Annotated in this window: 107 protein-coding genes; 49 read left to right on the top strand and 58 right to left on the bottom strand. The window is 65.9% G+C overall.

Annotation, left to right across the window (positions count from 1 at the left end; all coding sequences use genetic code 11):
* Positions 1-89 precede the first annotated feature (89 nt).
* A complete protein-coding gene (locus BP26_RS0105220) occupies positions 90-956 on the top strand; it encodes an aldo/keto reductase family oxidoreductase (protein WP_029919520.1) in 867 nt (288 codons plus the stop codon).
* Positions 957-1,135: 179 nt separating this feature from the next.
* On the opposite strand, the gene BP26_RS30080 is transcribed toward BP26_RS0105220, so the two are convergent.
* The 4 genes from BP26_RS30080 to BP26_RS0105200 all read right to left on the bottom strand — a co-directional run bounded on the left by BP26_RS30080 (position 1,136) and on the right by BP26_RS0105200 (position 2,898).
* The gene (locus BP26_RS30080) at positions 1,136-1,417 is read right to left on the bottom strand and encodes a hypothetical protein (RefSeq protein ID WP_169740648.1); all 282 of its coding nucleotides are present in this window, start codon (positions 1,415-1,417) and stop codon (positions 1,136-1,138) included.
* Between the two features lie 275 nt (positions 1,418-1,692).
* Positions 1,693-1,938: a hypothetical protein gene (locus BP26_RS0105210; protein WP_029919518.1), complete on the bottom strand. Its 246-nt coding sequence runs from the start codon at positions 1,936-1,938 to the stop codon at positions 1,693-1,695.
* A 163-nt stretch (positions 1,939-2,101) separates the two neighbouring features.
* On the bottom strand, positions 2,102-2,497 hold the full coding sequence (locus BP26_RS0105205) for a hypothetical protein (RefSeq protein WP_029919517.1): 396 nt from the start codon (positions 2,495-2,497) through the stop codon (positions 2,102-2,104).
* Positions 2,498-2,523: 26 nt separating this feature from the next.
* On the bottom strand, positions 2,524-2,898 hold the full coding sequence (locus tag BP26_RS0105200) for a hypothetical protein (RefSeq protein ID WP_029919516.1): 375 nt from the start codon (positions 2,896-2,898) through the stop codon (positions 2,524-2,526).
* A 230-nt stretch (positions 2,899-3,128) separates the two neighbouring features.
* Here BP26_RS0105200 and BP26_RS0105195 point away from each other — a divergent pair, with 230 nt between their 5' ends.
* The 4 genes from BP26_RS0105195 (at position 3,129) to BP26_RS0105180 (ending at position 6,954) form a co-directional block, all read left to right on the top strand.
* Positions 3,129-3,563, top strand: coding sequence for a MarR family winged helix-turn-helix transcriptional regulator (locus tag BP26_RS0105195; RefSeq protein ID WP_029919515.1), 435 nt, complete (start codon positions 3,129-3,131; stop codon positions 3,561-3,563).
* Positions 3,560-4,984, top strand: a complete 1,425-nt coding sequence (locus BP26_RS0105190; protein ID WP_036516154.1) for an MFS transporter — start codon at positions 3,560-3,562, stop codon at positions 4,982-4,984. The genes BP26_RS0105195 and BP26_RS0105190 overlap by 4 nt, the downstream gene beginning before the upstream one ends.
* Positions 4,985-5,073: 89 nt before the next feature.
* Positions 5,074-5,952: an NAD(P)-dependent oxidoreductase gene (locus tag BP26_RS0105185; protein WP_029919513.1), complete on the top strand. Its 879-nt coding sequence runs from the start codon at positions 5,074-5,076 to the stop codon at positions 5,950-5,952.
* A 126-nt stretch (positions 5,953-6,078) separates the two neighbouring features.
* Complete coding sequence (locus tag BP26_RS0105180) at positions 6,079-6,954, top strand: oxidoreductase (protein WP_029919512.1); 876 nt, start codon at positions 6,079-6,081, stop codon at positions 6,952-6,954.
* An 85-nt stretch (positions 6,955-7,039) separates the two neighbouring features.
* Here BP26_RS0105180 and BP26_RS0105175 read toward each other — a convergent pair whose 3' ends face one another.
* Positions 7,040-7,753, bottom strand: coding sequence for a Crp/Fnr family transcriptional regulator (locus BP26_RS0105175; RefSeq protein ID WP_029919511.1), 714 nt, complete (start codon positions 7,751-7,753; stop codon positions 7,040-7,042).
* A gap of 284 nt (positions 7,754-8,037) precedes the next feature.
* On the opposite strand from BP26_RS0105175, the gene BP26_RS0105170 reads away from it, so the two are divergent.
* From BP26_RS0105170 to BP26_RS0105135, 6 genes are all read left to right on the top strand, one after another.
* Entirely contained in the window at positions 8,038-8,367 is a 330-nt protein-coding gene (locus BP26_RS0105170) for a hypothetical protein (protein WP_029919510.1), read from the top strand.
* Between the two features lie 229 nt (positions 8,368-8,596).
* Complete coding sequence (locus BP26_RS0105160) at positions 8,597-10,954, top strand: PAS domain S-box protein (RefSeq protein ID WP_084182817.1); 2,358 nt, start codon at positions 8,597-8,599, stop codon at positions 10,952-10,954.
* Positions 10,955-11,438: 484 nt separating this feature from the next.
* Entirely contained in the window at positions 11,439-14,081 is a 2,643-nt protein-coding gene (locus BP26_RS0105150) for a hypothetical protein (protein ID WP_157572371.1), read from the top strand.
* A gap of 160 nt (positions 14,082-14,241) precedes the next feature.
* Positions 14,242-14,613: an ElaB/YgaM/YqjD family protein gene (locus BP26_RS0105145; RefSeq protein WP_051748350.1), complete on the top strand. Its 372-nt coding sequence runs from the start codon at positions 14,242-14,244 to the stop codon at positions 14,611-14,613.
* 12 nt (positions 14,614-14,625) lie between these two features.
* On the top strand, positions 14,626-15,042 hold the full coding sequence (locus BP26_RS0105140) for a phage holin family protein (RefSeq protein ID WP_029919506.1): 417 nt from the start codon (positions 14,626-14,628) through the stop codon (positions 15,040-15,042).
* Positions 15,039-15,356 carry a hypothetical protein gene (locus BP26_RS0105135; RefSeq protein WP_029919505.1) on the top strand — a complete coding sequence of 106 codons (318 nt, stop codon included), beginning with the start codon at positions 15,039-15,041 and terminating at the stop codon, positions 15,354-15,356. Before BP26_RS0105140 ends, BP26_RS0105135 begins: the two co-directional genes overlap by 4 nt.
* A gap of 56 nt (positions 15,357-15,412) precedes the next feature.
* On the opposite strand, the gene BP26_RS0105130 is transcribed toward BP26_RS0105135, so the two are convergent.
* Together BP26_RS0105130 and BP26_RS0105125 are read right to left on the bottom strand one after the other, a co-directional pair.
* Positions 15,413-16,696, bottom strand: a complete 1,284-nt coding sequence (locus BP26_RS0105130) for an MFS transporter (protein WP_029919504.1) — start codon at positions 16,694-16,696, stop codon at positions 15,413-15,415.
* 427 nt (positions 16,697-17,123) lie between these two features.
* Positions 17,124-17,567: a hypothetical protein gene (locus BP26_RS0105125; RefSeq protein WP_157572370.1), complete on the bottom strand. Its 444-nt coding sequence runs from the start codon at positions 17,565-17,567 to the stop codon at positions 17,124-17,126.
* A gap of 132 nt (positions 17,568-17,699) precedes the next feature.
* On the opposite strand from BP26_RS0105125, the gene BP26_RS27345 reads away from it, so the two are divergent.
* The 6 genes from BP26_RS27345 (at position 17,700) to BP26_RS0105095 (ending at position 23,537) form a co-directional block, all read left to right on the top strand.
* The gene (locus BP26_RS27345; RefSeq protein ID WP_029919502.1) at positions 17,700-18,368 is read left to right on the top strand and encodes a TetR/AcrR family transcriptional regulator; all 669 of its coding nucleotides are present in this window, start codon (positions 17,700-17,702) and stop codon (positions 18,366-18,368) included.
* A gap of 65 nt (positions 18,369-18,433) precedes the next feature.
* On the top strand, positions 18,434-19,330 hold the full coding sequence (locus BP26_RS0105115; protein ID WP_029919501.1) for a fatty acid desaturase: 897 nt from the start codon (positions 18,434-18,436) through the stop codon (positions 19,328-19,330).
* A gap of 13 nt (positions 19,331-19,343) precedes the next feature.
* Positions 19,344-19,520 carry a rubredoxin gene (locus BP26_RS0105110; RefSeq protein WP_029919500.1) on the top strand — a complete coding sequence of 59 codons (177 nt, stop codon included), beginning with the start codon at positions 19,344-19,346 and terminating at the stop codon, positions 19,518-19,520.
* 234 nt (positions 19,521-19,754) lie between these two features.
* Positions 19,755-20,648: a CHAD domain-containing protein gene (locus tag BP26_RS0105105; protein ID WP_084182815.1), complete on the top strand. Its 894-nt coding sequence runs from the start codon at positions 19,755-19,757 to the stop codon at positions 20,646-20,648.
* Positions 20,649-20,696: 48 nt separating this feature from the next.
* Complete coding sequence (locus BP26_RS0105100; RefSeq protein WP_029919498.1) at positions 20,697-21,137, top strand: universal stress protein; 441 nt, start codon at positions 20,697-20,699, stop codon at positions 21,135-21,137.
* A gap of 129 nt (positions 21,138-21,266) precedes the next feature.
* Positions 21,267-23,537: a pyruvate kinase gene (locus tag BP26_RS0105095; protein ID WP_366518033.1), complete on the top strand. Its 2,271-nt coding sequence runs from the start codon at positions 21,267-21,269 to the stop codon at positions 23,535-23,537.
* 180 nt (positions 23,538-23,717) lie between these two features.
* Here BP26_RS0105095 and BP26_RS29205 read toward each other — a convergent pair whose 3' ends face one another.
* A complete protein-coding gene (locus BP26_RS29205) occupies positions 23,718-23,969 on the bottom strand; it encodes a hypothetical protein (RefSeq protein ID WP_157572369.1) in 252 nt (83 codons plus the stop codon).
* Complete coding sequence (locus tag BP26_RS0105085) at positions 23,944-25,176, bottom strand: NnrS family protein (RefSeq protein ID WP_169740647.1); 1,233 nt, start codon at positions 25,174-25,176, stop codon at positions 23,944-23,946. The genes BP26_RS29205 and BP26_RS0105085 overlap by 26 nt, the downstream gene beginning before the upstream one ends.
* 163 nt (positions 25,177-25,339) lie before the next feature.
* On the opposite strand from BP26_RS0105085, the gene nirK reads away from it, so the two are divergent.
* The 4 genes from nirK to BP26_RS0105065 are packed head-to-tail and all read left to right on the top strand — an operon-like array spanning position 25,340 to position 28,496.
* Entirely contained in the window at positions 25,340-26,806 is a 1,467-nt protein-coding gene (nirK, locus tag BP26_RS0105080; RefSeq protein ID WP_245611710.1) for a copper-containing nitrite reductase, read from the top strand.
* A complete protein-coding gene (locus BP26_RS0105075) occupies positions 26,806-27,576 on the top strand; it encodes a formylglycine-generating enzyme family protein (RefSeq protein WP_029919494.1) in 771 nt (256 codons plus the stop codon). The genes nirK and BP26_RS0105075 overlap by 1 nt, the downstream gene beginning before the upstream one ends.
* A gap of 14 nt (positions 27,577-27,590) precedes the next feature.
* Positions 27,591-28,139, top strand: a complete 549-nt coding sequence (locus BP26_RS0105070) for an SCO family protein (RefSeq protein ID WP_169740646.1) — start codon at positions 27,591-27,593, stop codon at positions 28,137-28,139.
* A 33-nt stretch (positions 28,140-28,172) separates the two neighbouring features.
* Complete coding sequence (locus BP26_RS0105065) at positions 28,173-28,496, top strand: high-potential iron-sulfur protein (protein WP_029919492.1); 324 nt, start codon at positions 28,173-28,175, stop codon at positions 28,494-28,496.
* Here BP26_RS0105065 and BP26_RS0105060 read toward each other — a convergent pair.
* Both BP26_RS0105060 and BP26_RS0105055 read right to left on the bottom strand, forming a co-directional pair.
* Positions 28,493-28,900: a SirB2 family protein gene (locus BP26_RS0105060; protein WP_029919491.1), complete on the bottom strand. Its 408-nt coding sequence runs from the start codon at positions 28,898-28,900 to the stop codon at positions 28,493-28,495. The two genes, BP26_RS0105065 and BP26_RS0105060, sit on opposite strands and share 4 nt — an antisense overlap.
* A 184-nt stretch (positions 28,901-29,084) precedes the next feature.
* On the bottom strand, positions 29,085-29,723 hold the full coding sequence (locus BP26_RS0105055) for a TetR/AcrR family transcriptional regulator (protein WP_029919490.1): 639 nt from the start codon (positions 29,721-29,723) through the stop codon (positions 29,085-29,087).
* Positions 29,724-29,807: 84 nt separating this feature from the next.
* Here BP26_RS0105055 and BP26_RS0105050 point away from each other — a divergent pair, with 84 nt between their 5' ends.
* From BP26_RS0105050 to BP26_RS0105035, 4 genes are all read left to right on the top strand, one after another.
* Entirely contained in the window at positions 29,808-30,758 is a 951-nt protein-coding gene (locus tag BP26_RS0105050; RefSeq protein ID WP_051748343.1) for an alpha/beta hydrolase, read from the top strand.
* Positions 30,755-31,177, top strand: coding sequence for an MAPEG family protein (locus BP26_RS30075; protein WP_051748342.1), 423 nt, complete (start codon positions 30,755-30,757; stop codon positions 31,175-31,177). The genes BP26_RS0105050 and BP26_RS30075 overlap by 4 nt, the downstream gene beginning before the upstream one ends.
* A gap of 31 nt (positions 31,178-31,208) precedes the next feature.
* A complete protein-coding gene (locus BP26_RS0105040) occupies positions 31,209-31,943 on the top strand; it encodes an SDR family oxidoreductase (RefSeq protein ID WP_029919487.1) in 735 nt (244 codons plus the stop codon).
* A gap of 224 nt (positions 31,944-32,167) precedes the next feature.
* Positions 32,168-32,680 carry a Spy/CpxP family protein refolding chaperone gene (locus BP26_RS0105035; RefSeq protein WP_029919486.1) on the top strand — a complete coding sequence of 171 codons (513 nt, stop codon included), beginning with the start codon at positions 32,168-32,170 and terminating at the stop codon, positions 32,678-32,680.
* Positions 32,681-32,874: 194 nt separating this feature from the next.
* Here the strand turns inward: BP26_RS0105035 and BP26_RS0105030 are convergent, their stop codons facing one another.
* The 15 genes from BP26_RS0105030 to BP26_RS0104960 form a co-directional block, all read right to left on the bottom strand.
* Positions 32,875-33,135, bottom strand: coding sequence for a hypothetical protein (locus BP26_RS0105030; RefSeq protein ID WP_029919485.1), 261 nt, complete (start codon positions 33,133-33,135; stop codon positions 32,875-32,877).
* A 69-nt stretch (positions 33,136-33,204) separates the two neighbouring features.
* Positions 33,205-33,504 (bottom strand): hypothetical protein, encoded by a 300-nt coding sequence (locus BP26_RS29200; RefSeq protein WP_157572368.1) that lies wholly within the window; start codon positions 33,502-33,504, stop codon positions 33,205-33,207.
* Positions 33,505-33,510: 6 nt separating this feature from the next.
* On the bottom strand, positions 33,511-33,924 hold the full coding sequence (locus BP26_RS0105025; RefSeq protein ID WP_029919484.1) for a GFA family protein: 414 nt from the start codon (positions 33,922-33,924) through the stop codon (positions 33,511-33,513).
* 98 nt (positions 33,925-34,022) lie between these two features.
* Entirely contained in the window at positions 34,023-34,421 is a 399-nt protein-coding gene (locus tag BP26_RS28310; protein ID WP_084182811.1) for a DUF1801 domain-containing protein, read from the bottom strand.
* Positions 34,422-34,563: 142 nt separating this feature from the next.
* On the bottom strand, positions 34,564-34,992 hold the full coding sequence (locus tag BP26_RS0105015) for a hypothetical protein (protein WP_029919482.1): 429 nt from the start codon (positions 34,990-34,992) through the stop codon (positions 34,564-34,566).
* A 117-nt stretch (positions 34,993-35,109) separates the two neighbouring features.
* A complete protein-coding gene (locus BP26_RS0105010; RefSeq protein ID WP_029919481.1) occupies positions 35,110-35,529 on the bottom strand; it encodes a GFA family protein in 420 nt (139 codons plus the stop codon).
* Positions 35,530-35,570: 41 nt separating this feature from the next.
* A complete protein-coding gene (locus BP26_RS0105005; RefSeq protein ID WP_051748341.1) occupies positions 35,571-36,038 on the bottom strand; it encodes an SRPBCC family protein in 468 nt (155 codons plus the stop codon).
* Positions 36,019-36,372 carry an ArsR/SmtB family transcription factor gene (locus BP26_RS0105000; protein ID WP_029919479.1) on the bottom strand — a complete coding sequence of 118 codons (354 nt, stop codon included), beginning with the start codon at positions 36,370-36,372 and terminating at the stop codon, positions 36,019-36,021. Before BP26_RS0105000 ends, BP26_RS0105005 begins: the two co-directional genes overlap by 20 nt.
* Positions 36,373-36,700: 328 nt before the next feature.
* Positions 36,701-37,981 (bottom strand): hypothetical protein, encoded by a 1,281-nt coding sequence (locus tag BP26_RS0104990; RefSeq protein ID WP_211254832.1) that lies wholly within the window; start codon positions 37,979-37,981, stop codon positions 36,701-36,703.
* A gap of 346 nt (positions 37,982-38,327) precedes the next feature.
* Positions 38,328-38,573 (bottom strand): hypothetical protein, encoded by a 246-nt coding sequence (locus BP26_RS0104985; RefSeq protein WP_157572367.1) that lies wholly within the window; start codon positions 38,571-38,573, stop codon positions 38,328-38,330.
* Between the two features lie 7 nt (positions 38,574-38,580).
* Positions 38,581-41,034 carry an FG-GAP repeat domain-containing protein gene (locus BP26_RS27340; RefSeq protein ID WP_051748340.1) on the bottom strand — a complete coding sequence of 818 codons (2,454 nt, stop codon included), beginning with the start codon at positions 41,032-41,034 and terminating at the stop codon, positions 38,581-38,583.
* Between the two features lie 40 nt (positions 41,035-41,074).
* Positions 41,075-43,492 carry an FG-GAP repeat domain-containing protein gene (locus tag BP26_RS27335; protein WP_084182810.1) on the bottom strand — a complete coding sequence of 806 codons (2,418 nt, stop codon included), beginning with the start codon at positions 43,490-43,492 and terminating at the stop codon, positions 41,075-41,077.
* Positions 43,492-45,972 carry an FG-GAP repeat domain-containing protein gene (locus tag BP26_RS27330; RefSeq protein ID WP_051748338.1) on the bottom strand — a complete coding sequence of 827 codons (2,481 nt, stop codon included), beginning with the start codon at positions 45,970-45,972 and terminating at the stop codon, positions 43,492-43,494. The genes BP26_RS27335 and BP26_RS27330 overlap by 1 nt, the downstream gene beginning before the upstream one ends.
* Positions 45,969-46,193, bottom strand: a complete 225-nt coding sequence (locus BP26_RS29195; protein ID WP_029919473.1) for a PExPT-CTERM protein — start codon at positions 46,191-46,193, stop codon at positions 45,969-45,971. The genes BP26_RS27330 and BP26_RS29195 overlap by 4 nt, the downstream gene beginning before the upstream one ends.
* Before the next feature lie 209 nt (positions 46,194-46,402).
* The gene (locus BP26_RS0104960) at positions 46,403-47,443 is read right to left on the bottom strand and encodes an AraC family transcriptional regulator (protein WP_036516152.1); all 1,041 of its coding nucleotides are present in this window, start codon (positions 47,441-47,443) and stop codon (positions 46,403-46,405) included.
* A gap of 119 nt (positions 47,444-47,562) precedes the next feature.
* On the opposite strand from BP26_RS0104960, the gene BP26_RS0104955 reads away from it, so the two are divergent.
* On the top strand, positions 47,563-49,056 hold the full coding sequence (locus BP26_RS0104955) for a flavin-containing monooxygenase (protein WP_029919471.1): 1,494 nt from the start codon (positions 47,563-47,565) through the stop codon (positions 49,054-49,056).
* Positions 49,057-49,145: 89 nt separating this feature from the next.
* On the opposite strand, the gene BP26_RS0104950 is transcribed toward BP26_RS0104955, so the two are convergent.
* Positions 49,146-50,075 (bottom strand): LysR family transcriptional regulator, encoded by a 930-nt coding sequence (locus tag BP26_RS0104950; RefSeq protein WP_051748336.1) that lies wholly within the window; start codon positions 50,073-50,075, stop codon positions 49,146-49,148.
* Positions 50,076-50,173: 98 nt separating this feature from the next.
* On the opposite strand from BP26_RS0104950, the gene BP26_RS0104945 reads away from it, so the two are divergent.
* Complete coding sequence (locus BP26_RS0104945) at positions 50,174-51,124, top strand: NAD-dependent epimerase/dehydratase family protein (protein WP_029919469.1); 951 nt, start codon at positions 50,174-50,176, stop codon at positions 51,122-51,124.
* Between the two features lie 22 nt (positions 51,125-51,146).
* Here BP26_RS0104945 and BP26_RS0104940 read toward each other — a convergent pair whose 3' ends face one another.
* The gene (locus tag BP26_RS0104940; protein WP_029919468.1) at positions 51,147-52,712 is read right to left on the bottom strand and encodes a S53 family peptidase; all 1,566 of its coding nucleotides are present in this window, start codon (positions 52,710-52,712) and stop codon (positions 51,147-51,149) included.
* Positions 52,713-52,987: 275 nt separating this feature from the next.
* Here BP26_RS0104940 and BP26_RS26415 point away from each other — a divergent pair, with 275 nt between their 5' ends.
* Complete coding sequence (locus BP26_RS26415; RefSeq protein WP_051748334.1) at positions 52,988-53,143, top strand: TOBE domain-containing protein; 156 nt, start codon at positions 52,988-52,990, stop codon at positions 53,141-53,143.
* Positions 53,144-53,325: 182 nt separating this feature from the next.
* Here BP26_RS26415 and BP26_RS0104930 read toward each other — a convergent pair whose 3' ends face one another.
* The 4 genes from BP26_RS0104930 to BP26_RS0104920 form a co-directional block, all read right to left on the bottom strand.
* A complete protein-coding gene (locus BP26_RS0104930; RefSeq protein ID WP_029919467.1) occupies positions 53,326-53,544 on the bottom strand; it encodes a hypothetical protein in 219 nt (72 codons plus the stop codon).
* A 725-nt stretch (positions 53,545-54,269) separates the two neighbouring features.
* Positions 54,270-54,623 carry an RHS repeat domain-containing protein gene (locus BP26_RS27325; protein WP_084182807.1) on the bottom strand — a complete coding sequence of 118 codons (354 nt, stop codon included), beginning with the start codon at positions 54,621-54,623 and terminating at the stop codon, positions 54,270-54,272.
* A gap of 37 nt (positions 54,624-54,660) precedes the next feature.
* On the bottom strand, positions 54,661-55,311 hold the full coding sequence (locus tag BP26_RS29190; RefSeq protein WP_157572366.1) for a hypothetical protein: 651 nt from the start codon (positions 55,309-55,311) through the stop codon (positions 54,661-54,663).
* Positions 55,312-55,986: 675 nt separating this feature from the next.
* Positions 55,987-56,979, bottom strand: coding sequence for a LysR family transcriptional regulator (locus BP26_RS0104920; protein WP_051748332.1), 993 nt, complete (start codon positions 56,977-56,979; stop codon positions 55,987-55,989).
* A 130-nt stretch (positions 56,980-57,109) separates the two neighbouring features.
* On the opposite strand from BP26_RS0104920, the gene BP26_RS0104915 reads away from it, so the two are divergent.
* Entirely contained in the window at positions 57,110-58,162 is a 1,053-nt protein-coding gene (locus BP26_RS0104915) for an NAD(P)-dependent alcohol dehydrogenase (protein WP_029919464.1), read from the top strand.
* A gap of 82 nt (positions 58,163-58,244) precedes the next feature.
* The gene (locus BP26_RS0104910; RefSeq protein ID WP_029919463.1) at positions 58,245-59,225 is read left to right on the top strand and encodes an aldo/keto reductase; all 981 of its coding nucleotides are present in this window, start codon (positions 58,245-58,247) and stop codon (positions 59,223-59,225) included.
* A gap of 119 nt (positions 59,226-59,344) precedes the next feature.
* Here BP26_RS0104910 and BP26_RS0104905 read toward each other — a convergent pair whose 3' ends face one another.
* Both BP26_RS0104905 and BP26_RS0104900 read right to left on the bottom strand, forming a co-directional pair.
* Positions 59,345-60,664 carry an MFS transporter gene (locus BP26_RS0104905; protein WP_051748331.1) on the bottom strand — a complete coding sequence of 440 codons (1,320 nt, stop codon included), beginning with the start codon at positions 60,662-60,664 and terminating at the stop codon, positions 59,345-59,347.
* A gap of 73 nt (positions 60,665-60,737) precedes the next feature.
* A complete protein-coding gene (locus BP26_RS0104900) occupies positions 60,738-60,998 on the bottom strand; it encodes a hypothetical protein (RefSeq protein ID WP_029919461.1) in 261 nt (86 codons plus the stop codon).
* A 648-nt stretch (positions 60,999-61,646) separates the two neighbouring features.
* On the opposite strand from BP26_RS0104900, the gene BP26_RS0104895 reads away from it, so the two are divergent.
* From BP26_RS0104895 to BP26_RS30520, 5 genes are all read left to right on the top strand, one after another.
* A complete protein-coding gene (locus tag BP26_RS0104895; protein ID WP_029919460.1) occupies positions 61,647-63,968 on the top strand; it encodes a Tex family protein in 2,322 nt (773 codons plus the stop codon).
* Between the two features lie 164 nt (positions 63,969-64,132).
* Positions 64,133-64,783, top strand: coding sequence for a TetR/AcrR family transcriptional regulator (locus BP26_RS0104890; protein WP_051748330.1), 651 nt, complete (start codon positions 64,133-64,135; stop codon positions 64,781-64,783).
* A 281-nt stretch (positions 64,784-65,064) separates the two neighbouring features.
* The gene (locus BP26_RS26405) at positions 65,065-66,117 is read left to right on the top strand and encodes a CE1 family esterase (protein ID WP_211254830.1); all 1,053 of its coding nucleotides are present in this window, start codon (positions 65,065-65,067) and stop codon (positions 66,115-66,117) included.
* Between the two features lie 45 nt (positions 66,118-66,162).
* Positions 66,163-67,323, top strand: coding sequence for a GAF domain-containing protein (locus BP26_RS0104880; RefSeq protein ID WP_029919457.1), 1,161 nt, complete (start codon positions 66,163-66,165; stop codon positions 67,321-67,323).
* Positions 67,272-67,592 (top strand): helix-turn-helix domain-containing protein, encoded by a 321-nt coding sequence (locus BP26_RS30520; RefSeq protein WP_436233349.1) that lies wholly within the window; start codon positions 67,272-67,274, stop codon positions 67,590-67,592. The genes BP26_RS0104880 and BP26_RS30520 overlap by 52 nt, the downstream gene beginning before the upstream one ends.
* A 35-nt stretch (positions 67,593-67,627) precedes the next feature.
* On the opposite strand, the gene BP26_RS0104875 is transcribed toward BP26_RS30520, so the two are convergent.
* The 8 genes from BP26_RS0104875 to BP26_RS0104840 all read right to left on the bottom strand — a co-directional run bounded on the left by BP26_RS0104875 (position 67,628) and on the right by BP26_RS0104840 (position 76,147).
* Complete coding sequence (locus BP26_RS0104875; protein WP_029919456.1) at positions 67,628-68,701, bottom strand: 2-aminoethylphosphonate aminotransferase; 1,074 nt, start codon at positions 68,699-68,701, stop codon at positions 67,628-67,630.
* Positions 68,698-69,864, bottom strand: coding sequence for a phosphonopyruvate decarboxylase (aepY, locus tag BP26_RS0104870; RefSeq protein WP_029919455.1), 1,167 nt, complete (start codon positions 69,862-69,864; stop codon positions 68,698-68,700). The genes BP26_RS0104875 and aepY overlap by 4 nt, the downstream gene beginning before the upstream one ends.
* On the bottom strand, positions 69,861-71,522 hold the full coding sequence (aepX, locus tag BP26_RS0104865; protein ID WP_029919454.1) for a phosphoenolpyruvate mutase: 1,662 nt from the start codon (positions 71,520-71,522) through the stop codon (positions 69,861-69,863). Before aepX ends, aepY begins: the two co-directional genes overlap by 4 nt.
* Positions 71,519-72,271 (bottom strand): phosphocholine cytidylyltransferase family protein, encoded by a 753-nt coding sequence (locus BP26_RS0104860; protein ID WP_029919453.1) that lies wholly within the window; start codon positions 72,269-72,271, stop codon positions 71,519-71,521. The genes aepX and BP26_RS0104860 overlap by 4 nt, the downstream gene beginning before the upstream one ends.
* Entirely contained in the window at positions 72,271-73,266 is a 996-nt protein-coding gene (locus tag BP26_RS0104855) for a lysylphosphatidylglycerol synthase domain-containing protein (protein WP_029919452.1), read from the bottom strand. The genes BP26_RS0104860 and BP26_RS0104855 overlap by 1 nt, the downstream gene beginning before the upstream one ends.
* Positions 73,263-73,973 (bottom strand): HalD/BesD family halogenase, encoded by a 711-nt coding sequence (locus tag BP26_RS0104850; protein ID WP_211254829.1) that lies wholly within the window; start codon positions 73,971-73,973, stop codon positions 73,263-73,265. The genes BP26_RS0104855 and BP26_RS0104850 overlap by 4 nt, the downstream gene beginning before the upstream one ends.
* Positions 73,974-74,050: 77 nt before the next feature.
* Positions 74,051-74,695: a CDP-alcohol phosphatidyltransferase family protein gene (locus tag BP26_RS0104845; RefSeq protein ID WP_029919450.1), complete on the bottom strand. Its 645-nt coding sequence runs from the start codon at positions 74,693-74,695 to the stop codon at positions 74,051-74,053.
* Positions 74,696-75,130: 435 nt separating this feature from the next.
* A complete protein-coding gene (locus BP26_RS0104840; protein ID WP_084182805.1) occupies positions 75,131-76,147 on the bottom strand; it encodes a LysR family transcriptional regulator in 1,017 nt (338 codons plus the stop codon).
* A gap of 143 nt (positions 76,148-76,290) precedes the next feature.
* Between BP26_RS0104840 and wrbA the strand changes: the two genes are divergently transcribed.
* Together wrbA and BP26_RS0104830 are read left to right on the top strand one after the other, a co-directional pair.
* Complete coding sequence (wrbA, locus tag BP26_RS0104835) at positions 76,291-76,893, top strand: NAD(P)H:quinone oxidoreductase (protein WP_029919448.1); 603 nt, start codon at positions 76,291-76,293, stop codon at positions 76,891-76,893.
* A 14-nt stretch (positions 76,894-76,907) separates the two neighbouring features.
* Complete coding sequence (locus tag BP26_RS0104830; RefSeq protein WP_051748329.1) at positions 76,908-77,762, top strand: pirin family protein; 855 nt, start codon at positions 76,908-76,910, stop codon at positions 77,760-77,762.
* A 473-nt stretch (positions 77,763-78,235) separates the two neighbouring features.
* Here BP26_RS0104830 and BP26_RS28300 read toward each other — a convergent pair whose 3' ends face one another.
* The 6 genes from BP26_RS28300 to BP26_RS0104800 form a co-directional block, all read right to left on the bottom strand.
* A complete protein-coding gene (locus tag BP26_RS28300; RefSeq protein ID WP_084182804.1) occupies positions 78,236-79,339 on the bottom strand; it encodes a DUF3047 domain-containing protein in 1,104 nt (367 codons plus the stop codon).
* Positions 79,340-79,444: 105 nt separating this feature from the next.
* On the bottom strand, positions 79,445-80,134 hold the full coding sequence (locus tag BP26_RS0104820; protein ID WP_029919445.1) for a response regulator: 690 nt from the start codon (positions 80,132-80,134) through the stop codon (positions 79,445-79,447).
* Positions 80,131-81,477: a HAMP domain-containing sensor histidine kinase gene (locus BP26_RS26400; protein ID WP_036516150.1), complete on the bottom strand. Its 1,347-nt coding sequence runs from the start codon at positions 81,475-81,477 to the stop codon at positions 80,131-80,133. Before BP26_RS26400 ends, BP26_RS0104820 begins: the two co-directional genes overlap by 4 nt.
* An 88-nt stretch (positions 81,478-81,565) precedes the next feature.
* Positions 81,566-82,168, bottom strand: coding sequence for a DUF2380 domain-containing protein (locus BP26_RS0104810; protein ID WP_084182802.1), 603 nt, complete (start codon positions 82,166-82,168; stop codon positions 81,566-81,568).
* A gap of 253 nt (positions 82,169-82,421) precedes the next feature.
* Positions 82,422-83,555 (bottom strand): OmpA family protein, encoded by a 1,134-nt coding sequence (locus tag BP26_RS0104805; protein WP_036516149.1) that lies wholly within the window; start codon positions 83,553-83,555, stop codon positions 82,422-82,424.
* Between the two features lie 33 nt (positions 83,556-83,588).
* The gene (locus tag BP26_RS0104800; RefSeq protein WP_051748324.1) at positions 83,589-85,553 is read right to left on the bottom strand and encodes an ice-binding family protein; all 1,965 of its coding nucleotides are present in this window, start codon (positions 85,551-85,553) and stop codon (positions 83,589-83,591) included.
* Positions 85,554-85,969: 416 nt separating this feature from the next.
* On the opposite strand from BP26_RS0104800, the gene BP26_RS30070 reads away from it, so the two are divergent.
* The 4 genes from BP26_RS30070 (at position 85,970) to BP26_RS0104780 (ending at position 89,137) form a co-directional block, all read left to right on the top strand.
* On the top strand, positions 85,970-86,767 hold the full coding sequence (locus tag BP26_RS30070) for a rhomboid family intramembrane serine protease (protein ID WP_029919441.1): 798 nt from the start codon (positions 85,970-85,972) through the stop codon (positions 86,765-86,767).
* Positions 86,768-86,949: 182 nt separating this feature from the next.
* On the top strand, positions 86,950-87,405 hold the full coding sequence (locus tag BP26_RS30065) for a PA2169 family four-helix-bundle protein (RefSeq protein WP_029919440.1): 456 nt from the start codon (positions 86,950-86,952) through the stop codon (positions 87,403-87,405).
* Positions 87,406-87,528: 123 nt separating this feature from the next.
* Positions 87,529-87,795 carry a DksA/TraR family C4-type zinc finger protein gene (locus tag BP26_RS0104785; protein ID WP_029919439.1) on the top strand — a complete coding sequence of 89 codons (267 nt, stop codon included), beginning with the start codon at positions 87,529-87,531 and terminating at the stop codon, positions 87,793-87,795.
* A 118-nt stretch (positions 87,796-87,913) separates the two neighbouring features.
* On the top strand, positions 87,914-89,137 hold the full coding sequence (locus BP26_RS0104780) for a hypothetical protein (RefSeq protein ID WP_029919438.1): 1,224 nt from the start codon (positions 87,914-87,916) through the stop codon (positions 89,135-89,137).
* A 35-nt stretch (positions 89,138-89,172) separates the two neighbouring features.
* Here BP26_RS0104780 and BP26_RS0104775 read toward each other — a convergent pair whose 3' ends face one another.
* Complete coding sequence (locus tag BP26_RS0104775) at positions 89,173-90,081, bottom strand: LysR family transcriptional regulator (protein WP_029919437.1); 909 nt, start codon at positions 90,079-90,081, stop codon at positions 89,173-89,175.
* A gap of 185 nt (positions 90,082-90,266) precedes the next feature.
* On the opposite strand from BP26_RS0104775, the gene BP26_RS0104770 reads away from it, so the two are divergent.
* Together BP26_RS0104770 and BP26_RS0104765 are read left to right on the top strand one after the other, a co-directional pair.
* Positions 90,267-91,034, top strand: coding sequence for an SDR family NAD(P)-dependent oxidoreductase (locus tag BP26_RS0104770; RefSeq protein ID WP_029919436.1), 768 nt, complete (start codon positions 90,267-90,269; stop codon positions 91,032-91,034).
* 258 nt (positions 91,035-91,292) lie between these two features.
* Positions 91,293-91,661 carry a hypothetical protein gene (locus tag BP26_RS0104765; RefSeq protein ID WP_029919435.1) on the top strand — a complete coding sequence of 123 codons (369 nt, stop codon included), beginning with the start codon at positions 91,293-91,295 and terminating at the stop codon, positions 91,659-91,661.
* Positions 91,662-92,067: 406 nt separating this feature from the next.
* Here BP26_RS0104765 and BP26_RS0104760 read toward each other — a convergent pair whose 3' ends face one another.
* The 4 genes from BP26_RS0104760 to BP26_RS30060 form a co-directional block, all read right to left on the bottom strand.
* Entirely contained in the window at positions 92,068-94,374 is a 2,307-nt protein-coding gene (locus tag BP26_RS0104760) for a S9 family peptidase (RefSeq protein ID WP_051748322.1), read from the bottom strand.
* 61 nt (positions 94,375-94,435) lie between these two features.
* Entirely contained in the window at positions 94,436-95,977 is a 1,542-nt protein-coding gene (gene treF / locus BP26_RS0104755; RefSeq protein ID WP_036516169.1) for an alpha,alpha-trehalase TreF, read from the bottom strand.
* A gap of 180 nt (positions 95,978-96,157) precedes the next feature.
* A complete protein-coding gene (locus BP26_RS0104750) occupies positions 96,158-96,751 on the bottom strand; it encodes a chalcone isomerase family protein (RefSeq protein ID WP_029919432.1) in 594 nt (197 codons plus the stop codon).
* A gap of 136 nt (positions 96,752-96,887) precedes the next feature.
* Positions 96,888-97,727 (bottom strand): OmpW/AlkL family protein, encoded by an 840-nt coding sequence (locus BP26_RS30060; protein WP_051748316.1) that lies wholly within the window; start codon positions 97,725-97,727, stop codon positions 96,888-96,890.
* A 363-nt stretch (positions 97,728-98,090) separates the two neighbouring features.
* Between BP26_RS30060 and BP26_RS0104740 the strand changes: the two genes are divergently transcribed.
* From BP26_RS0104740 to BP26_RS0104725, 4 genes are all read left to right on the top strand, one after another.
* Positions 98,091-99,788, top strand: coding sequence for a PQQ-dependent sugar dehydrogenase (locus BP26_RS0104740; protein WP_436233347.1), 1,698 nt, complete (start codon positions 98,091-98,093; stop codon positions 99,786-99,788).
* Positions 99,789-100,141: 353 nt separating this feature from the next.
* Positions 100,142-100,603, top strand: coding sequence for a hypothetical protein (locus tag BP26_RS0104735; RefSeq protein WP_029919429.1), 462 nt, complete (start codon positions 100,142-100,144; stop codon positions 100,601-100,603).
* A 42-nt stretch (positions 100,604-100,645) separates the two neighbouring features.
* Positions 100,646-100,849 carry a hypothetical protein gene (locus BP26_RS0104730; RefSeq protein ID WP_029919428.1) on the top strand — a complete coding sequence of 68 codons (204 nt, stop codon included), beginning with the start codon at positions 100,646-100,648 and terminating at the stop codon, positions 100,847-100,849.
* Between the two features lie 151 nt (positions 100,850-101,000).
* Positions 101,001-101,621: a hypothetical protein gene (locus BP26_RS0104725; protein WP_029919427.1), complete on the top strand. Its 621-nt coding sequence runs from the start codon at positions 101,001-101,003 to the stop codon at positions 101,619-101,621.
* 19 nt (positions 101,622-101,640) lie between these two features.
* Here BP26_RS0104725 and BP26_RS0104720 read toward each other — a convergent pair whose 3' ends face one another.
* From BP26_RS0104720 to BP26_RS0104705, 4 genes are read right to left on the bottom strand one after another with little or no spacing between them, the layout of a single operon-like run.
* A complete protein-coding gene (locus BP26_RS0104720) occupies positions 101,641-102,753 on the bottom strand; it encodes a hybrid sensor histidine kinase/response regulator (RefSeq protein ID WP_029919426.1) in 1,113 nt (370 codons plus the stop codon).
* Between the two features lie 50 nt (positions 102,754-102,803).
* The gene (locus BP26_RS0104715; protein ID WP_436233348.1) at positions 102,804-103,391 is read right to left on the bottom strand and encodes a chemotaxis protein CheB; all 588 of its coding nucleotides are present in this window, start codon (positions 103,389-103,391) and stop codon (positions 102,804-102,806) included.
* Positions 103,392-103,396: 5 nt separating this feature from the next.
* Positions 103,397-104,233, bottom strand: coding sequence for a CheR family methyltransferase (locus BP26_RS0104710; RefSeq protein ID WP_029919424.1), 837 nt, complete (start codon positions 104,231-104,233; stop codon positions 103,397-103,399).
* Between the two features lie 3 nt (positions 104,234-104,236).
* Positions 104,237-107,716 carry a response regulator gene (locus BP26_RS0104705; protein WP_029919423.1) on the bottom strand — a complete coding sequence of 1,160 codons (3,480 nt, stop codon included), beginning with the start codon at positions 107,714-107,716 and terminating at the stop codon, positions 104,237-104,239.
* A 449-nt stretch (positions 107,717-108,165) separates the two neighbouring features.
* On the opposite strand from BP26_RS0104705, the gene BP26_RS30845 reads away from it, so the two are divergent.
* Complete coding sequence (locus tag BP26_RS30845; RefSeq protein WP_051748314.1) at positions 108,166-109,683, top strand: ATP-binding protein; 1,518 nt, start codon at positions 108,166-108,168, stop codon at positions 109,681-109,683.
* Positions 109,684-109,998: 315 nt separating this feature from the next.
* Here the strand turns inward: BP26_RS30845 and BP26_RS0104690 are convergent, their stop codons facing one another.
* Positions 109,999-110,571, bottom strand: a complete 573-nt coding sequence (locus tag BP26_RS0104690; RefSeq protein ID WP_157572361.1) for a hypothetical protein — start codon at positions 110,569-110,571, stop codon at positions 109,999-110,001.
* Between the two features lie 366 nt (positions 110,572-110,937).
* On the opposite strand from BP26_RS0104690, the gene BP26_RS0104685 reads away from it, so the two are divergent.
* Positions 110,938-112,488, top strand: coding sequence for a ShlB/FhaC/HecB family hemolysin secretion/activation protein (locus BP26_RS0104685; RefSeq protein ID WP_029919420.1), 1,551 nt, complete (start codon positions 110,938-110,940; stop codon positions 112,486-112,488).
* Positions 112,489-112,505 lie beyond the last annotated feature (17 nt).

Below are 112,505 nucleotides of genomic sequence, written 5' to 3'. Positions count from 1 at the left end.
TGCGCTTTATACCGGATTATCGAACGAGCGGACAGCGCTTACGATGCCCCCACGTTTCAAGGAGATTCACCATGTCCAGCATCGAAGTCATGTCCGGTAAAGATAAGGCCGCCACCTTCCGCCTCGGCGGCCACACCGTGCTGCGCCTCGGCTACGGCGCCATGCAGCTCGCCGGCCCCGGCGTCTTCGGCCCACCCAGGGACCGCAAGGAAGCGCTCGCCGTACTGCGCGAGGCCGTCGCCGCCGGCGTCGACCACATCGACACCAGCGACTTCTACGGCCCCCACGTCACCAACCAGATCATCCGCGAAGCACTGCACCCCTACCCGAAGGATCTGCTCCTCGTCACCAAGATCGGCGCCCGCCGCGGCGCGGACGGCTCCTGGATCCCCGCCTTCTCACCCGCCGAGCTGACCCAGGCGGTCCACGACAACCTGCGCAACCTCGGCCTCGACGTCCTGGACGTGGTCAACCTGCGCGCCATGTTCGACATCCACGGCCCCGCCGAAGGCTCGATCGAAGCCCCGCTGACCGCGCTGGCCGAGCTCCAGCAAAAAGGACTGGTGCGCCACATCGGCCTGAGCAACGTCACCCCCGCCCAGATCGCCGAAGGCCGCAAGATCGCCCCCATCGTCTGCGTGCAGAACCAGTACAACCTCGCCCACCGGGACGACGACGCCCTCATCGACAAACTCGCCAAGGAAGGCACCGCCTACGTACCGTTCTTCCCCCTCGGCGGCTTCTCGCCGTTGCAGTCATCCACGCTATCGGATGTCGCAACCCGCCTCGGCGCCCCCCCCATGCAGGTCGCCCTCGCCTGGCTGCTGCACCGCGCCCCCAACATCCTGCTCATCCCCGGCACCTCGTCCGTCGCCCACCTGCGCGAGAACCTCGCCGCTGCGGAACTGAAACTGTCACCGGAAATCCTGGCGGAGCTGGACCAGATCGGCGCATAAGCCGGATCCGCCATAAAAAAGCCCGTCTCCGTTTCGAAACGGAGACGGGCCTTGTTCGCTCAAGGGCATCGCCTGCCTTCAGCAAAAACTCGAGTCGAATCGTCACCCCGGCGAACGCCGGGATCCAGTGCCTTGATTGCTCCGGCCTTCGCCGAAACGACGATTCCCGAACAGCTTTCTTAGCTCTTCGGCGCAGGAGCCGCTGCCGGAGCAGCCGGCGCGGCCGGTGCCGCAGGGGCCGCTGCCGCCGCGGGTGCCGGAGCCGCCGCATCGGCATCCTTCGCCCAAATACCCGAAGCCGCCATGCACTGCTTCTTGGTCTTCTTCATATCCATCGTGCCGTCCTGCTGCTTGCAGTGATGCGTCTGCGGCGTCCCCTGGTTCTTGGCATAAGCCGCGCCGCTGCCCACCGCGAGAATGACGCCAACGGCCGTGACGCGAAGCAGATTCGTGAATTTCATGTAATGGTCCTCCGGTTGATGGGTGCGATTAAGTATATCCATCCCGCAACGCCCATGATCCGTTTCCCGACCCGAAAGGAACCGGTGCACTTCCGCGAATCCATGCGGAGAAATCCTTGATGCCCTCATTTGATCTCCACTTCATCCGCGATCATGACCACCCCCTTCTGCTGTTGAGGCCAGACGCATAGCCCAGCCGCGGCTCGCTCCGCACGGGAGCATAGATGCCCTAAAACGGGCCGTCCGCTTCAACGCAGAGTCAGATGGTGCCCGCATCACTGAATGCCCGGCGGATTCATGGGGGGATCAAATCTGTCGCCCGTCAAGCGAGTGGTTTCGCGCTGATCTTCCGCGAACATCCAGAATGCAACCAGCGCCCCAAGCACTGGCAGCAACCAGATGAGCAATAGCTGGAGCGCCTTCTGGGACCCAATGTAGGCACGACTGAACAATACGCAAAACGAGACGATTGTATTCAATGCCAGCATAGAGCCACCGATGCCGAAGATGAGTGGCGACATCGTGCCTCCTAACCCACAAGCTCAGCAGCGGCCGAGCAACGCGAAGAACCCCGAGCGCGCCGCGATTGGGTGGTCGGAACCAGCGCATTGTTGAGCCATCTCACTGTGATGGAAACCCGGACGGCACGAAGTGACATCCGGGGCGTCGCTTTGCAGCGCGTCGTTAGAGCTGACTTGGTACACGATGAATACCTGCAACGCGGGAGAACACCAAGGCTGCCACGACGCCGGAGGCCCCGCACGTAGCGAACTCACCGAGCGTGATCGCGCCTGGCTGATTGATGAGGTAGATGTAAACAGCATATGCCTCCGAAAGAACGATTCCGCCAAGAAGGACCGTCCACCAATTGACCCACCCTAAAAGGCGACAAAGTCCGTAAAGAGGAACGCCACCAACGAATGTCACCGGAAACACGATGACTGCGCCAAAGATCGTGAAATGCAGCGCGACCGCCAACGGGTGATTCAGTCTGTCGGAAACGAAGATGACAGCGGTGAGCACGACAACGACCAGGGCCGCGAATGCGCTTGCGACGAATGCCAGTACCAGCCTTGCCATAAGTCAGCTCTAGCTCAACGCCTAAATCAAGCGGCGGACCCGCCGGAGGTGGGGCCGTCGGGGTGAATGCCTGGTTGGGCGCGGGAACTCAAATACCGCCACGACAAAAGCGCGCCAAAGGGGATGAGAAAGATCATTGCCAGCCAGAACAACACGGGGGTCATGCCGGAATATTGGTCAGCGGTGCGTAAGAGCGACCAACCCCATATCCAAAGAATGAAGCACTCAGCCATTCCGAGCCAAAATAACAGAAGCCCCAACGTGAGCGCGGGTTGGCAATACCGTGCAGCGGCACCAAATAACTCAGCGCCACGGACACCCACAATGATCACGAAGCCGAGCAGCAGCGTGTAGCAGGTGATACTGAATAGGTAGGGACGCTTAGGAAGAATAACGCTCACAAGCTTTCACGCTCCAACGCCGACCAGACCGAACACGGCCGCCACGCACTTGCGGTCCAACGCGACAGTCCATTCGGCAACCTCCCGATATTGCCCAGTACCCCCATCTTAAGCCCGATCAATTTTTCATGACGCGGTTGCAAAGCCATCAATCTGCTTCAATCCAGTAAGCGGCCAAACTAGGAAGTCTAACTTGCAAGTTTACCTTCTAATCTATACCATGCCCTCCCATGACCAAAGCCCAAAAGGAACTGGAAGAAGCCGCAACCGATCTTCTGCTCGCCATGGGCCAGATCGTGCGCAAGCTGCGCCTCGAATCCGCTTCCCATGAGCTGACCTGGACCCAGGTCGCCGTGATGGCGCGACTGGACCGGGGCGGCCCCGCCACCACCGCGGACCTCGCCCGCGCCGAAGCCATCAAGCCGCAGTCCATGGGCGCCACCCTCGCCTACCTCCAGGAACAGGGTGTGGTCGAGCGGCGCCCGCATCCCACCGACGGCCGCCAGTTCGTCTTCAGTCTCACCGAGGCCGGCCACCGCATCCGCGAAAAGGCCAGCGCCGACAAGCGCGCCTGGCTGATGAAAGCCATGGCCGAACTCTCCCCGGAAGAACGGCAGGCCCTGCTCGCCGCCATCGGGCCGATGCGCCGCCTGGTCCGCCCGTGAGCGCCGCGCCGGCAAGCACCGACGCAGGCATCACGCAAACAGCACCCCGCGAAATCAGCCTAGGCTTCCGCTTTCTGGCGCCGCTCTGCTTCGGCTCGATCCTCAACCCGATCAACTCCACCATGATCGCCACGGCCCTCTCGCCGATCCGGGCCGACTTCCACGCCACCGTCGCGCAGACCGGCTGGCTCATCGCCGGGCTGTATCTGGCCAGCGCCATCGCCCAGCCGACCATGGGCCGCATGGCCGACGTCTTCGGCCCGCGCCGCGTCTACCTTTTCGGCCTGCTGATGGTCGCCGTGGCCGGCATCGTCGGCGTCTGGGCGCCGTCCCTGCCGGTACTGATCGCCTCGCGCGTCGCCCTCGGCGTCGGCACCTCCGCCGCCTATCCCACCGCCATGGCCATCCTGCGCGCCCGCGCCGCCAGGCTCGGCGGCCCGCCGCCGCGCCGCGCCCTCAGCATCCTCACCTTCAGCGCCATCACCACCCTGGTCATCGGCCCCTCGCTCGGCGGCGCCCTCACCGCATGGTTCGGCTGGCAATCCATCTTCGGCGTCAACATCCCCATGGCCCTGATCGGCATCGCCCTGGTCCTGCTGTGGACGCCGAAGGACGAGCCGCGCACCGCCCCTGCCGGCCGCCTGCTGGCCGAATTCGACTTCGTCGGCGCCGCCCTGTTCGGCATCACCATTCTCGCCCTGATGCTGTTCCTGATGAACCTGCAGCACCCGCGCTGGCTGCTGCCGCCCTGCTTCCTCATCCTCGGCACGGCCCTGGTGCTGCACTCGCTGCGCCGCCCGGGCCCCTTCATCGACGTGCGCATGCTGGCCCGCAACCGCCCGCTCAGGCTGACGTACCTGCGCCTCGGCACCTACTCCATCCTCGCCTACTGCATGCTCTACGGCTTCGCCCAGTGGCTCGAAAACGGCCCCGGCTTCAGCAGCGCCAAGGCCGGCCTGATGACCCTGCCCCTGTCCATCGTCGCCGCCGCCTGCTCCATCATCGGCGGCCGCACCAAGGGCATCCGCATGCCGATGATCGTCGGCGCCGTCGCCATGCTCGCCGGCTGCCTCTCCCTGCTTTTCCTGCACAGCGGCAGCGCCACCGTGGCCTTCCTCGGCGCCGGCCTGCTCTTCGGCATCCCACAGGGCCTCTACAACACCTCCAACCAGGCCGCCATGTACGTGCAGGCGCCCGCCGCCGAAATGGGCGCCGCCGCCGGCCTCCAGCGCACGGCGCTCTACATCGGCGCCATCGCCGCCTCCAGCCTGCTCGGCTTCGCCTACGGCACCCGCCCCGACGACCAGGGCCTGCACCACCTCGCCCTCGCCATGAGCGTGCTCAGCGCCCTGCTCGTGCTGATGACCATCTTCGACCGCACCGTCCCCCGCGCCGCGCTCAAGCTCCCCGCCGCCAACTGACGGCCGCAGCCCCGCACCTACCCGCTGCCGCCAACACCGGCGATACTGGCCGGCGATTACCGACACCCCCGCCTGCAAGGAGAGCAAGGATGCGCATCGGATTCATCGGACTCGGCCACATGGGCGCGGCCATCGCCGCCAACCTGGCCAAGGCAAAACACGAAGTCGCCGTCTGGAACCGCTCGGCCGACAAGGCCAGGCCCCTGCTCGAAGCCGGCGCCACCCTTGCCAGAAGCCCCAGGGACGCCGCCGCCGGCAAGGACGTCGTCCTCACCATGCTCGCCGACGACTCCGCGCTCGAAGCCGTGCTGCGCGGCGAGGACGGCCTGCTCGCCGGCCTGCCCGCGGGCGCCCTGCACGTCTCCATGAGCACCATCGCCGTCGCCACCGCCGACCGCCTCAGCGCCCTGCATGCGGAGCACCGGCAGCGCTACCTCTCCGCCCCGGTATTCGGCCGCCCCGAGGCCGCGGCGGCGGCCAAGCTGTTCATCGTCGCGGCCGGCGCGGCGCAGGACATCACCACCGCCACACCCCTGTTCGAAGCCGTCGGCCAGCGCGTCTTCCAGGTCGGCGACAAGCCCTCCGCCGCCAACCTGGTCAAGCTCTGCGGCAACTTCATGATCCTCTCCGCCGTCGAAACCATGGCCGAGGCCATGACCCTGGCCGAGAAAGGCGGCGTGCCCAAGGCCAAACTATTTGAAGTAATAATCGGTACGCTGTTCGACGCCCCGGTCTACCGCACCTACGGCGCCATCCTGGTCGAACAGCGCTTCCGCCCCGCCGGCTTCGCCGCCCCGCTCGGCCTCAAGGACATGCGCCTGGTCGGCCAGGCCGCCGAAGCGCAGCGTGTGCCCATGCCCCTGCTCAGCCTGCTGCGCGACCACCTGCTGGAAACACTGGCCAAGGAAGGCGAGGACATCGACTGGTCCGGCATCGGCCGCACCATCGCCCGCAACGCCGGACTGTAAAGCCGCACCCGCACGCACAAACCTCCTGACATCGGCAGGATTGTGCAAAAGGTTGCGAGCTTCGGCCTAACGCGAAAAGCGTCCTGCGTGGTCTGATGGAGAATCGCCATCGCAAGGAGCATGACCATGCAGAAAACCTGGTTCATCACCGGCGCCAGCCGCGGCCTCGGCACTGAAATCGCCAAGGCCGCCCTGCGCGCCGGCGACCGCGTCGTCGCCGCCGGCCGCAAACGCGCCAGCGTCACCCAAAGCCTCGGCCCGGACAGCGAAAACCTGCTCGCGGTGGAACTCGACGTCACCGACTCCAGGCAGGCGCAAACCGCCGTCGACGCCGCCATCGCCCGCTTCGGCGCCATCGACGTGCTGGTCAACAACGCCGGCTACGGCCGCCTCGGCTTCTTCGAGGAAAACACCCTCGCCGACGTCAAGGAGCAGTTCGATACCAACGTGTACGGCGTCTTCAGCGTCACCTGGGCCGCACTGCCGCACATGCGCGCCGCCCGCGGCGGCCGCATCTTCAACCTCTCCTCCATTGCCGGCCTGCGCGGCACGGAATTCGGCTCGGTCTACTGCGCCAGCAAGTTCGCCCTCGAAGGCCATTCCGAATCCCTGGCGCAGGAACTCAAGCCCTTCGGCATCTTCGTCACCATCGTCGAGCCCGGCCCCTTCCGCACCGACTTCCTCACCCCCGGGTCGCTGCGCATCGGCGACAGGCCCGTGGCCGACTACGACGAGCGCCGCACCCAGCTCAAGGCCGCGTTCGAACAGCGCAACGGCCAGCAGCCCGGCGACCCGGTGAAGCTGGCGGATGGCATGGTGCGCCTGTCGCGTGAAGCCGCCCCACCGCTGCGCTTCGTCGCCGGCTCCATCGCCGTCGGCGCGTTCGAGGCCAAGCTGGATGAGATGCGTGCCGAGTTCGAACAATGGCGGCAGCTCGGCGTGGCTACCGACGGCGACTACGCCACCAAGGTGACGGCCATCCCCGGCCTGCCCACGCGCTGAATCCGCACACGTCCGGATCGAAGCCGGAATTGGGCCCCGGCGTCCTGCCCGTCGCCGGACAAGACGCTGGCGGATTCACCAGGCCTCAGGCCGCCGCCGCATCCGGCAACAGCCGGTCGAATTCCCGCTTCACCACCGCATAGCATTCGCAGGCTTCCCGCTCCAGCTTCGGCCGGTCGAGCACCGTCATGGTGCCGTCCTTGTAACTGATCAGCCCCGCCGCCTGCAGCGTCCCCGCCGCATCCGTCACGCCTTCACGGCGCACACCCAGCATGTTGGCGATCAAGCCCTGCGTCATCATCAGCTTGTTGTCCGCCAGCCGGTCCAGCCCCAGCAGCAGCCAGCGGCACAACTGCTGCGGGATCGAATGATGCTTGTTGCAGGCCGCCGTCTGCGTCGTCTGCACCAGCAGCGCCTGCGTGTAGCGCAGCAACAAACCCTGCAAGGCACCGCCGCGGCTGAATTCCCGCATCAGGAAAGACGCCTTCAAGCGGAAGGCCTGCCCATCGCTCTGCACCACCGCCCGCCCCGTCGTCGCCTCGCCACCCATGAACAGGGAGATGCCGACGATCCCTTCGTTGCCCACCATGGCGGTCTCGGCCGAATCGCCATCCTGCATCACATAGAGCAGCGAGACGATGCAGTCGATGGGAAAGTAAGCGTATGGCAGGGCCTCGCCGGCTTCGTACACCACCTGGCCCAGCTTCATCGGCACCACTTCCAGGTGCGGCGACAGGCGCGCGTGGTCCGCATCCGGCAGACAGGACAGAAGACGGTTTTTTTGCGGTTGGGCTGACAACGTCGGGCACTCCTCGGACGGATGGGAGTGCCGGTAGCGCAAGAATGACGGTAGACACAATCCCGCCAATCCCATTGATAGACCCAATGCCGCGCGCGCTCCGTGCGTTGCCGTACGTTTCGCCCGGCGCACACAAGCGTGCCGTCGGCCCCTGTCCGGAATCCCGCCGTCGTTGGTACGGCACCGAACCGACACCGCTGCCGCCAAGCCCTATCTTCAGCCTCGACCGGCCGCACTCACGGCGGGCCCCAAACAGGCTTCATCGCAACGGAGGGCGCGCAAGCATGATCCGACACCATGAAGCCCAGGATTCCCTCTCCGCCGACGCGGCACCGATGATCCTGTCGTCCAGCCTCATCGCGGCGCCGCTCCCGGGCTATGCCCCCATCCAGAGCAGCGCCTACAGCAATCGCGACGCGGCCGCGAACCACCCGTTTTCCGGCTACGGGACGCAGCTGTCGATCATCATCCTGATGGTCATGGCCGTCATGGCCTTGCTGATCCTGCTGAAAGCCGCCGCCAACCGCCTGCGCTTCGCCGTATCAACCAGAACCGTCGGAAACGTCTACTTCGTCAGGTCCGGGAGCCACGGATACACCATCAACCGCCGCTAGCGCCGCACGGCAGGCCCTGGACAATCCCGCCGCAGTGGCCGTCTGAAGCCGGTTTCGCCGTTTTCACAAAGCGCGCCGCGGCTAGCCGATTAGGTTTCACCATACCCCGCGGGTATCATCGGGACTGGATCTGACGACCCCGTCAACATCCGGGCGGCACCGCATCACGCCGCCACCGGAAGGATGCGCCAAGGCGCCTGGCGCAACAGGGCCGTCGCGGAGGCAAGCGATGAACGGAATGGATACGGTCGGCAACAAGGAAGACGAAGACGCATCGGCGGAAGCCCTGCCCGGCGGCTCCGCCCCCTGGAACGACCAGCAGACCTGGCGCCGGCTGTTCGAGCAGTTGCCCGCTCCCGTCTATGCCTGCGACCCCGCCGGACGGGTGATCTTCTTCAACGCCGCCGCCGCGGCGCTGTGGGGACGCGAGCCGCGCATCGGCCACGACCTCTGGTGCGGCTCCCTGCACATCCTCCGGCCCGACGGCAGCCGCCTGCCCCTCGAGCAGTGCCCCATGGCCCTCGCCCTGCGCGACCAGCGCGCGGTCCGCGCCATGGAAATGGAAATCGTCATCGAACGCCCCGACGGCAGCCGCCGCCGCGTCATGTCCCACCCGCAGCCTGTCTTCACCGCCACCGGCGTTTTCGCCGGCGCCTTCAACCTGCTGCTGGACATCACCGACTACAAGGAGGCCGACGAACTGCGCGGCCGCCTCACCGCCATCATCCGTTCCTCCGACGACGCCATCATCAGCAAAAGCCTCGACGGCATCATCACCAGCTGGAACAACGGCGCCGAGCGCCTGTTCGGCTACACCGCCGAGGAAGCCGTCGGCCGCCCGGTCACCATGCTCATCCCCGAAGACCGCATCGACGAAGAGCCCGAAGTGCTGGCACGGATCCGCCGCGGCGAAACCATCGACCACTACGAGACCATCCGCCGCCGCAAGGACGGCTCCATGATCAACATCTCGCTCACCGTCTCGCCCATGACCAACACCCAGGGCCAGATCGTCGGCGCCTCCAAGATCGCCCGCGATATCAGCGAGCGCAAGGATGCCGACCACGCGCGCAACATGCTCGCCGCCATCGTCCAGTCCTCCGACGACGCCATCATCAGCAAGGACCTCAAGGGCATCATCACCAGCTGGAACCGCGGCGCACAGCGCCTGTTCGGCTACACCGCCCTGGAAGCCGTGGGCCGGTCCATCACCATGCTGATTCCGCCGGAGCGCATCAAGGAAGAACCCCATGTGCTGTCCCGCATCGTCCGCGGCGAGTCCATCGAACACTTCGAAACCGTCCGCCGCCACAAGAGCGGCGCCCTGCTCGACATCTCGTTGACCGTATCGCCGATCATCAACGCACAGGGCAAGATCATCGGTGCCTCCAAGATCGCGCGCGACATCTCCGAGCGCAAGCGCGCCGAAAAAGCCCTGGCCGACGCCGACCGCCGCAAGGACGAATTCCTCGCCACCCTCGCCCACGAACTGCGCAACCCGCTGGCGCCGCTGCGCACCAGCCTCGAATACCTGCGCCAGTCCGGCCTCAGCGCCGCGCCGCCGGCGCAGGTCATCGAAATCATGGGCCGGCAGGTCGACCACATGGTGCGCCTGATCGACGACCTGCTGGAAATCTCCAGGATCTCCCGCGGCATCATCGAACTGAAGCAGGAAACGCTGTGCCTCAGCGACGCCGTCAACGACGCCATCGAAATCAGCCGTCCCATGATCGAGCCCCGCGGCCATCGCCTCGAAATATCGCTCGCGCCCGATGCCCTGCAGGTCCACGGCGACCGCGTGCGCCTGGCCCAGGTCTTCGCCAACCTGCTCAACAACGCCGCCAAATTCACCCCGCCCGGCGGGACCATCCGCCTCTCGCTCGAACGGCAGGAAGGAATGGCCGTGGCGCGCGTCAGCGACACCGGCAACGGCATCCCGCAGGACAAACTGGAAGACATTTTCGAGATGTTCACCCAGGTGCGCGGATCCGGACAGGCCGCGTCCGGTGGCCTGGGCGTCGGCCTGTCGCTGGTCCGCCGCCTGCTCCAGATGCACAGCGGCACCGTCCAGGCCCACAGCGCCGGTCCCGGCCTCGGCAGTGAATTCACCGTGCGCCTGCCCCTCGCCGTCCCGGTCGTGCAGCACCTGGAGACACCGCCATCGCACCCGGCCAAAGCGGGCCTCGACCCCGATCCCGCGACGCGCGCGGTTCCGCGCCGCGTACTGCTGGTCGACGACAACCGCGACGCCGTCGAAGCCATGGCCATGCTGCTCGAATCGCTCGGCCACGAAGTCCACGTCGCCTACAACGGCCCCGACGGTCTGGCCCAGGCCGAAGCCCTGCGCCCGGAAGTCGTACTGCTCGATATCGGCATGCCCGGCATGAGCGGCTACGATGTCGCCGACGCCCTGCGCCTGCAACCCTGGGGCAAGTCCCTGCGCCTCATCGCCCTCACCGGCTGGGGCCAAAGCTCCGACCGCGCCCGCACAGCGGAAGCCGGGTTCGACCACCACCTGGTCAAACCCATCGACTTCGACTCCCTCGAACAACTTCTGACCGCGCCGCCGCAGCAGATCGTGCATTGAGCGAACCGTCGCCCCGGACATTGATCCGGGCCAGATGCCGTGACGCCAGTACAAAGCATTACGAATACATCAACACCGCCCCCATCAGCATCATCGCGCCACCGAGCGCCAGCAGCATGCCGCTGCCGTCCGCCGCCAGCCTGTCCACCAGCGAACTCCAGCCATGTTGCATTCCAGACTCCTGGGCAGCCGGATACCGGCTGCGCGATGCGGAGGACTTCACGTACCCCCTCTATCGGGATTCCAGCCCGACTCCCGTCATCGTCCCGCGCCTCACTTTTGCCCGTAAGCCCGGTGTAATGCGCGCATGCACTGGCAATTAATTGATTCAATTGCATAAAGCACCCGCGCATCCACCACGGTGCAACCCTGTTATGGTATTTTCCGCGCCCGATCCGGTTTCTCTCCCGGCTGCCGCGAACTTCGCCGCCTGGCGCCGATCTAACCCGGGTCGCCCCGTTCATTTGAAGCCCTGAAGTCACCCATGGTCCTGCGCCACCGTTTCCTGCTGCTGGCATTGATCCTCCTGACAGGAACGGCCCGGGCCGTCGGTACCCCGGCGCCGTTCGACCTCAGCGGCCCCACGCTCGAGGTCAAGGTCAGCCGTGGCGGCAAGGATCTGCCGGCCTCCCAGGTGCCCAACCTCGCCGCCGGCGACAAGCTGTGGATCAAGGCGGATCTGCCGCCGACCCAGTCCGCCCACTACCTGCTGGTTGCCGCCTTCCTCAGCGGCGCCACCAACCCGCCGCCGGAAAGCTGGTTCTATCCCTGCAAGACCTGGAAGGCCAAGTGCGGCAGCGAGGGCCTCAGCGTCACCGTGCCGGCCGACGCGCAGCAGGTGCTGCTGTTCCTCGCCCCCGAAACCAGCGGCGATTTCCGCACCCTGGTCAGCGCCGTGCGCGGCCGCCCCGGCGCCTTCGTCCGCGCCACCCAGGACCTCAACCAGGCCGCGCTCGACCGCTCGCGCCTGGAGCGCTACCTCAGCACCATCCGCGTGGTCGACCAGAACACCCCCTCCGAACTGAAGGATCTCGCCCCGGTGCTGGCGCGCAGCCTGGCGATCAAGGTCGACGAGAAATGTCTCGACCGCGTCCCCGAGTTGCAGGCGCCCTGCCTGATGCAGGGCCAGGAATCGCTGATCCTGAATGACGGCCACAGCACTTCCATCGTCGAGGCGCTCACTTCCGGCCCCGGCACCGATCTGCTGATGGAAGCCAGCACCACGCCGCAACTCGGCTACGGCTACTACAGCCCCTACATCGCCTCGGTCGTCGACATCGCGCGCATCCTCGACTCCTTCCGAACCGCGCAGTACCAGTACATCCCCGCCCTGGCGGCGCAGCGCGGCGACAAGCTGGCCCTGACGCTGAACGCCCCGCCTTCCTTCAACGATCCGAAGTCGGTGCTGGTGGTCGCGTTGCCGGCCGTCGAGCAGCCGCAGTTGCCGCCGCTGCACGCGGTCGATCCCAAGGAGGTCTATTGCTCCAGCCGCACCTCCATGGTGCTGCCGGTCGAAGGCGCGCCACTGGTGTTCTCCACCGGCTACGCCCACGACATCACCCTCACCCTCAGCGGCACCGACGGCAAGACCATCGCCCTGCCGGCCAAGGCCGACGCATTACAGGGCGGCTACGTCGTCGACACCTCCGGCCTGCGCGGCGCCAGCCTGGGCGAGAGTGTGCACGCCTCGCTGCAAGGCTACTGGGGTTTCGAGCCCTACCAGGGCCCCGGCTTCCAGTTGCGCAACGCCCACGCAACGTCCTGGGCCTTGGCCGATGGCGACCAGCAGGCGCTGATCGTCGGCCGCCAGGACACCGTACACCTGCGCGCCGACAGCGTCAGCTGCGTCGATGGCATCATGCTCAAGGATCCGGCCGGCAAGGAATTGAAAGCCGACTGGAAGCGCATCAGCCCCAATGAAGTCGAAGTGAAGCTGCCGCTGCAGGACGCCCAGCCCGGCGCCATGACCCTGATGGTCACGCAGTACGGTCTCGCCACGCCGCTGCCGATCCCGATCCAGGGCTTCGCCGACGCCGGCCACCTCGACGGCTTCGCCATCCACGCCGGCGATACGCAGGGCATCCTCAAGGGCAGCCGCCTCGACGAAGTCACCGGCCTCAACATCGGCAACGTCGCCTTCGTCCCCGGCAATCTCACCAGCAAGAAGGGCAACGACGAGCTGGTGATGCAGGCGCAGGACCCGCAGGCCGCCGCCGCGCTCAAGCCCGACTCCAGCATCACCGCCAAGGTGCGCGTCAAGGACGGCCGCAGCTTTCGCCTCGACGCCTCGATCGATGCGCCGCGCCCGCGCGTTGCCCTCATCACCAAGAACATCCAGCCCTCGCGCTCCAGCGGCGACAGCAACATCCAGCTCGCCAACCAGGACGAGCTGCCGCAGGACGCGCGCCTCACCTTCTCGGTGCGCACGCAGATCCCGGCCAGCTTCGGCCGCGACCAGAGCATCGAAGTCGCCACCGCCGACGAGTCCTTCTCCGCCACCCTCGGCCTCGCCAACGGCGGCATCCGCCTGGCCGACGCCAAGGTGGCGGTGGCCACGCTCGATCCGGTCAAGGCCTTCGGCCCCTCCGCCTTCGGCCCGCTGCAATTCCGCGTGGTGGCCAACGGCGTCCCCGGCGACTGGCAACCCCTGGCCAACCTGGTGCGCCTGCCGGCGCTGAAGGAACTGAAGTGCCCCGCCTCACCCGAGCTGGGCTGCAAGCTCGCCGGCGCCGACCTGTTCCTGCTCGACTCGGTTTCCTCCGATCCGCAGTTCCAGCACCCGGTGGAAGTCCCCGACGGCTTCACCGGCTACAGCCTGCCGGTGCCGCGCCCGGCCGACGGCCATCTCTATCTCAAGCTGCGCGACAACCCCAACACCATCAACATCGCCGCGCTCGAAACCAAGATCCTGCCGCCCGCGCCCGACGATCACGCCGTGAGCAAACAGGACGCCGCGCATCCCGAGGCCGCTCCGGCCTCCGCACCGGCGCCAGCGGCAACGCCGGCGCCGGTGCCGGTCAGTGCGCCGGCCAGCCCGCCGCCGCACACCAGCGAAGCCGCGCCGGCTCCGCAAGCGGCGCCGGCCGCCGATCCGGCCACCACGGCCGACAGCGCCCACGCCAGCTGAATCCGAGCGGCTCGCGGCTTTTCCGCTGCGCCGGATTTCTTGAACTATGCGAACCGGGTGATGCCTGAACTATAGGCGTCGCCGAATACGCGCATGGATTGCGAACGTATGGGCCGACGCTTGCAGCTGCACCCACCCGCAAGCATCGAGGAGATCAAGCATGGAAGCACATACCGGAAATGGTGCCTCAAGGCACAGCCGTGAAGTCAGCAAGGCGGCGCAATCCGTCGGCGAGTCCTCGTCCGCACTGACGCAGGAATTCAACAACTTCGTCACCGACATCGAAGACCTCATCAAATCCAGCGCCTCGCTTTCCGGCGAAGAGTTGAGCAAGGCCAAGGACAAGATCAAGCAGCGCATCGACTCCGCCAAGGAAGCCTTCGGCGAAACCACCGAAAACGTCACGGCCCGCGCCCGCAAGGCCGTGGCCGCCACCCATCAGTATGTGTCCGAAGAGCCCTGGAAAGCCGTCGGCGTGGGTGCCGCGGTCGGCTTCCTGCTCGGCGTAGCGGTCGCACGCCGCCCGCAGTAAACGGCGCCAGCCGTGACTGGCTCGCCCGAAAGGTCGCCCGGCGCACTGGCCATCGAGTTGCTCGATGCCATGCGCATCGCCCGCGCGACGGGCGGCCTGCTGCTGGACCACAGCCTGCTGGCCGCCGAACTGGTGCGTCTCGACTGGCAGGAAGAGAAAGCACGGCTCAGGCAACTCGTGCTGATCAACCTGCTCGGCGCGATCCTGGTCGGGTTGACCCTGCTGCACGCCAGCGCACTCGCCATCGCCGCCGCATGGGATACGCCGTATCGGCTCTACGTGGCGGCGGCGATGCTGCTGCTCTTCGCCGCCGCCACCTGGTTTGCCTGGAAGCGCCTGCAGCGCCTGTCCGATGAAGGGGATCGCCAGTTCGAAGCGTCCCGCGAACAAATCCAGAAAACCATCGACCTGCTCAAACGCCACCTATGAACCAGCCCGCCGAAGCCGTGGACGCAAGAGCCGCCCTGCAACGCCGCCTGGCCGAGCAGCGGCAACGCATGGAATACCTGCTCTCCCCCGACCTGCCCGCCTCCGCCAGGCTCGCCCCCATGCAAGCCGGCGGCTTCCCGCGCAGCCAGACCATGCGCCTGCTGATGAGCGAACCCGCCATCCTCACCGGTCTCGCCACTCTTGCCGCGCGCGCTTTCGGTCCCAGACTGATGAGCATTGTCCACGCCTTCGGCGTCGCGTTCCGGATAGCAAGAATGTTCGGAACCAACCGCGCCCCGCGCAGGGTGGAATAAGCCTGTCCCGAGTGCGTTGCGTAGCAACGTGTATCGAGGGGCGAAGCGCATTGCGCCTATATCTCCTGTCCGGCGGAGCGCTCGCGCAACAGCAACACCGCGACAAAACTCACCAAGGCCGCGGCGGTGATATAAAACCCCACCCACGAAAGCCCGCCGCGCGCCAGCAACAACTGCGCGGCAAACGGCGCCAGCGAAGCCCCAAGTATGCCGCCGAGGTTGTAAGCCGCCGACGCTCCCGTATACCGGACCTCCGCCGGAAACAGCGAAGGCAGCAGCGAACCCATCGGCGCGAAGATCAGCCCCATCAAGCCAAGCTCCAGCACCAGGAACACCAGCGCATGCGGCGCATCCGCCGCTCCCAGCAGGGGCGACAGGGCAAAGCCCGACAGGCCCGTCAACACCAGGCCCGCCAGCAATACACGGCGACAGCCGAAGCGATCCGCCAGAGCCGCCGACACCGGCGACATTGCCGCCATGGCCACCGCCGCCGCGCACATCAGTTGCAGGAACTGGCCGCGCGGAATGTGCCCGATGCGCACGCCGTAATCGAGCGCGAACACGGTCGAGATATAGAAGATCGCGTAGCAGGCGACGATGGCCAGCGCGCCCAGCACGAGATTCCGGCTGTGATGACGCAGCACCTCCGCCAGCGGCACCCGCACCTGCGCCCCGCGCGCGGCGAGGCGCGCGAAGGCCGGCGTCTCTTCCAGCCGCGTGCGCACATACAGGCCCACCAGCACCAGCAGCGCGCTGGCCAGGAAGGGAATGCGCCAGCCCCAGCTGGCGAACTGCCGGTCGGTCAGCACCAGCAGCAACACGAGGAACAAGCCGTTCGACAGCAGGAAGCCGAGCGAAGGCCCGAGCTGCGGAAACATGCCGAACCAGGCGCGGCGTCCGGGCGGCGCATACTCGGTCGACAGCAGCGCCGCACCACCCCACTCGCCGCCCAGCCCGATGCCCTGCCCCAGCCGCAGCAGGCACAGCAGGGCCGGCGCCAGCGCGCCGACACTCGCGTACCCGGGCAGCACGCCGATCAGCGCCGTGGAAAGACCCATCGTCATCATCGACGCCACCAGAGTCGACTTGCGCCCGACGCGATCGCCGAAATGCCCGAACAGGAACGAGCCCAGCGGCCGCGCCAGAAAGGCGATGCCGAAGGTGGCGAACGCCGCCAGCGACTGGGCACCGGAAGCCCCGGGCGGAAAGAACATCTGCCCCAGCACCAGCGCCGCCGCCGTGCCGTAGATATAGAAATCGTAGAACTCGATCGTGGTACCGACCAGGCTCGCCATCATGATGCGCCCGGTGCCGGGGGCGGCGGATGAGGACCGCGGCATGCCGCCTGTTGCTGTGCTCAAATCATCTCTCGTCTGATCTCGAGTGTGCCGGGCGGCAGCGGGTTCAGCCATGATCGACATTCCCTTGCCGGACAAAAATTGAATAAAGGCTCCGCGCCGATGCTGGGACGCGCGGCCGAGCCGAAGTGTGAATGCCGGCGGCGTGCACGGCAATTCTTCTCCGCTCCATCACCGCTGCACCATTCAATCTTCCATCGATCAAAAGTACTGGTATGGAACAGTCCCGCGCCATCGGAGCCCACGTGCCGCAAGCGTCACCCAGGCGCCGCGCACATCAGGGGCCGATTTTCACCATGCGTGCCATGCGTGCCAAGGGCTTTTGTTGGCACGCATGCGGCGAGCGAACGGAACAAACCAGGGGGTCAGCAGGCCTGGGGCGATCGGAAGACGGGGAGCAAGATCCGGACTAGAGCTGCGGCCACTGGAACTTCGCCGCCGCCATCAGGAACAAGGTGGAAACCCCCAGCACCACGATGGCGAAGCTGCGCCGCGAAACCGCGAGGTAAGCATCGGGAAAGGCGGCGGCTTTCTGCTGCGCGCGCGTGGAGCGGAAGACCAGCACCAGGATCAGGACGCTGCCGGACCCCACCGCCAAGGTCTCCAGCGAATGGCTCAGCGAGGGCAGCCAGCCCGAGAGCCGCAGCAGGCTCGGCAGCAGCATGATCGCAGCCACCAATGCGACGGGCATCACCAGCCGGCGCCTGGCACCGGCCCATTGCCGCTCGAACCGGGGGAGGGCGGCGCGCATCAGCGGGGTCAGCTGCAGGCGCGCGCGCCGCATCAGGATTTCATTGGCCAGCAGCGCCGAAAGGAAGGCCGAGATGGCGGTGGACATCCATAGATCGAGCATCGACCCTCCCCTTTCCGGCGGCGCCTGACTGCGGCGCTTTTCCCAACGATGCGGCCCCACGCTTACGGAAAGCTTACACAGGCCATTTCCAGTTTATTTGACAACGTTAATTTAACGGCGTTTACTATTGTCATGGCCAGACCCCAGCTCACCAGCGCCGCAGAAGCCGCCATGCGGCGGCGCCTCGCCGATGCGGCGCTCGCCATCTACCGCGGCGAGGGCCTGGAAGCGCTCACCTTCCGCCGCCTCGCGGATGCCATGGGCCTGAGCCACACCCTGCCCTACCGCTACTTCCCCCACAAGGAGGCGCTGCTGATGGCGCTGCGGCGGGACTGCACCCTGCACTTCGAGCGGTTCGTGCGCGAGCGCGAGGCGGTGCAGGCGCCGCTGCTGGAGCGGGTGCGCTCCATCGCCGCCGCCTATGTCGAATACGTGCAGCGGCACCCCGCCGATTACCTGCTGATCTTCTCCACCGAGCAGCCGCCGCCGGACCAGTACCCCGAGCTGCTCGCCGCGCGCCGCGGGCTGTTCGATCACGTGGTGGAGGTGCTGGCCCTGGGCGTGCAGGCCGGTGTGCTCGCCGGCGAGCCGCGGCAGCTGGCTCACCAGTTCTGGATTGCCCTGCACGGCCTGATGACGCTGCATGTCGCCAACCAGCTGGTCCATGGCTACAGCATGGAACAGCTGGTGGCGCCGCTGGTCGAGCGCATGCTCGACGCCGCCGCGCCGGCGGTGAAACGTGCGCGCGCAGGATTGAAAGCCGCCATCCGCCCGGTCAAGGCCGCACGCGCGCGCCGCTGAACATCGCCGCAACAGCGTCACACAACGCGCGGGCATAGAGACCCGCGCATCGAGGAGGAACCAGTATGAGCCAGCAGCCCATTTCCATCGCCAGCCTCGACCCCGGGCGCAAGGCGCGCTTCCAGGCGCTGACGCGCGCGCCGCGGCTGTCCTGGCCGACCTTCCTGCTATGGCTGCTGGTGATGACGGTCTACATCGGCTCCGACGTGCTCGCCGTGATGGGCCGCATACCGCTGTGGGCGGGCATGGTGGCCAACAGCGTGATCGGCTATCTCGCCTTCAGCGTGATCCACGATTCGATCCACCGCGCCATCTCCACCAACACGCGCGTCAACGACTGGATCGGCCAGGTCACCGTACTGCTCGGAGCGCCGTATGTGAACCTGAAGCTGTTCCGCTGGGGACACATCCTGCACCACCGCTTCACCAGCGGCGCCAAGGACCCGGACATCGTGCTGCACGGCCCCTGGTGGAGCCTGCCGTTCCGCTGGATCTTCATCGATGGCTTCTACTTCATCCATGCCCTCAGGCACGGCGACAAGGTCTCGCGCCCCTATCTCATCACCACGCTGTGGTGGGCCTTCTTCAGCTTCTCCACCATGGCGGTGCTGGTCGCCTGCGGCTACGGCCCGCACCTGCTGATGCTGTGGTTCATCCCCTCGCGCATGATCTTCCTGACCCTGGGCTTCAGCTTCTTCTGGCTGCCGCATGTGCCCCACGACACCGAGCAGGAACACAACTTCACCCGCGCCACCAGCGTGCGCCTGGGACATGAATGGCTGCTGGGCCCGGCGCTGCAATCGCAGAACTTCCACCTGATCCACCACCTGTACCCGATGACGCCGTTCTACAACAACCGCAAGGTGTGGGAGCTGCTGGAGCCCGAATTGCGCAAGAAGGATCTCGCCATCCAGCACGGCTTCGCCATCCGCCCCACCATCTATCCCGCACCGAACGCCTGAGCCGGAGCACTCCATGCCCACGCCCAACCGACGTTACCGTTGCCGCTACTGCTCCCATATCTACGACGAAGCCCTGGGCGATCCCGACAGCGGCATCGCGCCCGGCACCCGCTACGAAGACATTCCCGATAGCTGGCTCTGCCCGGAATGCGGCGCCGCCAAGGGAGATTACGAGTTGATCGAGGATTGAGGTTTTCCCGTCGGCGGCCCGTGGGCGCATTACGCCGATGAATACTGACCACGTGTTCCAGCCGGATCTCTTGGGCCGCTTCTGGCACTCTTGGTCATTCAACCGGCGCCTCCCGGCGCCATTGGAGATGGCCGCCATGATCCATGCGGGCTCCTGTAACGGGTCTGTGCCACATTGACTCAGGTCAAGGCGATGCCTCCCGCCTGACGGCATTCTTTTGCCGGACCATCGCGGATGGAAATCATGGCAAGTGCGGAAAAGAGCGTCAGTGGCCATGGTCGGGGCGTGGTCGAGCCGCTTGTCGCAAGCCTTGCGCGCCGTGTCGAGCATGAAATCGCCACCGTCGACAACGCACTAACGCCGGAAAAAATCCATCAGCTGCGCGTGGCCATCACGAAGTTGCGGACTGCCCTGGGCTCGTTTCCGGGCGTCCTGACCGTTCGTCAGTCCGGGGCGCTGGACCGCAACCTGCATTGGCTGATGCGTCGTCTCGCATCGGTCCGCGAATGGGACGTGTTTCTCGCCGATGTGAGGCGCGCATGGCCGGGCGAGCATGCTGCAGCCGACCGGCGCTTCGCGCTCGAGGCGATCGCGACACGGCGCGCCCAGGCACTGCTCCGGATCAAGCGGGCTCTGCACGGCACCCGCGCCACACGCCTGTTGGCGGAACTGCGACGCTTCCGTGACCAGCCGCCCGTGCCGGGAATCAACGGCGACGAGCCCGCGAGCCGTGCGATCCGGCAACTTTCCGTGGCGGCGCTGGACGCGCGCCTGCGCCAGGTCCGCAAACGTGGCCGGCATTTCCGCCGGCTCAAAGCGGAAGATCTGCATCGACTGCGCATGAGCCTCAAGCGCCTGCGCTATGCAAGCGAAATGCTGGCCGAGTGGTTCCCCGAAGACGACACCGGGGCCTACATCGAACTGATTTCCCAGCTCCAGGCCGAGCTTGGCCGGTTCCAGGACGGGATCGTCGACAGGGCCCTGGCGGCGCACATCGGCAAGCGCCTGGACGGAGGAGCCAAAGCACAAGCCACTGCCCTGCGACGCCGCCTTGCGCGTCCGAAGCGAGGCCGCCGGATGCGGCGTGAATGGAAGTCGCTCGCCGGGCGCAAACCGTTCTGGCGGTAAGCAGGGCACAACCACCCAACACCCAACACTCATAACGGAGCTTCGACAATGGTAAAGAAAATCCTGGCGGCCATCGATGGCTCGGAAGGTGCCGGACGCGCCCTGGAGTTGGCCGCAGGCATGGCGGCTGAGGCCCATGCGAGCCTGTGGATCGTCAATGTGATCGGCAACTTCGGTTTCTCGCCGGACGAACTGGAGCAGTTCCGCCGCACCGAAGGGGGCTCTATCGTCGATGTGCTTGAGTCCCTCTCGGGCCAGTGGCTGAACGAAGCGCGCGAAAAAGCCGCGTTGCTGGGTGCAACGGACATCCATCTGGTCTCGCACACTGGAGACGTGGCGGAAGCGATCATCGGCGCAGCACGCGACTGCTCCGCGGGCGTGATCGTCGTCGGCCGTCGCGGCCGCGGGTTGATGCGGGAGCTGATGTTGGGCAGCGTCTCGCAGAAACTCGCAAGCGTCTCGCCGCGGCCGGTGTTGATCGTTCCCTGAACCGGCGGGAACGACGGAATCGATCCGCCCGCCGCCTTGACCTGGATCAAGTCCGATCCACTGCGGCGTCCGGCACGATGCCTCAAGCCCGGCGGCAGGACATGACTGAGGCCGGCCGATACGAACCTGATGTTGCAGACAGTCCAGGACGGACTTGGAAGACGTGTCATGACTCATGGAAATGCACCAGGAAAGCCCGCCGAAATCGCGGCCGAACTCAAGAGCCTGGCCAACGAGCTGGCAGTGCTGCGCAATGAAATGTTGGCCGTGCAGCCAGGCGCCACCGACCAGTTGCACCCCGCCTACCGTGACAGTGCGGGCAATCTGCTGCATTACCTCGTGCTGCGGCGCCACGACATCCGCACTTTGCAGGAGCGTCTCGCGGAGCTGGGGCTGTCCTCGCTGGGACGTGCCGAGTCGCATGTGCTGAGCACACTGAATGCGGTGCTGAAGATATTAGGCGACCCGGGCGGCGCAGCCGCACCTTCGCACCGGGCCGGCGTCGACCGGGCGAGCGGCCTGCGCCTGCTGCGTGAGCACACCGAAGCCCTCATGGGGCCGGCGCCGGAGCAGCGCGCGGTGAGAATCATGGTCACCATGCCCAGTGAAGCGGCGCAGGACTATGGCCTGGTGCTGGAGTTGATGCGCCAGGGCATGGACTGCATGCGCATCAATTGCGCCCACGACGACGCGGCGGCCTGGACGCGGATGGTGGAGCACTTGCGGCTGGCGGAAAAAGCGCTGCAACGGCGCTGCCGCCTGCTGATGGATTTGGCGGGACCCAAGCTGCGCACCGGCCCGCTGGAGCCCGGACCCGCCGTGATGAAGGTGCGCCCGCAGCGCGATGAGCTTGGCCGTGTGTTGCTTCCGGCCCGGGTCTGGCTGACGCCGCAGGAGCATCCGTGTCCGGCCCCGGGGGCGGCCGACGCGAGTTTGCCCGTGCCAGGCGCGTGGCTGTCCGGGCTGAAGGCCGGCAGCAGGGTCTATTTCACCGACGTGCGCAGCGCGCGGCGCACGCTGGAGGTGGCGGAAGCCGGAAGCGAAGGCTGCTGGGCCGAACTGCGCAAGACGGCCTATTTCGTACCGGGTCTTGCGCTCAATGGCGAAGGGCACGAAGCCCAGGTTGGGGCCTTGCCGGCGAGAGAAGGCGTCCTGCTGCTGCAACAGGGCGATGTCCTGATCCTGACCCGCGACGGGCTGCCCGGACGGATGGCAACCACCGACGAGCAGGGCGCATTGCTGGCACCTGCGCGGATCGGTTGCCTGCCGCCGGAGGCGTTCGAAGCGGTGCGCGTCGGCGAAAGGGTCTCGTTCGACGATGGCCGCATCTGGGCCATCGTCGAGCGCATCGATGCGGATGGAATTGGCCTGCGCATCACGCGCACACGTCCGGGCGGCGGCAAATTGCGCGGCGGCAAAGGCATCAACCTGCCCGACAGCCAGGGGTTGCCGGCCGCGCTGACGCCGAAAGACGTGCAGGATCTGCGCTTCGTGGCGCGGAATGCCGACATGGTGGCCCTGTCCTTCGCCAACAGCGCCGACGACGTGCGCCAGCTGCTCGGCGAAATCGTGCGGCTTGGCGCCGAGCGCCCCGCAATCGTCCTGAAGATCGAAACGCGGCGGGGCTTCGATTGTCTGCCGGAAATGCTGCTCGAAGCGATGAAGTGGCCGCGCTGCGGGGTGATGATCGCGCGCGGCGATCTGGCCGTCGAGTGCGGCTTCGAGCGCCTGGCCGAAGTCCAGGAGGAGATCCTTTGGATCTGCGAGTCGGCCCACGTGCCGGTGATCTGGGCGACACAGGTGCTTGAAACCCTGGCGCGCGAGGGCCAGCCTTCGCGTGCCGAAATCACCGACGCCGCGATGGGTGATCGCGCCGAGTGCGTGATGCTGAACAAGGGGCCGCACATCCTGCAAGCCGTGCGGACACTGGACGACATCCTGCGCCGCATGCAGGCGCATCAATCCAAGAAAAGTCCGCAGCTACGTGCGCTGCGTCTGGCACGGTTGTTCGCCGGCACGACCGCGGGCGGACCGGCGGTGCCGTTCACCAAAGATGGATCGGCACCGGAGCCGGCAAGCCATCAGGAGGTGCGATTCGGGCAATCCCAGGAGCTGGACCTGGAGCGGCGCATGGTCGTGTTCACCGCCTTTCGCAATGGCGAAATGATCCCCTGCTTCGTCCATGTCGATGACCTGGCGCGGGCGCTTGGCATCGATCCGGCCAGGCCCCTGCCGGACTTCGCACGGCACCGCGGCCCCGTCGAACGGGCAGCGCAACTGCTGCTCCGCGACGGACGGCGCGAACCGGATCACTCGGTCCGGGTACGGGCGGAGGACTTGGTGGCCGCACTGGGCGGCCGCGCTTCGGTTCCTACCGGTATCGCGGAAGTTCTGCACTGAGCAGCGCCCGTTGGCTCCATCGCCAAGAGTCTGTAACAGAATGAATCGCGCCTGCGACGGCGGTCATTTCAGCAAGCGTGCCGCGCGCTGCGCAGATGGGGAGCGGGGTGAGAGATGGCATTGCGCGCGCAACCCTCGACCGAAAAGCGGCATGTGCGAATTAATCCTATTCGCTTGAAACTACGCAGTCAGGTTGCGCGCTGTCGGGATGAGACGCTCGATCTTGAGGATCCGCTCACAATCGCGCTCCTCCTGCAAGTCCTTCAATCGTCCTTGCAGCAGGTCTTCAATGACGATCAGCCGACTATGCGGGCCTGGCCCAGCCGGTTGACCACGGGCATGGCCGATACCTTGCGAGATGGCCAGTACCGACCTTCGGGTCAATACCGAGGTCAGGAACCTGGATTTACTCGCCTGCTGGTGGACGGCCACGCACCAGCAGCGGCCCCAGATTGAACAGGTAGATCAGGAAAGCCAAAGTCCAAAGAGTGGCCGCCGTCGTCCACAACACCGGCGGCCCAGCCAGACGCAGTAAAGCGGCGATGCTCGGCAGAACAAAGGCGAGTGCCAACCAGCGGCTGGCGCGGATCGTCGCGCCGCCATGACCTTGGGCGACGCGCGTCATCATGGCAAGCGATAAGGTCCCCAATGCACCAACGGTGATGCCATGCATTGCGGTGGTCTCCGATTGCGACCAGATCCCGAGTAGTGCCATGCCACGCAATGCCATGCCGATCGCCAGCCAGGCGTAGCCCAGGTGCAGCGACCAGAGCATCGGCTCGCTGCCGGTACGCCAGCCGCGCCAGCACAGCATCCTGACCAGAGTCAGTACCGCCAAAGACAGCCACAATCCGCCACGCAGTTGCGGCGCCAATGCCACGATGTCGAAGGTCAGCGCCAGCGCCGCACTGACGTTTACGATTCCCGCAAGCAACTTGTAGTCGACTGCCTTGACCTGTGGCATCCGTCGGCCGGTAAAGAACGGAATGACCCGGCCACCGATCACCAGCATCAGCAGCGACAGCCAATCCACCGTCCAAAACAAGGCTTGCGCAGCCAGCGCCTGGTCGCGGGAGGCACCGATGAAGAACGTCAGATCGAGCGCGGCGTATGCCAGCAACAAGCCAATCACGAAATAATTGCGCCGGTTGCGCGTGGCGATGACGACGCGGGCGAGCAGCACGGCCAGTCCGAGCAGATAAGCAAGCTCGAATCCGGCTCCGATCCATATTGCTACGGGAGCAAGGAGCGCGATTTGCGCAAGCAGCCAGGCGGCGCACAGCGCGCCGAGCGCAGGCTTGCCGGCGGTCGGGCGACCGGTCCAGTTGCCGGCCGCGGTCAGCAGAAATCCGCCAACGAGCGCGCCGGCAAAGCCGAACAGCATGGCGTGGCCATGCCACAGGATGGGCGGCAGGGGACCCTGCGGCAGAAATCCCAGGTGCAGAAAGGCCCCCCAAAGCAGCAGGCCCAGGCTCGATGCCGCGCTGGCAGCCAGGAACAGCGGCCGAAACGGGTGGACGGGCTGGGTACCACGCAGGGGACTGGATGCAAGGGACGGGGCGGACATCGGCGCTCGAAAAAAATGGATGGAATTGGCCAGAACCTGGGCCGGCAATCTACGGGTCGACTTGATGCGCATGAACCAACGAACCAGCGTGCCCGCACGAGGCATCTTCGGGTGCCTTGCCCGAGACCGGGTTGATCCAGATCAAAGTGGTATCAAAAATACCAAGTTAATGTATACCATCTGAAGCTGTGCCACGTGCCTGTGAGGAAACGAAATGAAAAGAACAAGATCAAGCATGGCGGTCCTTGCCTCCTGCCTTGCCGGGGCGTGGGTATTCACTGCCATTGCCGCCACCACCAAGTCAACCGGTGGCACTCACGGGGACTTCGGACCACCGCAAGGCGAACCCATCCACGCCGTGCTGACCAGTCCGCCGATGGTGCCGCCCCCGGTCCATCGCAATCATCCGGCCAAGGTCATTGTCGAGCTGGAAGTGCGCGAGATCGAGAAGGAAATCTCCGAAGGTGTCAGCTACACCTTCTGGACCTTCGGCGGCACCGTTCCGGGCAACTTCATCCGCGTACGCCAGGGCGATACGGTGGAGTTCCACCTGAAGAACCACCCCGACAACAAGATGCCGCACAACATCGACCTGCACGGCGTCACCGGACCGGGCGGCGGCGCGGCTTCCAGCTTCACTGCACCGGGACACGAGTCCCAGTTCACCTTCAAGGCGCTCAACCAGGGCATTTATGTATACCACTGCGCTACCGCACCGGTGGGGATGCATGTCGCCAATGGCATGTATGGCCTGATGCTGGTCGAGCCGCCCGAAGGCATGAAGCCGGTGGACCACGAGTATTACGTGATGCAGGGAGACTTCTATACGGTGGGCAAGTATCGCGAGCACGGCCACCAGGATTTCGATATGCAGAAGGCCATCGACGAGAAGCCGACTTACGTGCTGTTCAACGGCTCCGAAGGGGCGCTGGTCGGTGATAATGCCCTGAAGGCGAAGGTCGGCGAGACGGTGCGCCTGTTCGTCGGCAACGGCGGACCCAACCTCGTCAGCAGCTTCCACGTCATCGGTGCGATCTTCGACCGCGTGCGCTACGAAGGCGGCGTGCACGAGCAGGAAAACGTACAGACCACGCTGATTCCGTCCGGTGGCGCCGCCATCGTCGAATTCCACCTGGCGGTCCCCGGCAGCTACGTGCTGGTCGATCATTCCATCTTCCGCGCCTTCAACAAGGGCGCGCTGGCGATACTCAAGGCCACAGGTCCGGAAAACAAGGCAATCTATTCCGGCAAGGAAGTGGACTCCGTCTACCTGGGCGACAAGGCCGCAAGTCCGGCTCCGGTCACCGAGGCACGCGCCGCGGAGGCCAGTGGCACCCTGACCAAGGAGCAGCAGATCAAGGCCGGCGAGGCACGCTTTACCGGCACCTGCTCTGTCTGTCACCAGGGCAACGGCCAGGGCCTGCCCAATGTCTTCCCGCCGCTGGCTGGATCCGACTTCCTGATGGCCGACAAGAAGCGCGCGATCGGCATCGTGCTCAACGGCCTGAATGGCAAGATCACCGTCAACGGCAACGGCTTCGACTCGGTAATGCCGCCGATGAGCCAGCTTAACGACGACGAGCTGGCCAATATTCTGACCTTCGTGCGCAACAGCTGGGGCAACAGCGGCGACGCAGTGAGCGCGGACGAGGTCAAGGAATTGCGCGGTTCCACCAAACGGCCCGAGGGCGCGGCGCACTGATGAAGCCGCGCTGGATAGATCGTGGTGCGGCGCTGGCGCTGATGTGCTGCGCCGCAACCGCCGTGGCCGACAATCCCTATCTCCCGGTAGAAGGCAATCCGCACTTTCAATCGGCGCTACAGGGCGTGAAGCCAGCCGCGGTGACTGTACGCGGCTTCCAGCTGCAACGGCACCCGGTTACGAATGGAGAATTTCTGAGCTTCGTCAAGGCCTATCCGGAATGGCGCCGCGATGTCGTGCCGCCGCTGTTCGCCGGCGCCGACTACCTGGGTCAATGGCTGGCGCCCGCCGAACTGGGCGCGACGGCCCAGCCGCAGCAGCCGGTGACGCGAATCAGCTGGTTTGCGGCAGAAGCGTATTGCGAGGCTGAAGGCGCACGCCTGCCGACCTGGTACGAGTGGGAACTCGCCGCCGCGGCCAGCCGCACGGAGCGCGACGCTCGCGCCGATCCTGCTTGGCGCCAGGCTTTGCTGGATTGGTATGCGCGCCCGGCCGGGAAGGATCTTCGGCCGGTGGAGCAGTCTGCCACCGATGTCTATGGTTTGTTCGACCTGCACGACCTGGTGTGGGAATGGGTACAGGACGCCAATTCCCTCATGAGCAGCGACGAGGCCCAGAAGTTCTGCGGTAGCGGCGCGCTCAGCTTGCAGCAAAAGGAGAATTTTGCAGTTTTGATGCGAGTCGCCATGCTCAGCAGCCTGAAGCCCAACGACACGACCCGCTCGCTCGGCTTCCGCTGTGCCAAAGATCTGCCGGCAACCGGCCAATGAGATACCTAGCCTGGATGTTGTGGATCGTGGCGCTGAGCGCCGATGCCGGTGAAGTGGCGCTGCCGCCGGATTCCGTCTACCAGTTGAACGCGGCACTGACTACTCAGGCAGGGGGTACCGCGGGCCTTGACCAATATCGAGGATACCCGGTCATGATCAGCATGTTTTACGGCAGCTGCCCGGCTGCCTGTCCAATGCTCATCACCGGAATACAGGCCTACGAATCGCACCTTGACCCGGCTGCGCGCGGCCGGCTACGCGTGCTGATGGTCAGTTTCGACCAGGCGCGCGATACGGCGCAACAACTTGCCGGCCTTGCCCGCCTGCACCGGGCCGATCCAGCCCGATGGATGTTTGCGAGTGCCGGCGAATCCGACGCCCGCAGGATCGCCGCCTTGCTCGGTATCAGCTACCGCCGCCAGGCGGGCGGTGAATTCGACCATTCCCTGCTCATTACCCTGCTCGATGGCAGGGGTAGGGTATTGGCAAAAACCTCGAAGATCGTCGGCGACGATGCATTCCAGGCCAGTCTGCAGTTGGCGACAGCCGGCGAATCGCAGTAGCGACGCCACCTTTTACTCACCCAGGAGTTCCGTATGAAACAGACCACAAACGAATCGCGCCGCCGACTGCTCAAGAACATCGCAGTCGGCTTTGCCCTGATCCCGGTCGCGGGAGCGCAGCTTGGATCGGCGTTTGCCGCCGATGCCCCGCTCGTCACTCCGGACGATCCGACCGCCAAGGCGGTGAAGTACGTCGGCGATGCCAGCAAGGCAACGGACGCCAAACCGGGTAGCAAGTGCGCTACGTGCACGCTCTACCAGGGCGCCGCGGGTTCCAGCCAAGGCGGCTGCGCGCTGTTTCCCGGCAAGTCGGTCAAGGCGACAGGCTGGTGCACGTCCTGGACGGCGAAGTCCTAGGCGCTGACAAACCGGCGAAACACGCCCAAAGGATCGTGGGCCAATGCGACGCTGATGATGTAGGCATAGATTGCGAGGGCACCGAGAAAGGCGAGCAGGCGGGCGCGGGGTGTTTGCGCCCGCTTGAGGGCGAGCGACCCCAGCGCAATGTAAACCAGCAGCAGCGCTACCTTGACGGTCAGCCAGCCGCTGGTCAACGGGTATTGCCGGATGATCGACGTCAGCAGGATGGCGGCCGTGAGCAATGTCGTATCGATGAGGTACGACGACACGCGTAGCATTCGGTGATTGGCCAGTGGCACGGCCCACATGCGCATGATCCCCCTCGCAGAGAACAGCGCACCCGACAAGATCACGCAAGTGACGTGCAGGTGCAGGATGAGGGAATAGTGCTGGGTCAGCATGGGCGCGATGATTATCGCGTTTCCAGGCAGCCGGGCAACAGCCCTGTCGCTCAACCAGGGCCTGTTAACGCTAATTTTACCGCTGCGTTGCAGTCCAAAATCACACCACTGTAGCCCTCTCAATAGGCCACGACGCAATGAATGCCGCACACAGACCCGGACCTACATAATTGCGTGTGGTCCATCACCTTTGGCGCGGCGATGCCTCCAAGAGGTATGGGCGCAACAGCATCAGGGCTTCAGTCTCGATCTGCCCGGAGCGCAGCCAATCCGGTGCATCGACTACCGCTCGATGCGTCAGAGCTTCGATGGTGGTTTCGAGGACCAGCGCTACAACGCGGATCCGGGCCCGCGGCAGTCCGGGCATCTTCCCGTGCAGAAACTCCTGGATCATCGCCTGTAGCTTGCCGCTCGTGTCCAGATGTTTCCCAAGCAACTTGTTGCGCGGGACTTGCTCGAACAGAACCTTGTGCAGCGCAGGGTCGGCGCGGTGGGCCTCCACGCCGGCGTGAATCATTCGCTGCAGCGCCGATTCGAGCGTCGCGTCCGCGGCTTCCGTCAACGCCGCTTCCACTGTCCGCATGATCTCGTCCACGTGGTTCTTGATCAGCGCAGAAACCAGCGATTCCTTGTTGGGAAAGTATTGATACAGGGTTCCGATGCTGACGCCGGCCCGGGCGGCGATCGCGTCGGTGGTCGCGCGCTCGTAGCCGATGGCTACCAGAACCTGAGCCGTGGCCTCGATGATGGCCCTCACCGTCAGCCTGGAACGAGCCTGTACCGGCTCCTTTCTCTGGGAAAAACGGGCATCGGCTGCCGACATAACGCCACCCTGATGAATGCGAGTGCAAAAACCGAGGAATTCCTCGGATTATACAGCGGTCGATTGTGAGCGAAGGCGCTGTGAATGAAACGGCTTGATCTGACGTTCAATTCCGGGGGAATCCGCTGCGAGGCCTGGCTGTACCTGCCGTCCGGGGCTGGCCCCCACCCCTGCGTCGTCGTCGCGCACGGCATCGGCGCGATCCGGCAGGTGCGCCTGTCCGCCTATGCGGAAAAGTTCACCGCGGCCGGCTACGCCATGCTGAGCTTCGATTATCGCCATTGGGGCGCCAGCGGCGGCGTGCCGCGTTTCCTGTGCTCGGTGAGCCGGCAACTCGACGACATCTGCGCGGCCATCGACTGCGTCGCCGCGCGTCCGGAAGTCGACGCAAAGCGGATTGCATTGTTCGGAACCTCCTTCGGTGGCGGCCACGCCATAGTCGTCGGCGCCCGCCGCCCGGACCTGGCCGCCGTCATGTCGCAGTGCACCGTCTCGGATTGCCTGGCGGTGGCGTTGAGGGCGGAGCCGAAGCAGGTTCTGCGGTGGGTGTCGGCAGGGCTCGTGGATCAGATTCGAGCCGTGTTCGGGATGTCGCCGAAGTACATCAAGCTGGCTGGCGCGCCCGGGGAATCGGCCTTGATGACCCGGCTGGGCGCGGAACAGGCCTACGAGGCGATGCTCGACGGGCCGTCCCCCTGGCGCAACCTGGTCGCCGCCCGGCTGATGCTCACGCTGCCGTTGTACCGGCCGATCACCTATGCCAGGCGGGTACGGGCACCGCTGCTGATGCTGGTATGCGAGCGGGACGAGATTTGTCCCGCCGCCCTTGCACGCAAGATATCGGCGCTGGCCCCGAAGGGGCGGGCGGCATCCTTCGACGCTTCACACTTCGAAATCTACTTCGGCGAACCGTTCGAGGCTGCGACTGGGGAAATGATCCGGTTCCTCGACGACCATTTGGCAGTGGAGCCGCGAGCGACGGGTCGTGCGCCATCGTCTGTCGGCGCAAGCGCGCAGGGGCAGCGGCCGGCATGAACGTCGCCCACGTTTATTTGCCGCAGCTGTTTGCCATGGTCGCCCTGTCGTTCGGGGTTGCGCTCTGCACCCTGGTCACCCGGTTTGGCGATCTGATTGCGGGGCGACGGCCGGCGTCATATTACGAGGATTGGGACGGTACGGGGGCATCGGTCGCCGTGATGCGACCGACCCGGCAGCTCGCCAATCTTTTCGAGTTTCCCGTGCTGTTCTACACCGCGGTCGTTCTGACCATCGCGCTGGGACTCCGGGACGATTGGCTGCCCGTACTGTGTTGGTGCTACGTGGCGCTGCGCTGGGCGCACGCCGTCGTTCACATTGGTCTGAACCGCCTCTGGATCCGTACGCCGATTTTCATGTTGGGCCAGTTTGTCCTGCTGGGAACGTGGATACGCCTCGGCGTGATCGCCTTCGGGTGAGCGACGCCGCCGCAAACCAAGGGAGATGAAGATGTCCGGAAAGCTTGAAGGCAAGGTCGCACTGATCACCGGCGGAAGCAGCGGCATCGGCCTGGCCACGGCGCAGCGGTTCGTGGCGGAAGGGGCTCGGGTGTTCATAACGGGGCGCCGCGCGGCAGAGCTGCAGAAAGCACAGGCGCTGATCGGAAAGGGCGTCACCGCGGTACAGGGCGACGTGACCATACTGTCGGACCTGGACCACTTGTATGCCACGATTGCCCGGGAGGCGGGACATCTGGACGTCGTCTTCGCCAACACCGGCGGCGGACCGTTTGAACCGTTCAGCGCGGTCAGCGCGGAATCCTTCGACACAACCTTCGGCCTGACCATCCGCGCGACGTTTTTCACCATTCAGAAAGCGATCCCTTTGCTGAACAATGATGCTTCTATCATCATGACCGGATCGATCGCCGCGGTAAAAGTCGTTCCGCATCTGAGCGTCTACGGAGCAGCCAAGGCCGCATTGCGCTCACTGGCTCGCTCGCTGAGCTTCGAGCTGAAAGATCGCGGAATCCGTGCAAACCTGCTGACTCCTGGTCCCGTGGACACGCCACCGATGGCCAGCTTTCCGAAAGAGCTGCTGGGCGCGCTCGTGGGCTCGGTTCCCATGGGCCGCATGGGCGCACCCGGGGAGATCGCCGCGGCGGCGCTGTTCCTCGCTTCCAGCGAATCAAGTTTTATGACAGGAACAGAGGTCTTCGTTGATGGAGGTACCGCTCAAATCTAGTGACGGCCTGTGGCTCGCTGTTACCGAAAAGGCCTCTGACGTCGATGTCCGTTTTGGGATGATTGGCCCCTACAGAAGGCGGTGGCGAAGAACAGCATTCGCCCGCCGCAATCGTCCAACGTAACAATGCTTAGCCCCGTTATTGGGCTTAGACTGTTGCCGCCGGCCGACAAGAAACCGAACACACCTCTTTCGATCCAATCACCAATTCCGGGATTACCCATATGAACATCACTTTCCGCAAAGCCGCAGCCCCCGCGCTGCTGGCGCTCGCCCTGCTCTCCAGCGCAACCTGGGCCCAGGACACCACCACGGCCGCGCCCGTCAAGAAGGGTGGCCACGCCCAGAAGCATGAGGACTTCGTCGAGAAGCGCATCAGCGACCTGCACGCCCAGCTGAAGATCACCAACCAGCAGTCGATGCAATGGGAAGCCTTCGCCGACACCATGCGCGACAACGCCAAGAAGACGGATGAAGCGCTGAAGGACCGCTCGCAGAAGATCGCGACGCTCAACGCCGACGAAGCGATGAAGTCCTACGCCGCGCTGGCTCAGCTGCACGCCGACAACATGCAGAAGATGGTCACCGCCTTCACCAGCCTCTACAACGTGCTCTCCGACGAGCAGAAGCAGACCGCCGACGTGGTGTTCCGCAACCAGGCCGAGAAGAAGCACCACGGCCACATGCATAAAGGTGCCGCCCCGGCTGCCGACACCGCCGCGCCCGCCGCGAAGTAAAGACGTAGCGCCCAGCCCTGCCGGCTAAACCGGCCGGGCTGCGGCATTTGCAGTAGTGCCGCCCGTCCAATCGAGAATCAGGCACGCCTAGAGCGTGATCCATACCCTCCCGATCACGCTATTTCGCGATAGCGATTGAACATCTCAGCAGCATTTTCCCGCTGTGACATCCTGCCTGTCGGGCTTGATGCCGTTTAGAATTTTCCAAACGCGTTCCAAACATCGCCTATTCCGCGCCAGATGTCTTTCACCGTCACCTGATCCCGGTGAAACAACCAAAGCATAAGCCCCGAACTACCAAATCCGACGACGGCACCCACCCCCAAGCAAACAAACAGGTTTACCGGGGTCAGAAATTCGCAGGCGCAGGCACTCGTAAAGGCCAGCACCAATCCAAGCCAAAACGCGCCGTTGATGGCCGACGCCCAATTTTTGCCTGTGTCGTCGTCTTTCATGGCTTCTTGGTGCCGAAACTCAGTGGCCAGCCGCTGGTACAGCCAGCGAACAGGCGACCAGCTGGAAATTCATGGCCCACCGTGATCTCCGGCATCGTGACTGGAATTTCCTTCATTCCGATCGGGGTAGTTCTCGGCGATGTGAGGATTTCCAGTAGATATTTCTTTCCCGGCCTCAAACGGCTCCGATTGCGTTCGCAGCACACACCATGCGACTACCGCTCCGACAACCGGAACAAGCCGGATCAAAAGATACTGGATCCGCTTCTGGGAAGGCTCATAGATTGCACTACGCGAAATTGCAATCGTCACTGCAAGATCGACGATTACAAGCATTGCGCCTGAGCCAAACAGCACGGATGGGTTCATGACCGTTCAGCCTTCCGGAGTCGGATCCTTGACGAATACCTTCGTGCCCGGCGGCAACTGGACCCAAGGGTGCCTGCGGCAGTCGTAAACGGAAACCCGCGGTGCGGGAAAGCCGGGATCGGCAAATGCCCCGACGGCGACGCTCACGCGACCGCTCTCGCCTTCTTCGGTGTGGAAGACGGTGGTCCCGCAGACCGGGCAGAACCTGAATCTGAACCGGGCGCCCTGGTCGCCGGCACGGACGTATTCGGTGGCGGTTCCGAAGACCTTGAACGGCTCGGAGAAGCTGGCCAGGGTTGCGAAGACGCTGCCGGTTCTTTGCTGGCAGGCGAGGCAGTGGCAAATGCCGACGCCCCGCGGCTCGCCTTCGACCTGGATGCGCAATTGTCCGCAAAGGCAGGAGGCTGTACGGGAAGACATGATGGCCTCGTTGATAACCCTTGTGATAACCGATGGCAAGCCAAGTCGCTGATCGCGGCCGCTTGTGGTCGTTCGTCTGACTACAGGGCACCTGCAAATTACTCCGCCTCCAGGCGTCTCTTCATGTCTGCGTATGCCGTTTGGATCAGTTTTACGAGCGCTGGGGCATTTACTTCACGACCGGGCATGAGCTTTACGTGGCGCATGAATTTGCCGGCGCCTTCCAGCAGCCCATCCGGATCGGAAAGCTCGGCGCCGCGAAAGAAGCCGACATTGACGTGGGCCTTGAAGGCGTTGACATAGCCGAATGCCGCTTCGCCGACGCAGGCGGTTGGATGGCCGTCATGCAGCAACTCCCGGACGTCGCTTCCGCAGCCACGCATGACTTCAAGCCAGCGCTGTGCGATAGCGCCTAATTCACCAGGATGCTCGCGCAGCCATGACTCGACGGCTGGATCGCGCCTGACCGCACCGGGGAATAGAAAAAGCTGACTCATGTCGCCCCCCACCCATGCCGTATAGCGGTGATCGGACCGAACGGGGCTGCGGCGCGCTTGCGGCCCGACACAACAGCCCATTTGAATTGCCCGGCACCGTAATATTAAGGCAGCTCAAATCTTCACGATACGCCCGATGGCCCTAGTCGCGGTTGGCCGGAACGACCGCCGTGGAATCGGCCGCCTTCTTGAAGCGGATGGCATAGCGCGCTTCGTCGGCCTCGAAGACTTCACCGATGAGGTCTTTGCGGACCTTGCATTCCTTCTTCAAGGTGCTGCCGTCGGCACCGCGCTCGACCTCTTCGGTCTGCTTGGTCGAGGTGATGATGACGCGGATCCGCTGATTGGTATCGAAAGCCTGCTTCACGTTGGCCCTGAATTCGTCGTTGCCCGGACCGGTCCACCGGTCAAATGAACCCCTGGCTACGAGATGGCCGGCCTCGGGCCCCATATGGTGCTCCCAGAGGCTTACCACCAGGGAGCCATCCCGTGCGATGGCGCAGACGGAGCGGTGGTTCTTCTGTTTTGCGTCGTAGGCTTTGAATGCAGTCGCCAGGCCAATGTTGAGCATCGATCATTTACTCCAATTGGGCAGTGTGACATACAAATGGAGCGGGGGATTCGTGCTTGTGCCGATATTGCCTGCCAATATCGCCGGGCTTCGCAGATTCCGCGTGGACGGCGATGCTCACAACAGCCGCGTATCCTCCGGCGCCTCGTTGAAGCGGTCGTGCAGGCCGTCGGCATACTTGATCGGCGCCGCGGCCAGTTCGTCGGCATCCACGCCGTCGAGGTTGGTGACGGGCACGGCGCAGAACACTCCGCCCATGGACGCGTGCTCGCCCCAGGCATAGGCCCGCACGCCGCAGGTCTTGCAGAAGAGGTAGTGCAGGAAGGGCTCCGGCTTTGCGGGTGGAGTCCAGCGATACTCGGCCAGCGCGTCTTTGCCCGCCAGGATACGGAAGGCGGCACCTGGGACGAAGGCGAACCAGGCGCGCGATTTGGCGCAGAGGGAGCAGTTGCACTTGTTGGTGCCCTGGGCGAGGTCGATGTCCGCTTCGAAACGTACCGCGCCGCAATGGCAGCTGCCGCTGTAGGTCTTCTGCATGTCGGTTCCCCTTCCGGTGGATCCTTGGAAAATGTTCGGGCTCAGGCCGCCAGGTACTCTTGCAGAAGCTCGAAGCATTCGCCCCAGCCGCCGCGGTGGCCGTCGCGATTCGCCACGGTGTCGAAGAAGCTCTGGTGGAACAGCATGCGGGTCTTGCCCTGGTAGTCTTCCAGCTTCACGGTCACCAGCGTTTCGTGGCCGGGTGTGCCGTCCGGCTGGTCCCAGCTGTGGGTGAAGACCAGCAGCGAGTTCTCCACCACTTCGCGGTAGACGCCGCCCAGCCAGAGGTCCCTGCCTTCGGGGGAGCGCATGCAGGAACGCCACTTGCCGCCAGGGCGCACATCGCCTTCGTTGTGGGTGAAGACGAAGCCGCGCGGGCACGACCAGCGGGACATGTCATGGGTCCAAGCCTTGTAGACCAGGGCGCGCGGCGCGTCGAACACGCGCGTCATCACCAGTTCCAGGTCCGCCGAGGGCTCGGCGGCGTAGTCATTTTTTCTTGCGCTCATGTTTCTTGTCCTTGCCTTGCAGTTCATTCAGGTAGATGTCGAGACGGTCGAAGCTCTCGTCCCAGTAGCGCCGGTATTCCTCCACCCAGGCGGCGATATCCTTCAACGGGCCTGCCTGCAGGCGGCACGGCCGCCACTGCGCCTTGCGGCCGCGCACGATGAGGCCGGCGTGCTCGAGCACTTTGAGGTGGCGCGACACCGCCGGCAGGCTGATGTCGAAAGGCTCGGCCAGTTCCTGCACCGAGACCTCGCTGTCAGCCAGCCGCGCCAGGATGGCGCGGCGCGTGGGATCGGCCAGGGCGGCGAAGGTGGTGCTGAGGCGGTCGGGCGTCATCGGCGGGTGTGACTCTATATTTAACCAATATGTTAAATACACTACTCCGACTTTCCGGCCCCTGCAAGCGGGCTGACAAACGCACAGATCAAGGACAGGCGAGGAGCGGATCGGCTGGAGTCGGCCCGCTCATCTGCGGCGATTTCAGCGCAGCGGCGCATCGCCCCGGAACAGATCGGCCCCGGGTACGGATGAATCAATCGACCTGCTGAATCACTACGCCAGCAGTGGGTATGGTTGGCGCCAGGACCATCACACTCGGCCGTTGCTGATCGATGTCACCCACATCTTCAATGCCGTTGCGCACCAGGCCGGCACCCACTGCCATTCAGGGCAGGGGCGCAGGGGTTGCCAGGTACTGGGCCGATAGCGTGCGGAACTGCCCGCCATCAGTGGTGATATCCGTCTGCCCGGTGGCTCCGGCACTGAACACCACGCCCAGGCCGCCGGCGGCAACGAGTTGCGCGGCATGGGTGAGGAAATAATGGACGCGGTTGTCGCGGTAGTGCCCATTGGTGCCGCCCGGCGTCGTCGAAGGCACGCCCAGCGGCGTCTGCCACCACAGCACCGGCAGCCCACCGATGCCCAGGTGGTACTGCTTCACCAGCGCAAGGTGATCGGCGAAATCCGGATGCGTGATATTGGCTTCATCCCAGTACCAGCCGCTGCCCGCGCGCTGGCATGATGCCGGCTGCGGCAGCACCTCGAAACAGCCGGCATCGCGATCCAGCGTCTGGAACACGATGAAATCCGCAGTATCGGCGCCGATCTGGTTCATGAAGGCGATGACCGCCGTGGTCGAGGTGGAGCCCCATTCGGAAATGGGGAATCCGACGTAGGCCTTCGGCGCATATTTGCGCGCGCTGCGCACCAGACAGGCCGCCACGCCGGTGACGTCATTGGGCAGGTCGGCGCAGTCGGCATCCAGCGTCACTTGCGCCACGAGCCTGGTGGGATCGCCGCGCGTCGCCTGCTGCTCGACATACCCCCAGAAGTCCGGCTCCAGATTCACCACGGCCGGCTTGCCGTAGGTTCCCAGCTTCTGGAACATCAGCCGCACATTGGCCCAGTACTGCGTCATGAAGGTGCTGTCGGCCAGGCCAGACAGGTTGCCGTCACCGTTGCTGGCCATCTGGTACAGCGTGAACATCGGCACGGCGCCGATGCTGTCCGCTTCGGCGGCGACCACACTCACGTAAGCCCCGCTGGGACTGTTCCAGCTCGGCCAGGACGAGGCGCCCACACCAACCAGGTAACGATCGAACAGATCCGGCTTCAGTGCCTGCGCCTGGACATCCGCGACTTCCGTCGTGCCCAGGCCCGTCAGCAAACGGGCCGGCCGGCCAAGTTTCTTCGCCAACGCCGCGGCGGCCGATGCGCCGGCACCGCCGCTACTGCTGCTGCCACTGCTGCTGCTCGCGCCTCCACCACTGCTACTGCTACTACTGCTGCTGCCGCTACCGCTACTGCTGCTACCGCCGCTGCCGCCGCCGCCAGAGCCGCCACCACAGGCACTCAAAGTCGATACCATTGCCACGCTGACGAGCAAAGGAATGATCACGCGCTTGCGTGTCGACGCGCCCTGGAAGGCGCCTTGCCGTTTTTTCATGCTGAACCTCGATCATCTGGCGGAATCGTTCGGCCTTTCGAGCTCAAGGCCGGCATCGGGGCAGGCCGCGTGCCGCATCCAGATCGGATGCAGCCTGCACGCTTCAGGTTAGACCGCATATCCGGGTGAATCCGGTGTCACCTGATAGAAGGATGCAGCCGCCGGCCGCCGTCATTCACGGGATCCAGGGCATCCGATTGACTCGGCACGGGTTTGAATCCCGTGCCGGGCTTCCGGTTTTATCGCTTGCGCTCAGGGCTGCGCGGTGACGATGATGACGCTGTCGTCGCTGGTATTCGCCGCCGGCAGATCGCGCCGGCCGGCACATTCGTTTACGGCGGCTGACTCAGCTTTTCGTTTCGCTCAGCAGGATCTTGAACTTCGAGTTCAGGCTGCTGAGGCAGGCGTTGAGCTCGAGCTTGTTCAAGGTGTAACGGCCCTGCAGGTCGGTGAGGCGGTCGAGCGCCCTTTGCAGATCCGCCGGGCTGCGCGCAGTCTGGATCTGCAATTCCAGCAGGCGCAGCTTTTCCTGCACTTCAAGCCTCTGAACGCCCGCATCGGAGGTATCCCGGTTCATGGGACTTGAGTTCATCCGCGGCTCAGGGCTGCGAAGTGAAAATGACGACGTTGCTGTCATTGGTATTCGCCCCTACGAGGTCGAGCCGGCCGTCGCCGTTGAAGTCGGCGGCGGCGATGGAATTCAGGGCTTGACCGGCCGTGGTGTTGCGAGAAGCGGAGAGTCCGCCCTTGCCATCGCCGAGCAGGATGCTGAGGCTGCCGGGCACGTTGCCGGGATCGCCCTGATTGCTGACCGCCAGATCGGGTTTGCCGTCGCCGTTGAAGTCGCCGATGAGAATATTGGTTGGAGCCTCCCCGACCACCACGGCAGCGCCGGCGGTGAAGCCGCCCTTGCCGTCGCCGAGCAGCGGCACGACGGAGTCCGGACGCGCGCCCAGGATGCTGACCGCCAGATCCGGAATGCCGTCGCCGTTCAGATCGCCTGCCGCCAGCCCGTAGGGGAAACGATCGAACGGGAGCTCGGGGGCCACGGTGAAATTCGCGTGGCCGTCATTGAGCAGGAGCCGCACCGCGTGGTCCCCCTCCACGGACACCGCCAGATCCAGCTTGCCGTCGCCGTTGAAATCCGCCACCGCCAGCACCTCCGCGCTTGAACCCACCGCCAGCGCCGGCTGGGTGGTGAGGTGGCCGCTGCCGTCGTTGAGCAGGATCGACACGCTGTCGTCGAAGCCGTTCACCACCGCCGCATCGGGATGTCCGTCGCCGTTGAAATCAGCGACCACGGGGCTCTGCGGTAAACCACCCGTCGGCGCGGTGCTGGCCACCGAAAGATTGCCCGCGCCGTCATTGAGAAGGACGCTCGCGATCGGCGACGAATTGAAGCCGTAGCTCGTCACCACCAGGTCGAGGTGGCCGTCGCCGTTGAAATCGCCGGTGGCGAGCGCGGACGGCTGATCGAAGCCGCCGATCATCGGCTTACCGGTGAAGGTGCCGTCGCCGTTGTTGATCATTACCTGGACGCTGTTGCTGTCGACCCAGGCGATGGCGAAGTCCGGCTTGCCGTCGCCGTTGAAGTCTCCCGCGGCCACCCAATACGCCAAGGTGCCGCCGCTGATGGGGGCCGACAGCACGTAGGTCGCGGAGGACGGCACCAGGCCGCCCACCACGTAGCTGCCGGTGAAGGCCTGCGCCAAGGCGCCGCCGCCGATTCCGCTCAGGCCGGTGGTCAGGGTGTAGCTCACCGTCTCGCCCGGCAGGAAGGGCTGGTCGGGCGTGAAGCTGAGAACGTTGTTCAGCGCATTGGCGGCGTAGCCGCCGCCGTAAGGCCCGCCGCTGACGCGCAGCCCGGATTGGTCGCCGGACACGATGAAGTTGCCGAAGCCCGCCGCGTTCATCGGCGCGCAGAAGCCGACGTTGACCGGCGCAGTGGGGCTGACGCCGCTTATGCCATAAGGAGCGGCGGCCAGGGTAAGGCCGGCGTTGTTGACCAGGTAGGCGGCGGGTGTGGCCGCAGGGCCGGCGGTGCGCACGGTGCAGATGGGATCGCCGACGCTGGTCTGCGCCACGCGGCCGCCGAGGACGGCGAGGTCGACGCTGCCCAGGGTGGCGGCGCGCAGATCGGCGGCGATATCGCCGGCGGGGTTCTGCTCTTCAACGCTCTCGGTGACGCGGGTATTGGCATCGTCCACCACCTGGAAGATCATGGTGATGCTGTAGGGGTCCTGCTTCGCGGTGGCCTGCAAGGGCAGCTTGAAGGAGAAGCTGACTTCACCGTCCCACTGGTTATTGGCGGGGCTGGCCGGCAGGGCGCGGCTGGCGGCGGTGTTGACGTTGCGTACGACGTAACCATAGGGGAACAGATCGGTGGCGCCCGGGTCGCGGGGAATGGCGGCGACTTCGTCTTCGGTGAAGACTTGCAGGGACTCCAAGCCCGGCCGCACCAGCACGCCAGTGCCGGCGCCGCTGTTGAACTGCATGCCGTGGGTGGGCAGCAGGCTGGAGGCCAGGGCCTGCGTATCGCCGTTGCTGGTGCCGTCGTAGAGAGTGAGATTGCTGATGGCGGTGCTGTTGATGTTGCCGGGAATATTGGCTGCGACCAGGCTCAGGTTATGAGCGGCCGTCGTATAGGGCGCACAAGTGCCCGGCGTGTTGCAGAACTGCGCGTTGCGCACCTGGTAGACCACGGTGAAGTAGCGTTGTCCGCCGGCACCGCGGCTGCCGACGTCGATGGTGCTGGCGGAAACCTGCTGCACGTCCAGACCAGCCGGCACTGCGGTTGGCAGGGCGGCGTGCGCCTGCGGGCCGGAGGTGCCGGACAGCATTTCGGCATGGGAGGTCATCTGCCCGTCGCCGATGCCGTTGATGGTGATGCGCATCAGGCCCAGGCTTGCCGAGGTGGCGGGCGGCGGCGTGGTGACATCGCCGCCACCGCCACCGCCACCGCCACCACCTCCGCCGCCGCAGGCGCTGAGCATGATGCAGGCCGCCAGCGCGGGCAGAGCGGTCAAACGGGTCACGTCGAAATGGTTGTTCATGGTTCTTTCCCTGATCACTGGTCTTCGGTTCATCCGCGGCTCAAGGCTGCGAAGTAAAGATGCCGACGTTGTTGGCGCCGTTGTTGAACTCCACCAGGTCGATGCGGCCGTCGCCGTTGAAGTCGCCGGCACCCGCGATGCTGGTGTTGACGGCGGTGGGAATGGCGCGGGCTGCGCCGAAGCCGCCCTGGCCGTCGCCGAGCAGGGTGGAAGTGGCCGCCGCCAGATCGGGATGCCCGTCGCCGTTGAGGTCTGCGATGACGACCGTCCCCGAACCGATGCCGCTGGCCAGGCTGCCGCCGGCGGTGAAACCACCCTTGCCGTCGCCGAACAGCAGCCTGATGAAGCCTGTGGCACCGGTGGAGATGGCCAGGTCCGGGATGCCGTCGCCGTTCAGGTCTCCCGCCGCCATGCCGCTGGGCGAGTCGCCGATGGCTTGCGCGGGACCGACGGTGAAATTGGCGCCGCCGTCGTTGAGCAGCGCCCGCACCGCGCTGTCACCCAGGGTGGTCACCGCCAGGTCCAGCTTGCCGTCGCCGTTGAAATCCGCCGCCTGCACATAGGTGGGGAGGGAGCCGACCGACACGGGCGCCATCAAGGTGAAATGGCCGCTGCCGTCGTTGAGCACGATCGACAGGGTACCGCCGACTTCGGTCACCGCCGCATCGGGGTGGCCGTCGCCGTTGAAGTCGCCGACCACGAGTTCATCCGCGCTGGAGGGCAGCGTCGTCGTGCCAGCGACCGAGAAAGCACCCGCGCCATTGTTGACGAGCAGGCTCAGCTTCGATGGCTGGCCTATGAGGGGAGAGCCCGCGCTCGCCACCATCAGGTCGAGGTGCCCATCGCCGTTGAAATCGCCGGTGGCGATCGCCACGGGGGCGGTGGCCACGGTGATCAAGGGACCCGCGGTGAAAGTGCCGTCGCCGTTGTTGAGCCGCACCTGGACGGCGTTGGATTGATGCCAGACGATGGCGTAGTCCGGCTTGCCGTCGCCGTTGAAGTCGCCCACGGCCACGGCGACGGGCCCGGTGCCGCCGCCGGTGGGCGTCGACTGGACGTAGCTGGCCGAGGACGGTACCACGCCACCCACCACGTAGTTGCCGGTGAAGTTCCGCGGCACGGCGCCGCCGCCGCTGCCGCTCAATCCGGTGGTCAGGGTGTAGCTCACCGTCTCGCCCGGCAGGAAGGGCTGGTCCGGGGTGAAACTGAGGACGTTGTTCAGCGCATTGGCGCCGTAGCTGCCGCCGTAAGGCCCGCCGCTGAGGCGCAGCCCGGATTGGTTGCCGGACACGATGAAGTTGCTGAAGCCCGCGGCGTTCATCGGCGCACAGAAGCCGACGTTGATCGGCGCGCTGGGATTGACGCCGGTGAAAGCGAACGGCGCGCTGCCCACGCTGATACCCGCGTTGTTCGCGAGGTAAGCCGTGGGCGCTGCCGCGGCGCCGGCGGTGCGGACGGTGCAGATGGGGTCACCGATATTGGTCTGCGCCACGCGGCCGCCGAGGACGGCGAGGTCCACGCTGCTCAGCGTGGCGGCGCGCAGGTCGGCGGCGATATCGCCGGCGGGATTCTGCTCTTCGACGCTCTCGGTGACGCGGGTGTTGGCGTCGTCGATCACCTGGAAGATCATGGTGATGCTGTAGGGGTCCTGCTTGGCACTGCTCTGCAAGGGCAGCTTGAAGGAGAAGCTGACTTCGCCATCCCACTGGTTGTTGGCCGGGCTGGCCGGCAAGGCGCGGCTGCCCGGCGTATGGATGTTGCTGACTACGTAGCCGTAGGGGAACAGGTCGGTCGCGCCCGGATCGCGGGGGATGGCACCGACTTCGTCCTCCGTGAAGACCTGGAGGGATTCCAGTCCGGGCTGCACCAGCACGCCCGCGCCGGTGCCGGTGTTGAACTGCATGCCGTGGGTGGGCAGCAGGCCGGGCGCCAGGGCCTGGGTATCGGCGATGCTGCTGCCGTCGTACAGGCTGATGTTGCTGATCGCGGTGTCGGCGATGTTGCCGGGGACGTTGGCGGCGACCAGGGTCAGGTTGTGGCTGATCGTTGTGTACGGTGTACAAGTCCCCGGCGTGTTGCAGAACGGCGCGTTGCGCACCTGGTAGACCACGGTGAAGTAACGCTCACCGCCGGCGCCGCGAGTGCCGACATCCACCGTGCTGGCCGAGACCTGCTGCACATCCAGGCCAGCGGGCACCGCGGTTGGCAAGGCGACGTGCGCCTGCGGACCGGAAGTGCCAGACAACATATCGGCATGGGAGGTCATTTGCGCGCCGCCGATGCCGTTGATGGTGATGCGCATCAGGCCCAGGCTTGCCGGGGTGGCTGGCGGCGGCGATGCGGCATCGCCGCCACCGCTTCCACCGCCGCCGCACGCCATCAGCAGCAGGCAGGCCGCCGATGCTGCCGCGAACAACGCCCGCGCCGCCCCCTTTCCCACCCCAGGAATCGTGTACATCAGTGCTGTCCCCCGAGGACTTTCACAGTGCCGCCAAAAAGCTGGAATGCGAGGTCCAGTCGTCCGTCGCCATCGAAGTCGCCGGTCACGACGCCTTCGGCGTTGGAACCCACCGTGGGGTTGCTGGAAACGGTGAAACCTCCGTGGCCGTTATTGAGAAAGATCGAGGCGCTGCTGTTCATGAGATTGGCCACCGCCAGGTCCGGATAGCCGTCGTTGTTGAAATCGCCGGTGGTGATGGCGCGGGGCCACGGAGAGCCCGAAAGACCCTCCGATATGGAAACCTGCGGCGCAAAACCGCCCTTGCCGTCGCCCAGCAGGATTGAAACCGTGCCGTCCGACAAGTTGGCGGCGGCCAGGTCGAGCTTGCCGTCACCGTTGAAATCCGCAGCGACCACGCCGCGCGGCGACTCGCCGGTGGCGAAGCTGGCGGCTCCTCCGAGATTGCCCTTGCCGTCGTTGAACAGCACGGTGACACCGGAGCCCTGCCCCACTTCCGCGACGTCGAGTGTGCCGTCGCCGTTGAAGTCGCCCACTGCCAGGCTGTCGCCGGGCTCAGCCGCCACGCCGTAGCCATGGACGGCAAAGCTGCCGTTGCCGTCGTTGAGCAAGATCTCGACGGCCGAAACGCCATCGAACTGCGTCGCACCGGGAATGAAGTCCCCCAACGCCAGGTCGGGGTGGCCATCGCCATTGAAGTCACCCACCGCAATGCCGCTGGCGCTGGTACCGGCGCCCAGGTTCACGGTCTGGCGCAGGCTGAAGCCGCCGCTGCCGTTGTTGAGCAGGATCGAGATCGTGTCGAGGCGGTTGCCTTCGTCGTCCTGGATCTGGTTCACCACCGCGATGTCGGGATGACCGTCTCCGTTGAAATCGCCCACCGCCAGATTCCAAGCATTGGCGCCCGCCACCGGCGTGCCGGCCAGGGCGAAACCGCCGCTGCCATTGTTGAGCAGGATCGAGACGGTCCCCGCACTCGCGCTGGCAACGGCGATATCCAACCTGCCGTCGCCGTCGAAATCGCCCGTCGCCAGGTTGAAGCTGGCGCTGGCAACCGCCGGAGAGGCCAGGGGCGCGAATGCGCCCGTCGCGGACGGCAGGCCGGCGGCCGCCGCGGCGCCGGTAGCCACGGTGTAGCTGCCGGTGAAAGGCTGCAACAGCGGCGCGCCGTCGCTGCCGGTGAGACCACCGCCGAGCGTATAGCTCACCATCTCGCCCGGAAAGAACGGCTGCGTCGGCGTGAAGCTGAGCATATTGCCGAGGGCATTGGCGCCGTAGCTGCCGCTGTACGGACCCGCCGCCGTGCGCAGGCCGGACTGGCTGCCGCTGACGGCGAAGGTGGCCGCGCTCGGCGTGCTCATCGGCACGCAGAAGCCGGCGTTGATGGGCATGGTGCTGGACACACCCTGCACGTTGTAGGGCGCGCTGGCGGCGGTGACGCCGGCATTGTTCACCAGGGTGGCCGTCGGCGCGCCCGCGGTGCCGGCGGTGCGCACGGCGCAGATCGGGTCGCCGACATTGGTCTGTGCCACGCGGCCGCCGAGCACGGCGAGATCCACGCTGCCCAGGGTGGCGGCGCGCAGGTTCGCGGCGATGTCACCGGCAAAGCTCTGCTCTTCGGCGCTCTGGGTGACGCGGGTGTTGGCGTCGTCGATGACGTCGAACATCATGGTGATGCTGTAGGGGTCCTGCTTCGGATCGCTCTGCAGCGGCAGCTTGAAGGAGAAGCTGACCTCGCCGTCCCACTGGTTGGCGGCGGGATTCGCCGGCAACGCGCGGCTGCCCGGTGTGTGGACATTGCTGACGACGTAGCCGTAGGGGAACAGGTCGGTGGCGCCCGGATCGCGCGGGATGGCGCCGACCTCTTCCTCGGTGAAGACCTGCAGCGATTCCAGCCCGGGCTGCACCATCACGCCCGCGCCCCTGCCGGTATCGAACTCCATGCCGTGCGTGGGCAGCAGGCTGGTGGCCAGGGCCTGGGTGGCGGCGTCGCTGCTGCCGTCGTACAGGCTGATGGCACTGATGGCGGTGTTGGCGATATTGCTGGTGGTGTTGGCCGCGACCAGGGTGAGGTTGTGGCTGGCGGCGGTGTAGGCGGTGCAGGTACCCGGGGTGCCGCAGAACTGCGCGTTGCGCACCTGGTAGGCGACGGTGAAGTACCGCTCACCGCCGGCGCCGCGAGTGCCGATGTCCACCGTGCTGGCCGAGGCCTGCCGCACATCCAGGCCGGCGGGGATCGCGGTCGGCAGGGCGACGTGCGCCTGCGGCCCGGCAGTACCGGACAGCAGTTCGGCACGGGACGTCATCTGCGCGCCGCCGATGCCGCTGATGGTGATCCGCATCAGGCCGAGGCTGTGCGCTCCCGCCGGCGGCGAAGCCGGGGCAGCATCACCTCCGCCGCTGCCGCCGCAGGCGGCCAGCAGGGCGCAGACGCATGCCGCCGCGATGAGCCGCGCGGCGCCGAACGCCGCGTGACTCACGGCTGTCCGTCTTGCTTGTCGGTGCCGCGGATGCGCTTGTACAGCCCGCGCGCACGCTCGCGTACCACCGGGTAGCCCGCCGCCGCCGCACCGATCAGGCCCAGCACCACGGTCGGATTCTCCGGCGAATTGACACACAGCCCCTGCGTGGCGAAAGCATCCGGCGCCAGCAACAGGGCGCTCAATGCGGTGATGAAGGTGACCCCAAGACGATAGTTCATGTATTCGCTTCCCTGGCCTGTTGCGATGCGGGTGTTGCATCCCGTTTTTGATCGGAGAAAACACCTGCCGACAGTCGTCTTCCCCGCGATCGATTTGGCCCGATCGGCGCAAGTGGCTCAATTGGAGCTTCGTACTAGTACTAAAGTACGAGTAGGGTCATCGGGTGTGTTCATCGGGCGCCCGCATTGCGCGGGTGCCGCACCTGCTTTCAGCCCAGGTCCGCTTCCCCGGGCGCCTGTTCCAGCGCACGGCGCCGCACCGCCGAGGGGGGCATGCCGAACCAGCGGCGGCAGGCGCGGGTGAACACGGACTGCTCGGAATGGCCCAGCAGTCCGGCGAGCTGGGTCAGCGGGATGTGCGTCTCGCAGAGATAGCGCAGCGCCATCTCCCTGCGCACCGCCTCGCGCAGTTCCTCAAAGCTGCTCTGCTCGGCGGCGAGATGACGCTGGAGCGTGCGCGGGTGCATGCCGAGCAGCGCGGCTACCGCGGTCTTGCCGCCTTGCGCCGTGCCCAGCGTGCGCTGCAGGGCGTGGCGTACGCGCACCGCCATGGTCTGGCCGGGATTGCCGAAGTGCAGGGCCAGGTATTCCACCGCCAGCCGCCGCAGTTCGTGATTGACCGCCTGCACGTTCCGCTCGAAGGTGGCCGGGGCGATGTGCAGGCCGCCGTGCGGCTGCGCCGCGTGCACCGGCGCGCCGAAGAAACGGGCATAGGCCTTGAGCGGCGCCAGCGGCGTGTGCGGCAGCGCCACCGCCCGCAGGGCGTAGCCCTTGCCGGCCAGCAGTTCGACCATGCGGTGCACGTCGCCCAGGCACACGTCCATGGTCTGGCGCAGGGCCGCCTGCCCCGGCACATGCAGTTCGAAGCGCAGCTCCAGCGCGCCGGGCACCAGGGCGCTGCGCGGATGGATGCTGATCGACATGCCCGGGCTGTGCACGAACAGGTAGCGCGAAGCCGTCTCCAGCGCGCTCGCCACGGTCGGCGCGTTCTGCATGGCGATGGCAACGGGGCCGAGCACCGAAATGTCCTGGCTGTCGGCGAGGCGCAAACCGAAGTCGGCGCATTGCGTGGCGCTGGCGCTGGCCTCCAGCAGGTGCACCACCGAGCGCAGCGGCAGCAGGGCGTCGTCGTCGTCCAGCGCTTCCGGGGCGATGCGATAGCGGCGCAGCATGGCCTCGGGGTCGGCGCCGAGCCGGCGCATCAGCACCCCGTAACCGCGCAGTCCGCTGGCCCGCACCATGGCTGTCATGTCTCGAAACATCAAATTTTTGTCTCGAAATGTCAAGTCATGGCGTTGCGGCCAACGCAAACTAGACCTGTCCTGTGAGACATATGCCCGGCACGCGGGCACATAACGAGGAGAGCGGCATGAACCAGAATTTCGATGTCCTGATCATCGGCGCCGGCCTGTCCGGCATCGGTGCGGCCTGCCACCTGGCGATGGAGTGCCCCGGCAAGCGCGTGGCCATCCTGGAGCGGCGCAACGCCATCGGCGGCACCTGGGACCTGTTCCGCTATCCCGGCATCCGCTCCGATTCGGACATGTTCAGCTTCGGTTTCAAGTTCCGCCCCTGGAACGAGCTGAAGGTGCTGGCCGACGGCCCCTCCATCCGCCAGTACGTGAGCGACACCGCGCGCCAGTACGGCATCGACAAGCAGATCCAGTTCGGCCTGAAGACCATCGCCGCCGACTGGTCCAGCGAGCAGCAATGCTGGACGGTCACCGCCCTGCACGAGGCCAGCGGCGAGACGCGCACCTACCGCGCGAACTTCCTCATCGGCGCCACCGGCTATTACAACTACGACCAGGGCTTCCTGCCGCATTTCCCCGGCGAGGAGCGCTTCAAGGGCCTGCGCATCCATCCGCAGCACTGGCCGGAAAACCTCGACTACCGCGGCAAGCGCGTGGTGGTGATCGGCAGCGGCGCCACCGCCGTGACCCTGGTGCCGGCGATGGCCGATGCAGCCGCCCACGTCACCATGCTGCAGCGCTCGCCCAGTTACATCTTCTCGGTGCCGGGCTTCGACAAGATTTCCGCCGTACTGCGCCACGTGCTGCCGGAGAAGTGGGTTTACGGCATGGCGCGCAAGCGCAACATCGTGATCCAGCGCTGGCTCTACCTCGCCGCGCGGCGCTGGCCGGAGCGGGTCCGCAAAATCCTGCTCGCCGGCGTGCGCAAGCAGCTCGACGACAAGAGCAATATGCGCCACTTCACGCCGAGCTACATGCCCTGGGACGAGCGCCTCTGCGCGGTGCCGGACGCCGACCTGTTCAAGGCGATCAACAGCGGCAAGGCCTCGGTGGTCACCGACCACATCGAGTCCTTCACCGAGACCGGCATCCAGCTCAAGTCCGGCCAGACCCTGGAGGCGGACATCATCATCACCGCCACCGGCCTGCAGATCCAGGTGCTGGGCGGCACCGAGCTGCGCGTCGACCAGCAGCCGCGCCCGGTCAGCGCCGCCATGACGTACAAGGGCGTGCTGATGCAGGACATTCCCAACATGGCCTGGATCGTCGGCTATACCAATGCGCCGTGGACGCTGAAGGCCGACATCGCTTCGCACTACATCTGCCGCCTGCTCAATCACATGGATGCCAAGGGCCTGGCCGTGGCCACCCCGCATACCAGCGAGCGCAGCCTGGAAAACGAAACCATCTTCGGCTCGCTGGGCTCGGGCTACGTGCGCCGCGCCAGCCACCTGCTGCCGCGGCAGGGCCGCGACCTGCCCTGGCGCGTGCTGCATCACTACGAGCGGGACACGGAGATGCTGATGAACCAGCCGATCGACGACGGCGTGCTGGAGTTCACGCCGGCGCGCACCGTGTCGCCGAAGGATGCTGTGGCACTGGCTGCATAATTTTCATTCGGCCGCGCAGCGAAGGACCAGGCCGGATCCTTCGCTGCGCCCAGAGCCTGCCCCGGGCTCGATCCGGGGATGACGGCAACTTACTTTTCGATATACCGCGCCAGCCCTTCGGCCAGCGCGTCGAACACCACCCGGCAACGCCGGCTGCCGCGCAGGTCGCCGTGCATGGCGATCCAGATCTCCAGCGACCACTTGAATGCCGACGGCAGCACCCGCGTCAGCGCCGGCGCGCGCGCCGCCAGCGGCACCTGGCAGACGCCGATGCCGCAGGCGTTGCGGATGGCGGCGAGGCAGGCCAGGTCGCTGTCGGTGCGCAGTGAAAACATGCCGCGGTTGAACGGCACGCCGCGCGCCCGCACCTCGCGGGTGAAGGCGGTCTCGCGGTCGTAGCCGATCAGCAGGTGCTGCGACAGCTCGTCCATGGTCTTCGGAGTGCCGCGCCTTTTCAGGTAATCGCGGTGGGCATGCAGGCCCAGCGGCACCTTGCCGATGCGGCGCGCCACCAATGGCCCCTGCGTCGGCGCCACCATGCGCACGGCGATATCCGACTCGCGCCGCAGCAGGTCCTCGACGCGGTTCGACAGCACCAGTTCGATCACCAGGCCGGGATGCGCTTCCTGCAAGGCCGCGATGATCGATGGCAGCACCTCGCCGCCGATGACCTCGCTGGCGGTGACGCGCACCGTGCCGCGCAAGTCCTCGCCGCGCCCGGAAGCCGCGCGCAGCAGCGCGGCGCTGACGGATTCGAGCGCCTCCGCATGCGGCCGCAATTCCGTCGCCGCCTCGGTGGCGGCGAGGCCGTGCAGCGAGCGCGTGAACAGGGCCAGGCCCAGCGCCTGCTCCAACGCCTCCACCTGCCTGCCCACGGTGGGCTGGGTCAGGCCCAGCGCCCGTGCCGCGCCGGACAGCGAGCCTTCGCGCAATACCGCGAGAAAGGTGCGGTACAAGTCCCAATCGGGTTCTCTGGCCGGTTCGTTGGCGGGTGTGTTGCTGGGTTCAATCCTGTCCATACATAAATGTATAGTTAGTCCACGACTTTAGGCAATTCCGTTTTGATGGGTCCGGGCCGAGAATGACCGTACTTGGCAATCTCACAGGAGTCACGGACATGGAACAGCACGGCATCGCCCTGGTCATCGGCGCCAACGGCGGCATCGGCAGCGAGCTGGCCGGCGCCCTGCAACGCCACGGCTGGAAGGTGCGCGCCCTGGTACGCAGCGCGCCCGCAGGCGGCGGCACGGCGTCGATCGAATACGCCACCGGCGATGCCATGCGCGCCGAGGATGTGCTGCGCGCCGCGCAGGGCGTCTCGCTCATCGTCCACGCCGTCAACCCGCCCGGCTACCGCGACTGGGACCGGCTGGTGCTGCCGATGCTGCACAACACCATCGCCGCGGCCCGCGTCAGCGGCGCCCGCATCGTGCTGCCCGGCACGGTCTACAACTACGGCCCCGACGCCTTCCCGGTGATCGACGAGGCGGCGCCGCAGCATCCGCTGACGCGCAAGGGCGCGATCCGCGTGCGGATGGAGCAGGCCCTGCGCGACGCGGCCAAAGACGGTGTGCGCAGCCTGGTGGTGCGTGCGGGCGACTTCTTCGGCCCGCGCCCCGGCAACAACTGGTTCTCGATGGGCCTGGTCAAGCCGGGCGCCGCCATCCGTTCCATCACCTATCCGGGCAAGCCCGGCACCGGCCACGCCTGGGCCTACCTGCCTGACCTGGCGGAGACCGTGGCACAGCTGGTGGCGCACGAGGAGCACCTCGCCGCATTCGAGACCTTCCACTTCGGCGGCCATTGGGATGCGGACGGCACCGCCATGATCGGCGCCATCCGCAAGGCCGTGAACCAGCCGAAGCTGCCGGTGCGCGGCTTTCCCTGGGCGGTGCTGGTGCTGCTGTCGCCGTTCAAGACCCTGTTCCGCGAGATGCGCGAGATGCGCTACCTGTGGCAGCAGCCGCTGCGGCTCGACAACACGCGCCTGCTGGCCCATCTCGGCGCCGAGCCGCATACGCCGCTGGATCTGGCGGTGCGGCGGACGCTGGATGGGCTGATGCGCTGAAGCCCGCACCACTGCGGTTGCTTCAGAGTATGCCCTCCAGCGCCGTCCCGTTCGGGCTGCCCAGGCCGGTGCAGGCGTCCCAGCCGGCGACGGCGGAGTACGCGCCGTTATTGCCCTGCTTGATGTCGCTCAGCGCGGCGGGATTCTGGTAGAGGGTAGCGTTGATGAAGCCTACCGGTTTGCCCTTGATGGCGTTGATGCGCGCGATCAGTCCGGCCCACAGCGGCGCCACCGCGCTGGTGCCGCCGATCACGGTGTCGCTGCCGTCGACGCGCACGGCGTAGCCGGTCTGCGGATCGGCGTCGCCGCTGACGTCCGGCACGCCGCGCATGTTCAGCGCAACCGTGGCGCCGCGGCTGTCGATCGCCTTCAGGCCTTTTTGCCATGTCGGCAACGCGAAGGTGCCGCTGATGCCGCCGCCGCTGGCGCCGCCCTCGGCGCCGTCGTTCCACACCACCTCGCTGGCGATGCCGGCGCCCTGCGCCTTCAGCGAGGTGCCGCCGCAGGCCAGCACGTGCGGGCTCGACGCCGGGAAGTCGACGTGGTTGACGCCGTCGCCGACGCCATCGGCGGAGCCGTTGTCGCCGGAGGCGACGCAGATGGTGATGCCCAGCGCCGCCGCCGACTGGAACGCCTGGTCGAAGCTGTTCATGGCCTGCTGCGTCCAGCTCGATTCCGGGCCGCCCCAGCTGATCGAGATCACCGTGGGCTGGTTGGTGCTGTCATGGATGGCGGTGGTGATGGCGTCGAGGAAGCCGGCATCGGTGTTCGGCGCGAAATAGACGGCGATACGCGCTTCCGGCGCGATGGCCCCGGCCACCTCGATATCCAGCATCACCTCGCCGTCGGCGCCGCTGGGATCGCCGCCCGGCTGGTTGGCGGCGCTGTCCACGCCGACCGACAGCACCTGCGGCGCCGTCACATTCAGTTCGGCGAAATAGGAAGACAGGTCGGCCGTCTCGTAGCCGCCGTCAAGTTCGATCAGGGCGATGCACTGCCCCTGCCCGCCACCCTGCGGAAACTGGTACAGGGTGGCGAGCTGCGTCGGGGTGAAGCTGCCGGGCGTTTCCGCCACGGCCGCCACCTGCTGCGCCACACGGAAATGCGCGCGGGCCTGCGGCCGGTTGTCGAGACCGAGCACCGACTCGACGATGCCGGACAGTTCAGGCGGCAGGTAGATGGCGCCGCTGCGGCAGCGGTAGGTGCCGCCGGCATGCTGGAGGTGATGCAGCTCGACGCCGAAAGCCTGGTTGAACTGGCTCACAGTGCCGGACAGGCGCACCGTGCGCCGCGCCGCGTCGGCGCTCATCACGATCAGCCCGTGCTCCTGGGCGAATGCGGTCACCGCCGCGATATCCTCCGGCGCGGCGCCGTACAGCGACTCGAACTGCTCACGCTCCAGATGTTCCGGCACCTGGCCCGCCCGCACCTGCTCCATCCGCGCCGCGAAGCCCTGCGCATCGCGGCGGCGCAGCAGCACGCTCACCTCGAGACGCTCGTCGGGATGCGCCGCGACCGCGCCGGCGGCATCCGCCGGAAAAGCGCGCTCGCTGCCGGCCAGGGGAGTGCCGCGATGTTTCTTGTTCATGATCCGCTCCATTCATTCCGTTGAGTGGCACAGCGTCAGGTCGATACCGCGCGTCGGTTCAGCATCCCGCAAATCCTTGGACAGCCCGCGGCGGCATTCCATTCCCCGCGGGTGGCCGCTCTCACCTTATTACAGAATCTGGCGACAGGGCGTTATGCTCGAATTCCGACAATCCGGAGTATTGCCATGAAAATCAGCGCCCGCAACCAGGGTCTGCTGACAATCATTTGGTCGCGATCAAATGATTGTCGGCAGACCCCTGAATCAAAGGCACCATGGTGGAAGTCACCAAGGGCCAGACCACGGCCCAAGTCGGCATCGACATCGGCAATGGGGTGCGCGTGGCGGCTTCCATCACCAATGAAGCCGTCGATGACCTCGGCCTGAAGGTGGGTGATGCCGCCATTGCAGTGATCAAGGCCTACACCTGATGGTGGCCAAATAGGCTGTACGCTCACGCCTTATACCGCTAGCGTGCCGTCGCCGCCCGCCGCATGGTCTCAGCGCGGCGCAGCTGAAACGGAACTGCTCAGCAGACGTAGGATGCGCAACGCGCACGCGCCACGCCTCGAAACGTCGGCACACCCGCGTGCGTGTTGTGCACCCTTGCTTGCTACACGGACTGAAAATCCTCGTCAGCCTCGACATAATGAATTAGAGCGCCGTTATCAGCCCTGATCAAAATCCCAACCTTTAGATAGCTCCATTCGTCCTTCGGAAACTCGCTCGTATACTCGTCATCATCAATGGAGCAGACAATTGTTCCAAAGTAATCTTTCCAGAGTCGGACTCTGTCACCCGTCTTGGCAAGGTTTCCGTTCGCGTATTTCATTGAATGCATTCCTAATCTATGGCATCGGAACAGAGCCCGGTGGCGGAGCAGCAAGCGTAGGTTGCGCACTGCGCACGCGTCACGTCTTGAAACGTCGGCACACCCGCGTGCGCAGTGCGCAACCTACGCTTGCTGCTCTGCATGGGGTTTGACCGGGTTAACAGTATCTACGCTTGCTGCTCGTTGAAGCCAGATCTGAACGGCCAGGACTATTGAATAGAGAGATGAGTAGCGCCAACCCAGCGAGGACGACTACGCGCAATAGCCACCGTATACCAAAAATCCTCTTTGACCATTGATCAATCAGCCTAGGTGATGCTACTTCTTGCTGCACATTGAAATTTTCATCTATGACAATCTCAATTAAGCATGCCACTACGAAGATTAAAAGAAGTATTAAAACATCATGTCGAAGCATCGCTCATTTACCTCAAATAATGTCTACTTCATCTATTTCGAATTGCATGTACAACCCGCTTTTCCAGCGGCATTTTGCACCCTCCCAAACCCCCATCCAGCAACTGCTCCGCCCACTCCTGCAAGTCCAATTCCGTTATTTGCTACAACGATGGCAGCCGCACCTGCGCCAGCTCCTAGCCCTAACCCTGCGTACAACCCGCCAATGCCGCCTACCAGCTGCTCAGCAGCGTAGGGTCCGCAACGCGCGCGCGTCACGCCTTGAAACGTCGGCACACCCGCGTGCGCAGTGCGCACCCTACGCTTGCTTAGCGGATTCCCATTGGCATATCCTTCTCGATCCGGTGGTGGGCACCATCGTAAAGGTTCGTCTCTATCGAAGCACCGTTGCGAGAAATGCCTGCAACCTGCCCCACGGCGTTGTAATTGAGGCCAGTGGCACTGCTTCCGGCAAAGGAAAGAAGAGGGCTGATGGTGCCGGCAGCGATCGTTTCACTGATGCGATTCCCAGCCGCGTCATAGGCATAGGTGTAAGCACCGTAGGCTCCACTCGCCGAAATCAGGCGATCGAGGGCGTCATATCCCAAAGCCTGGCCGTGGCTGCCATCCCCATTGTCGGTTATGGAAATGATATTGCCGTTGGCGTCATACCCATACTGCAGAAGGCAAGGGTGCGCAACCTACGCTTGCTTTTTCAATTCACTGCACATCACCGACCGCTGCGCGAGCAGCATACAGCAGAAGGCATTCAGGAATAATCAACGCATTTCGGGTAAGTATTTTCTGGACTTCCTCGTCGTACGCAGGCTGCCAGCAGCCTAACCCATGGAGAGCTGCTTTTTTGCAAGTGACGTTATCTAACAAAAGCGTTTTTTCAAGATTATTTAGAATAATAGAATCAATGATCTTCATTTTCTGCGTTCGCGGCGCTCCGTGCCTCGGGAACACGTACCACCACATAAAACAAAGATAGTTATACGATGGCAAATGCATATTTGTAGGGTTATCCGCATTCGCACATGCTTTTGCAAATACTTTTTCAAATACCTCGAACATTAAAGAAATCGCGCTTTCTCTCGTTGAAATAGGTACTTGATCACTTAAAAAAGAGAAGCACGTTATGCCGCAATATCGATCAATCAAGTATTGGAGCCCTAAAACAAACTGCGGTTCAGAGTGATTGGCCCAAATGTTATCTATCTCCCTAAAAATTTGAAGGGCGCAATCCACAATGAACCCTTCTTCAAAGACAGGATCGTAAAAGTCTTCAGCAAAAAACCACTTCGGACCCCCAGCTTTCCATTCTCTTTCAAATAGAAATGACTTAAAGTCGCTATATGATTTATCCATTATTTGTATCAAGCTTCGCCGTTAGTCTTTGCAGTGACAGTCAATCGCTTTATTTGCATTTGCAATTTGATTTTCCAAGTCTTGCGGCAACTGGGGGTCATGTGCTTCATCGATCCCGTCGTGCCATCTGTTTGTAAATGCATTGCGAAGCGCTTTGCAGCTCAACGCCTTACTCAGCTTCCATCTAGCAAGCTCCGCACATAAATAGTGCGACGCAGATCAGAATCCTGTGCCAGGCCGATGCAGCAATGTACAAAAAGTGCGCAGGTAAATCGCGCATTAACTTTTGCACAGGAGTAGGGTGTTCCGCCTCAAAGGCGAGATTGACCTCGTTAGTAAATCCCCGAAGCCTCGCGCAAGGACGGACGCAATATTCCCCAATAGACGCAGCACCGCGCCCGATAGAAATCCCCGCCATGCTGCCCCCTAGTACCAGATGGTTCTTGCCGTAGGCATGGTAAGGAAATGAATGTGATTTCAGGTGTCCGTTTGACCGGCGACGCCACCCGCTCATCGTCCTTTCAAATCGTAATGTCGATTACGTCACATTTCTTTACAATTTGAAGTCCTTGCATAAGCCTTGCAAAGGCATCGCGCATGTGCGGCGCCTGAGGCCAACGTCCGGCGCCCCGGCCCCCGGGCCTTCGCCACGGTGACGATTGGAATGAATGGTTCTTAACGCCCCTTCGCCGCGGCGCCCCGCCCAGCCCGTGCCGGTCGTGCCGTCGCCGCCCGCCGCATGGTCTCCAGCGCGGCGCGGCTGAAACGGAACTGCTCGGTACCGCGCAAACGCTTTACCGAAAAATCGATGAAGTGCCGCACCCGCCGCGGCATGTCCGAACGCTGTGCGTAATACAGGTGCAGGCTGTGCCGTTCGCTGATGTGCTCGAACAGCAACGGCACCAGCCGCCCGGCGCGCAAGCCGGGGGCGGCGCCGATGCTGTCCAGCTGGCCCACGCCGAGCCCCGCCTCCACCGCCCTGATCTCCGACTCGGAGTCGTTGGAGCACACCGCCGCCGGCAGGTCGATGAAGGACAGCGCGGTGCCCATGCGCAATTCCCACTGATCCATCCGCCCGGTGTTGGGCTGGCGGAAGCCGGTGCAGGCGTGGCGCGCCAGCTCCTGGATGCTCGCCGGTGCGCCGTGCGCCCGCAGATAATCCGGCGAGGCGCAGATGATCAGCTGCATGCGGAACAGCTCGCGCACCACCAGCTGCCGGTCCGGCGGCTGGCCGCTGCGGAAGCCGACGTCGATCTTCTGCGCCACGATGTCGGTGTAGAGCTCGTCCAGCAGCAGCTCGAACCCCACTCGCGGGAGCAGCTTGCGGAAGTCGACGATCAGCGGCACCAGGACCTCCTTGCCCACCGAGCGCGTGGCGGTGATGCGGATCAGGCCCTCCTCGTCCGCCGCCGCGTCGCGCGCGCCGGACCAGGCGCCGGCGATGGTTTCCAGGCCCGGGCGCACGTTGTCCAGGAAGCGCCGGCCGTCTTCGGTGAGGGTGCTTTTGCGCGTGGTGCGGTGGAACAGGCGCAGACCCAGCGCCTGTTCCAGCTGGCGCACCGCCTTGCTCACCGCCTGCGGCGTGGTGCCCTGGGCGATCGCCGCCTGGTGGAAGCTGCCGAGATCGGCGGCCTTGCTGAAGGTTTCGATGGCGCGGTAGCGGTCCACGGGATATCTCGATTGACAACCGTTGGTTGATTCTGAAACACGAGAATCAGACTACTCCGGTTGTGTCCGACTGCCTATAGTAGCGCCCTGAATTTCCCCGCTGTCCGTTCCCTTTTCGCAGGAGCACCGCATGACCAGCACCCGCGCTTACGCCGCCGCCACCTCCACTTCGCCGCTGGCGCCCTTCACCTTCCAGCGCCGCGCGCCGCTGCCGCACGACGTGGCCATCGACATCCACTACTGCGGCATCTGCCATTCGGACATCCACCAGGCCCGCGACGGCTGGGGCGGTTCGATCTTCCCGATGGTGCCGGGCCACGAGATCGCCGGCGTGGTCAGCGCCGTCGGCGACCAGGTGAGCAAGTACAAGGTGGGCGACAAGGTCGGCGTCGGCTGCTTCGTCGACTCCTGCCGTCATTGCGCCTACTGCGAACAGGGCCTGGAACAATACTGCGACGAAGGCCCCACCAACACCTATAACGGCCTCGAGCGCGACGGCAGGACGCCGACCATGGGCGGCTACTCCGAGCGTATTGTGGTCAACCAGGACTACGTGCTGCGCATGCCGGACAATCTACCGCTGGACGCCGCCGCACCCCTGCTCTGCGCAGGCATCACCCTGTACTCGCCGCTCAAGCACTGGGGCGCCGGCCCCGGCATGCGCGTCGCCATCATCGGCCTGGGTGGCCTGGGCCACATGGGTGTGAAGATCGCCCATGCCCTCGGCGCCGAGGTCACCGTGCTGAGCCAGTCGCTGAAGAAGCAGGAGGACGCCAAGCGCCTGGGCGCCGACCACTTCCACGCCACTTCCGATCCGCAGACCTTCGTCAAGCTGAAGAACCACTTCGACCTGATCATCAACACCGTCTCGGCGGAGATGGACTGGAACCTGTACCTGGGCCTGCTCAAGGTGGACCGCACCATGGTGGTGGTGGGCGTGCCGGAAACGCAGGTGCCGATCGCGCCGTTCTCGCTCATCCCCAAGCGCCGCAGCCTGGCCGGCTCGATGATCGGCGGCATCGCCGAGACGCAGGAGATGCTCGACTTCTGCGGCGAGCACGACATCACCTGCGATATCGAACTGACGCCGATCCAGAAGGTCAATGAAGCCTATGAGCGGATCCTGAAGAGCGACGTGCGCTACCGCTTCGTCATCGACATGGCCTCGCTCAAGGCCGCCTGAGGCGGCAGGCGTCCGCGGATTGCCCCATGATGTGCCGCGGCCCGCGCCAGGCGGGCCGCGCTTTCGAACCAGGAGTAGAGCAATGGATTACGTGAACCTCGGCAGCACCGGCCTGCGCGTCTCCCCCATTTGCCTGGGCTGCATGACCTACGGCGCGCCCGAACGCGGCAACCATGCCTGGACCCTGCCGGAGGAGGACAGCCGCCCGCTGCTGCGCAAGGCGCTGGACCTGGGCATCAACTTCTTCGACACCGCCAACGCCTATTCCGACGGCACTTCGGAGGAGATCGTCGGCAGCGCCCTCACCGACTTCGCCCGCCGCGACGAGATCGTGCTGGCCACCAAGGTGCACTTCGCGCTGCGCAGCGCGCCCAACATCGGCGGCCTGTCGCGCAAGGCCATCTTCAGCAACATCGACGCCAGCCTGAAGCGGCTGGGCACCGACTACGTCGATCTCTACCAGATCCACCGCTGGGACTACCACACGCCCATCGAGGAAACCCTGGAAGCCCTGCACGACCTGGTCAGGGCCGGCAAGGTGCTGTACATCGGCGCCTCCTCGATGCATGCCTGGCAGTTCAGCAAGGCCCTCTACGTTGCGCAGCAGAACGGCTGGACCCGCTTCATCACCATGCAGAACCACTACAACCTGCTGTACCGCGAGGAAGAGCGCGAAATGCTGCCGCTGTGCCTGGACCAGGGCATCGGCGTCATGCCCTGGAGCCCGCTGGCCCGCGGCCGCCTGACCCGTCCCTGGAACGAGCAGACCGCGCGCGCCCAGACCGACAAGTACGGCAATACCCTTTACGCCAACACCCAGGAAGCCGACCAGAAAGTGGTCGAAGCCGTCGCCGCCGTGGCCAAGGCCCGCGGCGTGCCCAGGGCGCAGGTGGCGATGGCCTGGCTGAGCAGCCGCCCGGCAGTCACCTCGCCCATCGTCGGGGCGTCGAAGCCGGAGCACCTGGACGATGCCGTGGCCTCGCTGTCGCTGAAGCTGGAGGAAAGCGAGATCGCGCAACTGGAAGCGGCGTATGTGCCGCATGCTGTTTCAGGGCACGAGTAAAGCGTCGGCGCGTCCCTTCGCCCCCTTTTTGTCATCCTGAGCGTAGCGAAGGATCTGGCCTCGGCGCAGGGCCAGATCCTTCGCTACGCTCAGGATGACAGGAAGCTGGATTTAATCGCTTAAGCCACCGCTCCCGGCTGGCTCACCTGCAAGGCGCTCGCCGGCTGCCGCGCGCCGAACAGGCCCATCAGCAAGCCGATCACGCACATCGCCGCGACGTAGTGCGCCGGCCCCAGCGGGCTGGCCTTGCCCAGCATCGCCACCAGCGGCGGCGTGAAGCCGCCGAAGACCGCGTAGGCCACGTTGTAGGAAAACGAGATGCCGCTGAAGCGCACCGCCGGCGGGAAGTTGCGCACCAGCACCAGCGGGATCACGCCGACGATGGCGACGCACAGGCCGGTGAGGCCGTACAGCGGCACCAGCAGCCCCGGGTTCTGCCCCAGGCCCAGGTACATGGCGTAGGTGCACAGGAGCAGCAGCACGCTGCCGATGCCCAGCACCGGCCCCGGCCCGAAGCGGTCGGCCAGGGCGCCGGCGCCGATGCAGCCCAGGGTCAGCATCAGGGTCGCCACGCTGTTGGCGGTGAGCGTCTGCGCCGCGGTGAAGCCGTCCAGCTTCTGCAGCAGCGCCGGCGTCATCAGGATCACCACCACGATGGCGGCGGTCAGCACCCAGGTCACCAGCATCGAGCGCAGCACGCCGCCGAGGTGACGGCTCACCACCACCTTCAGCGGCAGTTCCTGCGACAGGGCCTTGCGCCGGCGCAGTTCCTCGAACACCGGCGTTTCGTCCAGCCAGCGCCGCAGGTAGACCGCGACGAAGCCGAAGATGCCGCCGAGGATGAAGGGGATGCGCCAGGCGAACGCAGCCACCTGCTCCGGCCCGTAGTGCCGCGTCACGCCCGCCGCCACCAGGGAGCCGAGCAGGATGCCGCCGGTCAGGCCGGAGGTGAGCATGCCCACCGCGAGGCCGGTGCGGTTGGCCGGCGCATGCTCCGCCACAAAGACCCAGGCGCCGGGGATCTCGCCGCCGATGGCCGCACCCTGCAGCACGCGCAGCAGCAGCAGGGCCAGCGGCGCCCACAGGCCGACCGCGGCATAGGTGGGCAGCAGGCCGATGCACAGCGTCGGCACCGCCATCAGGAACACACTCAGGGCGAACATGCGTTTGCGCCCGAAGCGGTCGCCGAAGTGCGCCATGACGATGCCGCCCAGCGGCCGCGCCAGGTAGCCGGCGGCGAAGATGCCGTAGGTCTGGAGCTGGCGCAGCCAGTCCGGCATGTCTGCGGGGAAGAACAGCTTGCCGATCACCACGGCGAAGAACACGTAGATGATGAAGTCGTAGAATTCCAGCGCGCCGCCCAGGGCGGAGAGCACCAGGGTCTTGGCATCGCCGCGGTTCAGCGGCCGCGCATTGTCCGAAACAGTCTGTTCCACAATCGTCTCCGGGTCAGGTCAGCAAGCGTAATGCGGCCGCCGCGCCGCCGCTACTGCCCGCCCCGGCAGGGCGGGTTCAGGCCTGGCGCCACCACAGCCATGCAGCCGCGATGGCAGGAATGGCGAAGATCACCAGGAAGATCGGCAGTTCTTCCATGAATGAGTAGCCCGCCCGGGCCACCCCGAACCACATGTTGAACGCGGCCAGGGCCAGCCATAGGGGGATGAACAGCTTCACGGCAAGACCGATCGAGCCCGTACCGCCGAGCCAGCGGCCGAGCAGCACACAGATTCCCAGCAACACCAGGCCGCCGCCGATGATCAATGCCGTGCGCATTCCACCTTCCCCTTGCTGAAACTCCAGGGCCTCAATATGGCGGAGCCGCCGGGGGAAGTCCAAAACGAAAACCCCGCACGGCCCGCGGGGATCGCCCAGGGGCCATGCGGCACTGGTCTACCGTGAAGAAGCATAAGAGCCTGTAACAGAATGAATCGCGCCTGCGACGGCGGTCATTTTTGCGCAGTGCAAGTCGGACAGAGTGCGGCATGGTGATTCCATGGTGCGCTCTGGCCGGCGCAGCACTGCGCAAAAATGGCCCCGTCCCGAAGGGTTGCGCCCAAAATCGCACCAGGGCGGCCCCGACACGGTGCCCGAGCGTAACGTGGTGGGTGCGGGAGGGGCCGCCTTCGCCCGCTCCCGCACCCACGCTGACGCGGCACCGTGTCGCGGGCGATCGTTGTCAGCCCCAGCCATGGAATCACCATGGCTCAGCCCTCCGCCTTGCCTGACGCGATTTTGGACTGCAACGCAGGTGCGATTCATTCTGTTACAGGCTCTAAGGACGGGGGATTGGCTTACTGGACGGCGTAATTGGATGACGTAAAGCCAAAAGCGGCAGCAATCGGATTCCGGGCCGCGGCGGTTGGCAAGCGCCGCCGACTCCGTTAAGGTCTCCCACCCCATTTTTCCCGACACCAGAGCCGCATGACCGATACCGCCCAGCACATCGCCCAGACCATCGCCGCCGAAATCGGCGCGCAGACCCGCCAGGTGCTGGCGGCGGTGGAATTGCTCGACGATGGCGCCACGGTGCCGTTCATCGCCCGCTACCGCAAGGAAAACACCGGCGGCCTGGACGATACGCAGCTGCGCACGCTGGAGACGCGCCTGTCCTACCTGCGCGAGCTGGAAGACCGCCGCGCCAGCATCCTCGAGTCGATCCGCGGCCAGGGCAAGCTGACCGACGAGATCGAGGCGAAGATCGTCGCGGTCGCCACCAAGGCGGAGCTGGAGGATCTGTACCTGCCCTTCAAGCCGAAGCGCCGCACCCGCGCCGAGATCGCCCGCGAGAAGGGACTGGGGCCGCTGGCCGAGGCCCTGCTCGCCGACCGCAGCCTGGTGCCGCAGGATGCGGCGGCGGCCTACATCACCGCCGAAGTGGCGGACGCCAAGGCGGCGCTGGAAGGCGCCCGCGACATCCTCACCGAGGCCTTCGCCGAAAACGCCGAGCTGCTCGGCAAGCTGCGCGGCCACCTGCGCCGCAACGCGGTGCTGCGTTCGAAGGTGGCGCCAGGCAAGGAAGCCGAGGGCGCCAAGTTCTCCGACTATTTCGACCACCACGAACGCTGGTCCGCCGTGCCGGGCCACCGCGCGCTGGCGATGATGCGCGGCCGCACCGAAGAGATCCTGATGCTGGACATCGAGGTGGATGCCGAGGACACCGCCCTGGTGAAGCCGGTGGAGCGCTTCATCGCCGAGGCCTACAACATCGGTATCGACGGCAATGCGCCCGCCGACCGCTGGCTGCTGGAAGTGGCGCGCTGGACCTGGCGGGTGAAGCTGTCGCTGTCGCTCTCGGTCGACCTGATGATCGAGCTGCGCACACGCGCCGAGGAAGAGGCGATCCAGGTCTTCGCCCGCAACCTGAAGGACCTGCTGCTCGCCGCGCCGGCCGGCTCGCGCCCGACCATGGGCCTGGACCCGGGCATCCGCACCGGGGTGAAGGTGGCCGTCATCGACGGCACCGGCAAGGTGCTGGAGACCTCCACCGTCTATCCCTTCGCCCCGCGCAACGACGTGCGCGGCGCCCAGGCCGAGCTGATGCGCCTGGTGACGCGCCATGGCGTGGAGCTGATCGCCATCGGCAACGGCACCGCCAGCCGCGAGACCGACCGCCTCGCCGCGGAGCTGATCGCAGCCCTGCCCGGCAACAAGCCGACCAAGGTGGTGGTGAGCGAGGCCGGCGCCTCGGTCTACTCCGCCTCCGAGCTCGCCGCCCAGGAATTCCCCGACCTCGACGTGTCGCTGCGCGGCGCCGTCTCCATCGCCCGCCGCCTGCAGGATCCGCTGGCGGAGCTGGTGAAGATCGAGCCCAAGTCCATCGGCGTCGGCCAGTACCAGCATGACGTGGATGCATTCCGCCTGGCGCGCTCGCTCGACGCCGTGGTGGAGGACGCGGTGAACGCCGTCGGCGTGGACCTCAACACCGCCTCGGCGCCGCTGCTGGCCCGCGTCTCCGGCGTGGGCGCTTCGCTGGCCGAGGCCATCGTCTACCACCGCAACCAGGGCGGCGCCTTCAGGACCCGGCGCGATCTGCTGGGCGTGAGCCGCCTGGGGCCGAAGACCTTCGAGCAGTGCGCCGGCTTCCTGCGCATCACCGGCGGCGACGAGCCGCTGGACGCCTCCGCCGTGCATCCCGAAGCTTACGGCGTGGCCTCGAAGATCGTCGCCGCCTGCGGCCGCGACGTGCGCAGCCTGATGGGCGACAGCGCGGCGCTGAAGGCGCTGGACCCGCGCGTCTTCGTCGACGAGAAGTTCGGCCTGCCCACGGTGCGGGACATCATCGCCGAGCTGGAAAAGCCGGGCCGCGACCCGCGCCCGGAATTCCGCACCGCGACCTTCGCCGACGGCGTCAACGAGATCGCCGACCTCAAGCCCGGCATGATGCTGGAAGGCACCGTAACCAACGTCGCCGCCTTCGGCGCTTTCGTCGACATCGGCGTCCACCAGGACGGGCTGGTCCACGTGTCGCAGCTGGCCGACCGCTTCGTCAAGAATCCGCAGGACGTGGTGAAAGCCGGCGATGTGGTCAAGGTGCGCGTGGTCGATGTGGATGCCAGGCGCAAGCGCATCGCCCTGTCGATGCGCAAGGACGACGGCGGCGCCTCCGCCCCGCCCGTCCGCGCCGAGCGCGGGGAGCGCGGCGACAGCCGTCCGAACCAGCGCCAGCAGAAGCCGCAGAAGGAAAAGCCGGCCCAGCTCGGCTCGCTCGGGGCGGCGCTGTCGGAGGCTTTGCGGCAGAAATAGACGGACCCGTCCTCCCGGCGCCCGCCCCGCCGGAGCCGTATGCCGGGCCGGAGCTGCTTGAGCGGGGAGGGACAGGACGGCCCGCAGCATCTATCATCGGTCATCGCCATTACCGGTGCGGCGCAGGCCGAAGCCCCATTGTGCACAGCAGAACAGCGCGCCCCGTGACCCGTCCCACGCGTATCAAGCCCGTAGGCTCGATCACACGCACCAAACGCACGGTCCGCATCGATCAGCGGACCAAGGTCATCGCGCAACTCATGGAAGCCACCGAGCGGCTCATCGCCGCCGGCGGCAGCTTCACCGAACTCAGCGTCGAAAAGCTGAGCCAGGAAGCCGGCATCGCGCGCTCCACCTACTACATGCACTTCAAGGATAAAGGGGAGCTGATCCAGGAGCTGACCCGCAGCATCACCGGCGAGCTGATGCAGGCGACGCAGCGCTGGTGGAGCATCGCCGCGGAAGCAACCCGGCCGCAACTGCAACGCGCGCTGCTGGAAACCCTGAAGATCTACCGCCGGCACCAGGCGGTGTTCGGCTCCCTGGCCGAAACGGCGAGCTACGATCCGGAAGTGAGCCAGGCCTTCGACGGCCTGCTCAAGGCGATGTCCAGCCATTCCCTCGATGCGATCCGCGCGGGGCAGCGCAACGGCACCATCCGCAAGGAAGTGACGGAAGCGAGCTTCACCGCCCTGGTGTGGATGACCGAGCGCATCGCCTATCGCCGCGTGCGCAACGGCAGCGACAAGGATCTGCGCGAGGCCGCAAACATCGTCACCGATGTCATCTGGCAGGTGCTTTACACCCGCAGCTGAACGCGGCGTCCGTCCGGACGCGAACGTCATTTCCCCCACCGCGCCTTCGGCACGGCCAATCCTTCCCGCGACACACTCGCCGGCCCGCCGCGGCGCCATTCGCCGTTTGGTGAATGGTACCGCGGCGAAAACAAAGCCATATGCCGTGTGCGCAGCATCACAAGATTCGGACATGAAATCTGGACACACTGTCCGAGCAGGCGTATAAGTTCTGTACCGGTCCGTATCGTCTTGCACGCCTATTAGAGACCGGGGCATCATCAGAGGAACAGGGAGGCGTCATGCAAATCAGGAACTTGCGGCTGCGGATCGCGTTCGCGGGTCTGGCCTTGTCGCTGTGCGGCAGCGCCCTGGCGACAGACTTGCTGGGCAAGCTCATCGGCGGAACGCTCAGCACAGCCGAATCCGTCGGGCAACCGATCATTGACCCCATCACCGGCCTGCTCATCCCCGGCACCAGCGGTGCACTGCAACAAATCCTGATCCGCGTCGACGGCACCTACGTGGTGACAGCGCCGGGGACAACCGCCTACAGCGCGACCCTCACCGTCAACGGCACCGGCCGAAGCTACGTCGTGGTGCGGCCCGATCCGGCGCCGCCGTCTTCCGCCATGATGGTGATCCTGCACGGCAACGGCGGTACCGCCGCCGGCATGGCCAACGTGGCGGTGATCTCGGGCTATGTCGCCACACAGGGCTTCTGGGCGGTGATGCCGCAGGCGCAGAACGGGGTATGGGGAGACGACCCCAGCAAGAACGACAACTCCGACGTTCAATTCATTTCGAAGCTGATCGATGCGCTGGTCGCGGCGGGCGGCATCGATCCGACCCGCGTCTACGCCGCGGGCCTGTCCAATGGCGGCTTCATGTCGGACCGGCTGGCCTGCGAGTTGGCACCCAAAATCGCCGCCTTCGGCATGGTGGCCGCCACCGTGCGCACAGGCGTCATGAATTCCTGCCCCGCGGCGGTACAAAGACCCAAGCTGTTCATTCTCGGCACCACCGACCCCATCGTGCCCTACAACGGCTGGGGCATCCTCAGCGACATCCAGTCCGCCGCCAAGGCGATTTCGTTCTGGTCCACGCTGCAGGGCTGCGTCTCGCCGAGCACCACCGCCCTGCCGAACTCGACCAATGACGGCACCACCGTCAACCTCGAAACCTTCGCCAGCTGTTCCAGCGGAGCGGACCTGAGGCTGTATACCGTCAACGGCGGCGGCCACGCCTGGCCGGGCGGCCTGCAATACCTGCCGGTACCGATCATCGGCACCACCAGCACCGATATTTCCGCCACCGGCCTGATCTGGAATTTCGCCAGGGCGTACCACCTGTAGCCGACGGTCCGACGGAACCAGCCACGGGCCGATCGGACTCCGCCAGTGCAGGCCCGGCAGAGGCTTGTATCGGAATCCGAAACAGAGCCGCGCCGTGCGCTGCCGGAGGGCTATGCATCGCCCACCAGGGCGTCCCACTACCTGATCCGCCTGTTTCTCGCCTGCTTCGGCCTGAGCTATTTCTACTTCGCCGGACGGGTCAGGGAGACGCTGCCGCTATCGCTGCATGCGGTGTTCGTGATGGTGGCCTGCTACGCCCTCGCCAACGGCATCCTGCTGCTGCGCCGCCGCGCGGCGGCGCGCTTCACCTCCGCCTATGTCGTGGTCCTGCTCGACCTGGCCATGCTGGCGGTCATCGTCCTGCAGGATCCCTACCCCGCCTCGCCGGTGACGATCCTGCTGCTGTCGGCCGCCTTCGACCTGGGTCAGCGCTTCGCGCCCAGGGTATTCACCCTGGCGACCGCATTGGCCCTGTGCATCCTGGCCTTCAATCTATGGGTCCGGTTGCGATCCGGCCAGCCAGCGATGTCGCCGGACGGCATCTGGCTGACGCTGTCGATCGGCGCCCTGATGATCTATTTCTACAGCGCATCGCTGGCGGCGAACGCCGCGCGTGCCGAACGCCGGCGCACCGCCGCGCAGTTGGCCGAGCTGCGGCAGCGCGAACAGCAGGGCGTCGAGGCGCAGTTGCGGATGGCCCGCTTCAGCGAATCGCTGCGCGCCGCCGCCATGCACCCGGTCGACTTCGACGAGCGCATGCTCGCCGTGCTGGTGATGGAAGCCGGCGCCTGCGCGGCGGTGCTGCATGAATTGATCGAGGACGGCAGCCTGCGGCCCGCGGCCACCTATGCCATGGACCTGCAACAGATCGGCAGCCGGCGCATCGCGATGGGCGAAGGGCTGGTCGGGGCCTGCGCCCAACACCGCAAGGCCATGGTCCTGCACGAAGTTCCGCCCGGGTACTTCGAACTGGTTTCCGGCCTCGGCCGCGGCGCGCCTCCGCACCTGTACCTGATGCCGCTGGGCTTCAGCACACAGCTCGCGGGTGTGCTGGAGTTCGCTACCATCGAAGCCTTGCAGGAATCGGAACTGAGCCTGCTCGAGCGCATGCTCGAGGCCGTCGCCGGAACCCTGCTGGTCATCCCCCGCGGTCCATCACAGCCGGAACCGCACGCCAACGTCGCCCCGACAGGAGGAACATCCTGAAATCCTATAACCAACTCACCCTGAAACAGCGGCTGCGGATAGCCGCCGGGCTGAAAGCCGGGCTGAGCCTGACGCGAATCGCGCGAACCATCGGCGTCAACAAATCCACCGTCAGCCGCGAGTTGAGGCGCAACGCGGGCGGACGCGGCTATCGTCCCGAACAGGCCCAGGCACAGCTGCAGAAACGGCGCGTGCTGTCCATGGGCGGGCCGGCCAGACCCGGAAGGGCTGCATCCGGCGACGCTCAGCGCGGTCGCCCGATGACCTAGAGGCGCGCCTGCCGATCGGGATCGGAACAAATCGGCTAGGTGGGCAGCAGATTCCGCACTTCGCCCAGTAGTCGCGCCATGTCCGCCGGCCCCAACGCGCCCATGGTGGAAATGCGGAACAGGGTGCTGGCCAGGGCGCCCTGGCCGGCGTAGATGATGAAACCCTTGGCCTTGAGGCCGTCGTGCAGGCGCGCGTAGTCCACCGGCAGGTGATAGGCGCGCAGCACCACCGAGGATTCGGCGGTGGGCAGCAGCGGCTTCACGCCGAGAACGGCGAGGCCGTCGGCGACCTGTCCGGCCAGCGCGGTGTACTTCGCTTGTCGCGCGGCGAAACCACCCTCGTCGGCGAACTCGCGCAAGGCTTCGCGCAAGGCGTAGTAGGCGTGCACCGAAGGGGTGAAGGGCGTGCCGCGCTGGTCCTGCGCGCGGCTCCAGGCAGCCAGGTCCAGGTAGAGGGTGCGCGCGCTTGCCGTCTTCAGCGCCGCGCGGCGCACGATGACGAAGCAGGCGCCGGGCACCCCGTGCAGGCACTTGTTGGCGGTCGCGGCGGCGGCGGTGAAGCCGGGCCGGCTGAAGTCGATGGCCTCGGCGCCGAAGCTCGACACGGTGTCAGCCAGTAGGGCCACGCCGAACTCCGAACACAGCGCGGCCAGTTCATTCAGCGCGTTGAGGCGGCCGGTGGTGGTCTCGTGATGCACCGCCGCGACGTGGGTGATGGCGGGCTGGGCTTGCAGGCGCCTGCGCACCGCGGCCAGGTCCATCGGCGCGGTCCATTCCTGGCGCACGACTTCGCAGGCGATGCCGTGGCGCTGCGCGATATTGGTCATGCGCTCGCCGTAGACGCCATTCTCCACCACCAGCAAACGACCCTCGGCCGGCACCAGGCTGGACAGCATGGCTTCGACCGCGGCGGTACCGGAACCGGTGAGCAGCACCGCCGACCAGGTCGCCGGATCGAGGCCGTAGACGCCGAGCAGGCGCTCGCGGATTTCGTCCTGGAGGTCGAAGAACTCACCTTCGCGGTGGCACAGGTCGGGCAGCAGCAGGCTGTTGCGCACCCGCTCGCTCAGGGTGACTGGGCCCGGGTTGAGCAGGAGCGGGCGGTTCATGCGGGCACTTCCTTCGAGGCCGCGCCGATGTGCGCGGCCAGCCGCGCGCTGACCTGCTCCGGCGTCACCGAGGGACGCGGCAGGTTGGGCGAGGCGCCGGGGCGCGTGCGCAGGTGGGCGAAGCGCGGGCCCTGCACACCTTTGGCGGCGAACAGTTCGTCGATCACTTCGAGGCCCTCGGACTCCAGCGCCAGCGGATAGCCGCAGGCGGCGGCGATGGCGGCGAAGGACACGCCGGCCGAAACGGTGGCCTGGCCACCGGTGGAATCGTGCACGCCGTTGTCGAGCAGCAGGTGCACCAGGTTGGAGGGGCCGTAGGTGCCGAGGGTGGCGAACAGGCCCATGCGCATCAGTGCCGCGCCGTCGCCGTCCACCGCCACCACCTGCAGGTCCGGCCGCGCCAGCGCCAGGCCCAGGGCCATGGCTGAGACGCAGCCCATGGAACCGACCATGTAGAGCTGGTTGGGGCGGTCATCCACCGCGTACAGCTCGCGGCCGGTGAAACCGGTGGTGGCGAGCACCACGCTGCTCTTCAGCGGCGTGTGTTCGATGACGCGGCGCAGGGCGTCGGCGCGGCTGGGACGCGTGCCGCCGGCAGCGGCTTTCACCACGGCCTTGCCGGCCGCGCGCGGCGGCGGCGCGCCGGAGCCGCGCAGCGGGTATTCCGCCACGGTGCCCTTCTTCATCAGTAGCGCATAGGGGCGGCGCTCGCGGTCCATGTACTGCGTGGCCCGCTCCAGCGCGGCGGCGATCTCCTCCGGCTGCTGCGGGAAGATCTCCCAGGGGATCTCCATGGTGTCGAGCACGTTCGGCGTGATCGGCCCCATCAACTGGTGCTGCGGCTCGTCGTGCACGCCGGGCTCGCCGCGCCAGGTGATGATCAGCAGCACCGGCAGGCGGAAGGTCCAGGTCAGCGAGGTCAGCGGGCTCACCGCGTTGCCCAGGCCGGAGTTCTGCATCATGGCGACGGCGCGCGTGCCGCTGGCGGCCTGCCCGGCCGCCACCGCCACCGCGTCACCCTCGTTGGCGCAGGACAGGTAGCTCAGCGAGGTGTCCTGGATGACGTAGTTGATGAACGGCGTGAGGTAGGAACAGGGCACGCCCGCATAGAAAGAAAAGCCGCGCTGGCGCGCGGCTTCGACGAAGGCGGCGGCCTCGATCACTTGCGGCTCCCGTAGGAGGACTCGGCGTGGGCGAAATCGCTGGCCTGCTGCAGGCTGGCGTGGTCGTTGACGTCGAGCCAGTGGCCGTGCACGTACAGCACCTTGATGCGGTGGCCGGCGTCGATGATGGCGTTGAGCAGCTCCGGCATGCCGAGCCTGGCGAAGTCGGGTTGTTTACGGAGATGTTCCAGCGCGGCGAGCAGCTTGTCGCGGCCGGCGCCGCGCACGCGCAGCATGCCGATCCAGCGGCCGCTGGGGCGGGCGCTGCCGTCCTGCGGCGCGGTGCAATGGGCAACGCGGCGCAGCGACACGTCGCGGCCGAAGATGCCGCGCTCGTCCGGCAGGTCGGCATAGGCCAAGTCGCAGGGCGCGTCGGGCGCGGTCTGGGTGGAGTCGACCACCACGGTGAGATCGGCGTCGGTATCCAGCAGGTCGCGCAGGATGTAGCGGCGGAACAGCAGGTCGCCGTAGCTGACCACGGTGTCGTCGCCGAAACGGTCGATGGCGCAGCTGAGCGAGGCCAGCTCGCCGCTGCAGTCGTAGTCCGGGTTGACCACCAGGTTGACGCCGGCCACGTCGATGGCCTGCGCCTTGTAGCCGGCCACCACGGTGATGTCGTTCATGCCCTGCTTGCGGAAGGCCTTGACCATGCGCAGCAGCAGCGGCTCGCCCGCCACCGGCAGCATCACCTTGGGACGGTCCTCGGTCAGCGCGTCGAGGTTGTCGCCGCGGCTGGCCGCCAGCACCACCGCGCGCGCGGCGTTGGGCGTGGCGTAGATGCGCTCGGCCTCGCTGTACTCGTCGGCGCCCTGCAGGCGGAAGATCTCGTTGACGGTGGCGACGCGCTCCTCGATGCCGACCAGGGTCTGCGTCTCGAACACTTCGCGCGCCGCCGCCTGCATCGCCGGGATGGCGGCGCGCAGCAGGTGGTTGGCCCAGATCACCAGGTTGATGCCGGCGCGGCGGAACACCTCGGTCGGCGTGCTGTAGTACTTGGTCGGCACGATCACCAGCGGCGAGCGCCCGGCCCACTCCTTGGCGAACTGCAGGATCTCGTCCGGCTTGGAGCGCTTGGAGTGGATCAGGATGGCGTCGGCGCCGGCGCGGCGGTAGGCCTCGGCGCGGCTCAGCGCCTCGCTCATGCCCCAGCCGGCGATCAGCGCCTCGACGCGCGCGACGATGTTGAAGTCCGGATCGGACTGGGTGTCCTTGCCGGCCTTGATCTTGCCGCAGAACTCGTCGACGTCGGCCAGCTGCTGGCGCTCGCTGTCGATGAAGCTGTTGGTCTTGGGGAACTGCTTGTCCTCGATGCAGACGCCGGCGATGCCGCGCTGCTCCAGCTTGCGCACCAGGCGCCGCAGGTTGTTGAAATTGCCGTAGCCGGTGTCGCCGTCGAGCAGGATCGGCAGCGAGCTGGCGTCGCTCATGAATTCGAGCAGCTCGATGATCTGGGTCCAGCTCGCCTCGTTGTTGTCGCGCACGCCGAACTGCGAGGAGATGGTCAGGCCCGAGCCCCAGATGCCCTGGAAGCCGGCTTCCTCGACGATGCGGGCGGAGAGGCCGTTGTGCGCCTCCATGATGAAGGAGGTTTCCGGGCTGGTCAGCAGCTTGCGCAGCCGGGCGGCACGGGTGGGGAGGATCAGTTCGGGTCGGTTCATGTCAGTGCCTGTAGCTGCGGCAGTACCTCGTCGCGGGCGCGAACCAGGTCTGCGGGGAAGTCGATTTCCAGCCACGGCGCGCCGGTGACGTCGGCCGTGTCAAAGTCCTGCGGGCGTTCCAGCAGCAGGTCGCGCACCGCCTCTTCGTGAGGCTGGTCGGCGCGGCCGCTGTCGATATAGGACGCCACGATAGCGGCAAAACGCCGCGCCGTGGTTTCGGTGAAGCGGAAGAAGCCGACCGACTCGCCCCAGGTGTCGTACACCAGGTCCGGCGCCAGGCGCTTGCGCAACTCCACCGGCAGGCCGTCCTTGAGGCAGATCTTCACCGGCTCCTCGCCGGGCTGGAAGCCGCGGTCCATCAGCAGGCGGTCGGCGTGCGCGCCGGCGCACAGCGCCTCGAACATGCGGCCGTCGTAGAGCACGTCGGCATCCATCAGCAACACGTCGCCGCCGGCGGTCAGCGCCTCGGCGATGCAATGCACGGTCAGCACGCTGCCCAGGGTGTAGCGCTCGTTCAGCACCAGCTTCGGCCGCGGCTGCCATTGCAGGCGGTCCAGCTCGGCTTCGATCTGCCGCGGCTCGTAGCCGGTGGCGATCACCACCTCGCTCACGCCGGCCTGGCGCAGCAGCAGCAGGTGGCGCTCGAGCAGGCTGCGGCCGCCGAATTGCAGCAGGCACTTGGGCGGCGGCTTTTCGCCGGGCTGGCTCAGCCGCCGGCCGAAGCCGGCGGCCAGGATAATGGCGCGCATCAGGTTCCCTTGTTGACCGGCACCGGCCGCGCCAGGCGGCGGCGCATCCAGCGTCCTTCCATATATTGCCAGTAGAGCAGCGCCGGCAGGCCGAGCAGCAGTTCACGCGCGCGCTTGATCAGCGACAGCGCCAAAGCCGTCGGCGCGGACAAACCGACCAGGGCGCCGAGCAGCAGGTAACCGCCTTCCTGCACACCGAGGGCGCCCGGAATGGCGAAGGCGATGCCGCGGATCGCCTGGCCCAGGCTTTCCAGCATCAGTGCATCGAGCAGCGATACCGGGTGACCGAGGAAATATAGCGCCAGCCAGACCTCGCCGACGCCTGCCACCCAACCGGCCAGATTGAGCAGGAAGCTGGCCATGCCCACGCCACGTCGGGCATAGGCGCCCTGCACCGCCGCATCCAGGGCCTCGGCGCCGCCGCTGAAATCGAGCCAGTCGCGGCCGCTGGAAAAACGGTTGAGCAGCCGCGCCAGCCGCGCGAACAGGCCGCGCTTCTGCAGGCTGTAGAACCAGATGGCGTTGGCGCCGAACAGGCCGATGCCGATCAGCAGGCCATAGAGCAGCTTGCGGTCGCCGGCGTGCGCCGCCAGGGCCAGCATGCCGAGCAGGGCGAAAGCCGCCTGCGACAGCATCTGCTGGGTGGTGGCGACCACCACCGCGGCGCCGGCTTCGGCGCGTCCCGCGCCGAAGCGCGCCAGCAGGCGCGCCATCACCATCGGGCCGCCCATCTGCGCCACCGGCAGCAGGCCATTCACCGCTTCGCCGATCCAGCGCGCGCGCGCCAGGCGCCGCCGCGGCATCGGCCGCTCCAGCACCACGCCCATGGCGGCGGAATCCAGCAGCAGGGAGACCAGGTGGAAAGCGGCGACGATCAGCACGCCCCAGCCGGCCAGCGCGAATGTCTCCAGCACTTGCCCGGCGCCTTCGTAGACGAGCAGGGCCGTAAAGGCGCCCGTGCCCAGGGCCAGGGCAAGGAAAACGGGGAATTTCACGGCGAGCGTCGGCTGCTGCGGAAAACCTGGCTGAAGCCGAAGTAGGCGAAGGAATCCTTCATGTTCGAAATCAGCCGCCACCACGGGCTCATGGCCTGGTTGGTGACGTATTCGAAGGTCAACGCCACCCGGTCCTCGCCTTCGGCCGACGGCGTGATGCGGTGCTGCAGCTTGTCGCCGTTGAAGAACACCAGGGCGCCAGGCTTGAGCGCGATGGCGCCATCGACCGGGGTGCGTCCCGCCGCCTTGGTATAGAGGCGGTATTCGAGCTTGCAGGAGGAATCGTCGATCACGCCCAGCAGCAAGGTATAGCGCTTGCCCTTGTAATAGGACGTGTCGTAATGCCAGCCGATGTGGTCGCCCGCCTCGGTATAGAAGTAGAGCGCATAAGCATGCGGATCGTCCGCCGGCGACGGCAACAGGGCCTCGCCGCAGAGGTCGCGCAGCCAGTCGGTGAACTCAGTCCGGCGGTACAGTTCGGCGATGACGGGGGCCAGCTTGTCGATGACGTGGCGGCTGACGCTGCCGCCTTTCTTGTGGCCGGGAATCAGGTTGCGGTTGACCGCGCCGCGGGTATCGCGCACCGCGTCCTGCAGCTGCCGCACCAGTTCCGGCGGCAGGAAGTCCTCGAGGAACAGGAACTCGTCCTGCTCCAGGAAGCGCTGCCGCAGCGCCGCTTTGTCCAGCACCGCCAGGCGTCCGGACATATCCCGCGCCACCGCGGATTCAGCCGATTGCGGCGTCGAGTCCGCGGCCGGCGCGGCGGCTTTTGCACCGGCGGCGTTCAACGCTGCCGGTACTCGTGCGGGGCGACGACGGCGCGGCCGGAGCGCACGAACTCGCCCGTCACCCACAGCGCATACGCCAGCGAGCCGACGGCCGCGGCCAGCAGGAAGGGTTGGAGTGAGTCGCTCAGGGTCACCAGCGGCATCAGGTACAGCACGTCCTCGGTCTCGAAGCCGCCGACGCGGCTCAGCTGCGTGCCGGCCTTGCCCAGGCGATTCTCGATGACCATGCGCATGGAGAAGATGAAGCTGACGGCGCAGCCGGTGAGCGCGCCGAGCGCCACCGCCCACTGGCCCAGCGGCCCGCCGCTGAGACCGAAGCCGATGGCGGCGAACAGCAGCACGTGGATCAACGCGTCCGACACCAGGTCATATATATGACCGACGCGGCTGGTCTTGCCGCTGACGCGGGCCAGCTCGCCGTCGGTATGGTCGAGGAAGTTCGACAGCACGAACAGCAGCGCGCCGACATTGCTCCACAGGTAGGTGCCCGGCATGAAAAAGACAATGCCGGCCACGCCAACCAGCAGGCGCACCGTGGTGAGATGATTCGGGCTAACCCGGGTATGCACCAGCGGCATGATCAGCCGCCGTGCCAGCTGTGCGTCCCAGGGACGCGGGGGCTCAATCTTTTTTTCGTTCATGCGACTCCCCAATCCAACATCAGGCCCGACACCACTGCCCGCGGCGCAAGGGATGACCCTTGCGTTTCCGGGCGGAAAGAAACTTCTGGCGGCGGTCGACGGCCTGGGATTCGAGTGCAGAGCGGCGCATTCCCCCTCGAGTTTCCCTTGCAGCCCGCCGACGCCGGAACCCGGACCGGCCGGGTTGGAGAATCGGGTCTGCTCAGACGGTCTGTTTGATGCCTTGCGCATGACAGAAGTTACAGAATTATAACGCCCAGAGGACATTCCTGTGACAGGCTTGGGACGAATTCCGTTCGTACAAGGGCTTTCGGCGTTAGTTTTTGAAAGTTACGGGCCGTAATATTTGTCGTTGCGCCACGCCGCAAGGACTCCGGAAGGTCGCCCGCAGCGCATAACGGGATCGCCCGCGCGGTGCGGCCAGCCCAAGCGGGATCAGCGCGCGGCTGCTGTATTGCGGGGCAACCGCCCCGGTTTGCGCTGCCGCTTCGGACCGGAATCCCCCGTCAGTACCGCCACGCCTGTTTCGCCCTCCATCCCCGGCAGGTCGAACGCGCCTTCGATGGCGATGGCGCGGAACTTCGCCTGCGCGAAATCGGCGAAGGCCGAGACCGCCAGCGGAATCTGCTCGCGGCTCGGGAACAGCACGCTGAAATCGGCGCCGCCGCGGCGATACTGCGGCAGCACCTGCACCAGCCGTCCGGCGGCGACCTCACGGGCGCACAGCGTGCTCGGCATGAGGGCAATGCCCAGTCCTTCCACGCAAGCCTTCAACAACACCCGCGCATCGTTGGCGGCCAGGCGTCCGCTGACCTGCACTTCCTCCGCGCCGTTGGGGCCCTGCAAGCGCCACACCGTACGACCCTGGCGGCTGGAAGCGGTGAGGCAGTCGTGCTGTGCCAGCGCCTGCAGCTCCGCCGGCGCGCCGCGCTGTTCCAGATACCCCGGACTGGCGAGCAACACCAGATAGTGCGGAATGATCCGCTGCACGGTGAAGCCGCCCGCTGTCGTCACCCCGGCGCGGAACGCCATGTCGATGCCCTCCCCGATCAGGTCGGCGGCGGCATCGTCGAGCACGAAATCGATGCGGACCCGCGGATGGGACGCCAGGAACTCGGCCACCCACTCGATGCGGAACAGATCGAAAAAGCCGGCCGGCGCCGCCACCCGGAAGGAACCGCCCGGCGTCTGGCTGCCGTCCACCAGCCGTTGCCCGGTGTCCAGCACCTTTTCCACCGCAGGGGCGCACTGCTCGAAGAAGGCATGGCCCGCGGTGGTCAGCGTCAGCTTGCGCGTCGAGCGCTGCATCAGCCGCGTTTCCAGCCGGGTTTCGAGCTGGCGCACGCGCCGGCTCAGGGTATTCGCGGGAATGCCCAGGCGCCGTGCCGCCTCGATGAAGCTGCCGGCGCGGATCACCTGCACGAACATCGCCACCTCGTTCAGGTCGATCATACGATTACTTCCATTTCTGGATTTGTGTCGTCCGATTACTCTGTCTAGTCAATCAATCATCCGGCACCTATCCTGCGTTGGCAAGCATTGAAGCTGCCCGGCTGCGGCCCATGGCAGCGTCATCCACCGAGCGGAGATCTCCCATGTCGAAAGTCCTTGTCCTGTATTACTCGTCCTACGGCCACATCGAGACCATGGCCAACGCAGTCGCCGAAGGCGCCCGCTCGGCCGGTGCCACCGTCGACATCAAGCGCGTGCCCGAAACCGCGCCGGCCGAGGTGGCCAAGGCCGCCCATTTCAAGCTCGACCAGGCGGCGCCCGTCGCCAATATCGAGCAGCTCGCCGACTACGATGCCATCATCGTCGGCACGCCCACCCGCTTCGGCCGCATGCCTTCGCAGATGGCCAGCTTCCTCGATCAGGCCGGCGGCCTGTGGATGCGCGGCGCGCTCAACGGCAAGGTCGGCGGCGCCTTCACTTCCACCGCGACCCAGCACGGCGGCCAGGAAATGACGCTGTTCTCCGTCATCACCAACCTGCTGCACTTCGGCATGACCGTCGTCGGCCTGCCCTACAGCTTCCAGGGCCAGATGACCCTGGACGAGATCACCGGCGGCAGCCCCTACGGCGCCACCACCATCGCCGGCGGCCAGGGCCAGCGGCAGCCCAGCGCCAACGAACTGGAGGGCGCGCGCCACCAGGGCAAGCTGATCGCCGAAACCGCCAACAAGCTGTTCGCCAAGTAAGAGCCGAGGCCGTCATGAGCGCCGCTGCCCGCGTGTTGAACGATGCCGCCGCCACACCTCGCGCCATCGTGTTCCGCACGCGCGGCAGTTCTCACGGCCCCATCACCCGCCTGGTCAGCCCCTCCGATGTGGGTGAACTGATCAAGCCCTTCGTCTTCCTCGACGCCTTCGCTGCGATGCCGGGCAACGGCCCGCAGTTCGGCTGGCATCCGCATTCCGGCATCGCCACCCTGACCGTGCTTCTGGAGGGAGAGGTCGGCTACGAGGAAACCACCGGAGTAAAGGGCATGTTGAACGCGGGCGGCGTGGAGTGGATGCGTGCCGCCGCCGGCGTCTGGCACACCGGCACGATGAACGGCAGGGAGCGCGTCAAGGGCTTCCAGCTCTGGGTGGCGTTGCCGCCCGAACTGGAAAACGGCGAGCCGCAAAGCCGCTATCTCTCCAATGAAGAAGTCCCCGTCGACGGTCCCGCACGCGTCGTGCTGGGCCGCAGCGGCGATGCCGTCAGCGCCATTCCGGCGCCGGCGGGCATGAACTACCTCGACGTGCGCCTCAAGGCCGGTGAACGCTGGCGTTACCAGCCGCCGCAGGGTCACACCGTCGCCTGGGTCGCCGTGCATGAGGGTGCATTGAATACGCCGCACGCTGTGCCGGCCGGCGAACTGGCGGTGTTCGACCGCTCCGCTGCGTCCATCGAATTCGAAGCGCAGGGCGACACCGGCTTCGTCCTCGGCTCGGCCGTGCCGCATCCGCATGAACTGGTGCTGGGGTACTACTCGGTGCACACCAGCCGCGCCGCACTCGACCGGGGTGAGCGGGAGATCGATCGTATCGGGCAGTTGCTGCACGCCGACGGCCGCCTGCGTTAGGGAGGGTCTGAACAAGCCGCCCGTCGGCGCGATCCCTGAGGCGATTTGAAGCGCTTCAAGTGCCTGGCGCCATGCGTATCGACAGGCGGCTTATTCCGAGCTTCCTTAAGAGCCTGTAACAGAATGAATCGCACCTGCGACGGCGGTCATTTTTGCGCAGTGCAAGTCGGACAGAGTGCGGCATGGTGATTCCATGGTGCGCTCCGGCCGGCGCAGCACTGCGCACAAATGGCCCCGTCCCGGAGGGTTGCGCCCAAAATCGCGCCAGGGCGGCCCCGACACGGTGCCCGAGCGTAGCGAGGTGGGTGCGGGAGGGGCCGCCTTCGCCCGCTCCCGCACCCACGCTGACGCGGCACCGTGTCGCGGGCGATCGTTGTCAGCCCCAGCCATGGAATCACCATGGCTGGGGCCTCCGCCTTGCCTGACGCGATTTTGGACTGCAACGCAGGTGCGATTCATTCTGTTACAGGCTCTTAGCGAGATGCCGGCCCGACCACGTGGATGCCGCCGGCACTCCGCAACTCGATATTGCGGTAATCGCATTCGCCGCGGCCGCGCTGGAGGATCGCCACGGCAATCAGCCAGACGCCGACGATCCGCGACGGCGGCGGCCCGCCGACGGCGCGTTCGTAGTCGGCCAGCAGCGGCTGATCCTCCGCGAGCCAGCGGCCCAACTCGCTCTCGCCGGAACGCGCAACCTGGTGCGTTTCGCGCTTGTCCCACCAGGGCAACGGGCAGCGGAAGGAAGTGCCGACCGGCAGCGCCGAACTCCAGATGTAGGTGAGATCCTGGCCGTTGTCGAACTCGACGGCGATCGACAGGTAATCGTGCGTCGGCGTGATGTCTTCCTTCACCTTCGACGGCAGCGCGATCATGCGCCAGTCCCAGGCCAGCCGCGTCGTGCCATCCAGCGGCAGATCCAGCGGATACTTGATGATGCCGCCGTCCGCACTGCAGCGGCAGGCGATGTGCTGCCGCCCCTTCACCTCGAACGGCTCCCGATACACCTCGTTCTCGCCGACCCGCCACAGGGGCTCCCAACCGCGCGGCAGTTGCGCCGGCGAGATCAGCCGGCCGCGTTCGCCGCTGGCGACGCCGCTTTTGTCCGCCGCGGCGAAGCGACCAAGTCCCTCGTCCGCCGAACCTTTCCACACCAGCACGGCGACGGTGTACAAACCGGCCGCCGCCTGGCGCGGCCAGTCGGCGGCGAGCCCGCCGGAGCGATCGACCCAGGCGCCGGGGAAATTCACCACGAATTCGAGCCGGCCGGTTTCGGCCGCCGTGAAGGTGGTCGTCGATGCCGGCAGCTTGGCGATCTCGCCGCCGGGCCGGATGCGCCACCACAACAAGGTCTGCGCGGCAAAGCTGATGTCCGCGCCGCCCGCCAGGCCGGCGGAACCGGTGGACAACAAGGTGACCGACTCACCAGCCTTGAGATCGACGCCGCTGTCGATCCACCCAGGACTGTCCGCCGGAATATCCACGACCGCATGGCGCAGCAGGACGGCGGCGGAAGCCGCGATCGCTTCCTTCCATTGCGCGACGACAGTCGCTCCCTGGGCATCGGACTGGGTCATCGTATTCCTCCATTTTTTGATTGATTTGCACCTTGAGAGTAGGCAGCGCCCGCTTCTCCGGCAAGGGCAATTTGCCCGTACCGCCGCGGGAAAATGCCGGCTTCCCTAAACCGGGCGCTTGCCCTCAGGCGTGCCCGCTTCAAGCGAGGGCGCGAGATCGAGCCCCCACGACAGCGCCAGGCGGGTCAGCTCGATGTCACTCTCCACGCCGAGCTTGTCCTTGATCTGGTAGTGCAGGTTCTGCACCGTCTTCGGGCTCAGGTGCAGGCGTTGCGCGATGTCCTGCACGCTGGCCGGCGACACCAGCATGCACAGCACGTCGAACTCGCGCGGCGTCAGTTCCTCCAGCGGCCGGCGCTGCCCCGGCAGCCGCGCCAGCGCCAGCGCCTGGGCGATGTCCGGGCTCAGCACCTGGCGTCCGGCCAGCACTTCGTCGATGGCGCGCAGCAGCACGTCGGGCGGACTGCTCTTGGTCACATAGCCGAGCGCGCCGGCACGCAGCGCCGCCAGGGCGATGTCCGGCGACACGTGCATGCTGAACACCAGCACGCGCGCGCCGGCCTCCGCGCGCAGGATGCGTTGTATGACCTCTAGGCCGCTGGCACCGGGCATCGCCAGGTCCGTCACCACGAGATCAGGACGATGCAGGCGGAACTGCGCATAAGCCTCCTCCGCCGTGCCGGCTTCCGCCACCACCGCGATGCGCACCTGCCGTTCCAGCAGGTGCCGATAGCCCGCGCGGACGATGGCATGGTCGTCCGCCAGCAGCAGGCGCACGGTGGCGGCCGGCTTCATCGGGCGCCCACCGGCAGGATGGCCTGCACCGCGAACTCCGCCGCCGAAACCTCGACCGACAAGGTGCCGTGCAGCGAACCCACGCGTTCACGCAGCAACTTCAGGCCCATGCCGGTGCCGCTGGCGCCGTGGCCCGGCTCCCCTGCCGCGCGATCGTTCGACACGCGCACATACAGCCGCCGCGGTTCCTGGCGGACGTAGACGCAGGCCATGCGGCTGCCCGGCGCGTGACGCGCGATATTGCTCAGGCATTCCTGTACCACGCGATACGCGCACAGCGCGCGCTCGTCATTCGGCACTTCTTCCATCCCGGGTCCGGCGTCGAGCACGACGCGCGGCGCGCCATGCAGCCTGATCTGCCAGGCCGTGACCAGGTCCGACAAGGCGGACAGCAGGCCTTGCTGCTCCAGCGGCGGCCGGCTCAGGCGCAGCAGAAGGCCGCGCAGCGACAGCAGCACATGCTCGACACCCGCTTCGAGCGGCGCCACGTCCGCCTCGCTCAGGGCCTCACCGGCGCTGACGCTCTGCCGCAGGCTGGCGCTCACCGCTCCCAGGGCCGCGACGCACTGGCCGAATTCCTCGTGCAGCTCGTGCGCGAGCTCGCGCCGCTCGCTTTCCTGGAGATGGATCAGCCGCGCCGTGAGGTCCGCCCTCGCGGCCGATGCCTGCGCCAGCCGCTCCGCCAGCCGGTTGATGCCGCCGGCGATCAGGCCGAACTCGCGCGGCCGGTAGGCCGGAAGCCGCAGGTCTTCCGCGCCCTCGCCGAGCTGCTCCACCGCCGCGACGATCCGCGCCGCCGGCCGCAAGGCGCGGCCGATCACCAGGAAGATGAGACCACCCAGCGCCAGCAAGGTGACCGCGGTGAGGCCCAGCAGGTCGCGCACGCTATGCCATTGCCGCTCCACCAGGCGCGCTTGATCCGGCTGCACTTCGAGCGCGCCAACCGGCCGGTTGAACACCGCGATGTCGCGCCGCTCGGTAACCGGCCCCGCCCCGAGGGCGGCAAACACCCGCGCCAGCCACGCCGGAACCGCCGCGCTGTCCGCCACCTGGCTACAGCCCTGCCGCGAAGTCGAGCCATCCCCCGCCCGGTATTGCAGGCACAGCGGATCGGGAAAGCGCGAAGCCGCCCAGCTCAAATCCGGGTAGCGCGCATCCGAGTCCACGGAAACCAGGCGCCGCCCCACGTCCAGTTCGAGCATCGACTTCAACTGGTCCGCGACTTCCGCCATCTCCCGCGTCGCATGCCGGCCCGATTGAACCACGACATAAAACGAAACCGCCAGCCAGCACAACAACCCCAGCAGGGCCATGCGGATCAGGAGGTACAGCTTCAGATTCATGGGCACATTGTAGGGAGCGCCGGCCCCAACGCGGCAAGCCGGCCCGAACACGGGCATTTTGCCCGTGCCCACCGCAGGCACGCTTCAGCTAGGGCGGATAGTCGTTCGACAACACCCGGTGCCTGAGCAGTGAAGCCGCCCCATTGCTCCAGCCATCGTCGCTCCCCAGGAAAACGGCGCTCTGCTGGTTGACCAGCTTGCCGGTCCTGGCATCCCGGATCTGGACCTGCACCGCGTAGCTGCTCATCTCGACCCTGGTCACAACGCCCAGCAGGGATTGCTCTGCGCCGAGCTTCAAGGCGATGGCCGCCTCGCAACCGTCACAGGTTTTCAGCGAGCGCCCCTTCACCTGCTCCGAATCGGAGCCGCCCGTGTCGACCAGGCTATAGCGCCCGGACTGCACCATGACCTGCCGGGCTTTTTCGCTGACCGCCTTCAACAGCGCGATATCGGCGGCCTTCTCGCCCGCCTTCGACGCCCCGGCACTGACATCGTCCAGCTCGAAATCGAACACGGCGAGCCTGACCGGAGCAGGCTGTTCCTTGCCTGTATCGGCAAATGCCGGCGCCATCAGCGCGCACAGGAGCAACAGACCGCCGGAGCGAACGATGGCGCGCGCAACCGCGCCTGGAGCATTGCGCCTGTCCGCCCGAACCCGCAGGGGCCGAGCCGTATTCCGCTCTTCGCGCATGAAGCTACTCCTCAAGATGACTGGTCAGATCCGGGAGAGTAGGCAATTCAGCGTATGGTGGACCAGGGCATTTTGCCCACGGAATCGATGTGATTTGCCCCTGAAGTCGCAGCCGGAGTGCTGCACCCTGATGCCCGCTTTCCGGAAACCGGATTAGATCCGGAACGGCAGGAAGAGGAAGAAGCCGTGCCGGATGTCCGTCACCCGAATATTACACTCGGGGCCACGCACATCCGGCAACAGCCGGCCCGCATCACTTCGTGGCGGAAACCTCGACCTCGACGCGGCGATCGGGTTGCAGGCAGGCGATCAGCTGCTTGCTGGCCTTCCCGCTCCTGCCCGGGTGTTCTTCTTTGCATTCATCGGGTCTGGTGACGGGATCCGCCCCGTCGGTTCCGACGGCCGCAATCCGGCCGGCATCGATTCCGGCGGACACCACCAGATAGCTTTTGACCGCCTCGGCGCGATCCGTCGAGAGCTTCATGTTGTACGGGTGCGTACCGATCCGATCGGTATGCCCCGTGACATTGATGTGGTCGAAGCTGGCGCCCTTCAGGTCCGCGGCAAAGCGGTCGAGCGCCTGCTTCCCCTCGGGCTTGACCGTCGCCTTGCCGAAATCGAACAGCGAATCGGCCGAGAACGTCACCTTTGCCGGAGGCGGCGGAGGTGGCGGCGGCAGCGGCGCAGGGGCCGGGGGAACGAATTCGGGAGCCTGGGCAACCAGCACCGGTTCAGCCGGGGTGCTGCCGAAACGGTAAAGCAAGCCGGCCGAAAACAGGTCGATGTCGCCGCGGTTGCCGACGGCATCATTGACGCGGTAACGCTCCGCCTCGGCGCGCAAACCGATCGAATGGGTGATGTCGTATTGCAGGCCCAACCCGAACTTGTAGCTGGCGGCGCGCTTGCTGCGGCTGGGTTCGAGCACATTGACCGAACCGGTGCCGGCGAAGGTATCCCGCGCCTGGGTGTAATCCACTCCGACCCGGCCCAGGGCCGAAAATCCCGCTGCAATGGGCAGAATGCCGACCGCATCCAGGTTCAGGCCCATCAGCCTGATGTTGCCGTCGAGCGCTCCCGCCGGCTGCGTGTCGGCGGTGAAGCCGAATTTCCCCAGGTTGAAGTAGCCACCCTCCACGGCGAAGTAGCGGATGAACTGGTATCCCCCGAAAACCTTGAAGCCGATGTCGCGGTTGTCGTTGGCGAGCGAGGTGGTGGTGAACCCGCCCGATTGCAGGCCGCCCTTGATCCCGTCGTTGTCGATGGTGGCGCGGGACTGCCCCACGTTGCCGCCGACGTACCAGCCGTTATCGTCCGCCAGCGCGCGCTGGCCGATCATGCCGGCCAGCGCGACCAGTCCCAGTGTCATCGAAGCTCTTGCCAGTTTCATGTTTTTCTCCAAAGACCCGGTTGGACGACAGCTCTAGGGAGCAGGCACATTGATGACGGTATCGACCAGGGTCACGGAAGCGCCCAGGGACAAGGCCCTGCCGTTCAGCGTGACGATGGTGCTGTTGCCGGCGGTGGAGAAAGCCAGTCCAGCCTGGGCGATGATGGTTCCGACCATGGTGCCGGAGCCGCCGGCGTCGATGGTGGCGGCGGTGCCGACCTGCCAGAAGACGTTCTTGGCCTGTGCCCCGTTGAGCAGGATGATGCTCTGCGGAAATGCCGCTCCGGGACCGCCGACGGTGAGCGTCGTGGCCATCTGGAACACCCACACCGCGTTGGCGTTGCCCTGTGCGTCGAGTGTCAGGTCGCCGCCCTGGATCTTGAAGGAACCGGCCGCGGCGGTGTACACACCGGGAGCAAGCACCAGGTTGGCCAGGCTGCCGGCACCCGGGTCCGACCCGGCCGGTTGCGCCACCAGGGCGTTATATGCGGCCAACGCATCGGCGCGCGCCTGCGTGGCGATCAGCAGGGTTTGCGCCGTCCCCTCGCCGGGGCATGCGACAGTGGGCGGCGGCGGCGCGGTGTAGATGTTGCCGTTGACCATGCCCTTGTTGAGCGGCGTTTCGGTATAGGTGCAGCCCGGTCCCGCATCGTGAAACCCGGTCACCGCGGTGGAGACGGCGGTGGTGCCGATATCGCCATTGATGACAGTCAGCAGCCCGGAGTTGGTCATTCCGGCGGAGCCGCCGAAAGTGCCGAACGGCGCGGCCGAACCCAGGGACACCGGCGCCAGGCAACTGCCCGTCGCGGGGCCTGCGGTGAAGCTCCAGACGAAATCGGCGGCCATGGTGTTGGCCGGGGTTGCCAGGTCCTTGACGCCGCTGGCGCCGCCCTTGACCGTGGCCGTGTAGGTGATGCCGCTGACGAGGGGATTGAGCGGCGTGAAGGTGGCGATACGCCCGGTGGCGCTATCGAGGACCACCGACGATGCGGCCACCGGAATCAGGCCGGGGGCCGGTCCGGTGACGGTAAAGGTCGCGGTGCTGACCGTGGCCGGGTCCATCCGCGTACCGGAGGGCACGGTGAAGCTGGCATTGATGGTCGCACCGGGGCAAACGCCCGCGGCCCCCGCAACCGGATTGGTGGAAGGCACCGAGACATTTGCCGGTGCCGTCGGGCCCGTGGTGGTAAAGGTCCAGACGTAGTCGCTTGCAGCCGGCAAGGGCGCCTGATTGCCGGCCAGCGCATTGCCGGCCAGGTCCGTTGCCGCGGTGGTGATGGTGGCGGTATAGGTCGTCCCCGCCGCCAGTGCCGCCGCCGGCATGAAGGCCGCGGTACGCGTGCCGGCCGCATAGCTCACGCTGCCCGTAGGTGTTGCGCAAGGCGCCGCGCATTTCAGGGTGAAACTGGCAGCGTCGATGGTGGCCGGAGCCATGTCTTCGCTGAAGAGCGCGGTAATCGCGGTATTGGCCGGCACGCCCGTGGTCGGGCCGGGCGTCGTCGTGGCCGGCTCGGTCAGCGTCACCCGTGGCCGGGTCGTGTCGGGCGCAAGGCCGGTGGTGAAGGTCCAGACATAGGGACTCGCCAGCGCCAGCCCGGTCGCCAGGCTGGTGGCGTTGGTGACGGTGGCGGTATAGAGGGTGAGCGGCTCAAGCGCCGCGGCCGGCGCAAGGGCAAAGGTGGCGATCCGGCTGCCTGCATCGAGCGACACGGTACCCGTGGGGCTGGCGCAGGGTGCGGCGCAGGTCACGGTGAAGCTCGCCGCGCCCGTGATCGGCGCCATCGGCTCGCTGAAGGCGGCGGTGATCAGGGTGTTGTTGATCGGCACGCTGGTGCTGCCGTTGACCGGTGCCGTTGCGGTCACGGTCGGGGCCAGCACGGCAACGCCGCCGCCCAGGATCGGGTCCCGTCCGCCGCTGCCGCATGCCGCCATCAGCGTGCCCAGCAACAGCACCAGAGACCAGCTCAGGCATCCGGAATACCGCTTGAATCCATTCATGTGCTTCCCCTGTCGGTGCAATTCCGGAAACCCGCCGGTGTGATCGATCACCCCCTGGCGGCACGCGCTCTGAAGTTCCATATCGTCGATGCGCAACCACTGCCGGCAGTAATACCCTTGCCCCGCCGGGGAATCGGTGCGGTGCCGAACACATGGGGGAAAAGCCCCGGCGCGTCCGCCGGGAAAAGCCGCCGCTCGGCTTCACGCGATGTCGGGAACACGGCGTGGTTGGCCATCCCCGCAGCGGCGGCTTGGCTCCGCGCACCTGCACTGCACGGCGGATCATCCGCCTACCGGGACCACTCGCTAATCGCGGCTACAATGGACGGAATATCGAATCCCATCGCCGCCTGGATACGGACTCAAACCATCCGCCCGCTCCACGCCGGCCAGCACGTCACGCGCCTACCACAAACATGAGTTTCCTGAAAACCGCCGAACGCAAACTGGGTCGCTTCGCGATCCGCAACCTGACGCTGTACCTCGTCGGCGGCCAGGGCACAGCGCTGCTGCTGAGCCTGGCCGCGCCCGGCTTCCTGTGGGCGATCCAGCTGATTCCGGGCGCGGTCCTCGGCGGGCAATGGTGGCGGCTGCTGACTTTCGTCTTCACCCCGCCGGGCGGCAACCCCATCTTCGCCATCTTCACGCTCTACCTGCTCTACTTCATGGGCGGTTCGCTGGAAGCACACTGGGGCACCTTCCGCTACAACCTTTACGTGCTGATCGGCTTCCTGATGACGATCGCCGCCGCCTTCGTCTTTCCGTTCAGCGCGGCGACCAACGCCTACATCACCGGCTCGATCTTCCTGGCCTTCGCCTATCTGTTCCCCGACTACCAGATCTACCTGTTCCTGGTCCTGCCGATACGCATCAAGTGGCTGGCCCTGCTTACCTGGCTCTACTATGGCTACGAGTTCGTCATGGGCGGCTGGCCTGCGCGCCTGCTGATCTTCGTGGCCATCGTGAACTTCCTCCTGTTCTTCGGCCGGGACATCTTCTACAAGGCCCGCTACGGCCATCGCCGCATCAAAACCCAGGCCAGCGTCATCGCCAAACGCGACAAGCCGCTGCACACCTGCACCGTCTGCGGCATCACCGACAAGACCCACCGCACCATGGACTTCCGCTACTGCACCAAGTGCGAGCCGCCGGTGGCCTACTGCACCGATCACCTGCAAAACCATCAGCACATCCGCAACGACCAGGCTTCGTAAGGCCGGATGAATCCGGAATCCAGCCGACGAAGCGACGCCGCGCGGCTGGTCACTGCCGCCGCATTGCGCTAGTCTGGAACAGCCGCCCTGCCATGCCGTTCCGACGCGCAGGTAGAAACCTGGCGCGGCGGAATCCTGGCATGCGCCGGACGGGCAACCGGTCTGGCCAGGAGGGTTATGTCATGAACGATTTGGATACGATCACGCTGCTCAATCGCCTGATAGTCACATCCAGGAACGGCGAAAGTGCGCTGCGCGCCGCGGCTTCGGAGGCGCACCACGCGGAACTGAAGCAATCCCTGCAGGAATATTCACTGTTCTTCGCCGAAGCCGTGCGCGAGATGCAGGACACCGTGCACAAGCTGGGTGGGCATCCCAAGGGCCTGGGGACTTTCGACAACACGCTGCACCGCACCTTCATGCATCTCAGGGCCCTGGTCGAAGGCCGCGACGAAGGCGCGATCCTCGACAGCGTTGAAAGCGATGAGCGCGAAGCCGACATCTGCTTCGACGACGCGGTGAACCACTGGGATACATCGCCCGAGGTCCACGCCATGCTCGAACGGCAACGTGACGGCGCACGACAACGCCACCAGGCCATCCGGGCGATGCGCGGACGGCTCGACACCCTGCACTGACGCCAGCGGGGGGACAGGCGCCCGGCATTTACCGCGGCGCCGCCCGCTCCTTGAAATTCAAGGCCGTCAGCACTATTTTCTGGCTATGGCTATAGCAGCGATGAGCGAGATCGGTACAAGGTAATGGCCACTGGCTGGGCACATGAAGGCGCGGTTCAGGAACAGATCGATGCCACGGTCAAGGACGCCATTGCGCGCGCGCGCAACAACCTGTCGTCCGGCCCGAGCCTGAGCCATTGCGTCGAGTGCGGCGAGGAGATTCCCGAGGGGCGCAGGGCGGCCATCCCCGGCGTGCGACTTTGCGTGCCCTGCCAGGAAGCGCACGACAGCAAGATCACCGAATTCAGCGGTTACAACCGGCGCGGCAGCAAGGACAGCCAGTTGCGTTGATTCGGCCCCTGCTCATTCGATGGGCGCATCCGCTTCCGGTTGGTTCCGGATGTCACTGTTTGGTTAGTGATTGCCGTCGCGAAGTCAGTTCCCAGGCATCGCAAATCGACCATATTTCATGACTGAAGCAGACCCTCTACCGCCGGCGATACAGAAGGTACATGGAGCCGCTTTAAAAGCACTCGGTGAGATTGAGGCCGCTGGCCCGCCCAAATCGAATGCTGAGTCGAAGGGACTCATGCTTTCCTCTCGGACGAATGGAGGGCGAACTCTACCTCACTATTACCTTGTCTATTTTTTGTTAGTTGACCTCCTTCAGTTTCCTCACATGGGTGAGTGGGAAAAGAGTGCGTGGACGATCCCCGTCCGATTCCGTGGACGGCTCTATGGTATCGAGCACCGCAAAATGGGCCTGGGGATATTTGCGCCGACTCTTGATCCAAAAGCGACGATGAATGAGCCGCCAACCGATGAAGCCGAGACTGATGCGAAGGAGATCGCTGCGTTAATAACAAGAGCCGTAGCTGTCGCCAATCCGTATTTTGAGTGGCGTGCAGAGCAAGCAGCTGCGGGCAACCAGATCAACGTGCTCAACAAGAGTTCGTCACTCTTTGAGCGTTATGAGTTCTTCCGTGATCGTTTCCGAGCACTATCTGCCGAAACCGAGTCCAAAAAGAACGAGCGAGTCATCACCAAAAAGATCCTTGATGATGACACCGAGGTCACTCAAGGGTCGTTTCCCGCCCATGCCTTACGCAAAGAGGCGAATTGGCATGCCCAAGCTGCTGTTGAGGCATTCTTCAGTTGGACCGAACATGCATTCATCCACCTCGCTATTCTTCGAGGGCGCCTGTGTACGGGCCAGGAGGTCGCACGAATAGCCGAAGCCGACTGGAAAACGAAGTTCAAGACCGCCTTGAACCTAGACGAGGCAGCTACCAAAAAGCATTACGACGAGCTTCTTGATCTACGTGCACAGATCCGAAACTTTATGGCACATGGCGCATTCGGAAAACGCGGGGAAGCATTCCGTTTCCATTCTGGTGCAGGAGCGGCTCCCGTCCTCTTAACTGAAGATCAAAAGCACCGATATTCGCTTACGGGCAAACCAGCATTCGAAGAAAGAAGGGCGATTGAAGAAATGGAGGAATTCATTGAGCATCTGTGGTCTGGTGCTCTTGGACCGGCTCGGATTTTCCTTTTTAGCAGCCTTCCGAGCATTCTCACCTTTGTTTCGGATGGCACATATGCTCACGCCATGGAATCCGAGGAGAGTATGACGGAGTTCGTGGAGTATCTAGCGCGCAAATTCGACAATGCCGCGAATATGGATTGGTGGTAATAAGGGGTTGAATCATCTACTCCTGCTACACCGCACTACCCCGCCTTCTCCACGTACGGCCGCAGGGTCTCCGCGATCCAGTTCATGAACACCTGCACCCGCTTCGACAGGTTGCGCCGGTTGGCGTAGAGCAGGGATAGCGGCATCGGCTCCGCCCGGTACTGCGGCAGCACTTCCACCAGCAGCCCTTGCGCCAGCAGGTGCTGGTGCGCCATCGCCGGCGCCTGGATCAAGCCCAGTCCGACGAGGCAGGCCTCCTGATAGGCATCGGTGCTGTTCACCGTCAGCGCGCCGGCCATTGGCAGCGTGCGGTAGGTGTCGCCGTCCAGGTATTCGAAACCGTCCGGCCTGGAACCGAAGCTGACGGTGTAATGGATGAGCTGGTGCCCGGCCAGGTCCTCCAGGGTCCGCGGCGTGCCGTGGCGGCGCAGGTAGGCGGGGCTGGCGAAGTTGCCGACACGCAGGCGCCCGAGCGGGCGCGCGATCAGGTTCGCATCGCCCAGCGCGCCGACGCGTACCACGCAGTCGAAACCCTCGCGCACCAGATCGACGCGGCGGTCGGTGCTGCTCAGCTCCAGCTCGATCTGCGGATGCGCCTGCAGGAACTTGGGCAGGCGCGGCACGATATAGGCGCGCGCGATGCCGCTGGGCATGTCCACCCGCAGGCGCCCGCGCAGCGCCTGCTCGCCCTGCTGGAACATGGACTGCAACTCGTCCATGTCCGCCAGCAGATCCTTGCTGCGTTCATAGAATGCCTGCCCGTCCTGCGTCAGCTGCACCTTGCGTGTGGTCCGGTGCAGCAGGCGCGTGCCCAATGCGCTTTCCAGCTGCTGCACCGCGTTGGAAGCGCTGGCCTTGGGCAGGCCCAGGCTCTCGGCGGCGCGGGTGAAGCTGGTCAGCTCGGCCACCCGCACGAAAATCTGCATGGCATCCAGTCGATTCATCGTCGCTCCATCAAGCATGGCTCTGACCAGGATCTATTGTTCATATTTTTTGAACAGATAAATCAATTTATTGGTATTTATCTGCATTAATAATATCAATAAAGTGCCTCCCATCGCGGCACCCGGGCAACAGACTCGTGCGGCGACCGACAGAATCCGAGCTGCGCCACTGCAAGGAGACACCCATGAGCAAGCCCACCACCCCCATCGCCCTGATCACCGGCGGCAGCCGCGGCCTCGGCCGCAACACCGCCACCAAGCTGGCCGAGTCCGGCACCGACGTGATCCTCACCTACCACAGCAACAAGGTCGAAGCCGACAGCGCCGTGGCGCAGATCGAGAAACTCGGGCGCCGCGCCGTGGCCCTGCAGCTCGATGTCGGCGTCAGCGCCGGCTTCACCGCCTTCGCCGAGCAGGTGCGCGGCGCGCTGCACCGGCACTGGCAGCGCGAGCGCTTCGACTACCTCGTCAACAACGCCGGCGTCGGCGTGCATGCCTCGATCGCCGAGACCACCGAGGCGCAGTTCGACGAGCTGGTGAACGTCCACTTCAAGGGCACCTTCTTCCTTACCCAGAAACTGCTGCCCCTGATCGCCGATGGTGGCCGCATCGTCAACCTGTCCAGCGGCCTGGCCCGCTTCAGCTTCCCGGGCTATGCCGCCTACGCCTCGATGAAGGGCGCCATCGAAGTCCTGAGCAGGTACATGGCCAAGGAACTCGGCCCGCGCGGCATCACCGTCAACGTCATCGCCCCCGGCGCCATCGAAACCGACTTCGGCGGCGGTGCGGTGCGCGACAACGCCCAGCTCAACGCCATGATCGCCTCGCTCACCGCGCTGGGCCGCGTCGGCCTGCCGGACGATGTCGGCGGCGCCATCGCCGCCCTGCTGTCGCCAGGCAACGGCTGGGTCAACGGCCAGCGCATCGAAGTTGCCGGCGGCATTTTCCTGTAACCCGCGCAGCGCCAGTCGCCGGTCCGGCTCATCGCGGCCGGATCGGCGCTTACGATTTTCTGCCGGCAGGGGGATAATGATGTCAACCATTGCCCTGCGCCGCAGTGGCAACGCCGCCGGATCATCCACCGCCGGCCCGATCGTCGGCCATCAATATCCTTGTGTCGCCTTGTGCAACAAGGCGCCGCGTTTCAGGTCCATTGTCAGAGTTACGGCCGAATTCACTGATTCGGCTCATCCTTGGCACTGGAGCCAATCATGAAAATCGATCTGGACCTCATTTCCGCGGCGCTCGATGCCGTACTCAAGGAAAACCGGGTCGCCCGCTTCGGCGCCATCCCCTTGCGCACCCTGGCGGAGCACTGGGAATCGGTGCGCCTGCGTTCCTCGGATCTCGTGTCCGGCATCGAAATCCTGTCCGTGCAAGGACGGCTCGATCTCGAAGCTCGCAGCGACGGTCTCTGGGTCCGGCGCAAGTCCCGGGCATCGGGCGACGTCGGGGCCTACGACAAGCTTCGCAGCTCGGTGCATGAACTGGTGATGTCCGTCGCCCTGACACGCGTGCGCATGCGCCAGGGCGACGGCTACAGCGGCTTCGACCGCCGCTTGCCGCACCGGACGGCCTGACTGCCGCCACGGCGCGCCTGCGTCCAGCGGGCGTTTCGGCAGATCATCCGCAATCCCTAAGAGCCTGTAACAGAATGAATCGCGCCTGCGACGGCGGTCATTTTTGCGCAGTGCAAGTCGGACAGAGTGCGGCATGGTGATTCCATGGTGCGCTCTGGCCGGCGCAGCAATGCGTAAAAATGGCCCCGTCCCGAAGGGTTGCGCCCAAAATCGCGCCAGGGCGGCCCCGACACGGTGCCCGAGCGTAACGAGGTGGGTGCGGGAGGGGCCGCCTTCGCCCGCTCCCGCACCCACGCTGACGCGGCACCGTGTCGCGGGCGATCGTTGTCAGCCCCAGCCATGGAATCACCATGGCTGGGGCCTCCGCCTTGCCTGACGCGATTTTGGACTGCAACGCAGGTGCGATTCATTCTGTTACAGGCTCTAAGCGGGGCATACCCCCTCCCTGCGCCACATCGCCGTGCAATTTCTCGTCGAGAAAGCCGGCGATGGTGTGGAATAGATGCTTCTGCATGGCCGGCGTCGACAATCCATGCTTGCCGCCCGGATAGGTCATCAACCGGAACTGCGTGCCCTGCGTCTGCAGCGCCGCCATCAGGCGGGTCGAATTGCTGAACAGCACGTTGTCGTCGGCCATGCCGTGCGCCAGCAGCAAGGGTGAGCGCAACCCCGTCAGCCACTTGAACACGCCGCTGTCCTCGTAGCCGGCCGCATTCTCCTGCGGCGTGCCGAGATAGCGCTCGGTGTAGGCGGTGTCGTAGATATGCCAGTCGGTCACCGGTGCCACCGCCACACCGGCGGCGAACTGGTCCGAGGCCTTGGCCAGCAGCATCAGCGTCATGTAACCGCCGTAGCTCCAACCGAATACGCCGACGTACTGCGCATCGACCCAGGGCTGCTGCTTGAGCCAGCGCACGCCGGCCAGCTGGTCCTCCACCTCCACCGCGCCGAGCCGGCTCTTGATCGGATCGGAGAAGGCGCGGCCGCGCCGCGGCGTGCCGCGGTTGTCCAGGGTGAACACCAGGTAACCCTGCTGTGCCAAATACTGCATGAACAGGCCGCGCGCATCCCAGCGGTTGGCGCCGAGCTGCGAGCCGGGACCGCCATAGAGATACACCAGCACCGGGTAGCGGCGCGCGGGATCGAAATGCGCCGGCTTGATCAGGCGCCAGGCCAGCTTCTGCCCGTCGCTCGCCGCCAGCGAGCCGAATTCCGGCGCGGCCAGGCCGCCACGATACGGCGCGAACGGATGCTGCGCGTCCAGCGCGTTCTGTTCGATCCAGGCCAGCAGCCTGCCGTCGGCGCCGCGCACCGAGGTCTGCGGCGGATCGAGCGCATCCGACCAGGTATCGACGTACAACCCCACCTTGCATTCCGTCTGCGCCTCGCTGCAGCCGAAGCTGGCCTTGTGCCAACCCTCACCCTGGGAAATGCGCTGCGGCACCGGCGCAGCCGAAGCACTCGCATCGCCATCCAGCGGCACCGTATAGACCTGGCTGTCCTCGATGCGATCCTTGTTGGAGCCGAAGTAGATACGGTTGGCGGACTCGTCCACCGCCAGCACCCCGTCGATATCCCAGTCCCCCGCCGTGAGCGGCCGGATCAGCTTGCCGTCCAGGCCGTACAGGTACAAATGCTTGTAGCCGGAACGCTCGGAAGCCCAGACGAATGCCGCCTGCCGCGTCAGGAAATGCAGATCGTCGTTGAGGTTGATCCAGGCATTCGAATGTTCGGTGAGCAGGGTGCTCTGCTTCAGGCTCGCCGCATCCACCTGCAGCAGCTCCAGCGTCTTCTGTTCGCGCGACAGGCGCTGGTAGGCCAGGTGCTTGCCGTCCGGCAGCCAGTTCAGGCGCGGCAGGTAGATGTCGGCATCGGCGCCGGTATCGATCCAGCGCGGCGCGGACTTGCCGTCCGGCGACACCAGCCCCAGTTTCAGCCGCGCATTGGTCTCGCCCGCCGCGGGATAGCGCTGCTCCACCACCTCGGTGTGATCCGCATAGACCTCGAAGCGCCGCGCCACCGGCACGCCGGACTCGTCGTAGCGCTTGAAGGCGATCAGGCTGTCGTCCGGTGCCCACCAGTAGCCGCTGCTCTGGGCGAATTCCTCCTGCGCCACGAATTCGGCTTCCGCCTCATGGACGGTGCCGCCGCCATCGCGGGTCAGCGCGCGCTCCCTGCCGTTTTGCAAATCGATCACATGCAGGTTCTGGCCGCGCACGAATGAGACGTAGCGCCCGCGCGGCGAAATCTTCGGATCGATGAGGTCGCCGCCGCCGTGCGTGAGCTGGCGTACCGCGCGGTCCGCATCGGCCTGCAGGTCGTAGAGATACAGCTCCCCTCCCAGCGGAAACAGCAGGCGCTTGCCGTCCGGCGCCCAGCCGTAGTCGAGGATGCCGTGATACAGGGCGGTGCGCTCGCGTTCGCGCCGCGCCTTCTCCGCGTCGGACAGATGCTCGTCCGGCACGAGCCGCTTCGAGTCCACCAGCAGCCGCGTCGTCCCGGACTTGAGGTCGAACTGCCACAGATCGAGCCGGAACTGGTCGTCCTCGCGCCCGCGCAGGAAGGTGACGCGATCCCCGGCCGGGGAAACCTTCACGCCCTGTGCCGCCTTGCCGGACAAGGCCGGATCGTCGAACAGCCGGTCGATGCTCAACTCCGCCGCCATGCCCGGCATCGCCGCGCACAGCGCCAGCACAGCAAAGAACTTGTGCATGCAGCACTTCCCTGAAAAAGTGGATGCGCCAACAATACACCGGCGGCTGGCAGGCCGCGTGTCAGTCCTTCGGCGGCGCGGTGCAGCGGTGCGCCTCGTGCCCCCGGTGCAGGTCCAGCAGCTTGCGCGTCACACCGTTGGTCCAGCCGAAGCCGTCCTGCAGCGGGTACTCGCCGCCGCGGCCGCCGGCCGCGCCACGCAGGGAATATTTCTCCACCAGCTTGCCATCGCGCAGGTAGACCGCGGACACGGTTTCCAGCCAGCGCCGGGCGATCTCGTCCGCCAGATCCTCATGGCCATAGGCATTGAGGCCGCTGACGGCGATCCATTGCAGCGGCGCCCAGCCGTTGGGCTGATCCCACTGTTCGCCGCTGTGCACCAGCGTCGTGCCGAGGCCGCCCTCCTCCAGCAACAGGGCGCGCGCCATCTCCGCGGTGCGCGCCGCCTGCGGCGCCGAGGCCAGGCCGACGAACAGCGGCACCAGCGAGGCTGCTGTGGGCTGCGGCCGCCGCTGCTCCAGCGCCCAGTCGTAATCGAGGAAGGTGCCGATACCCTCGTCCCACAACAGGGTATTCATGGTCCGCCGCCGCGCCTCCGCTTTATCGCGGAACAACGCCGCATCATCCGCATCCCCGCCGGCCTCGCTCAACTCGGCCAGCGTGCGCTCGAGCTTGTAAAGCAGCGCATTGAGGTCCACCGGGAGGATCGAAGTGATGCGGATGGTCTCCAGCCGGCTGGGCTCGCCCAGCCAGCGCGAGCTGAAGTCCCAGCCGGATTCGGCCGCCGCACGCAGCTCGCGGTAGACCTCGTGTGGTGGCCGGCTTGCCTTCGCCGCCGTGGTCACATCCTCCAGGTAGGACTCCTCCCGCGGCGTGTCGCGGTCGTCCCAGTAGCGATTCAGGGTGACGCCCTGCGCCAGGCATACCAGACGCCGCCGCGCTTCGCCCGGCCGCAACTCGCAGGCGCCATCCATCCAGAACTCGTACTCGCGCCGCAACTGCGGCAGGTAGCGCAGCGCCGGCTTCACGCCGTGCTGCTCGAACAGTTCCACCATCAACGCGAACACCGGCGGCTGCGAGCGGCTCAGGTAATAGGTACGGGTACCGTTGGGCACATGCCCATAGGTGTCGATCAGGTAGGCGAAGTTATCGGCCATGAAATGCAACAGGTCATGGCGGCCGCTTTCCGCCAGGCCCAGCATGGTGAAGTAGGAATCCCAGTAATACATCTCGCCGAAACGCCCCCCGGGCACCACGTAGCAATTGGGCACCGGCAGCAGCGAGGAGCGCGGGGGATGATCGTCGGGATGCTGCGTCAGCACCGTCCACAGCGTATCGATATGGTCCGGCAGGCTCTGCTCGGGGTCGGAAACGTAGTGGCTGTTGCGCACCTCCGGCATGTCGAAATGGCGCTGCACGAAAGCCGCGAGATCGAACTGCGGCTGGGTGCGTTCCTTGCGGTAGGCCGCGAGGATTGCGTCGGGGTCGCTTTTCGGCGCGCAGTCGACGAAGGTTTTGCTGTCGGGGAAGATGCGCGCCGTCTGCACCTCGACGAACAGTTCCTCGTAACGGTCGGCCGGCGTCAGCGTGTCGGCCTGCGGCATCTCCGGCAACCGGGCGCCGGCGTGCACTTCGGAATCCGGCGACGTCACCGCCGCCGTCTTGGGTGTCATGGTGGTCCTTAGCTTTCGTCTACCCTACTGACGGTAAGAGGCGGCATTTGTTCCCCGGGGCCACCCTTGTTTACACACGCCGGGCGCCGCAATGGCGGCACCCGGCGCGACTCAGCCTTTCTTCGCACCCAGCAGTTCCTGCTTCAGGTCATCCTGCACCGGGTTCTGGCCCAGCCAGATCTTCAGCAATGCGGCCGACAGGTCGGCGCCGGAGATGGAATCCTCGGCCTGGCCGTTGTAGACCACGTGGGTGCTGCCGTCGGCGGCGAAATCCAGGTTGATCACATCGCCGCTCTTCAGTGCCTTGACCTTGCCAAAACTCTGGTCGAGTTGATCCAGGCGCGGCTTCAACGCCGTCATTTCGGACGCGGACAGGTTCTTGGTCACGCCCTCGTGAAATGCCTTGGTCATGGTATCGGTATCGACGTCGCGCTTCATGATCAGGCTGATGCGGCGCGGCTCATGTCCGGCGACGATCTGGCCGGCGTCGCTGCTCTTCTGCGGCAGGTACAGCGCCGCGACATAGACGTCGGCCAGCAGGTACTTGGTACGCAGGCCGGCGCCATTCAATACCAGGCTCTTGCCGTCCACCGTGGCCTGGTCTTCGACCTTCACGCCCGAAACCGTGGCTGCCAGCACCTGCGTACTCGCCAGTGTCAGCAACAACAAAGCGGCAGCGCCGCGCTTTCCTATCCGATTGTCCATGTATCCTTCTCCTTGTCGCACCATGAGCGCATGGCCTTGCCGCGGCGACGGCGGCTCGAACTCAGCGGGCGTGTTCCCGCCCTTAAGCCTTGGACCGGGGATTCGCCGCCGCGTTCCTGACGCGACTTTCAGACACTCAGAAGTGAAAGCGGTAATTGACCAGCAAGGCCGTGATCAGCGCGTTCTGGCTCAGGCGCGTCTTGCTGCTCGCCAACACGGTGCCGTCCTGCGCCGACACATTGATGGTAGCGGTACTGGCCAGCGGTGAGTAGGTCAGCGAGGTGGCGATGCCCCAGTGCCTGGAAATGTCGTAGGACAGCCCGGCGTTGTAGACCGGATTCCAGGAGCGCGAGGCCGAGGCGCTGACCGAGGTCGGCCCGCTGTGCCCGGTGGCCAGGGACAACACATTGCCGAAGTTCGATTCCAGGCTCTTCCTGAACTCGCCGTTGACCGAGTAGCCGCTGAACCAGGCATAGCTGACGCCCAGGCCAAGGTAGGGATGCCACACGCCGGCAGGGCGGCCGAAGTAGTACTGCAGCAGAGCCACCGGGGTCCATTCCTGCACCGATACCAGGGGATTGTTCTGCGGCGCGCCCAGGTCCACGTTGAGGAAATTGCCGAGCAGGCCGGTCGGCTTGACCAGGCCGGCGCCGGAGATATCGACCCGCGCCGGCACGCCGCCGACGAACTGCACGGCGAAATGCTGCGTCAGGAAATGCGTGGTGATCAGCGCCACAGTATCGGCCGCCCCCACCCTGGCCGAGGTACCCGGCGAGTCGAACGAGCTTTGCACGCCCGCCAGGGTACCGATCAGGCTGGGCTTGAGTTCGGTATGCAGCGGCGTGCTGTCCGAGTTCGGCATCAGGTGCAGCCAGCCGAACTGGACGACGTTGTCGCCCGCCTGCGCCGCCCGCGCACCGCCGCAGACCGCGGCCAGCGCCAGCGCCGTGCACAGCCGCCCCATGACTCCCTTCATCGCCTCTCTCCTCCGTGCCAGCAAGGCAGCACTGCTCGTCCGCCCCTGACCGCGCCTGCGATGGCACGGCACTGTCCTTGTCTGCATCCCCGGCAGCGCTCCAGGATGACGCTCCAGTTTCCGGCACCTCATGCGCCGGAGCCCCAGGGCTGCGCGTCCGTTCCCGGAACCGCACCGTCCCGGTGCGCGACTATGACCGCGGAATTCCAGAAACGATCCTTGCCTTATCTTTACCCTGCGCAACCGACGGAATGCGGGACAAAAGCCGGGCATTGATGGCATGCTCCGCGCCGAACCGCGGAAACCGCGGGAGCCAACTTGGGGGGCCAGGCTGGTGGCTCCCCATCGGCCGGGCCCCGCGGAGTGTTGTTCCCGTTTCCGCGCACTGCATGGAGGCATGCTTTGGCCAGGCCCTATCCCGTACCGCCGCGTTTCCTGGCGGTGTTGTTGCTCTCTACCCTCACGCTTCTTTCCGTGCCCTGCCTCGCCGCGGAGCAGCCGTCCTTCCACAACGCACCGGCCACCGCCGCCAGGCTCGCCAATCCCTACAGCGGCCAGGCCGCCGCGGCCACCGCCGGCGGCGCCCTCTTCGCAACGAACTGCGCCGGCTGCCATGGCCGCAACGCCGAAGGCAGCGGCAACATCCCGGCGCTGGCGCACGGCGCCACGCAGCAGGCCACGGATGGCGAGGTGTTCTGGTTCATCACCAACGGCGCCGTCGACAGCGGCATGCCCGCCTGGGGCTCCTTGAGCGGGGAACAGCGCTGGCAACTCGTCAGCTACCTGAAGACGCTGCCGACCGCGGCTATCGTCGTCGCCGCACCCACCACATCCGCCGCAGCCATCGACGCGCCGCCGCCGCAGGCGCCGTTCACCGACTTCCGCTACGAAGTGCCGGGCACCACGCGCAAGATCACCCTGGCCGACCTGCCCGCGCCCTACGCCACCAGCTCCGCCGGCAACTCCGCGAGCATCGTGCCGCGCCCGGACGGCGTCCTGCCGCAGGCGCCCGCCGGCTTCAAGGTGAACCTGTATGCCGACGGCCTCGCCACGCCGCGCGTGATCCACGTCGCGCCCAACGGCGACGTCTTCGTCGCCGAGAGCAGCGCCGGCCGCATCCACGTGTTCCGCGGCCTGACGGCGGATGGCAAGCCGGAACGCTCCGGGATTTTCGCGGCCGGGCTGAGCCGCCCCTACGGCATCGCCTTCTATCCCGCCGGGCCGGATCCGAAGTGGCTCTACGTCGGCGACACCGATGCCATCCTGCGTTTCCCCTACAGCAGCGGCGATCTGCAAGCCAGCGGCCCGCCGGAGCGCATCGCCGACCTGCCGCACGGCGGTGGCCACTGGACCCGCGACCTGCAATTCTCGCGCGACGGCAAGACGCTGTACGCCGCCGTCGGCTCCGCTTCCAATGTCGACGATCCGGACACCACGCCGGGCGAAAAGAACCGCGCCAATATCCTCGCCTTCGATCCAGACGGTGCGCACATGCGCGTCCACGCCTCCGGCATCCGCAACCCCTCCGGCATCGCCATCGATCCCGCCAGCGGCCAGCTCTGGTGCACGGTCAACGAACGCGACGGCCTCGGCGACAATCTCGTGCCCGACTACATCACCTCGGTGCGCGAAGGCGGTTTCTACGGCTGGCCCTGGTGGTATCTCGGCAGCCATCAGGACCCGCGCCATGAGGGCAAGCATCCCGAGTTGAAGGCCAAGGCCATCGTGCCCGACGTGCTGCTGCAGCCGCACAACGCCTCGCTGCAGATCGCCTTCTACCAGGGCCAGCGCTTCCCCAAGGATTACGCCGGCGACCTGTTCGCCTCCGAGCACGGCTCCTGGAACAAGTCGGTGCGCGCCGGCTACGAAGTGATCCGCATCCCGCTGCACCAGACCGGCAAGGCTGGCGGCGAATACCAGGATTTCCTCACCGGCTTCGTCCTGCCCAACGGCCAGGTCTGGGGACGTCCGGTGGGCGTCACCACCGCGCCGGACGGCGCGCTGCTGGTGACGGACGACGGCTCGAACTCGATCTGGCGCGTCGACTACACCGGAAAATAGGGCGGCAGACAGGACGCCGGACAGATCGATGGGCGGCGCGGCAGGCAGATAGGCGCTCGGTCCATGACCGGCAAGCGCCGCGCCGCCATTACACGACTGCCGGCAAGATTTACATGGTGCGCCATCGCCGCACCGACGCAGGCTCCGTGCACCTGCCGGTCGGTCTCCGATAAAAGACTGAATAACAAGTAAAAAATCCGGCGCGCCGAGACCGGCTCCGCTGGCACGGGATTCGCAATCGATATAACCACACCGCGCGGTGCGGACGGCCGGAGATGCCGCTCCACCCCGGGAAGGTGCTGTAGCGGTTTTTGGAATCCTGCTTCGCCACGGACGGTTTCAGGGGTTCAACCATGATCATTCACTCGACCGACATCAATCTGCCCCAGGGCAGCGCCTATGAACTGGTCTATGCCGACCCGGTCAAGGCGCGGAGCAGTCCGCCGGTACGGGTCGCCTCAGCCGGGCCGGTGTCGATCGGCCAGGGCGGCGGCCCAGCGCCAAAGAGCACGATCAAGGGCGTGGCGCCCTGCTCCATCAGCCACGTCTATGGCGGTGGCGGCGGCGTCATCGCCGAATGCGACGGCAAGCCGGTATCGGTGGCGTGGCCGTCCTCGGAAGACTTCACAGCTTCATCCAGCGGCAGCCGGCACGGCGCCCATGACAAGGCCCGCAGGGTCCTGCTCAAGTTCATGGATGGCGATGGCGACACTGCCGCGGGCAAGCCCTCGGTATTCACCAGCGTACTGATGGCGCTGACCATGTTGACGCTATGCATCTATGCCACCACGTTTTCTCCCGGCAGCAAACAGTAGAAACATTTCCCCCAACGACTTCAAAGAGGACGGAGTCCCGCAATGACCGCAGACAAATTCGCCCGCAGAAGCCAGATGATCAGTCAGCACCTCGCGCACATCGCCGCCAGCCGCGAGTGCCTGCACTGGGATGGCGCCCTGCATCCCGTCAATCCGCAGTTCCGTGAAGTGCTGCAGGCGCAGGAACGCCTGCTGACCGCCCTCGAGCGCCTCGTCGAAGGACTGCCGGACCGCATCGCAGCCTGAGCTGCCAGAGTTGAAAACGGTCGAAGCCGGCGCCCGGGGCCATCGGGTTGCCGCTTCGGCCGCGTTGTTTGCTGCCCTGGCATTGCCCTTCGCGGACAATGCCCGCACCATAGACGGGTGCGAATAATTCGAATCAGGGAGCGTTGACCGGATGGTTTTCCTGCTTGCGGTGAAGCTGGCCTACACCGCGTTCATGGCTGTGCTGGTACCCGTCTACCTGCGCAATTACGGCCCCACCAATTTCCTCTATTTCTGCGACCTGGCCTTGTTCCTGACGCTGGGCGGATTGTGGCTGGATGACCCGCTGCTGCTGTCCATCGCCGCCACCGGCATCCTCATCCCGCAGGTCTACTGGCTGCTGGATTTCATCGTCCGGCTCGTCGGCGGCCGCGCCAGCGGCATGACCGATTACATGTTCGACAGGCGGCGCTCCCTGCTGCTGCGCGGGCTGTCGCTGTTCCATGGGTGGCTGCCGCTATTGCTGATCGGCCTGCTGCTGCGCAGCGGCTATGACCCGCGCGCCCTGCCGATCTGGACCGCGCTGTCCACCGTACTCGTGCTGGTCTGCTATTTCCTGATGCCGCCGCCCTCGGACCGGCCCGGCGTGAAACCGGTCAACATCAATTATGTGTACGGCCTGTCGGATAGCGCACCACAGCAATGGATGCCGGCCTGGGCCTGGCTGCTGGTGGCGCTGATCGGCTACCCACTGGTCCTGTACGTGCCGGCGCACCTGTTGCTGCTGCATTTCATGCCGGCGGCCGCTCACTAGGAGCAGCTGCGGGCGCCTCCTACAGCGCGCCGGCGGAGCTTTCGCGCGGCACGCTGACGCGGAATACCGTGCCGTATTCGCCGCCGGACTGCACTTCGACGTTGCCGCGGTGCGCCCTGACGATCTGCTGCACGATGTACAGGCCCAGCCCGAGACCGCCGTTGCGGCCCATGCGGCGCTTGCCGCCGTGGAACGGATCGAACAGGCAAGGCAACAGATCGGACGGAATCTCGCCGGCGTTGGCCACCGACAGCACCACGTGACGGGCGGCGGAGCCATCGAGCGAGATGCGCACCGGCTCGCTGCCCTCGCCGTGCTGCAGGGCGTTGCCGATCAGGTTGGAAGCGACCTGGGCCAGTCGGTCGGCGTCCCACTCGCCGGAGAGGTTGCCGACCTGGGTCATGTCGATGCGGTGCCCGGGAAAGGCGGCCTGGTGCTCCTGCACCACGCGCGACACCAGGGCGCCGAGGTCGGCGGCGCTGGGCCGGATGACGATGCCGCCGGCCAGCCGCGCGCGCGCCAGGTCGAGCACATCCTCGATCATGCGCTGCATGCGCTCGCCGCTGGAGAGGATGCGCGTGCCGATCTTCTGCACCGCTTCGTCGCCGCCGCGCTGCTGCAATACCTTGGCGAAGCCCAGCACCGCGGTCAGCGGATTGCGCAAGTCGTGCCCCAGCACCGCCATGAACATCTCGTTGAGATGCAGCGTCTCGGTGCGCTCCTCCAGTTCCCGCGCCAGCTGCTGCTTCTGCCGGAACAGCTGGAAGAAGACATTGGCCTTGTTGAGCAGGATGTGGGCATCGATCGGCTTGTACAGGAAATCCACCGCGCCGCTCTCGTAACCCTTGAACAGGCGGTGCTGGTCGCGCGCGCCGGCGGTGACGAAGATGATCGGCACATGGCGGGTGCGGTCGCTGCCGCGCATCAGCTCGGCGAGCTGGAAGCCGTCCATGTCCGGCATCTGCACGTCGAGCAGGGCCAGGGCCACGTCGTGCACCAGCAGCAGTTCCAGCGCCTCGGCGCCGGAACGGGCCAGGAGCAGCTCGACGTCGTCCAGCCGCAACAGGGCCGACAACGCCAGAAGGTTCTCTTCCAGGTCGTCGACCAGCAGGCATTTCACTCGGGTCTGCATGGGTGCGCCAGTCTGCGGGAACCCATCGCTCCCGCGCAATGGTTCATTCATCACTCCATCCTTCCCGCCAGGGTGCGCAACAGCGCGGCGATGCGTTCGAGCGGCAGCACGAAATCCACCGGCCCTTCCTTCAGCGCCGATTCCGGCATCAGCGGTACCTGTGCCTCGCCGGGTTCCTGCACCAATGTCACGCCGCCGCGGCGACGCACTGCCGCCAGGCCGGCGGCGCCGTCCCGGTTGCCGCCGGTGAGGATGATGCCGAGCAGGCGCGCGCCGTACTGGTCCGCCGCCGACTCGAACAGCACGTCGATGGAGGGGCGCGAATAATGCACCAGCTCGTCGGCGGAGAGCGACAGGCTGGGGCCGGCGTCAAGCAGCAGGTGGTAGTCGGGCGGCGCGAAGTAGATGGTGCCCGGCTCGACCGGCTCCTTGTCCTGTGCCTCGCGCACCGGCAGCGCGCACTTGTGGCTGAAGATATCGACCAGCAGGCTGGGCCGTTCGCGCGGCAGGTGCAGCACCACGAACACCGCGGCACGCAACCTCGCCGGCAAGGCCGGCAGGATCGCCGACATGGCCTCGACGCCGCCGGCGGATGCGCCGATGACGATGCCGTCGATGTTCTCGATATTACCGGGCAGCGCGATCACGGCTGATCCGCCTTCTGGTAGATGCGGTCCTCGCGCACGCGGTCGACGAAGGAACCCGCGTGCCGGGAGAAGCGCAGCGATTCCTTGGAGCCGATGCCGAGGAAGCCCTTGCGGCACAGCGCCTCGTGGAACAGCCCGACGGCGCGGTCCTGCAGTTCACGGTTGAAATAGATCAACACGTTGCGGCAGGACACCAGCTGCACCTCGGCGAAGACGCTGTCGGTGGCCAGGCTGTGGTCGGAGAAGACGATGTGCTTGCGCAGGGACTTGTCGAACACCGCGCGGCCGTAGGCGGCGGTGTAGTAGTCGGACAGCGAGGAACGCGCGCCGGAACGGCGATGGTTCTCGGTGAAGCCGGGGATGCGGTCGATCTCGAAGACGCCGGCCTCGGCCTTGGCCAGGGCATGGCTGTTGATGTCGGTGGCGTAGATCAGGCTGCGCGACAGCAGGCCCTCCTCGCGCAGCAGGATCGCCAGCGAGTAGACCTCTTCGCCGGTGCTGCATCCGGCTACCCAGAACTTCAGCGAGGGATAGGTGCGCAGCAGCGGCACGATCTTCTCGCGCAGGGCCAGGAAGTAGGCGGGGTCGCGGAACATCTCGCTGACCTGCACGGTGAGATAGTCCAGCAGCGCCGGAAAGGTCGCCGGGTCGTGCAGCACCTTGTCCTGCAACTGCGACAGGCTGCGGCAACCGAAGCGGTCCCGCGCCACCGTCAGGCGCCGCTTCAGCGAGGCCTGGGCATAGCCGCGGAAGTCGTAGTGGTAGCGCAGGAAGATGGCATCGACGAGCAGCTTGAGCTCGATATCGAAAGCCTGGTCGTCGGCGTCGCTCATGGATTATTTAGGCATCCAGACGCGTACCAGGGACAGCAGTTTCTCCACGTCCAGCGGCTTGGCGATGTAGTCGTTGGCACCGGCGGCGAGGCATTTCTCCTGGTCGTCGCGCATCGCCTTGGCGGTGAGGGCGATGATCGGCAGGCGCTTCCACTCCGGGTTCTTGCGGATCTCTCGCATGGCGGTGAAGCCGTCCATCTCCGGCATCATGATGTCCATCAGCACCAGGTCGATGGCCTTGTCCGGCTGCGCCGCGCTGCGCGTCAGCGCCTCGATCGCCTCGCGGCCGTTGCGCGCGATCTCGATCTTGGCCCCCTTGGGCTCGAACACGCTGGACAGGGCGAAGATGTTGCGCACATCGTCCTCCACCACCAGGATGCGCCGCCCTTCCATGGTCGATTCGCGCGCGCGCGCCGCCTTGAGCATGCGCTGGCTTTCCGCCGGCAGCTTCGACTCCACCTGGTGGATGAACAGCGTCACCTCGTCGAGCAGGCGCTCGGGCGAGCGCGCATCCTTGATGATGATGGCGCGGGAATAGCGCTGCAGTTTCAGCTCCTCGTCGCGGGTCAGCGAGCGGCCGGTGTAGACGATCACCGGCGGGAACGAGACCTCGTCCTGCCCGGCCATCTTTTCCAGCAGCTCGTAGCCGCTCAGGTCCGGCAGGTTGAGGTCCATCACCACGCAATCGAAGGTGTTGGCCTGCAACTCGACCAGGGCCGCGCCCGCGCTTTCCACCAGGGTGATCTGCACGTCGCCGCTGCCCAGCAGCTGGCGCATGCTCTCGCCCTGGCGCGCGTCGTCCTCCACCACCAGCACGCGCCGCAGCGCCTGCGAGAATTTGGCCTCGAGCCGCTGGAAGGCTTCGACCAGTTGCTCGCGCTTGACCGGCTTGAGGGCATAGCCCACGGCGCCGAGCTCCATCGCTTCCTGCATGTAGTCCGCCACCGAGATCACATGCACCGGGATATGGCGGGTATGGGGATTGCGCTTGAGCTGGTCGAGCACACCGAGGCCGGAGTGATCCGGCAGGTTCATGTCGAGCAGGATGGCGCTGGGACGGTAGCTGCCTGCCGCCACCAGGCCCTCGTTGGCGGTATGCGTCACCACGCACTGGAAGCCCAGTTCGCGGGCGAGGTCGCGCAGGATCATGGCGAAGCGCACATCGTCCTCGATCACCAGCACCAGGCGGCGCTCCGCGTTCAGCTGCTCGCGGTCGTCTTCCGTGGCGGTCGGCATCAGTGCCGGCGCACCCGGCCGCGGCGAGGCGGGCAACGGCGCGTAGTGGCCGGTGCGGTCCGGCGGCGACGGAAGCGAAGCGGGCGCGGGCGCCGCCTCGTCGGCGGCCGGTGCGGCAGCGGCGTAGGTCACCGGCAAAGTCAGGGTGAACACGCTGCCCTCGCCCGGCTTGCTCTGCACGGTGATGTCGCCACCGAGCAGCAAAGCCAGGTCTTTCGAGATGGACAGGCCCAGGCCGGTGCCGCCGTATTTGCGGTGGGTGCTGCCGTCGGCCTGGCGGAAGGCTTCGAAGATGATCTCCTGCTGGTGCGGCGCGATGCCGATGCCGCTGTCGCGCACCGCGAACGACACCGTGCCCGCCCCTCCCGCAAACACGCGCAGGGAGACCGCGCCCTTGTCGGTGAACTTCATCGCGTTGGACAGCAGGTTCTTGAGGATCTGGCCGAGCCGCTGCGCATCGGTTTCCAGCCGCTCCGGCGTGCCCGGCTCGATGGTGATGGTGAAGTCGAGCGCCTTCTGCTCCGCCAGCGGCTGGAAGGTCTTGAGCATCTCGTCGACGGCGCGGGCGATGCGCACCGGCTCGGGCTGCAGCTCCACCTTGCCGGCCTCGATCTTGGACAGGTCGAGGATGTCGTTGATCAGGGTCAGCAGGTCGTTGCCGGCGGAGGAGATGGTCTGCGCGAACTTCACCTGCTCCAGGGTCAGGTTGCCTTCCTTGTTGTCGGCCAGCAGCTTGGCCAGGATCAGCGAGGAATTCAGCGGCGTGCGCAGTTCGTGGCTCATGTTGGCCAGGAACTCGTTCTTGTACTGGTTGGAACGCTCCAGCTCTTCCGCCCGCTGCGTCAACGCCTGCTGCGCCTGGGACAGTTCGTCCTTCTGGCTCTCCAGCATCTGCGCCTGTTCTTCGAGCTGCGAGTTGGTCTGCTCCAGCTCGGCCTGCTGCCCTTCCAGGCGCGCCTGCGATTCCTTCAACGCGTGGCCCTGCTCTTCCAGTTCCTCGTTGCTGACCTTCAGTTCTTCCTGCTGCGCCTGCAGCTCTTCGGCCTGGCGCTGGGTTTCCTCCAGCAATTCTTCCAGGCGCGTGCGGTCCTTGGACGCGCGCACCGCCACGCCGAGCGATTCGGAGACGCGGTCGAGCAGTTCCCGCTCCTCGCTGCGCAGCCGGTGGAAGAAGCCGAGCTCGACCACGGCATGGACCACACCGTCGACGCTGGCCGGCGCCACCAGCAGCTCGCGCGGCTTGCCGCGGCCGACGCCGGATGCGATGGGCAGGTATTCCGCCGGCACCTCGCGGATGTGCAGGGTGCGGTTTTCCTTTGCCGCCTGGCCGAGCAGGCCTTCGCCGGGGCGCAGCACTTCGCTCCCCGCGTCGGGCGGGAGGGCATAGCCGGCGAAACGGCGGAAGCGCCCTCCGCCTTCATTGATATAGACGGCGCCGACCTGGGCATCGAGATAGTCGGCGAGGAAGCCGAGGACGTTTTCGCCCAGCAGGTCGAGGCGCTGCTCGCCCTGCACGCGCAGGCTCAGGCCCATCTGGCCGCTGCGCAGCCAGACCTGGGCTTCGCGCGCGCGGTGGTCGCGCGAGGCCATGCCGGCCGCCACCATGATGAGCAGGAGCAGCAGGCCGGAGCCGCCGGAGGTCACCGCGACGGAGAAGTTGTCGGCCTCACGCCAGGCCTTCTGCCGCTGGTCGAGTTCGCTGCGCTCGGCGCCCTGCATCTCGGCGATGAGTGCGCGGATGCGGTCCATCGCCGCCTTGCCGCGATCGGAGCGGACGATGGCCAGGGCGCCTCCCGCATTGCCCGCCCGCTTCAGGTCGATGGTTTCGCCCAATTCGTTGATCTTGTCGTTGGCGAAGCGCGTCAGCGCATCGAGCCGCTGCAATTGCCCCGGGCTGTCGCCGAGGAGGGCGCGGGTCCTGGCCAGTTCATCGTCGAGCGCGGCCTTGGCGTTGGTGTACGGCGTCAGGTAGGACTCCTCGCCGGTGAGCAGGAAGCCGCGCTGGCCGGTCTCCGCGTCCTTGAGGATGGAGAGCAGGCCGTCCAGTTGCTTCAGCACGCCCAGGGTATTGGTCACCCGGGCGGCGGTGAGGGTGCTGCTCTGCAGCGACTGGTAGGAGAAGAAGGCGATCAGCACCACCGCCAGGATGGCCAGGCCGAAGCCGGCGAGCGTGCCCGGCGGCAGGGGCAGGCCGCCACGGGGGCCGCGGGCGGTGATGGGAGCGGAGAGTGGCGACTGCGTGGTCATCAAGCGTCCTTGTCGATAACACTGTCAGCGAAAACGCGAAAACAACAGCACCTTGCGTCGGCCATGACCGTGGCCGGCGCAAGGATGGATACCATCAGCCGTGCGGATTCCCCCGATCCCCGGTCCACGTTGCGGATCCGCGGGCGCTCCATACCGAGGCGATCCCGCGGAATGCTACTACGGCCGATCGGCTTGGATCGCGGGTTCCGGACTTGGTTCCGGGCACGGAAAAGCGGATTCGGATACCGGGCGCACAGCCTGCGGGGCATGTCCCCAAAATGCCCGCCGCAGCGTGGTTTCCGGAACTCCATGGGGTTTCATCGTTCCAAAAGCAAAGGTCAACAAGGCCGGATTTTGTCGGCCCGCGGCACAGCGAACCTTCATCCGGATCGACAGGCCTGGTATTGGCGCGGTCGGCCGGTGTCACTCACCAGCCACGAGATCGTCTTTTGGAACGGTTCCACCAGCTCGCCGACCTCATCCCCGACGCCATGCTATTGCTGGCGGTGGACGGGACGGTGCATGCCGCCAACCCGGCGGCGGCGGGCTTGCTGGGCCATTCCTGCAACGAACTCACCGGCTGCCGCCTGTCGCAGTTCATCCATTGCGAAGGCGATAGTCTGGCCCGCTCCATCGGCGCGTGGTCGGCTTCGTATGGCTTCGCACCCGACGGTGCGGTATGCAACGGCACCGATGCCCGATTGCTCAGGCTGCGGCTGGAAGGCGCCGCGTATCGGCTGCAACAGGAGGGCTTGCCCGCGCTGGTACTGGTCAGGCTGACTTCCGGCGGTAGTGATGACCATGCCGGAACGCCTGTTCAGGAGATTGGGGAGCACAAGGTTCCGGTGCGCAGCCCGGATGATCGCCAGGATGAATTCCTGGCCATGCTGGGACACGAGCTGCGCAATCCGCTGGCGCCGATCGCCAGCAGCATCCGCGCGCTGGAGCTGTTGCCCGGCCTGCCGCAGCAGGCGCAGATTCCGCTGGCGGCGATGAATCGACAGGTGCGGCACCTGACCCGCCTGGTCGACGACCTGGTCGATGCTTCCCGGGTGACCCGCGGCCGGGTGCGGCTCAACCGCCTGCCGGTGCGCGTGGCCGACCTGATGGCGGCGGCGGCGGAAATCGCCCGGCCAACGGTGAAGGCGCGCGGCCATGCGCTGCTGATTTCCCTGCCGCCGAATTCCCTCTACGTGACGGGAGACATGACGCGGCTGTGCCAGGTCATGGCCAATATCCTGATCAACGCCGCGCAATACACGCCGCCCAATGGCCGCATCGAGTTCGCGGCCGAAGACGGCGGCCGCCAGGTGGAGATCCGCGTTCGCGACAACGGCGCCGGCATTGCCGCCGACCTGCTGCCGCATGTGTTCGAGCTGTTCTCCCAGGGACAGCGCCCGCTGGACCGCTCGCAGGGAGGACTCGGGCTGGGCCTGACCGTGGCCAGGCGGCTGGTCGAACTGCACGGCGGCAGCATCGCTGCGCACAGCGACGGCGTCGGGCGCGGCAGCCTGTTCACGGTACGGCTACCGGCGGCGGCGATGGCGTCGGAGGTAGCGGCGACTCCACCGAAAATCGACGGCCATGCCGACGCCGCGCCGACGACCACGGCAAAAAAGATCCTGGTGGTGGACGACAACCTCGACATTACCGCCAGCTTCGCCATGCTGCTGGAGTTGCAGGGGCACGAGGTGCGCACCGCCAACGACGGCGCCGCGGCCATCGCCCTGTCGAAGGAATTCGGGCCGGAGGTGGTGCTGCTCGACCTCGGGTTGCCGGGGATGGACGGGTTCGAGCTGGCCGGGCACATCGGGGATTTGGCGCTCGAGCCGCCGCCCCTGCTGATCGCGATGACCGGGTATGGGCAGGATGCCGACCGGGAGCGTTCGCTGCAGGCGGGATTCCAGAAATTCCTGGTGAAGCCGGTGGACTTCGAGGCCTTGGAGAAGTTGCTGGCGGCGGCTTGATGCGCCGTGTCGGATCCGCTTCGCTTGATCCGACCTACCTCGGAGTCATCGCCGTTTTTCATCATGCGTGCCATGCGTGCCAAGGGTTTTTGTTGGCACGCATGCGGTGAGCGTGTACTTGGCGCAGCGGTTGCCGGCCCCGCCTGAAGCGTGGAGAAAGGGCGGAGCGCCGGTTGGCACTCCGCCCCTCCTGCCGCGGTTCGGCCGCACAGCCACCACAGTCGCTATCAGAGCCTTACCGCTCAACCGCAACCACTACAGCGACCACTGTGAACCGCGGTTACCGCCTGGTGAGGCCGGCATTCATCGCCGCTGCTAGTTGCTGCCGCTCTTGGGCGGCGGCGTGGTGTAGCTCAGGACGGTGTCGATCGAGCCATCTTTGCCCTGGTTGTTGACGGAGCGGGTGAAGGAGCCGCCCAGCGGACCGGTCGTGGTCTTCGGGTCGAGCGTGGTTTCCTTGCCGTAGCCCTTGCCCTTGTATTCCAGGGTGCTGGAGAGCTGGCCTTTCTGCGGCACGCTGTAATCGGCGGCCAGGCTGGTCACCTGCCTGGTCGAGTCCGGGTCGATATCGAGCTGGGTGGAGACCTTGGCCCGTCCGCCGCTGTCACCCTTGCCGTCATTCTGCGTATAGGTGGTGAGCTTGCCGATGGCCGGCAGGTTGATGATCCTGGTGGTGCCATCGGCCTGCTTGCCGAAGCTCGGCACGGTCAGCGAGCTTTCCAGGGAAAGCGGAGGCAGCGGCAGGTCCGGGACGTTGGCCGCCGCGGCGTTGCTGCTGCTGGCCGCCTTGGCGCCGGCCAGCAGTGGGTGGGCCGTACCGGCAGCCATGGCGGGAGCAGTACAAAGGCCAAGTGTCGTAATCAGTAGCAGCTTTTTCATCGGTTTCATGGTTACTCTTCCTTGAGATTGGTTTCTCTTCCGTGAGCTGGATTGGGGAATCCAAAGAGACTCCGCACCGGTCCTGGGGGAGAAGCTGGTCCCTTCACTATTGCGACTATCCGTTTTCCGGCGAAGTTCAGACGGTTTCACCGACGGCAGGGCCGGCCTCTACCGGCCGGCGCGGGCGGGGAACCTGCCGCGGATCAGCGGAGTCCAACCGGTGCAACACACCGCAGCGCAGGCCTGATCCCTTGATCGGGCTCGGGCCGGATCAAGGAAGATTTCAGTTCAGGGAGCTTGTCCATGCCGCAGATCATTCGTGCGCGTATACGTACGCGCGCCATTCAGCCGTACTCGGTCTGAGGCGCACTCCACATGGCCATCGCCCTGCCTCCCCCGATCACCCCCCAGCCGGAACCTCTCGAGGAAATCCGCGCGTACTCGCCTTACGAAGTGCTGCTTGATTTCCGCGGCGTGCGTGTGCACCTGTCGGGACCGCTGATCCAGGCCGGCGTGGTCAGTCGGGAACGCCTGCAAAAGCAGATCTCGCTGGCGGAGACGCCGTCGGAAGCGGTTCGCGATATCGGCTATCTGCATTACATGGCGGGTTATCCGGCGACGTTGGTGAGCTATGCGGTATCGGGCGACAAGGATCTGTACGTGCGGGTGACTTCGGGCCATGTGCGCTCGGTGCGGGGGCCGCCCGCCATCGCCGGCTATTTCGAGAACCTGGTCAACACCAGCTGGCTGGCGGCGAGCGACCTGGAACACGACCGCACCCTGGCCGATGCCTTGAGCGAGCGCGGCGGGCGGAGCTTCAAGCCCGAGCTGCGCCCGATCGGCGGCGAAGCAGTGGTGCTCGACCTGGGCGAGCCGGCCGATACGGGGCACCAGACGGTGGCCGTGGGCGAATTCAGCAATTACGGCAACCGCTATGCCGGCCCTTACCTGGCCGATGCGGGCCTGCGCCACTCGTTCTCCAGCGGCGACGAGCTGAGCGTGGCCGGTGCCGTCAGCACGCGCTTTCTCGGGCTGGGCGGCTCGCACTCGGAGCCTTATCACGAAGGCGACCTGGGCTGGTCGCGCGTCACCCCCTTCGGCGTGTTCGGGCTGCAAGGGCGTTACGCGGATTTCCAGCAGCACGTCGAAGGCGGCGTGCTGGACGGCAAGCTCGACTCGGCGGCGCTGAGCTGGCTGGTGCCGCTGTATGCCGACTTCCAGCACCGGCTGAATTTCACCGGCACGCTCGATCACTCCGACCAGACCATCAAGGTCCAGGCGGACGATACGCGGCTGCTGTCGGAACGCTATTTCAGCGTCGGCGCCGACCTGAGCTACCTGCACCGCATCGAGCACGATCAGCAGCGCGCCGAGATCCGCTTCGGGCTGGGCATGCGGCACGGGCTGGGGCAGGCGTCCTCGACCGAGACGGCGGCCAGCCAGGATTACGTGCTGGTGCGGCCTTCGTTCAGCGTGCGCTATTCCATCAATCCGCACTGGACCTTCGCCGGCGAAGGCAACTTCCAGCTCAGCGGCAGCACGCTGCCGCAGCAGGAGCAGTTCGTCATCGGCGGCCCCGGCACCCTGCACGCTTATGAGACGGGTGTCGGCGTCGGCGACCGCGGCGGCAACCTGCGTCTGAGCACGGAGTGGAAGGACACGGGCGATTCATGGATCGCGCGCCATCAGCTGAAGCCGCGCCTGTTCGCCGAATACGGCACCGCGATCAGCTCGCACGGCGCGCCGGACGGCTCGACCGCGCGGGTGGCGCTGGCGGACGTGGGTGCCGACGTGGAAATGCACCTGACGCAGTGGCTGGCCGGTACGCTCTCGGTGGCGCAATCGGTTTACGACCATGGCGGCGAGAACAGCCCGGACGGGCTGGCGAAGAAATATGTGTTCTTCCAGCTCGCGGCCAAATACTGAGATAAGGCACCGGACCC

It is taken from the genome of Nevskia soli DSM 19509 (assembly GCF_000711955.1).
Taxonomy (GTDB): Bacteria; Pseudomonadota; Gammaproteobacteria; order Nevskiales; family Nevskiaceae; genus Nevskia; species Nevskia soli.
This window is presented reverse-complemented; position numbering and strand designations above follow the sequence as displayed.

What these genes read in the sequence shown, in the direction of transcription:
- BP26_RS0104960 (WP_036516152.1), bottom strand. Translation starts at nt 47,443, where the DNA reads ATGACAGCCATGGTGCGGGCCAGCGGACTGCGCGGTTACGGGGTGCTG.
- BP26_RS30070 (WP_029919441.1), top strand. Translation starts at nt 85,970, where the DNA reads ATGAGTTTCCTGAAAACCGCCGAACGCAAACTGGGTCGCTTCGCGATC.
- BP26_RS0104950 (WP_051748336.1), bottom strand. Translation starts at nt 50,075, where the DNA reads ATGGACAGGATTGAACCCAGCAACACACCCGCCAACGAACCGGCCAGA.
- BP26_RS0105065 (WP_029919492.1), top strand. Translation starts at nt 28,173, where the DNA reads ATGAAACAGACCACAAACGAATCGCGCCGCCGACTGCTCAAGAACATC.
- aepX (WP_029919454.1), bottom strand. Translation starts at nt 71,522, where the DNA reads ATGAACCGACCCGAACTGATCCTCCCCACCCGTGCCGCCCGGCTGCGC.
- BP26_RS30080 (WP_169740648.1), bottom strand. Translation starts at nt 1,417, where the DNA reads ATGAAATTCACGAATCTGCTTCGCGTCACGGCCGTTGGCGTCATTCTC.
- BP26_RS0105125 (WP_157572370.1), bottom strand. Translation starts at nt 17,567, where the DNA reads ATGCTCGATCTATGGATGTCCACCGCCATCTCGGCCTTCCTTTCGGCG.
- BP26_RS0105060 (WP_029919491.1), bottom strand. Translation starts at nt 28,900, where the DNA reads ATGCTGACCCAGCACTATTCCCTCATCCTGCACCTGCACGTCACTTGC.
- BP26_RS26415 (WP_051748334.1), top strand. Translation starts at nt 52,988, where the DNA reads ATGGTGGAAGTCACCAAGGGCCAGACCACGGCCCAAGTCGGCATCGAC.
- BP26_RS0105110 (WP_029919500.1), top strand. Translation starts at nt 19,344, where the DNA reads ATGCCCACGCCCAACCGACGTTACCGTTGCCGCTACTGCTCCCATATC.
- BP26_RS0104705 (WP_029919423.1), bottom strand. Translation starts at nt 107,716, where the DNA reads ATGACCACGCAGTCGCCACTCTCCGCTCCCATCACCGCCCGCGGCCCC.
- BP26_RS27345 (WP_029919502.1), top strand. Translation starts at nt 17,700, where the DNA reads ATGGCCAGACCCCAGCTCACCAGCGCCGCAGAAGCCGCCATGCGGCGG.
- BP26_RS28310 (WP_084182811.1), bottom strand. Translation starts at nt 34,421, where the DNA reads ATGAGTCAGCTTTTTCTATTCCCCGGTGCGGTCAGGCGCGATCCAGCC.
- nirK (WP_245611710.1), top strand. Translation starts at nt 25,340, where the DNA reads ATGGCGGTCCTTGCCTCCTGCCTTGCCGGGGCGTGGGTATTCACTGCC.
- BP26_RS0104820 (WP_029919445.1), bottom strand. Translation starts at nt 80,134, where the DNA reads ATGAAGCCGGCCGCCACCGTGCGCCTGCTGCTGGCGGACGACCATGCC.
- BP26_RS28300 (WP_084182804.1), bottom strand. Translation starts at nt 79,339, where the DNA reads ATGACCCAGTCCGATGCCCAGGGAGCGACTGTCGTCGCGCAATGGAAG.
- BP26_RS0104775 (WP_029919437.1), bottom strand. Translation starts at nt 90,081, where the DNA reads ATGAATCGACTGGATGCCATGCAGATTTTCGTGCGGGTGGCCGAGCTG.
- BP26_RS0105070 (WP_169740646.1), top strand. Translation starts at nt 27,591, where the DNA reads ATGTTGTGGATCGTGGCGCTGAGCGCCGATGCCGGTGAAGTGGCGCTG.
- BP26_RS0104840 (WP_084182805.1), bottom strand. Translation starts at nt 76,147, where the DNA reads ATGATCGACCTGAACGAGGTGGCGATGTTCGTGCAGGTGATCCGCGCC.
- BP26_RS0104810 (WP_084182802.1), bottom strand. Translation starts at nt 82,168, where the DNA reads ATGCGCGAAGAGCGGAATACGGCTCGGCCCCTGCGGGTTCGGGCGGAC.
- BP26_RS0105055 (WP_029919490.1), bottom strand. Translation starts at nt 29,723, where the DNA reads ATGTCGGCAGCCGATGCCCGTTTTTCCCAGAGAAAGGAGCCGGTACAG.
- BP26_RS0104895 (WP_029919460.1), top strand. Translation starts at nt 61,647, where the DNA reads ATGACCGATACCGCCCAGCACATCGCCCAGACCATCGCCGCCGAAATC.
- BP26_RS0104845 (WP_029919450.1), bottom strand. Translation starts at nt 74,695, where the DNA reads ATGAACGAAAAAAAGATTGAGCCCCCGCGTCCCTGGGACGCACAGCTG.
- BP26_RS0105030 (WP_029919485.1), bottom strand. Translation starts at nt 33,135, where the DNA reads ATGAAAGACGACGACACAGGCAAAAATTGGGCGTCGGCCATCAACGGC.
- BP26_RS26405 (WP_211254830.1), top strand. Translation starts at nt 65,065, where the DNA reads ATGCAAATCAGGAACTTGCGGCTGCGGATCGCGTTCGCGGGTCTGGCC.
- BP26_RS0105220 (WP_029919520.1), top strand. Translation starts at nt 90, where the DNA reads ATGTCCGGTAAAGATAAGGCCGCCACCTTCCGCCTCGGCGGCCACACC.
- BP26_RS0104730 (WP_029919428.1), top strand. Translation starts at nt 100,646, where the DNA reads ATGACCGCAGACAAATTCGCCCGCAGAAGCCAGATGATCAGTCAGCAC.
- BP26_RS0105170 (WP_029919510.1), top strand. Translation starts at nt 8,038, where the DNA reads ATGATCCGACACCATGAAGCCCAGGATTCCCTCTCCGCCGACGCGGCA.
- BP26_RS30075 (WP_051748342.1), top strand. Translation starts at nt 30,755, where the DNA reads ATGAACGTCGCCCACGTTTATTTGCCGCAGCTGTTTGCCATGGTCGCC.
- BP26_RS0104735 (WP_029919429.1), top strand. Translation starts at nt 100,142, where the DNA reads ATGATCATTCACTCGACCGACATCAATCTGCCCCAGGGCAGCGCCTAT.
- BP26_RS0105015 (WP_029919482.1), bottom strand. Translation starts at nt 34,992, where the DNA reads ATGCTCAACATTGGCCTGGCGACTGCATTCAAAGCCTACGACGCAAAA.
- BP26_RS0105105 (WP_084182815.1), top strand. Translation starts at nt 19,755, where the DNA reads ATGGAAATCATGGCAAGTGCGGAAAAGAGCGTCAGTGGCCATGGTCGG.
- BP26_RS0104750 (WP_029919432.1), bottom strand. Translation starts at nt 96,751, where the DNA reads ATGGACAATCGGATAGGAAAGCGCGGCGCTGCCGCTTTGTTGTTGCTG.
- BP26_RS0105145 (WP_051748350.1), top strand. Translation starts at nt 14,242, where the DNA reads ATGGAAGCACATACCGGAAATGGTGCCTCAAGGCACAGCCGTGAAGTC.
- BP26_RS0105000 (WP_029919479.1), bottom strand. Translation starts at nt 36,372, where the DNA reads ATGACGCCCGACCGCCTCAGCACCACCTTCGCCGCCCTGGCCGATCCC.
- BP26_RS0104830 (WP_051748329.1), top strand. Translation starts at nt 76,908, where the DNA reads ATGAGCGCCGCTGCCCGCGTGTTGAACGATGCCGCCGCCACACCTCGC.
- BP26_RS0104875 (WP_029919456.1), bottom strand. Translation starts at nt 68,701, where the DNA reads ATGAACCGCCCGCTCCTGCTCAACCCGGGCCCAGTCACCCTGAGCGAG.
- BP26_RS0104785 (WP_029919439.1), top strand. Translation starts at nt 87,529, where the DNA reads ATGGCCACTGGCTGGGCACATGAAGGCGCGGTTCAGGAACAGATCGAT.
- BP26_RS0104990 (WP_211254832.1), bottom strand. Translation starts at nt 37,981, where the DNA reads ATGAAAAAACGGCAAGGCGCCTTCCAGGGCGCGTCGACACGCAAGCGC.
- BP26_RS30065 (WP_029919440.1), top strand. Translation starts at nt 86,950, where the DNA reads ATGAACGATTTGGATACGATCACGCTGCTCAATCGCCTGATAGTCACA.
- BP26_RS0104955 (WP_029919471.1), top strand. Translation starts at nt 47,563, where the DNA reads ATGAACCAGAATTTCGATGTCCTGATCATCGGCGCCGGCCTGTCCGGC.
- BP26_RS27335 (WP_084182810.1), bottom strand. Translation starts at nt 43,492, where the DNA reads ATGTACACGATTCCTGGGGTGGGAAAGGGGGCGGCGCGGGCGTTGTTC.
- BP26_RS0105040 (WP_029919487.1), top strand. Translation starts at nt 31,209, where the DNA reads ATGTCCGGAAAGCTTGAAGGCAAGGTCGCACTGATCACCGGCGGAAGC.
- BP26_RS0105115 (WP_029919501.1), top strand. Translation starts at nt 18,434, where the DNA reads ATGAGCCAGCAGCCCATTTCCATCGCCAGCCTCGACCCCGGGCGCAAG.
- BP26_RS0104710 (WP_029919424.1), bottom strand. Translation starts at nt 104,233, where the DNA reads ATGAGCGACGCCGACGACCAGGCTTTCGATATCGAGCTCAAGCTGCTC.
- BP26_RS0104690 (WP_157572361.1), bottom strand. Translation starts at nt 110,571, where the DNA reads ATGAAACCGATGAAAAAGCTGCTACTGATTACGACACTTGGCCTTTGT.
- BP26_RS0105135 (WP_029919505.1), top strand. Translation starts at nt 15,039, where the DNA reads ATGAACCAGCCCGCCGAAGCCGTGGACGCAAGAGCCGCCCTGCAACGC.
- BP26_RS0105160 (WP_084182817.1), top strand. Translation starts at nt 8,597, where the DNA reads ATGAACGGAATGGATACGGTCGGCAACAAGGAAGACGAAGACGCATCG.
- BP26_RS0105085 (WP_169740647.1), bottom strand. Translation starts at nt 25,176, where the DNA reads ATGCGCATCAAGTCGACCCGTAGATTGCCGGCCCAGGTTCTGGCCAAT.
- BP26_RS0105195 (WP_029919515.1), top strand. Translation starts at nt 3,129, where the DNA reads ATGACCAAAGCCCAAAAGGAACTGGAAGAAGCCGCAACCGATCTTCTG.
- BP26_RS0105150 (WP_157572371.1), top strand. Translation starts at nt 11,439, where the DNA reads ATGGTCCTGCGCCACCGTTTCCTGCTGCTGGCATTGATCCTCCTGACA.
- BP26_RS0104780 (WP_029919438.1), top strand. Translation starts at nt 87,914, where the DNA reads ATGACTGAAGCAGACCCTCTACCGCCGGCGATACAGAAGGTACATGGA.
- BP26_RS0104805 (WP_036516149.1), bottom strand. Translation starts at nt 83,555, where the DNA reads ATGAAACTGGCAAGAGCTTCGATGACACTGGGACTGGTCGCGCTGGCC.
- BP26_RS0105180 (WP_029919512.1), top strand. Translation starts at nt 6,079, where the DNA reads ATGCAGAAAACCTGGTTCATCACCGGCGCCAGCCGCGGCCTCGGCACT.
- BP26_RS0104940 (WP_029919468.1), bottom strand. Translation starts at nt 52,712, where the DNA reads ATGAACAAGAAACATCGCGGCACTCCCCTGGCCGGCAGCGAGCGCGCT.
- BP26_RS0105095 (WP_366518033.1), top strand. Translation starts at nt 21,267, where the DNA reads ATGTTGCAGACAGTCCAGGACGGACTTGGAAGACGTGTCATGACTCAT.
- BP26_RS0105100 (WP_029919498.1), top strand. Translation starts at nt 20,697, where the DNA reads ATGGTAAAGAAAATCCTGGCGGCCATCGATGGCTCGGAAGGTGCCGGA.
- BP26_RS0104900 (WP_029919461.1), bottom strand. Translation starts at nt 60,998, where the DNA reads ATGCGCACGGCATTGATCATCGGCGGCGGCCTGGTGTTGCTGGGAATC.
- BP26_RS0105035 (WP_029919486.1), top strand. Translation starts at nt 32,168, where the DNA reads ATGAACATCACTTTCCGCAAAGCCGCAGCCCCCGCGCTGCTGGCGCTC.
- BP26_RS0104945 (WP_029919469.1), top strand. Translation starts at nt 50,174, where the DNA reads ATGGAACAGCACGGCATCGCCCTGGTCATCGGCGCCAACGGCGGCATC.
- BP26_RS0105130 (WP_029919504.1), bottom strand. Translation starts at nt 16,696, where the DNA reads ATGCCGCGGTCCTCATCCGCCGCCCCCGGCACCGGGCGCATCATGATG.
- BP26_RS0104800 (WP_051748324.1), bottom strand. Translation starts at nt 85,553, where the DNA reads ATGAATGGATTCAAGCGGTATTCCGGATGCCTGAGCTGGTCTCTGGTG.
- BP26_RS0104985 (WP_157572367.1), bottom strand. Translation starts at nt 38,573, where the DNA reads ATGAACTCAAGTCCCATGAACCGGGATACCTCCGATGCGGGCGTTCAG.
- BP26_RS0105010 (WP_029919481.1), bottom strand. Translation starts at nt 35,529, where the DNA reads ATGCAGAAGACCTACAGCGGCAGCTGCCATTGCGGCGCGGTACGTTTC.
- BP26_RS0105050 (WP_051748343.1), top strand. Translation starts at nt 29,808, where the DNA reads ATGAAACGGCTTGATCTGACGTTCAATTCCGGGGGAATCCGCTGCGAG.
- BP26_RS0104725 (WP_029919427.1), top strand. Translation starts at nt 101,001, where the DNA reads ATGGTTTTCCTGCTTGCGGTGAAGCTGGCCTACACCGCGTTCATGGCT.
- BP26_RS0105205 (WP_029919517.1), bottom strand. Translation starts at nt 2,497, where the DNA reads ATGGCAAGGCTGGTACTGGCATTCGTCGCAAGCGCATTCGCGGCCCTG.
- BP26_RS27340 (WP_051748340.1), bottom strand. Translation starts at nt 41,034, where the DNA reads ATGAACAACCATTTCGACGTGACCCGTTTGACCGCTCTGCCCGCGCTG.
- treF (WP_036516169.1), bottom strand. Translation starts at nt 95,977, where the DNA reads ATGCCGCAGGCCGACACGCTGACGCCGGCCGACCGTTACGAGGAACTG.
- BP26_RS0105025 (WP_029919484.1), bottom strand. Translation starts at nt 33,924, where the DNA reads ATGTCTTCCCGTACAGCCTCCTGCCTTTGCGGACAATTGCGCATCCAG.
- BP26_RS0105005 (WP_051748341.1), bottom strand. Translation starts at nt 36,038, where the DNA reads ATGAGCGCAAGAAAAAATGACTACGCCGCCGAGCCCTCGGCGGACCTG.
- BP26_RS0105075 (WP_029919494.1), top strand. Translation starts at nt 26,806, where the DNA reads ATGAAGCCGCGCTGGATAGATCGTGGTGCGGCGCTGGCGCTGATGTGC.
- BP26_RS0104930 (WP_029919467.1), bottom strand. Translation starts at nt 53,544, where the DNA reads ATGAAATACGCGAACGGAAACCTTGCCAAGACGGGTGACAGAGTCCGA.
- BP26_RS0104850 (WP_211254829.1), bottom strand. Translation starts at nt 73,973, where the DNA reads ATGTCCGGACGCCTGGCGGTGCTGGACAAAGCGGCGCTGCGGCAGCGC.
- BP26_RS0104685 (WP_029919420.1), top strand. Translation starts at nt 110,938, where the DNA reads ATGGCCATCGCCCTGCCTCCCCCGATCACCCCCCAGCCGGAACCTCTC.
- BP26_RS29195 (WP_029919473.1), bottom strand. Translation starts at nt 46,193, where the DNA reads ATGAACTATCGTCTTGGGGTCACCTTCATCACCGCATTGAGCGCCCTG.
- BP26_RS0104915 (WP_029919464.1), top strand. Translation starts at nt 57,110, where the DNA reads ATGACCAGCACCCGCGCTTACGCCGCCGCCACCTCCACTTCGCCGCTG.
- BP26_RS0105210 (WP_029919518.1), bottom strand. Translation starts at nt 1,938, where the DNA reads ATGTCGCCACTCATCTTCGGCATCGGTGGCTCTATGCTGGCATTGAAT.
- BP26_RS0104910 (WP_029919463.1), top strand. Translation starts at nt 58,245, where the DNA reads ATGGATTACGTGAACCTCGGCAGCACCGGCCTGCGCGTCTCCCCCATT.
- BP26_RS0104765 (WP_029919435.1), top strand. Translation starts at nt 91,293, where the DNA reads ATGAAAATCGATCTGGACCTCATTTCCGCGGCGCTCGATGCCGTACTC.
- wrbA (WP_029919448.1), top strand. Translation starts at nt 76,291, where the DNA reads ATGTCGAAAGTCCTTGTCCTGTATTACTCGTCCTACGGCCACATCGAG.
- BP26_RS0104860 (WP_029919453.1), bottom strand. Translation starts at nt 72,271, where the DNA reads ATGCGCGCCATTATCCTGGCCGCCGGCTTCGGCCGGCGGCTGAGCCAG.
- BP26_RS26400 (WP_036516150.1), bottom strand. Translation starts at nt 81,477, where the DNA reads ATGAATCTGAAGCTGTACCTCCTGATCCGCATGGCCCTGCTGGGGTTG.
- BP26_RS30060 (WP_051748316.1), bottom strand. Translation starts at nt 97,727, where the DNA reads ATGAAGGGAGTCATGGGGCGGCTGTGCACGGCGCTGGCGCTGGCCGCG.
- BP26_RS29200 (WP_157572368.1), bottom strand. Translation starts at nt 33,504, where the DNA reads ATGAACCCATCCGTGCTGTTTGGCTCAGGCGCAATGCTTGTAATCGTC.
- BP26_RS0104760 (WP_051748322.1), bottom strand. Translation starts at nt 94,374, where the DNA reads ATGCACAAGTTCTTTGCTGTGCTGGCGCTGTGCGCGGCGATGCCGGGC.
- BP26_RS0104720 (WP_029919426.1), bottom strand. Translation starts at nt 102,753, where the DNA reads ATGCAGACCCGAGTGAAATGCCTGCTGGTCGACGACCTGGAAGAGAAC.
- BP26_RS0105185 (WP_029919513.1), top strand. Translation starts at nt 5,074, where the DNA reads ATGCGCATCGGATTCATCGGACTCGGCCACATGGGCGCGGCCATCGCC.
- BP26_RS29190 (WP_157572366.1), bottom strand. Translation starts at nt 55,311, where the DNA reads ATGGATAAATCATATAGCGACTTTAAGTCATTTCTATTTGAAAGAGAA.
- BP26_RS0104770 (WP_029919436.1), top strand. Translation starts at nt 90,267, where the DNA reads ATGAGCAAGCCCACCACCCCCATCGCCCTGATCACCGGCGGCAGCCGC.